This window comes from Streptomyces sp. NPDC058576 (genome assembly GCF_042718715.1).
In the GTDB taxonomy this organism is placed as follows: Bacteria; Actinomycetota; Actinomycetes; order Streptomycetales; family Streptomycetaceae; genus Streptomyces.
Map to the genome: position 1 here is coordinate 1 of NZ_JBHXPF010000017.1, position 113,190 is coordinate 113,190.

100 protein-coding genes and 5 pseudogenes (1 of these 105 only partly in view) are annotated in these 113,190 nt (G+C 70.6%); 41 read left to right on the forward strand and 64 right to left on the reverse strand.

All coding sequences use genetic code 11. From position 1 onward, the window contains the following. Positions 1-47 precede the first annotated feature (47 nt). A complete protein-coding gene (locus tag ACFWRV_RS14705; RefSeq protein ID WP_384333637.1) occupies positions 48-2,579 on the reverse strand; it encodes a serine hydrolase in 2,532 nt (843 codons plus the stop codon). A 192-nt stretch (positions 2,580-2,771) separates the two neighbouring features. On the opposite strand from ACFWRV_RS14705, the gene ACFWRV_RS14710 reads away from it, so the two are divergent. From ACFWRV_RS14710 to ACFWRV_RS14720, 3 genes are all read left to right on the forward strand, one after another. Beyond that, on the forward strand, positions 2,772-3,491 hold the full coding sequence (locus ACFWRV_RS14710; protein ID WP_003968450.1) for a GPP34 family phosphoprotein: 720 nt from the start codon (positions 2,772-2,774) through the stop codon (positions 3,489-3,491). A gap of 249 nt (positions 3,492-3,740) precedes the next feature. Continuing rightward, positions 3,741-4,598, forward strand: a complete 858-nt coding sequence (locus ACFWRV_RS14715; protein ID WP_030710698.1) for a helix-turn-helix transcriptional regulator — start codon at positions 3,741-3,743, stop codon at positions 4,596-4,598. A 187-nt stretch (positions 4,599-4,785) separates the two neighbouring features. Further along, a complete protein-coding gene (locus tag ACFWRV_RS14720) occupies positions 4,786-4,992 on the forward strand; it encodes a DUF397 domain-containing protein (protein WP_384333642.1) in 207 nt (68 codons plus the stop codon). 115 nt (positions 4,993-5,107) lie between these two features. Here the strand turns inward: ACFWRV_RS14720 and ACFWRV_RS14725 are convergent, their stop codons facing one another. Beyond that, a complete protein-coding gene (locus tag ACFWRV_RS14725; RefSeq protein ID WP_384333644.1) occupies positions 5,108-5,953 on the reverse strand; it encodes a hypothetical protein in 846 nt (281 codons plus the stop codon). Positions 5,954-6,038: 85 nt separating this feature from the next. Between ACFWRV_RS14725 and ACFWRV_RS14730 the strand changes: the two genes are divergently transcribed. After that, positions 6,039-6,821: an SDR family oxidoreductase gene (locus ACFWRV_RS14730; RefSeq protein ID WP_384333647.1), complete on the forward strand. Its 783-nt coding sequence runs from the start codon at positions 6,039-6,041 to the stop codon at positions 6,819-6,821. A 373-nt stretch (positions 6,822-7,194) separates the two neighbouring features. Then, positions 7,195-8,772 (forward strand): sodium:solute symporter family protein, encoded by a 1,578-nt coding sequence (locus ACFWRV_RS14735; protein WP_384333650.1) that lies wholly within the window; start codon positions 7,195-7,197, stop codon positions 8,770-8,772. On the opposite strand, the gene ACFWRV_RS14740 is transcribed toward ACFWRV_RS14735, so the two are convergent. From ACFWRV_RS14740 to ACFWRV_RS14760, 5 genes are all read right to left on the reverse strand, one after another. Continuing rightward, positions 8,757-9,872, reverse strand: a complete 1,116-nt coding sequence (locus ACFWRV_RS14740) for an ADP-ribosylglycohydrolase family protein (RefSeq protein ID WP_384333653.1) — start codon at positions 9,870-9,872, stop codon at positions 8,757-8,759. The genes ACFWRV_RS14735 and ACFWRV_RS14740 overlap by 16 nt on opposite strands. A 176-nt stretch (positions 9,873-10,048) precedes the next feature. Continuing rightward, on the reverse strand, positions 10,049-10,486 hold the full coding sequence (locus tag ACFWRV_RS14745; RefSeq protein ID WP_384333655.1) for a type II toxin-antitoxin system VapC family toxin: 438 nt from the start codon (positions 10,484-10,486) through the stop codon (positions 10,049-10,051). After that, a complete protein-coding gene (locus ACFWRV_RS14750; RefSeq protein WP_384333658.1) occupies positions 10,483-10,752 on the reverse strand; it encodes a CopG family transcriptional regulator in 270 nt (89 codons plus the stop codon). Before ACFWRV_RS14750 ends, ACFWRV_RS14745 begins: the two co-directional genes overlap by 4 nt. A gap of 43 nt (positions 10,753-10,795) precedes the next feature. After that, positions 10,796-13,192, reverse strand: coding sequence for a tetratricopeptide repeat protein (locus ACFWRV_RS14755; protein ID WP_384333661.1), 2,397 nt, complete (start codon positions 13,190-13,192; stop codon positions 10,796-10,798). Between the two features lie 97 nt (positions 13,193-13,289). Next, on the reverse strand, positions 13,290-14,087 hold the full coding sequence (locus ACFWRV_RS14760) for an SDR family oxidoreductase (RefSeq protein ID WP_384333664.1): 798 nt from the start codon (positions 14,085-14,087) through the stop codon (positions 13,290-13,292). Positions 14,088-14,147: 60 nt separating this feature from the next. On the opposite strand from ACFWRV_RS14760, the gene ACFWRV_RS14765 reads away from it, so the two are divergent. Then, a complete protein-coding gene (locus ACFWRV_RS14765) occupies positions 14,148-14,522 on the forward strand; it encodes a MerR family transcriptional regulator (protein WP_384333667.1) in 375 nt (124 codons plus the stop codon). 61 nt (positions 14,523-14,583) lie between these two features. Here ACFWRV_RS14765 and ACFWRV_RS14770 read toward each other — a convergent pair. Beyond that, positions 14,584-14,838, reverse strand: a pseudogene (locus ACFWRV_RS14770) (sulfatase); the annotation flags it as partial. Here ACFWRV_RS14770 and ACFWRV_RS14775 point away from each other — a divergent pair. The 3 genes and pseudogenes from ACFWRV_RS14775 (at position 14,828) to ACFWRV_RS14785 (ending at position 16,550) form a co-directional block, all read left to right on the forward strand. After that, a pseudogene (locus tag ACFWRV_RS14775) lies at positions 14,828-15,630 on the forward strand (helix-turn-helix domain-containing protein). The pseudogenes ACFWRV_RS14770 and ACFWRV_RS14775 overlap by 11 nt on opposite strands. Continuing rightward, positions 15,627-15,830 carry a DUF397 domain-containing protein gene (locus ACFWRV_RS14780; RefSeq protein WP_384333670.1) on the forward strand — a complete coding sequence of 68 codons (204 nt, stop codon included), beginning with the start codon at positions 15,627-15,629 and terminating at the stop codon, positions 15,828-15,830. Before ACFWRV_RS14775 ends, ACFWRV_RS14780 begins: the two are co-directional and overlap by 4 nt. A 132-nt stretch (positions 15,831-15,962) precedes the next feature. Continuing rightward, the gene (locus tag ACFWRV_RS14785; protein WP_384333673.1) at positions 15,963-16,550 is read left to right on the forward strand and encodes a hypothetical protein; all 588 of its coding nucleotides are present in this window, start codon (positions 15,963-15,965) and stop codon (positions 16,548-16,550) included. A gap of 12 nt (positions 16,551-16,562) precedes the next feature. Here ACFWRV_RS14785 and ACFWRV_RS14790 read toward each other — a convergent pair whose 3' ends face one another. Next, a complete protein-coding gene (locus ACFWRV_RS14790; protein WP_384333676.1) occupies positions 16,563-16,955 on the reverse strand; it encodes a hypothetical protein in 393 nt (130 codons plus the stop codon). A 74-nt stretch (positions 16,956-17,029) separates the two neighbouring features. On the opposite strand from ACFWRV_RS14790, the gene ACFWRV_RS14795 reads away from it, so the two are divergent. Beyond that, complete coding sequence (locus ACFWRV_RS14795; protein WP_384333679.1) at positions 17,030-17,956, forward strand: TetR/AcrR family transcriptional regulator; 927 nt, start codon at positions 17,030-17,032, stop codon at positions 17,954-17,956. 179 nt (positions 17,957-18,135) lie between these two features. Here the strand turns inward: ACFWRV_RS14795 and ACFWRV_RS14800 are convergent, their stop codons facing one another. From ACFWRV_RS14800 to ACFWRV_RS14810, 3 genes are all read right to left on the reverse strand, one after another. Further along, the gene (locus tag ACFWRV_RS14800) at positions 18,136-18,927 is read right to left on the reverse strand and encodes an NPP1 family protein (RefSeq protein ID WP_384333682.1); all 792 of its coding nucleotides are present in this window, start codon (positions 18,925-18,927) and stop codon (positions 18,136-18,138) included. A 217-nt stretch (positions 18,928-19,144) separates the two neighbouring features. Then, on the reverse strand, positions 19,145-19,807 hold the full coding sequence (locus tag ACFWRV_RS14805; protein WP_384333920.1) for a class I SAM-dependent methyltransferase: 663 nt from the start codon (positions 19,805-19,807) through the stop codon (positions 19,145-19,147). A gap of 119 nt (positions 19,808-19,926) precedes the next feature. After that, the gene (locus tag ACFWRV_RS14810; protein ID WP_384333685.1) at positions 19,927-22,521 is read right to left on the reverse strand and encodes a bifunctional FO biosynthesis protein CofGH; all 2,595 of its coding nucleotides are present in this window, start codon (positions 22,519-22,521) and stop codon (positions 19,927-19,929) included. A gap of 150 nt (positions 22,522-22,671) precedes the next feature. Between ACFWRV_RS14810 and ACFWRV_RS14815 the strand changes: the two genes are divergently transcribed. Both ACFWRV_RS14815 and ACFWRV_RS14820 read left to right on the forward strand, forming a co-directional pair. Then, positions 22,672-23,391 carry an HAD family hydrolase gene (locus ACFWRV_RS14815; protein WP_384333923.1) on the forward strand — a complete coding sequence of 240 codons (720 nt, stop codon included), beginning with the start codon at positions 22,672-22,674 and terminating at the stop codon, positions 23,389-23,391. A gap of 98 nt (positions 23,392-23,489) precedes the next feature. Next, positions 23,490-23,945 (forward strand): annotated as a pseudogene (locus tag ACFWRV_RS14820) (SMP-30/gluconolactonase/LRE family protein); the annotation flags it as partial. 210 nt (positions 23,946-24,155) lie between these two features. Here the strand turns inward: ACFWRV_RS14820 and ACFWRV_RS14825 are convergent. Both ACFWRV_RS14825 and ACFWRV_RS14830 read right to left on the reverse strand, forming a co-directional pair. Further along, entirely contained in the window at positions 24,156-24,485 is a 330-nt protein-coding gene (locus ACFWRV_RS14825; protein WP_384333688.1) for a TfoX/Sxy family protein, read from the reverse strand. Then, complete coding sequence (locus ACFWRV_RS14830; RefSeq protein ID WP_384333691.1) at positions 24,485-24,871, reverse strand: hypothetical protein; 387 nt, start codon at positions 24,869-24,871, stop codon at positions 24,485-24,487. The genes ACFWRV_RS14825 and ACFWRV_RS14830 overlap by 1 nt, the downstream gene beginning before the upstream one ends. Positions 24,872-24,949: 78 nt before the next feature. Here ACFWRV_RS14830 and ACFWRV_RS14835 point away from each other — a divergent pair, with 78 nt between their 5' ends. Next, entirely contained in the window at positions 24,950-25,588 is a 639-nt protein-coding gene (locus ACFWRV_RS14835) for a winged helix-turn-helix transcriptional regulator (protein ID WP_384333694.1), read from the forward strand. A 41-nt stretch (positions 25,589-25,629) separates the two neighbouring features. Here ACFWRV_RS14835 and ACFWRV_RS14840 read toward each other — a convergent pair whose 3' ends face one another. Together ACFWRV_RS14840 and ACFWRV_RS14845 are read right to left on the reverse strand one after the other, a co-directional pair. Next, complete coding sequence (locus ACFWRV_RS14840) at positions 25,630-27,114, reverse strand: peptidoglycan D,D-transpeptidase FtsI family protein (RefSeq protein ID WP_384333697.1); 1,485 nt, start codon at positions 27,112-27,114, stop codon at positions 25,630-25,632. Positions 27,115-27,222: 108 nt separating this feature from the next. Beyond that, positions 27,223-28,068 carry an LLM class F420-dependent oxidoreductase gene (locus ACFWRV_RS14845; protein ID WP_384333700.1) on the reverse strand — a complete coding sequence of 282 codons (846 nt, stop codon included), beginning with the start codon at positions 28,066-28,068 and terminating at the stop codon, positions 27,223-27,225. A gap of 215 nt (positions 28,069-28,283) precedes the next feature. On the opposite strand from ACFWRV_RS14845, the gene ACFWRV_RS14850 reads away from it, so the two are divergent. After that, complete coding sequence (locus ACFWRV_RS14850) at positions 28,284-29,828, forward strand: CehA/McbA family metallohydrolase (protein WP_384333926.1); 1,545 nt, start codon at positions 28,284-28,286, stop codon at positions 29,826-29,828. A gap of 45 nt (positions 29,829-29,873) precedes the next feature. Beyond that, the gene (locus tag ACFWRV_RS14855) at positions 29,874-30,368 is read left to right on the forward strand and encodes a sel1 repeat family protein (RefSeq protein WP_384333703.1); all 495 of its coding nucleotides are present in this window, start codon (positions 29,874-29,876) and stop codon (positions 30,366-30,368) included. 35 nt (positions 30,369-30,403) lie between these two features. Here ACFWRV_RS14855 and ACFWRV_RS14860 read toward each other — a convergent pair whose 3' ends face one another. Next, a complete protein-coding gene (locus ACFWRV_RS14860) occupies positions 30,404-33,295 on the reverse strand; it encodes a GNAT family N-acetyltransferase (protein ID WP_384333929.1) in 2,892 nt (963 codons plus the stop codon). A gap of 124 nt (positions 33,296-33,419) precedes the next feature. Between ACFWRV_RS14860 and ACFWRV_RS14865 the strand changes: the two genes are divergently transcribed. Continuing rightward, on the forward strand, positions 33,420-34,148 hold the full coding sequence (locus ACFWRV_RS14865) for a siderophore-interacting protein (RefSeq protein WP_384333932.1): 729 nt from the start codon (positions 33,420-33,422) through the stop codon (positions 34,146-34,148). Between the two features lie 48 nt (positions 34,149-34,196). Here ACFWRV_RS14865 and ACFWRV_RS14870 read toward each other — a convergent pair whose 3' ends face one another. From ACFWRV_RS14870 to ACFWRV_RS14900, 7 genes are all read right to left on the reverse strand, one after another. Beyond that, the gene (locus tag ACFWRV_RS14870) at positions 34,197-34,565 is read right to left on the reverse strand and encodes a DUF6463 family protein (RefSeq protein ID WP_384333706.1); all 369 of its coding nucleotides are present in this window, start codon (positions 34,563-34,565) and stop codon (positions 34,197-34,199) included. A 54-nt stretch (positions 34,566-34,619) separates the two neighbouring features. Then, positions 34,620-36,206 (reverse strand): APC family permease, encoded by a 1,587-nt coding sequence (locus tag ACFWRV_RS14875; RefSeq protein WP_384333709.1) that lies wholly within the window; start codon positions 36,204-36,206, stop codon positions 34,620-34,622. A 255-nt stretch (positions 36,207-36,461) separates the two neighbouring features. Beyond that, positions 36,462-37,925 carry an aldehyde dehydrogenase family protein gene (locus ACFWRV_RS14880; RefSeq protein WP_384333712.1) on the reverse strand — a complete coding sequence of 488 codons (1,464 nt, stop codon included), beginning with the start codon at positions 37,923-37,925 and terminating at the stop codon, positions 36,462-36,464. After that, the gene (locus tag ACFWRV_RS14885; RefSeq protein WP_384333715.1) at positions 37,922-39,661 is read right to left on the reverse strand and encodes an amidohydrolase family protein; all 1,740 of its coding nucleotides are present in this window, start codon (positions 39,659-39,661) and stop codon (positions 37,922-37,924) included. Before ACFWRV_RS14885 ends, ACFWRV_RS14880 begins: the two co-directional genes overlap by 4 nt. 290 nt (positions 39,662-39,951) lie before the next feature. After that, positions 39,952-41,079, reverse strand: a complete 1,128-nt coding sequence (locus tag ACFWRV_RS14890) for an LLM class flavin-dependent oxidoreductase (RefSeq protein WP_384333718.1) — start codon at positions 41,077-41,079, stop codon at positions 39,952-39,954. Positions 41,080-41,218: 139 nt separating this feature from the next. Further along, positions 41,219-42,004, reverse strand: coding sequence for an SDR family NAD(P)-dependent oxidoreductase (locus ACFWRV_RS14895; RefSeq protein WP_384333720.1), 786 nt, complete (start codon positions 42,002-42,004; stop codon positions 41,219-41,221). A 35-nt stretch (positions 42,005-42,039) separates the two neighbouring features. Next, the gene (locus ACFWRV_RS14900) at positions 42,040-42,984 is read right to left on the reverse strand and encodes an LLM class F420-dependent oxidoreductase (RefSeq protein ID WP_384333723.1); all 945 of its coding nucleotides are present in this window, start codon (positions 42,982-42,984) and stop codon (positions 42,040-42,042) included. A 255-nt stretch (positions 42,985-43,239) separates the two neighbouring features. On the opposite strand from ACFWRV_RS14900, the gene ACFWRV_RS14905 reads away from it, so the two are divergent. After that, entirely contained in the window at positions 43,240-43,644 is a 405-nt protein-coding gene (locus ACFWRV_RS14905) for a VOC family protein (RefSeq protein WP_384333726.1), read from the forward strand. A gap of 62 nt (positions 43,645-43,706) precedes the next feature. On the opposite strand, the gene ACFWRV_RS14910 is transcribed toward ACFWRV_RS14905, so the two are convergent. Further along, positions 43,707-44,138, reverse strand: coding sequence for a hypothetical protein (locus ACFWRV_RS14910; protein ID WP_384333729.1), 432 nt, complete (start codon positions 44,136-44,138; stop codon positions 43,707-43,709). A gap of 79 nt (positions 44,139-44,217) precedes the next feature. Here ACFWRV_RS14910 and ACFWRV_RS14915 point away from each other — a divergent pair, with 79 nt between their 5' ends. Then, entirely contained in the window at positions 44,218-45,057 is an 840-nt protein-coding gene (locus ACFWRV_RS14915; RefSeq protein ID WP_384333732.1) for an aldo/keto reductase, read from the forward strand. Positions 45,058-45,082: 25 nt separating this feature from the next. Here ACFWRV_RS14915 and ACFWRV_RS14920 read toward each other — a convergent pair whose 3' ends face one another. Beyond that, a complete protein-coding gene (locus tag ACFWRV_RS14920) occupies positions 45,083-45,196 on the reverse strand; it encodes a DUF6924 domain-containing protein (RefSeq protein ID WP_384333735.1) in 114 nt (37 codons plus the stop codon). 41 nt (positions 45,197-45,237) lie between these two features. On the opposite strand from ACFWRV_RS14920, the gene ACFWRV_RS14925 reads away from it, so the two are divergent. After that, a complete protein-coding gene (locus ACFWRV_RS14925; RefSeq protein ID WP_384333738.1) occupies positions 45,238-45,399 on the forward strand; it encodes a hypothetical protein in 162 nt (53 codons plus the stop codon). Between the two features lie 230 nt (positions 45,400-45,629). Here ACFWRV_RS14925 and ACFWRV_RS14930 read toward each other — a convergent pair whose 3' ends face one another. After that, positions 45,630-46,811 (reverse strand): serine hydrolase domain-containing protein, encoded by a 1,182-nt coding sequence (locus ACFWRV_RS14930; RefSeq protein ID WP_384333741.1) that lies wholly within the window; start codon positions 46,809-46,811, stop codon positions 45,630-45,632. Positions 46,812-46,908: 97 nt separating this feature from the next. On the opposite strand from ACFWRV_RS14930, the gene ACFWRV_RS14935 reads away from it, so the two are divergent. Beyond that, positions 46,909-47,556, forward strand: coding sequence for a TetR/AcrR family transcriptional regulator (locus ACFWRV_RS14935; RefSeq protein ID WP_384333744.1), 648 nt, complete (start codon positions 46,909-46,911; stop codon positions 47,554-47,556). 177 nt (positions 47,557-47,733) lie between these two features. After that, a complete protein-coding gene (locus tag ACFWRV_RS14940; RefSeq protein ID WP_384333747.1) occupies positions 47,734-48,858 on the forward strand; it encodes a glycoside hydrolase family 43 protein in 1,125 nt (374 codons plus the stop codon). Between the two features lie 25 nt (positions 48,859-48,883). Here the strand turns inward: ACFWRV_RS14940 and ACFWRV_RS14945 are convergent, their stop codons facing one another. Further along, positions 48,884-49,774 (reverse strand): MOSC domain-containing protein, encoded by an 891-nt coding sequence (locus tag ACFWRV_RS14945; protein ID WP_384333750.1) that lies wholly within the window; start codon positions 49,772-49,774, stop codon positions 48,884-48,886. A 240-nt stretch (positions 49,775-50,014) separates the two neighbouring features. Here ACFWRV_RS14945 and ACFWRV_RS14950 point away from each other — a divergent pair, with 240 nt between their 5' ends. Further along, positions 50,015-50,611 (forward strand): TetR/AcrR family transcriptional regulator, encoded by a 597-nt coding sequence (locus ACFWRV_RS14950; protein WP_384333753.1) that lies wholly within the window; start codon positions 50,015-50,017, stop codon positions 50,609-50,611. 253 nt (positions 50,612-50,864) lie between these two features. Continuing rightward, positions 50,865-51,599, forward strand: a complete 735-nt coding sequence (locus ACFWRV_RS14955) for an SDR family NAD(P)-dependent oxidoreductase (protein ID WP_384333756.1) — start codon at positions 50,865-50,867, stop codon at positions 51,597-51,599. 330 nt (positions 51,600-51,929) lie between these two features. Here the strand turns inward: ACFWRV_RS14955 and ACFWRV_RS14960 are convergent, their stop codons facing one another. Both ACFWRV_RS14960 and ACFWRV_RS14965 read right to left on the reverse strand, forming a co-directional pair. After that, on the reverse strand, positions 51,930-53,852 hold the full coding sequence (locus tag ACFWRV_RS14960) for an AMP-dependent synthetase/ligase (RefSeq protein WP_384333759.1): 1,923 nt from the start codon (positions 53,850-53,852) through the stop codon (positions 51,930-51,932). Positions 53,853-53,933: 81 nt separating this feature from the next. Continuing rightward, positions 53,934-55,229, reverse strand: a complete 1,296-nt coding sequence (locus ACFWRV_RS14965) for an acetyl-CoA C-acetyltransferase (protein WP_384333762.1) — start codon at positions 55,227-55,229, stop codon at positions 53,934-53,936. A 100-nt stretch (positions 55,230-55,329) separates the two neighbouring features. Between ACFWRV_RS14965 and ACFWRV_RS14970 the strand changes: the two genes are divergently transcribed. The 3 genes from ACFWRV_RS14970 to ACFWRV_RS14980 all read left to right on the forward strand — a co-directional run bounded on the left by ACFWRV_RS14970 (position 55,330) and on the right by ACFWRV_RS14980 (position 58,223). Beyond that, positions 55,330-56,652 carry a 3-oxoacyl-ACP reductase gene (locus ACFWRV_RS14970; protein WP_384333765.1) on the forward strand — a complete coding sequence of 441 codons (1,323 nt, stop codon included), beginning with the start codon at positions 55,330-55,332 and terminating at the stop codon, positions 56,650-56,652. A gap of 5 nt (positions 56,653-56,657) precedes the next feature. Continuing rightward, on the forward strand, positions 56,658-57,512 hold the full coding sequence (locus ACFWRV_RS14975; RefSeq protein WP_384333768.1) for a MaoC family dehydratase: 855 nt from the start codon (positions 56,658-56,660) through the stop codon (positions 57,510-57,512). Positions 57,513-57,659: 147 nt separating this feature from the next. After that, positions 57,660-58,223, forward strand: a complete 564-nt coding sequence (locus tag ACFWRV_RS14980) for a hypothetical protein (protein ID WP_384333771.1) — start codon at positions 57,660-57,662, stop codon at positions 58,221-58,223. Here the strand turns inward: ACFWRV_RS14980 and ACFWRV_RS14985 are convergent. Both ACFWRV_RS14985 and ACFWRV_RS14990 read right to left on the reverse strand, forming a co-directional pair. Beyond that, a complete protein-coding gene (locus tag ACFWRV_RS14985; protein ID WP_384333774.1) occupies positions 58,213-58,932 on the reverse strand; it encodes a DUF2238 domain-containing protein in 720 nt (239 codons plus the stop codon). The genes ACFWRV_RS14980 and ACFWRV_RS14985 overlap by 11 nt on opposite strands. A 144-nt stretch (positions 58,933-59,076) precedes the next feature. Then, positions 59,077-59,721 (reverse strand): TetR/AcrR family transcriptional regulator, encoded by a 645-nt coding sequence (locus ACFWRV_RS14990; protein ID WP_384333777.1) that lies wholly within the window; start codon positions 59,719-59,721, stop codon positions 59,077-59,079. Positions 59,722-59,923: 202 nt separating this feature from the next. On the opposite strand from ACFWRV_RS14990, the gene ACFWRV_RS14995 reads away from it, so the two are divergent. Beyond that, positions 59,924-61,180: an alpha/beta hydrolase family protein gene (locus ACFWRV_RS14995; protein WP_384333780.1), complete on the forward strand. Its 1,257-nt coding sequence runs from the start codon at positions 59,924-59,926 to the stop codon at positions 61,178-61,180. 104 nt (positions 61,181-61,284) lie between these two features. Here ACFWRV_RS14995 and ACFWRV_RS15000 read toward each other — a convergent pair whose 3' ends face one another. The 5 genes from ACFWRV_RS15000 to ACFWRV_RS15020 all read right to left on the reverse strand — a co-directional run bounded on the left by ACFWRV_RS15000 (position 61,285) and on the right by ACFWRV_RS15020 (position 65,841). After that, complete coding sequence (locus ACFWRV_RS15000; protein ID WP_384333783.1) at positions 61,285-62,673, reverse strand: dicarboxylate/amino acid:cation symporter; 1,389 nt, start codon at positions 62,671-62,673, stop codon at positions 61,285-61,287. 401 nt (positions 62,674-63,074) lie between these two features. Further along, the gene (locus ACFWRV_RS15005; protein ID WP_384333786.1) at positions 63,075-63,368 is read right to left on the reverse strand and encodes a DUF4229 domain-containing protein; all 294 of its coding nucleotides are present in this window, start codon (positions 63,366-63,368) and stop codon (positions 63,075-63,077) included. Positions 63,369-63,487: 119 nt separating this feature from the next. Then, positions 63,488-64,057, reverse strand: coding sequence for a GNAT family N-acetyltransferase (locus ACFWRV_RS15010; RefSeq protein ID WP_384333788.1), 570 nt, complete (start codon positions 64,055-64,057; stop codon positions 63,488-63,490). Positions 64,058-64,172: 115 nt separating this feature from the next. Next, on the reverse strand, positions 64,173-65,336 hold the full coding sequence (mqnE, locus tag ACFWRV_RS15015; protein WP_384333791.1) for an aminofutalosine synthase MqnE: 1,164 nt from the start codon (positions 65,334-65,336) through the stop codon (positions 64,173-64,175). Between the two features lie 49 nt (positions 65,337-65,385). Continuing rightward, positions 65,386-65,841 carry an Lrp/AsnC family transcriptional regulator gene (locus tag ACFWRV_RS15020; protein WP_010063935.1) on the reverse strand — a complete coding sequence of 152 codons (456 nt, stop codon included), beginning with the start codon at positions 65,839-65,841 and terminating at the stop codon, positions 65,386-65,388. Positions 65,842-65,962: 121 nt separating this feature from the next. Between ACFWRV_RS15020 and ACFWRV_RS15025 the strand changes: the two genes are divergently transcribed. Further along, positions 65,963-66,109, forward strand: coding sequence for a hypothetical protein (locus tag ACFWRV_RS15025; RefSeq protein ID WP_164216548.1), 147 nt, complete (start codon positions 65,963-65,965; stop codon positions 66,107-66,109). A gap of 10 nt (positions 66,110-66,119) precedes the next feature. On the opposite strand, the gene ACFWRV_RS15030 is transcribed toward ACFWRV_RS15025, so the two are convergent. Further along, complete coding sequence (locus ACFWRV_RS15030) at positions 66,120-66,803, reverse strand: UbiX family flavin prenyltransferase (RefSeq protein WP_384333794.1); 684 nt, start codon at positions 66,801-66,803, stop codon at positions 66,120-66,122. A gap of 121 nt (positions 66,804-66,924) precedes the next feature. Here ACFWRV_RS15030 and ACFWRV_RS15035 point away from each other — a divergent pair, with 121 nt between their 5' ends. Then, positions 66,925-67,551: a rhomboid family intramembrane serine protease gene (locus ACFWRV_RS15035; protein ID WP_384333797.1), complete on the forward strand. Its 627-nt coding sequence runs from the start codon at positions 66,925-66,927 to the stop codon at positions 67,549-67,551. Positions 67,552-67,573: 22 nt separating this feature from the next. Here ACFWRV_RS15035 and mqnP read toward each other — a convergent pair whose 3' ends face one another. Beyond that, positions 67,574-68,494, reverse strand: a complete 921-nt coding sequence (gene mqnP / locus ACFWRV_RS15040; protein ID WP_384333800.1) for a menaquinone biosynthesis prenyltransferase MqnP — start codon at positions 68,492-68,494, stop codon at positions 67,574-67,576. Next, complete coding sequence (locus tag ACFWRV_RS15045; protein WP_384333803.1) at positions 68,491-69,948, reverse strand: menaquinone biosynthesis decarboxylase; 1,458 nt, start codon at positions 69,946-69,948, stop codon at positions 68,491-68,493. The genes mqnP and ACFWRV_RS15045 overlap by 4 nt, the downstream gene beginning before the upstream one ends. Positions 69,949-70,146: 198 nt before the next feature. Between ACFWRV_RS15045 and ACFWRV_RS15050 the strand changes: the two genes are divergently transcribed. Then, positions 70,147-70,509 carry a PLD nuclease N-terminal domain-containing protein gene (locus ACFWRV_RS15050; protein ID WP_384333935.1) on the forward strand — a complete coding sequence of 121 codons (363 nt, stop codon included), beginning with the start codon at positions 70,147-70,149 and terminating at the stop codon, positions 70,507-70,509. A gap of 134 nt (positions 70,510-70,643) precedes the next feature. Beyond that, a complete protein-coding gene (locus ACFWRV_RS15055; protein ID WP_384333806.1) occupies positions 70,644-71,957 on the forward strand; it encodes an aldehyde dehydrogenase family protein in 1,314 nt (437 codons plus the stop codon). Between the two features lie 63 nt (positions 71,958-72,020). Here the strand turns inward: ACFWRV_RS15055 and ccsB are convergent, their stop codons facing one another. The 7 genes from ccsB to hemL all read right to left on the reverse strand — a co-directional run bounded on the left by ccsB (position 72,021) and on the right by hemL (position 80,073). Beyond that, positions 72,021-73,103: a c-type cytochrome biogenesis protein CcsB gene (ccsB, locus tag ACFWRV_RS15060; protein ID WP_384333809.1), complete on the reverse strand. Its 1,083-nt coding sequence runs from the start codon at positions 73,101-73,103 to the stop codon at positions 72,021-72,023. Then, the gene (locus ACFWRV_RS15065) at positions 73,100-74,929 is read right to left on the reverse strand and encodes a cytochrome c biogenesis protein ResB (protein WP_384333813.1); all 1,830 of its coding nucleotides are present in this window, start codon (positions 74,927-74,929) and stop codon (positions 73,100-73,102) included. The genes ccsB and ACFWRV_RS15065 overlap by 4 nt, the downstream gene beginning before the upstream one ends. A 5-nt stretch (positions 74,930-74,934) precedes the next feature. Beyond that, positions 74,935-75,717, reverse strand: a complete 783-nt coding sequence (locus tag ACFWRV_RS15070) for a cytochrome c biogenesis CcdA family protein (RefSeq protein WP_384333816.1) — start codon at positions 75,715-75,717, stop codon at positions 74,935-74,937. Between the two features lie 4 nt (positions 75,718-75,721). Next, a complete protein-coding gene (locus tag ACFWRV_RS15075; RefSeq protein WP_384333819.1) occupies positions 75,722-76,324 on the reverse strand; it encodes a TlpA family protein disulfide reductase in 603 nt (200 codons plus the stop codon). Positions 76,325-76,391: 67 nt separating this feature from the next. Continuing rightward, complete coding sequence (locus ACFWRV_RS15080) at positions 76,392-77,648, reverse strand: hypothetical protein (protein WP_384333822.1); 1,257 nt, start codon at positions 77,646-77,648, stop codon at positions 76,392-76,394. A 413-nt stretch (positions 77,649-78,061) separates the two neighbouring features. Next, positions 78,062-78,805, reverse strand: a complete 744-nt coding sequence (locus ACFWRV_RS15085; RefSeq protein WP_384333825.1) for a histidine phosphatase family protein — start codon at positions 78,803-78,805, stop codon at positions 78,062-78,064. Next, positions 78,802-80,073, reverse strand: coding sequence for a glutamate-1-semialdehyde 2,1-aminomutase (hemL, locus tag ACFWRV_RS15090; RefSeq protein WP_384333938.1), 1,272 nt, complete (start codon positions 80,071-80,073; stop codon positions 78,802-78,804). The genes ACFWRV_RS15085 and hemL overlap by 4 nt, the downstream gene beginning before the upstream one ends. A 332-nt stretch (positions 80,074-80,405) precedes the next feature. Between hemL and ACFWRV_RS15095 the strand changes: the two genes are divergently transcribed. Further along, the gene (locus ACFWRV_RS15095) at positions 80,406-80,990 is read left to right on the forward strand and encodes a hypothetical protein (protein WP_073780093.1); all 585 of its coding nucleotides are present in this window, start codon (positions 80,406-80,408) and stop codon (positions 80,988-80,990) included. A 564-nt stretch (positions 80,991-81,554) separates the two neighbouring features. On the opposite strand, the pseudogene ACFWRV_RS15100 reads toward ACFWRV_RS15095, so the two are convergent. The 7 genes and pseudogenes from ACFWRV_RS15100 to ACFWRV_RS15130 all read right to left on the reverse strand — a co-directional run. Beyond that, positions 81,555-81,741 (reverse strand): annotated as a pseudogene (locus tag ACFWRV_RS15100) (flavoprotein); the annotation flags it as partial. Positions 81,742-81,786: 45 nt separating this feature from the next. Then, on the reverse strand, positions 81,787-82,911 hold the full coding sequence (locus ACFWRV_RS15105) for a hypothetical protein (RefSeq protein ID WP_384333829.1): 1,125 nt from the start codon (positions 82,909-82,911) through the stop codon (positions 81,787-81,789). A gap of 88 nt (positions 82,912-82,999) precedes the next feature. Then, the gene (fxlM, locus tag ACFWRV_RS15110; protein ID WP_384333832.1) at positions 83,000-85,078 is read right to left on the reverse strand and encodes a methyltransferase, FxLD system; all 2,079 of its coding nucleotides are present in this window, start codon (positions 85,076-85,078) and stop codon (positions 83,000-83,002) included. Positions 85,079-85,099: 21 nt separating this feature from the next. Then, positions 85,100-86,395 (reverse strand): lanthionine synthetase C family protein, encoded by a 1,296-nt coding sequence (locus tag ACFWRV_RS15115; protein WP_384333835.1) that lies wholly within the window; start codon positions 86,393-86,395, stop codon positions 85,100-85,102. Continuing rightward, a complete protein-coding gene (locus tag ACFWRV_RS15120) occupies positions 86,362-89,316 on the reverse strand; it encodes a lantibiotic dehydratase (RefSeq protein ID WP_384333838.1) in 2,955 nt (984 codons plus the stop codon). The genes ACFWRV_RS15115 and ACFWRV_RS15120 overlap by 34 nt, the downstream gene beginning before the upstream one ends. Before the next feature lie 226 nt (positions 89,317-89,542). Next, positions 89,543-89,722 carry an FxLD family lanthipeptide gene (locus ACFWRV_RS15125; RefSeq protein WP_016825826.1) on the reverse strand — a complete coding sequence of 60 codons (180 nt, stop codon included), beginning with the start codon at positions 89,720-89,722 and terminating at the stop codon, positions 89,543-89,545. 511 nt (positions 89,723-90,233) lie between these two features. Continuing rightward, positions 90,234-90,680 (reverse strand): ATP-binding protein, encoded by a 447-nt coding sequence (locus ACFWRV_RS15130; RefSeq protein WP_384333841.1) that lies wholly within the window; start codon positions 90,678-90,680, stop codon positions 90,234-90,236. A 226-nt stretch (positions 90,681-90,906) separates the two neighbouring features. Between ACFWRV_RS15130 and ACFWRV_RS15135 the strand changes: the two genes are divergently transcribed. The 4 genes and pseudogenes from ACFWRV_RS15135 to ACFWRV_RS15150 form a co-directional block, all read left to right on the forward strand. Continuing rightward, a complete protein-coding gene (locus ACFWRV_RS15135) occupies positions 90,907-92,190 on the forward strand; it encodes an XRE family transcriptional regulator (RefSeq protein ID WP_384333844.1) in 1,284 nt (427 codons plus the stop codon). Next, complete coding sequence (locus ACFWRV_RS15140) at positions 92,187-92,726, forward strand: GNAT family N-acetyltransferase (protein ID WP_384333847.1); 540 nt, start codon at positions 92,187-92,189, stop codon at positions 92,724-92,726. Before ACFWRV_RS15135 ends, ACFWRV_RS15140 begins: the two co-directional genes overlap by 4 nt. A 694-nt stretch (positions 92,727-93,420) precedes the next feature. Further along, on the forward strand, positions 93,421-94,614 hold the full coding sequence (locus ACFWRV_RS15145; RefSeq protein ID WP_384333850.1) for a hypothetical protein: 1,194 nt from the start codon (positions 93,421-93,423) through the stop codon (positions 94,612-94,614). Between the two features lie 210 nt (positions 94,615-94,824). After that, positions 94,825-94,983: pseudogene (locus tag ACFWRV_RS15150) on the forward strand (IS630 family transposase); the annotation flags it as partial. Positions 94,984-95,082: 99 nt separating this feature from the next. On the opposite strand, the gene ACFWRV_RS15155 reads toward ACFWRV_RS15150, so the two are convergent. The 5 genes from ACFWRV_RS15155 to ACFWRV_RS15175 all read right to left on the reverse strand — a co-directional run bounded on the left by ACFWRV_RS15155 (position 95,083) and on the right by ACFWRV_RS15175 (position 104,965). After that, positions 95,083-98,871: a hypothetical protein gene (locus ACFWRV_RS15155; RefSeq protein WP_384333853.1), complete on the reverse strand. Its 3,789-nt coding sequence runs from the start codon at positions 98,869-98,871 to the stop codon at positions 95,083-95,085. Between the two features lie 142 nt (positions 98,872-99,013). After that, entirely contained in the window at positions 99,014-100,780 is a 1,767-nt protein-coding gene (locus ACFWRV_RS15160) for an ADP-ribosylglycohydrolase family protein (protein ID WP_339152878.1), read from the reverse strand. Between the two features lie 4 nt (positions 100,781-100,784). Then, positions 100,785-101,483 carry a DarT ssDNA thymidine ADP-ribosyltransferase family protein gene (locus ACFWRV_RS15165; RefSeq protein WP_073725498.1) on the reverse strand — a complete coding sequence of 233 codons (699 nt, stop codon included), beginning with the start codon at positions 101,481-101,483 and terminating at the stop codon, positions 100,785-100,787. Further along, positions 101,480-102,880 (reverse strand): UvrD-helicase domain-containing protein, encoded by a 1,401-nt coding sequence (locus ACFWRV_RS15170; protein ID WP_384333858.1) that lies wholly within the window; start codon positions 102,878-102,880, stop codon positions 101,480-101,482. Before ACFWRV_RS15170 ends, ACFWRV_RS15165 begins: the two co-directional genes overlap by 4 nt. Before the next feature lie 483 nt (positions 102,881-103,363). Continuing rightward, entirely contained in the window at positions 103,364-104,965 is a 1,602-nt protein-coding gene (locus ACFWRV_RS15175; protein WP_384333860.1) for a carboxylesterase/lipase family protein, read from the reverse strand. Positions 104,966-105,119: 154 nt separating this feature from the next. Here ACFWRV_RS15175 and ACFWRV_RS15180 point away from each other — a divergent pair, with 154 nt between their 5' ends. Then, entirely contained in the window at positions 105,120-105,713 is a 594-nt protein-coding gene (locus tag ACFWRV_RS15180) for a TetR/AcrR family transcriptional regulator (protein ID WP_384333863.1), read from the forward strand. A 180-nt stretch (positions 105,714-105,893) separates the two neighbouring features. Next, positions 105,894-106,208, forward strand: a complete 315-nt coding sequence (locus ACFWRV_RS15185) for a hypothetical protein (RefSeq protein ID WP_384333866.1) — start codon at positions 105,894-105,896, stop codon at positions 106,206-106,208. Here ACFWRV_RS15185 and ACFWRV_RS15190 read toward each other — a convergent pair. Continuing rightward, the gene (locus tag ACFWRV_RS15190) at positions 106,132-106,716 is read right to left on the reverse strand and encodes a TIGR03086 family metal-binding protein (protein ID WP_384333869.1); all 585 of its coding nucleotides are present in this window, start codon (positions 106,714-106,716) and stop codon (positions 106,132-106,134) included. The genes ACFWRV_RS15185 and ACFWRV_RS15190 overlap by 77 nt on opposite strands. Positions 106,717-106,795: 79 nt before the next feature. Between ACFWRV_RS15190 and ACFWRV_RS15195 the strand changes: the two genes are divergently transcribed. Together ACFWRV_RS15195 and ACFWRV_RS15200 are read left to right on the forward strand one after the other, a co-directional pair. Next, positions 106,796-107,617, forward strand: coding sequence for a DUF6597 domain-containing transcriptional factor (locus ACFWRV_RS15195; protein ID WP_384333872.1), 822 nt, complete (start codon positions 106,796-106,798; stop codon positions 107,615-107,617). A 151-nt stretch (positions 107,618-107,768) separates the two neighbouring features. Continuing rightward, positions 107,769-108,503: a Mut7-C RNAse domain-containing protein gene (locus ACFWRV_RS15200; RefSeq protein ID WP_384333875.1), complete on the forward strand. Its 735-nt coding sequence runs from the start codon at positions 107,769-107,771 to the stop codon at positions 108,501-108,503. A 50-nt stretch (positions 108,504-108,553) separates the two neighbouring features. On the opposite strand, the gene ACFWRV_RS15205 is transcribed toward ACFWRV_RS15200, so the two are convergent. Next, positions 108,554-109,261: an AAA family ATPase gene (locus ACFWRV_RS15205; protein ID WP_384333878.1), complete on the reverse strand. Its 708-nt coding sequence runs from the start codon at positions 109,259-109,261 to the stop codon at positions 108,554-108,556. Positions 109,262-109,479: 218 nt separating this feature from the next. On the opposite strand from ACFWRV_RS15205, the gene ACFWRV_RS15210 reads away from it, so the two are divergent. Further along, entirely contained in the window at positions 109,480-110,238 is a 759-nt protein-coding gene (locus ACFWRV_RS15210; RefSeq protein ID WP_384333882.1) for an SDR family NAD(P)-dependent oxidoreductase, read from the forward strand. Between the two features lie 61 nt (positions 110,239-110,299). Here ACFWRV_RS15210 and ACFWRV_RS15215 read toward each other — a convergent pair whose 3' ends face one another. The 3 genes in view from ACFWRV_RS15215 to ACFWRV_RS15225 are tightly spaced (at most 19 nt apart) and all read right to left on the reverse strand, a layout consistent with a single transcriptional unit that may run on beyond the window. Further along, complete coding sequence (locus ACFWRV_RS15215; RefSeq protein WP_384333885.1) at positions 110,300-111,298, reverse strand: endonuclease/exonuclease/phosphatase family protein; 999 nt, start codon at positions 111,296-111,298, stop codon at positions 110,300-110,302. Between the two features lie 19 nt (positions 111,299-111,317). Further along, the gene (locus ACFWRV_RS15220) at positions 111,318-112,391 is read right to left on the reverse strand and encodes an ABC transporter ATP-binding protein (RefSeq protein WP_384333888.1); all 1,074 of its coding nucleotides are present in this window, start codon (positions 112,389-112,391) and stop codon (positions 111,318-111,320) included. After that, positions 112,388-113,190: the 3' portion of an ABC transporter permease gene (locus ACFWRV_RS15225; RefSeq protein WP_384333941.1), read on the reverse strand. 46 nt of this gene lie beyond the right edge of the window; 803 of the gene's 849 nt are visible here — the last part of the coding sequence; its start codon lies beyond the right edge, outside the window; its stop codon occupies positions 112,388-112,390. The genes ACFWRV_RS15220 and ACFWRV_RS15225 overlap by 4 nt, the downstream gene beginning before the upstream one ends.

A 113,190-nucleotide genomic window follows, 5' to 3' on the forward strand; every position in this document is an offset into this window, starting at 1 on the left:
AGGGCGGACCGTGCCGCCCTCCCCCGCCCCCACCTCGCTCCGGTGTCTCAGCCGACCCTGGTCAGCTTGTCGCCGAAGGCCGGCTCGGTCAGATCACCCTGCAGCACCACCGGTGCCGTGACCTTCCCGGTGCCCGTGCCCACGGTCACCATGCCGACCTCGCTCCCGGCCTTCGCGGCCTGGTCGATGCCCTTGCCGTTGTCCGTGACCTTGAGCTCGACCTCCAGGCCGGACCAGCCGACCGCCTTGAGGTTCTTGGTGGCGACCACCGGGGTCTGTCCGCCGAATCCGTTGTCCACGTACCCGACGACATCGCCCTTCTTCACCACCGTCGCCGAAGTGGCGGCCTCCTGCGCGTCCTTGATCAGCTTCAGGCTGTTCTGCAGGGACAGCTCCAGGCTGTCGTAGACCCGGCCGGTGCCGGCCTGCTGGCCCATCACCGCTCCGTAGATCCACAGCATCTTGCCGTCGACCTTGGTGTTCGCGGACCACAGCAGGTTGCCGCCCGCCGGGGTGGAGGACCCGGTCTTGATGCCGCTCACGCCCGGCTGGAGCAGGAGGTTGTTGTTGTTGTAGATCTTGCCGTCTATGCCCTCGATCTCGACCTCGGGCATGTCCACGATCTTCCTGAAGACCTCGTTGCGCATGACCGCCTGTGCCAGCTTCAGCTGGTCGGTGGCGGTGGAGACGGTGGTCTTCTCCAGACCGCTCGGGTCCGTGTACGTCGACCCGGTCATGCCGAGGTCCTCGGCGGCGTCGTTCATCTTGTCGATGAACGCGTCCTCGGAACCGGCGTCCCAGCGGGCGAGCAGCCGCGCCGCGTTGTTCCCCGAGGGGATCATCAGCAGTTGGAGCATCTGCCGCTGGGTCAGCTTCTGCCCCTTGGTCAGCGGGGCCGTCGACTCGTCGGGCCGCTTGGACTCGTCCTCCGCCTTCTGGTCGACGGTGATCGTCTCGCCCTCCTCGTCACCCTTGAGGGGATGCCCCTCAAGGATCACGTAGGCGGTCATGACCTTCGCGACGCTGGCGATCGGGGCCGGCTTCTGCGCGCCCTCGGAACCGAGCGACCCGACTCCGTCCACCATCACGGCCGACTGCCCCTGACCCGGCCAGGACAGCTTCGTCGCCCCGCCGTCGAAGGTGTACGTCGGCTTCGCCGTGAGTTCGAGCGAAGGCTCCGGAAGCGGGCGCATCACCTGCACGATCGCAAAGACGATCAGCAGGAGGAGCACCAGCGGGGTCCAGATCTTGACCCGTCGGACGGCGGTCCGGACCGGGGTCTCCGGCGGCGGCGGGGTGTTCGTCAGCTCGGCGAGCAGGTCGAGCGGCGGCCTCGGCGGAAGCGGCTGCTGCCGGGTCCGCTCGGCCGCCGCCCAGGAGGGGGCGGCGGGCGCCGCGGAGGCCGGAGAGCCGGCTTCCGGGGCACGCACGGGCGCCTGGGGCCCGGCCGCGGACTCGGGCTCGGGTCCGGCCCCGGGTCCGGGCTCCGGCTTGCGGGGCGCGGGGGCGGACCGTACGTCGTCGGAGCGCAGCGGCACGAACGTGCTCGTGCGCTCGACCTCGCTCTCGGGCTTGCCGCCCTCGCTCCCGCTCTTGCCCTCGCTCCCGCTCCCGCTCTCGCTCGTGCTCTTGCTCTTGCCGTCGGGCTGGTTCTCGCGGGGCGGGAGCTTCAGCGCGGTCGTCGCCTGGTCGACCCGGTCGGCCGGCTTGACCGCCTTGAAGATGGCGGTGGGCTGATCGATTCCTCGCAGGTCGGAGGCGTCTTCGGCGTCCGGCTCGGGGGCTGCCTCGGAGCTGGTCCCGGAGTCGGACGCGCTGTCCGGCTCGGCGTCGCCCTTCGGCTCGGGCTTCGACTCGTCGCCCTGCTCGCCCTTCGGCTTCGGCTTCGACTCCGCGTCCGCGACGGGCTTCGGCTCGGGCTTCGGCTCGGGCTTCGGCTCCGCCTTCGCGGAAGGCTCGTCGTCGCCGTCGGCCACGGGCTTCGCCTCGGAGTCCGCTTCGCCGTCCGTGTCCGCCGCCGGCTTCGTCTCGGCCGAGGCATCGACCCAGGCGGCCACCGCGGCACGCAGGCGGCCGTCCCCTTCTCCGTCCCCGTCCTCGTCCCCGTCGCCGGCCGGGTCGTCCGCCGATCCTTCCGCAGGCGTCTCCGGGGCAGGCGTCTTCGCCGTCTCCGCGCCCGTGTCCGGCCCTGTGCGGTCCTCGGCGGCTTGCGAGCCCTCTGGGCCCTCCGGAGACGCGACAGCCTCCCCAGAGGCCGTGGGGGCCGCCCCAGGCGCGCTCCCCGGCTCCGACTCGGTCTCGGACTCGGCCCGCGTCTCGGTCTCCGGCTCGGAAGCGTCCTTCGGCTCCCCCGCCGCGGCGGGGGATTCCCTCTCGGACCCAGGCCGGGCGGCGCCCTCCGGAAGCCGGGGCCGGAACACAGCGGTCGCCGTGTCGGACGTGGCTCCCGAGTCCGCGTCCGCGTCCGCGTCCGTGTCCGCGCCGGGGTCACGGAACACGGCGAAGCGCGGGTCGCGTTCCTCCGCAGCCGTCCCCGACGACTTCTGCTGCTCCGTTTTGTCGGGGGACTCGCCCGCCACCGATGCCTCCTCGTGCGCTGCGGGGCCACCCCGCGCTGTCCGAACCATCTACCAGTGTCCTGTGTGAACCCCTGGCCGAGCTGCTAGACGAGAACGACATACCTACTGGTTCCCATACAAAGCGGCCAGGCGCTCTCGACAGATGAATGTGAGAGGGGTCACCCTGTCAGACATCCACGCGGGGAGGCATGGATGGGCAGGAGCCGCAGAACAATCCCGGAGGAGCTTCTGTTGCTCGCTCTGGACCCGACCACGGGTACCACAGCGCAGCCGCAGTCGCTCGACCTCGGCCTGGCCGGGGCACAGCTAGTGGAGCTGGCTCTGGCAGGACGGATAGCCCCTGACGGGGATCGTATCGCCGTGGTGATGCCACGGCCGACAGGAGATCCGACTCTGGACTCCGCACTGGAGCTGCTGCGCCGTCGTGGCAGCCCGGTCCGGGCGGTCCACTGGATCGGCGGGCCCCGCCTGGGGCTGCGCCAGATCTATCTCGCTCATCTGGAGCGGTGCGGCATGGTTCATGCCGTGGCGGGCCAGATGTGCGGAGTGCTGCCGACGACTCGCTACCAAGCGACGGAGACGGCGATCAGCCGGGACATCAGGAACCGGCTGGACAGCGCGATCCGCACCGGCGTACCGCCGGACCCGCGGACCGCGGCGCTCGCCGCACTGGCCCACGCGGTCGGACTCGGCAAGCATCTGTACCCCGGGAACGAGGGGCGCTCGTCGCGCTCCCGGCTCCGGGACCTGATCAGGCACGACCCGATGGGCGGACTCGTGGCGCACGCCGTGATGGACGTCCAGAACGGTGTGGCCGTCCAGCCACGCCGTACGCAGCAGGCAGCGGGCGTTCCGTTGCAGCCGCAAGCACAGGCCCGGCGCGGCAGCATGGCGCACACCGCCGCGAGCTGACCGTACGGACCTGAACAACCGCACACCGCCGTACCGTCGTCACAGGACCCGGTCCGGGAGCCGCACCACGCACGGGGCAGCCGGCAGTCACCATCGCCGGCTGCCCCGTGCGCGTGTGCGCCGTCCCGCGCACCGGTGCGTACGCCCCCGTGCCCCGCGTGTGGCCATTTCCCAGCGCGGCCGGGGCAAGGGGTGGCAATCTGCTGAGCAGTAGATACGCACAGCTACATAGCCGGAGGTGCCGTTTCCGTGCCGTCCAACGTCAATCCCACTGTCAGGCGACGCAGGTTGGGCCAGGAATTGCGCCGCCTGCGCGAACTCAAAGGCATGACGGCCGAGGAAGTGGCGGAGCGCCTGCTGGTCTCGCAGTCGAAGATCAGCCGCCTGGAGAACGGCCGCCGATCCATCAGCCAGCGCGATGTTCGCGACCTCTGCGGGGTGTACGAGGTCGAGGACGTCCGCATCGTCGACTCGCTGATGCAGATGGCGAAGGACTCCCGTCAGCAGGGCTGGTGGCACGCCTTCGGCGACATCCCGTACAGCGTGTACATCGGGCTGGAGACCGACGCGGAGTCGCTGCGGGTGTACGAGCCCCAGATGGTTCCGGGCCTGCTCCAGACCCGGGCGTACGCCGAGGCCCTGATCAGCGGCGCGCTTCCCGAGGCCCCGCCCTCGGACATCGAGAAGCGGGTCAACGTACGGTCGCGGCGGCAGGACCGGGTCAACGCGCCGGAGAATCCGCTGCGGCTCTGGGCCGTGATCGACGAGTCGGCGCTGCGGCGGGTGGTCGGCGACAAGCAGGTGATGATCGACCAGCTGGAGCACCTCGTCGAGCAGTCGCACCTGCCGCACGTCACCGTGCAGGTCCTGCCGTTCGACATGGGCGCGCACCCGGGCATCAACGGCCAGTACGCGATCCTGGAGTTCCCGGATGCCGCCGACTCCAGCGTCGTCTACATCGAGGGCGTGACGAGCGACCTCTACCTGGAGAAGGCGAACGACGTGCAGCGCTACAGCGTGATGTACGAGCACCTGCGGGCGCAGGCGCTGAACGTGGAGCAGACCCGGGAGTTCATCAGCAAGATTGCCAAGTCGTACACCAGCTGAATCCGGACACGTGGAGAGAGCGGCGGGATGATACACCGCCGCCCACTCACCGCAGAAGGCTTACCGCAGAAAGACCATCCGGTCGAGTGAACGGCCATCTCATGGACGGGGCTTGGCGAGTAGCGTCGATCACGCCAATCGGAATCAGGTTGGTGCGACTCACCCAACTCTCTGAACCGGAGTGAACATGGCAATTCTTCAGGGTGCTACGGACAAGTGGACGAAGTCGTCGTACTCCGGGGGCAACGGCGCGTGCGTCGAGGTCAAGTCCCCGGTCGCACTGTCCATCGCCGTACGTGACTCGAAGGCCCCCGAGGGCCCCTCGCTCACCTTCGTCCCCGGTGCGTGGAACGCGTTCGTGCGCGATGTCGCCACGGGCTCGATCAACGCCTGATCAGCCGACACCGTTCACGTACTACCGCACCACCGCACCACCTGATGGAGCCCTCTCGACCGGTTCGCCGTCCTGGCCGAGGGGGCTCGGCACGATCCGGCACAGCCCTTCGGCGTCACCGCAGGCGGTCGACGTACCGGTCCGTCCCCGGCACGGTCGGCACGAACGGGGCGACCAGCTCGACCCGGCCGAGGCCGGCCTCCGTGACCGCCGCGTCCAGGCCGGTGAAGTGCTCCTCCCAGCAGGCCCGCGGGTCCTCCTGGAGGAACCACAGCAGCGTCAGCCGGGTGTCGATCCCCTCGACCTGCTTCACGTACGTCATGCGGTCGCCGGGCAGGGGCGTCGGCCGGAACACCGTGACCATGGCCGCGGGCGATCCCTTCAGCCGCTTGGGGAGATGGCGCGAACGCAGCCATTCCAGCAGCTCCGCCCGCTGTTCGGGCCCTTCGGCGTCGATGACCTGGAGGACGAGGCCCGCGTACGGGTGGTCGAGCGCGTGGACGTCCCGGGGGCCGGCGGCTCCGTCGCGGTAGACGGTGGCCTCGTGGTCCTGGAACGCGGTGAAGACGTGGGTCCGGTCCTGGTAGACCCGGCCGTCCCGGTTGAGCCGCCCGTTGATGGCGACGGTCCACTTCATGTGGTCGTCGTAGCGTCCCTCGGTCACCCAGTACGTCGACAGATAGCACCCCGCGCCGACGGGCCGGGCGACCGCCGACGTCTCCGGATAGCGCAGCTCCTGGAGGTCCTTGGTGGCCACCCAGCGCCGCCCCGCGAACATCCACGGCATCGCGGTCGCCCCCGCGTAGTAGTGGTCGTCCTCGTACCAGCGGTTGTACGCGTACTCATGGCCCGGATGCGGTTCGACCATGGTGATCAGGGCGTGCCCCGGTCGGACCCCGTACGGCCCCGTCCCCGCCAGCTCCGCGTACCGCTCGCTCCCCGTCCCGGCGTCATCGGTCATCAGGTCTCCCTTCCCCTTCCATCGGAACCCGCACCCCTCTACCCTGACGGACCGTCAGGTCAACTGCCAGGGCCGGGAGGCGCCGATGTTGCTCGCGGGGAAGACCGTCATCGTGTCGGGCGTCGGGCCGGGGCTCGGGCACCGGGTCGCCGCGAGCGTCGTCCGGGACGGCGGACGGGCGGTGCTCGGTGCGCGTACGGCGGCGAACCTGGCCACGTCCGCGGCGGAGATCGATCCGGGCGGGCGGCACACCGCCCATCTCTCCACCGACATCACGGACGAGGCGCAGTGCGAGGCGCTCGCCGCGCTGGCGGTGGAACGGTTCGGAGGGATCGACGCGGTGGTCCATGTCGCCGCCTGGGACAGCTACTTCGGCGGGCTCCAGGACGCGGACTTCGCCACCTGGCAGTCGGTCATCGACGTGAACCTCCTGGGCACGCTGCGGATGACCCGGGCCTGCCTGCCCGCCCTCAAGGAGCGGGGCGGCTCGGTGGTGGTGATCGGCACGCAGTCCGCGGTGGCCGCACCCTCCCAGGTGTGGCAGGCGGCGTACGCGGCGTCCAAGGGGGCGCTCACCTCGGCGATGTACTCGCTCGCCCGGGAGCTGGGTCCGGACCGGATCCGGGTCAACACGGTGCTGCCGGGCTGGATGTGGGGGCCGCCGGTGCAGGCGTACGTCCAGTTCACCGCACACACCGAGGGGGTACCGGAGTCCGAGGTGCTGGCCCGGCTCACCGAGCGGATGGCGCTGCCGGAGCTGGCCACGGACGGGGATGTCGCGGAGGCGGTCACCTTCCTGGCCTCCGACCGGGCCCGGGCGATCACCGGTCAGTCGTTGCTGGTCAACGCGGGCGAGCTGATGCGCTGACGCCTTCTCGCCCCACGTGCACGAGGCGTCCTCCCTCTCACCCCTTCCCGACTCACCGGCCGCACGGGACCCGCATCCCGTGCGGCCTTCGCGCGTTGTCGCGTGCTCCCTGACGTCTCCGCACAGCCTGACGAAGTGCCCGCCCATCGTGTGGTCGCGGTCACGTTCGCGACAACGCCCCGCGAGGTCAAGAACGAGTAAAATCGTTCGCCTTGTTGATTGACGTTCACATCCATGACCGCTGACAACCTTGACCGAGGACCCTCACTAGGGGTTCAATCCCCGAAGTCCCCGCTCCCGCAAGGGGACACCGCTGAACGGCCGTCCCGACGAAGTGCGTTCCCGTTCACAAGGCGGACCCCTGGAGGGGGACATGAATAGTCTCGACTGGGCTGTACTCATCGGCTACTTCGGCGTGATGGTCGCGATCGGACTCTGGTCGCACAAACGCGTGGACAACGTCAGCGACTTCTTCACGGCCGGTGGCCGGATGCCGTGGTGGCTGTCGGGCATCTCGCACCACATGTCCGGCTACAGCGCGGTGATGTTCACCGGTTACGCCGGCATCGCGTACCAGTACGGGATCACGTCCTTCGTGACCTGGTCGCTGCCGATCGCCATCGGCATCTTCATCGGCGCGAAGCTCTTCGCGCCCCGGCTGAACCGGCTGCGCTCGCGGCTCCATGTCGCCTCGCCGCTGGAGTACCTCAAGGACCGCTACAACATCCGGACGCAGCAGGCGCTCGCCTGGTCGGGGCTGTTGCTGAAGATCGTGGACGTCGGCGCCAAGTGGGCGGCCATCGCCACCCTGTTGTCCGTGTTCACCGGTCTGTCCATCTCCCAGGGCATCCTGATCACCGGCGTCGTCACCGGGGTCTACTGCACCGTCGGCGGACTGTGGGCGGACGCACTCACCGAACTGGGCCAGTTCGTCATCCAGTTGTTCGCCGGTCTGGCCATGCTCCTCGCCGTGATGAGCAAGCTCGACGGCTTCTCCACCCTGTGGACGGTCTGGGACAAGCTCCCCGACGGGCACGCGGACCCGACCGCCGGACCGTACACGGTGACGTTCCTGATGGCGTTCCTGTTCATCAAGACCTTCGAGTACAACGGCGGCATGTGGAACCAGGCCCAGCGGTACATGGCGACCGACTCGGCCGCCTCCGCGACCCGTTCGGCGCGCCTCTCGGCGGTCCTGTGGTTCGTCTGGCCGCTGGTGCTGTTCTTCCCGATGTGGTGCGCCCCGCTGCTGGTCGACGCACAGAAGCCGGACGCCTCCGACAGCTACGCGCTGATGACCGAACAGCTGCTGCCGCACGGCCTGTTGGGTCTGGTGATCGTCGGCTTCTTCTCGCACACGATGGCCATGTGCTCCTCGGACGCCAACGCCATCGCCGCCGTCTTCACCCGGGACATCGCCCCGACCCTCTCGAAGGCGGCGCGCGGCTGGAGCGAGCGCGCCGGGCTGATCGCCGCCCGCTGGACCACGGTGGCCTTCCTCGCGCTGTCGATGGCGATCGCGACCCAGGTCAACTCGCCCACGTTCGAGGACATCATCACCGTCGTCATCAAGTGGGTCGCCGGGCTGATGGGCCCGATCGCGATCCCGTTCATGCTGGGCCTGCTGCGCCCGTTCCGGACGTCCGGGCCGACGGCCGCGCTGGTCAGCTGGGGGTCGGGCCTGCTCGCCTTCTGGCTGGTCAACTACCCGGTGAACTGGGCCGTCGAGGGCGGGGTGCCGCTCCAGTACCAGGTGTCCGTGCCGCTGGCCGTCTCGCTCGTGCTGTACATCCTGATCGGCTTCGTGAAACCGGAGGACACCCCGGAGCGCGACGCGGTCCTGGCCCGGATCAACGAGGGCGACGGGGACGGCGGGGACGGTACGGGGACTGCCGCCGCGATCCCGGCCCAGGACGGCGGCCCGGCCCCCGCCCCTCAGCCGCGCGGGTAGCGGGCCAGCCAGCCCGGGGCGACGGCGGCCGGGCTGTGCAGGGCGGGACCCTGGGTCATCTCCATGGCGAAGTCGTCGGCCAGTTCGAGGAGCGTGGCCCGCCCCTCCAGCTCCGCGAGCCAGGCCGGCGGCAGCGCGGTCTCACCGTGCAGCGCCCCGAGCAGCGCCCCGCAGACGGACCCGGTGGCGCGGGAGGGGCCGCTGTGGTTCACCGCGAGCCGCAGCCCGTGCCGGATGTCCTCGCTGACCAGCGCGCAGTACACGGCGACGGCGAGGACCTCCTCGGCGGCGTCGCTCGCCCCCAGCGCCTCGATCAGGGCCGGGCCCGGGATGCCCTGCCGCACGGAGCCCAGCGCCTGGCGCAGGGCCTCGGTCACCGGCTCGTGGCCGGGACGTCCGGCGAGCAGGGCCAGCGTGTTCTGCACGGCGCCGTCCAGGCTCTCGCCGCGCGCGAGACCGTGCACCAGTACGGCGAAGGCTCCGGCGGACAGCTGGGCGGCGGGATGGCCGTGGGACTGGGCCGCGCACTCGACGGCGAGTTGGAGCACGAGCCCCGGCTCCCAGCCCACGAGGAGCCCGAACGGCGCGGACCGCGTGAGCGCGCCCGCGTCCCGGGCGGCGGGGTTCTTCGGCCGGTCGAGGGTGCCCATGACGGTGTCGCCGAATCCGCCCAGGCATTCCCGGGCGGGATCGCGGCGCGCGTAGAGCCACTCCTCGGCGGCCAGCCAGCCGTTGTCCTCACGCCGTTCGTCGGGCCCCCAGTGGTGCTGGGTGGCGGCCCAGCGCAGATGGGCCCGGTGCACGTCGGTGGGCGGGTGCCAGGCTCCGGTGTCGCGGCGGACCTGGGCGCGGATCAGGCCGTCGACGGTGAACAGGGTGAGCTGGGTGAGGGCGGTGACCGTGCCGCGTCTGCCGTGCGCGGGGACGTAGTCGGTGACCCCCTCGACCCCGTGGGCGGCCCGGATCTCCTCCAGCACGAGCCCGCTGACCCCGGCCCCGAGCGCGTCCCCGACGGCCCCGCCGAGCAGGGCCCCGCGGACCCGGCTGCGGAAGTCCTGCTGCTCGGCCCGGCCCCAGACCGCCGTGGTCCCTGTGCTCACCCCGCCCCCTCCCCGTCACCACGTGCTCGGCTGCGCGGGGCCTCTGCGGGCGACCGCGCAAGCACTGTAATCGAACGGGAACGGGCGGTAGAGGGGGCGACCTGGGTACGTACGGGTATGTCGACGGACGTCCCGCAGGTCGTTTTTGGGCGGTGGGGCGGGCGGCAGGACGCGGCTCAGAAGTCGTCCGGGAGGATCCGGAAGTGCGTGTAGCGGCCTGCGAGCGGCCGCAGCGCACGGAAGTCCCGGATGTCCCGGGTCAACACCGCATCCGTGTCGTACTCGGCCGCGAGGGCGACATTGACGGCGTCCACCAGATCGAGATTCAGCGTCGCGTAGCGGGCCCGCACGGCGAGCGCGGCGTCAAGGATTTCCGCCGTCGGAGGCGCGAAGACGAGCCGCGCTTCCCTGGCCCGTCTGCTGATCGAGCGCAGGATGTGGTCCGCGACCCGGCGGCCTCCCCGGGACGACGCCACCTGATGGACCTCAGTGAGCACGAGGGGACTCGCGACCAACAGGCCGCACTGGTCGACAACCTTGCGCGCGGCGAGGTGGGCCGGGTCGGAGCTGTTGTAGAGAGCAAGCAGCCCGGATGTGTCAGCGACGACGATCACGCCGCGTGCCCCCGGCCACGCGGCTCCTTACTGCCGAACGTCTCGCTCACCGCCTCACGCACCTCATCATGCGTGATGGGCCCGCCCAGGTCGAAGGTCTCCTCGTCGGTGACGAAAGGCTCGTCCCACACGCGCCGGGCAAGGGCGATCCGGTGGATGCCCTCCCGGATCAGCTCCGCCTCGGACACGCCCAGGCGTTTCGCTGCCTCCTTGATCAGGTCGAGGTCCTCCTCATCCGCGTACACATTCGTCCGTTTCAGCGCCATACACTAATGGTACAGGACCTGTACCACGTGCGCAGCATCTCCGTCACACCGCCCCAAGCCGCTCCCGCTGCGCCCGGGCCCACCCGTACCCCGGGTCCAGCTCCAGCGCCCGGTCGAGGTCCGCGAGCGCCTCCGGGAGCCGGCCGAGCGCCACCAGCGCGAGGGCCCTGCTGCCGTGCGCCCAGGCGTAGTCGGGGTCCAGGGCGAGGGCCCGGCCGTAGCAGGCGACGGCCTCCTCATGCCGGCCCGTCGCCCGGTACACCTCGCCCCGCTCCCCCTCCGTTCCCGGCAGTCCGGGGTTCAGTTCCTCGGCCCGGTCCAGGTCGGCGAGGGCGCCCACCGGGTCGCCCAGGACCGTGCGGACCCGGGACCGCCGCACCAGCGCCCAGGCGTACTCCGGCCACAGGGCGATCGCCCGGTCGAAGTCGTCGAGCGCGTCCTCGTGGCGGCCCAGCCCATGGCGGACCAGGCCCCGGCTGCCCAGCGGCACGGCGTCGGACGGGTCCAGGGCGTGCGCCCGGTCCAGGACGGTCAGGGCCTCCTCCAGGCGGCCCATCCGCCGGTAGGTCTCACCCCGCTCACGTACCGCCCAGGCCCAGGACGGCGCGATCTCCTCGGCCCGGTCCAGGTCGCCGAGGGCTTCCTCGTAGCGGCCGAGCGACCGCAGGATCACCGCCCGGCCCTGGTGGGCCCGTTCACTGCGCGGGTCCACGGCGATCGCCCGCGCGTGGTCGGACAGCGCGGCGTCCAGCTCCCCGGCCCGGAAGCGGTCCCAGGCCCGCGCCACGAGGGCGGCCGCCCGGTCCGTGTCGGTCAGCTCGGCCCGGGTCAGCAGGAGCCCGAGGGCGGCGGTGGGGCGGGGGCCGTGATCGGTTATGGCGGCGAGCAGGTCCCGGCCCCACTCCCGCAGTACGGCGTCGTCGGCGTCCTCGCCCGCCTCCGCGAGGGTCCGGGCCCAGTGCCGGGCGCGGGAAGGACGCTGGGCGCAGAGCTCGATCCCGGCGCGCAGGGCCTCGGGCAGCGCGGTGCGGGGGCGGGCGCACAGCCGGTGGTAGAGCACGTCCAGGGCGGCCCGGCGCCAGGGCTGCTCGGCCCAGAGCCGTTCCGGGTCGATGCCCTCGGCCGCCGCGTCCCGGCGGGCCGCGAAGGCCTCGGCGAGCCGGTCGTGCGCCGCCTTCCACCGCTGCGGGGAGCCGGTGCGCTGGAGGCGGAGCATCGGGGCCCGGACGACGGCGTGGTAGCGGGAGCGGCCGCTGTAGGGCTCGGCGACGAAGGGCAGTTCGTGCAGCCAGTCGTAGAGCCCCGGCACGGCGTGCGGCCCGTCCTGCGGTACGGCGACGGCAACCAGGTCCTCGTCGAACCGGCGGGGCAGCGCGCAGGCGAGCGCGGCCGCCCGGCGGGCCGGGTCGCTCTCCCCGGCCAGGAAGCGTTCGACGGCGGTGGCGTTCGCCTCACCGGCCGCGCCGGGGTTGGCGGCGAGCGTCGACACCAGGACGGGCAGCCCGCCGGAGAGCCGCAGCACCTCCCGTACGGCGCGCTCCGCCACCACACCGCGCTCGTTGAGGAGTTGGCGCGACTCGGCCTCCGTGAACGGTCCCAGCGGTACGTCGGCGACCAGGCGGCCCCGATCGCCCCAGTGCGCGGGGTCCAGGCGGCGCTGACCGGCCAGGGTCAGGACGAGGTTGGCGGGCAGTTCGCCGTACCGCCCGGGGGTCAGCAGGTCCGCGAGCCACCGGTCCAGTTGGGGTGCGGTGCGCTCGTAGGTGTCCAGGAAGAGGGCGATCCAGGGCACGGCGTCCGCGACCCGGTCGATCTCGGCGACGAACGCAGGGGTGAGGACCCGGACCGGTTCCGCCAGCAGCCGGGCCTCCTCCTGCTGCCGGGCCCGCCCGCCGAACACCGCCCGCAGCCCGCCCGCACCCCGCGCCACGACCGCCGGGTCGATGCCTCCGGCCAGCGCCCCGACGACCGGTATCGCCCCGGCCGCGATCAGCCCGGCCTGCGCGGCGGCGAGCGCCCCGGCCGACGGGGCCCCGCCCGCGGTCTCGTTGTCCGCCGCGAGCCGGCCCGCAGCGTCGTGGAGCGCGCGCCGGTAGGTGGCGAGCAGCCGGTCGAGCGCCTTGAGCGGGTGGCCCTGCTCGGCGAACTGCGCGGCGATGGCGGCGAGTACGTCCGGCACGGAGTCGGCGCTCTCGTCGACCGAAGCGGTCAGCGCCCCGAACTCCGCTGCTGCCTGGCGCCATTCACGTACCAGCGAGGTCTTGCCGACCCCGGCGTTGCCGCGTACGTGGAAGACGAACCGATGCCGGGGATCCTCGGGCGGAAGCGCGAAGTTCGCCCGGAACAAGTTCAGTTCGGCTTCCCTTCCGACGAAGGCGGCGCGGCGTTGGCCTTCGACGATCTGCTGGAGGGAGAGGCGGCGGGAGCTGGGCGGAGGCATGGGCCCAGTCTGTCAGCGGGCCCGGCCTCCCGGGAGTCGCAAGGCGGGCCGGCGGCAGTCCGGGCCGGCCGCCGGCCCGCCTACCGGCGCTGGACGGTCAGGCGCCGAGGCCCTGACCGAACCCGCCGTCCACGGGCAGCTCCAAGCCGGTGGTGAAGGTGGCCTCGACGGCCAGGTACAGCGCGGCGGCGGCGACCTCCTCCACGGTGCCTCCCCGGCCCATCGGCGTGGAGGCGTTGCCCTGTTCGATGAACTCGGCGCGCTGCTCCTCGGTCAGTTCGGCGACGCCCATCGTCGGGGTGAGGATGAATCCGGGGGCGATCACGTTGACGCGGATCCCGCGCGGAAGCAGCTCGGCGGCAAGCACCTTCGCGAAGGCGGCCACGGCTTCCTTCGCGGCGGAGTAGGCGCTGAGACCGGGGAAGATCTGGTCGTTGGAGACGGTGGTGAACACGATCGAACCGCCCTCGGACATCAGCGGCGCCAGTCGCTGGACGGTGAAGAAGGCCCCCTTGGCGTTCACGTCGAAGATGCGGTCCCAGGACTCCTCCGTGACCTCTTCGAGCGTCTGGAACTCGGCGATGCCCTGATTGACGAACAGGTAGTCGATGCCGCCGAGGCCGTCGGCGACCTGGTCGCGGAGGGCGTCGATGGCCCCGGCGTCCGTGGCGTCGGAGCGCACCGGATGCGCCAGCGGAGTCCCGAGCGCCGCCTGGGCCTCGGCGAGCCGCCGGTCGTCGCGTCCGGTGTACATCACTTCGGCGCCGCGGTCGGTGAGCGCCTGGACGATGGCCCGGCCCATGCCGATGGTGCCGCCGGTGACGACCGCCTTCCTCCCGGCCAGGGCCTTCGGGTCGATGGTGGAACGGTGCTGGGTGCTGGGGTTGGTTGCCATGGCCGTTAAGCTAGACCTTGACATTGATGTCAAAGTCAACCTTCTGCGCCGGGGAGTCACATGTTCATCGGCGAGCTGTCCAAGCGCACCGGCGTCAGCACCAGGAGCCTGCGGTACTACGAGCAGCAGGGATTGCTGCGACCGCAGCGGCGGGCCAGCGGCTACCGCGAGTTCGACGAACCCGACGTGGCCGCCGTACGCCGGATCCGGATCCTGCTCGCGGCCGGGCTGAACACCGACCTGATCCGCGAAGTCCTGCCCTGCATGGCCGACGAGGGAGCCGTCCTGGCGCCGACCTGCGAGGAAATGGCCCAAGACCTCAAACACGAACGCGAGCGCATGAGCAGCTCCATCCAACAGCTCCAGGACGCCCACGCCATGCTCAGCTCGATCATCCACGCGGGCGAGGCGCTCACCGGCGACCGGCCATCCTGAGCCACCCGCTCCGGGGCGGCCGGGGAGCCCGTCCGCCGGGGCGGGGCGAGGGCCGCGCCGGTCATCGGTCACCGGCGTCCGGAAGCCGCTGCCCCCGGCTGTGCGCGACGACCAGCACCTCCCGCAGGGACAGGACGGCCTGCGTCAGCGCGAACCGTACGGCGACCTCCCCGGCCACCTGGTCGGCCAGCACCTCCTGCGCTCCCTCCAGCACGACGTTGCCGCACTCGATCTGCTCCTCCTCCATGTCGTCGGCGAGCCGGGAGAGCCTGCTGTTCGGGTCGCGGGTGCTGAGGTAGCAGGGCTTGCCGTCGGGGCGCGCGGCACTGGGGAGCGCCCTGCGGTACTTACGGCAGAAGGCGGGGCTGTCACTCGGCCAGCTCGCCGAGAAGACGCGCTACGACAAGAGCTACCTGTCACGCCTTGAGGCGGGGAAGCGGCTTTCCAAGCTGGCGGTGATGGAGGACCTGGACCGGTTCTACGACACGGGCGGGCTGCTGGTCGAGCTGTGGAAGGTGGCGCGGCGGGAGGTCTTCAAGGACAAGTAAAGGAGTTCATGCGGCTGGAGTTCGGGGCCCGCAACATGCACAAATACGCTCTCGGGATTCCTGGGTTGCTCCAGACCGAGGACGTGGCCCGCGCCCTGTTGTCCGGCGACCAGGAAACGGAGAGCGATGCCGAGTCGGTCGAGGAACAAGTCATAGCGCGCCTGGGCCGTCAGCAATTGCTTTGCCGCAACCCGGCCCCCACCGTCCGAATCATCATGGACGAGTACGGGATGCGTCGACCGGTCGGTGACGCGAAGGTGTGGGAAGCCCAGTTGGAGCATCTGATCAAGATCGCGGAGCTGCCGATGGTCACGCTTCAGGTACTGCCGTTCTCGGCCGGGGCCCATCACCTGATGAATGGCTCCCTTACGCTCCTGTGGCAGGAGGACGGGAGCGCCGTTGCCTATGTGGAAGGCAATCAGTGCTCCGAGCTGCTGGAAGATCCGGAAGTCGTGACGCACGCCAGGCTGTCCTACGATCGAGCACGGGATCGGGCGTTGCCCCCGCCCGACTCCATCGCGTTCATCAGAGGCGTCCTAAAGGAGTTCAGAGGATCATGAAGCGCACGCCCGACCTCTCGACCGCGATCTGGCGCAAGTCCACCTACAGCGACGGCGGCCCCAACAACTGCATCGAGGTCGCCGACGGCTACCCCGGCCTCGCCCCCGTACGCGACAGCAAGGCGGCCCCCACCGGCCCCGCGCTCCTCATCACCGCCCCCGCCTGGGCAGCATTCGTGGAGTTTGCGGCCGCGAGCTGACCCCGCACCCGTAGCCCGCAGGGACCGTGCTCCCGTCCTCACCGGCAGGGGCGCGGGCCCTCGTGTCTACTCAACCTCCCTTGAGTACCGGCGCTCATGATCACGCGCCGGCCGCTGCCTAGCGTGGCGGTCATGGACACGGAAGAAGTCACCGCAGCAGAAGCGTCGCCCGCCGCGAGCCCGCGTGGGTTTTACGGCTGCGCGATCGCCCTGATCGCCTTCTTCACGCTGATCGCGCTGGGAGCGCATGGCCTCACGGAGTTTGAGAAGGGCCTCGACGGCGACGGGCAGCTGGAGCAGCCCGGCCTCTCGGGCAGCTCGTCCCAACCGCTCGGCCCCGGCACGACGGCCCGGTACGAGGACGGCCTGTGGGTCACCGTCAGCATCCCCGAGCGGCACGACGACGGTACCTACAGCCTCACCGTGACCTTCAAGAACGGCTCGGACGAAGAGCTGCTCCTCGGTGAGGGCGCGTACCCCGCCACGCTCGACGCCGAGCCCGGCGAGTCCGGCCAGGACTACGCGCCCGGCAGCTACGTGGACTGGCTGAACCGGGACGAGTCCGCCTCGGCCCTCGTGCCTCCTCTCCCCGAGGACGAGGAGCGCACCGTCCCGGTCCGGTTGAAGCCGGCCCGCAAGGGCGCGCCGGTCACGCTGGAGGTCACCCCTCCGCACCCCGGCTTCCGGGAGACGGCCCACTTTCAGCTCATCCTGGGCTGAGCGCCGGGCCTTTCAGGACCCGACACGCTCCTCGGCCCAGGCACGAGCGGCCACCACGTCCTGCGTGGCCAGCGTCGGGCAGCCCCAGAGTTGCTCACCGCTGTGGATCGCCTCCGCCCGCTCCGCCGGGAGATCTGCCGGGGCCACGAAGACGAGGCCCCGGCAGAGTGCTGTGAGGCCGGGCCGGATCAGTTTGAGGGTCCGGATCCGGTCGGCAGTGGAGGTCCCAGGCGCCGAAGGAGCGCGCCCTTCCGGTGGCGCGGGCATAAGGAGGATCGCCGCGAAGGGCTCGGCCCGCTCGGTGAGAGCGCGCAGCTCGTCGAGGACGACCGCCTGGGCTTCTTCCATGGGCAGCGCCGAGGTGTCGATCTCCCGTGGCGCGCGCGTCGCTCCCCGCTTGTCCATCGGGCGACCCTAACAGCATTAGCGACCAATGGTCACTAGGAGAACCCCATCCTGCCCTGGGTACGCTTGCCCCGATGAACAGCACCGGAAAGAACGGGCCCGGTCGGCCGCCGCGGCTGAGCCGGGAACGGATCGCCGATGCCGCCCTGCAAGGGGACGTCGCGACGCTCACCATGCGTGAGCTGGCGACGAGGCTCGGGGTCTCGCACTCGTCGCTGTACCGGTGGGTGCCCGATCGCGACGGTGTACTGGACCTCGTCAGCGAGGTCATGGTCGGCCGGGTGGTCCCCGAGGACGAGCCGGACGCCGCGACCTGGCTCGACTGGCTGACGCGCCTGGCGTGGGCGATGCACGACGAGTTCCTGGCGGTGCCCGGATACGCCGCGCATGTGGCCCGGCCGCACCGCCACCACCCCGCGTCGTTCGGGCGGCTGCGCGACCGGGCCGTCGCCGCGTTCCGCGCGGGCGGCGCCGACGAACAGCGGGCCGAGCAGGACTGGGCCGTCTTCGGACTGGGCGTGGTCCGGTGGCTGGCAGCCGCGGGCAGCGCCCCGGCGGAGCCGCCGTTCGACCTCTACCTCGACACACTGCTGCGCGGCCTGACCCGCGACGACGAGGATCGCTCCCCGTCCCAACGCCCGGGGGCGACCGCACCCGCGCCCGCCTCCCGGTCCATCGGCGACAAGCACCTGCTCGCCCTCACCAGAGACCTCGTGTCGGAATCGGCGCAGGTCCGGGAGCGGGCGAGCGAGACGATCTCCGACTGGGCGCGGTCCTTCGACCGCGGGGAGGCCCGAACCCTGGCCTCCCTCCTCGCCTCGGCCGCCGTCCTGGAACAGGACGCGAACTGCCTGGAGAGCCAGTTGAACGCCCTGGGCGAGCTCTCGGTGGCGGGCCTCTTCGAGGCCGCGGACATCGCCGCCCTGCGCCGCCTGCCGAGGGATTCCCTCCGCCCGGCGGACGTGGAGCATCTGGTCTATCTGATGGAGGAGTATTTCTGACGGACCACGCTGCGAGATGCCGATGGCGGCCGCGACCTCGCCCACCGGCATGCGCCGTTCGGCAAGCAGTGCGTCGATCACGACCACGATCGCCATCAGATGACCTCGGCGAGCTCTGACCGCATGTCCATCGCCTTGCCGAGCAGCGAGCGCATGATGACCTGAGGCCTCGCCGCCCTTCAGGCCCAGGGGTCGAAGGGGATCCCGGCGGGCTTGGAGTTGTTGAGGAGGTTGCGGAAGCGGTCGTCCTTGTCGGTGACCTTGATGGTCGCGGACCCGAAGTCGGCGTTCATGAGCTTGTCGCGCAACTCCGTGCTGGGGAAGCCGTTCCAGTCGACGACCGGCGGGTAGCGCCAGTTGCCGTAGTGGTTCTCCGGCGGCTCGTCGTTGCCGTTGGCGAGGCGGAAGAAGTGCGTGCTCGGGCCGTCCTTGTGGTAGACGGCCTTGGGGTGCGAACCGTCGAACCGCACCTGCGAGCGCGGGTAGGTCTTGACGGTGCTGTGCTGCGTCGTGGAGACGTAGTCCACCTGGTTGGAGCCCTGGTTGACCCAGGAGATCACATGCTCGAAGTCGTGGCGGTGGCCGCCGAGTCCGCTGCCGTGGACGGCCTGGTCCTTCTCGAAGTAGCTCGCGTAGACGATGCCGCACCAGCCGTTGTTGCACTTCGAGCGGGCGTACGTCTGGGAGTTGTCCAGGTCCCACCGGTCCCGGCAACTGCCGTTGATCGCGCCGCTCGTCTTCAGTCCGGGCGCGAGGGTGCCGTCCGGGCCGATGGCGGGGGTGGCGTAGCAGCCGTCGCCGTCGTAGTCGAAGGCGGGCGAGAAGGTCTGCTCGTAACTCCCGGCGTTCTGCGGGAGGTTGCCCGGCGGATCGGCATGGGCGGCGGATGCGGTGCCCAGCACGAGGAGACCGGCGGCGGCGAGGACGGCGGCGGTCCGGGTGGTGCGGCTCCTGCCGGATGAGAACGGCACACCGGCACCGGCAGGGCTCTTGCCCCGGTCTCTCGGGGCGGATGAGGGAATCAACTGCTTTCGCACGGGTAGCGCTCCTGACTCGTCAGCACGGGACGGTGGGGTGGCATCCCGCTTGAGTTGCCCGGAGCATGACAGGGCGAAACGGAGTCCGCTCCAGAGGAATCGGCAGAGGGAATCGGGAGAGGAAACCGGCAGTGGCCCTCCCCGGGGCGGGCTACGCCCGAGGGCCCTCCGGCTTGTGCGCCAGGAAGCCGGCGACCGCCCGCTTCGCGCCCGCCTCGGGTTCTTGGAGCGTCCGCCCCGTGACCGCGAACCCCGCCCGATCCAGCAGCTCGGCGATCCGGTCCGCGGGCAACCGGTAGCTGTCGAAGGGGGCGGGGTCGCCGCCGTAGCCGTACGTCCGGCGCTGGTGCTCCTCCTCGCCGACCCGGGTGACGAGGAGCAGGTGCCCGCCGGGTGCCAGCGCCCGGTGGAACTCTCCATATACCTCGGGCAGTTCCCCCGGCGGCAGATGATGCGTGGAGTAGAACGCCAGGACGCCGCCGAGTTCACCGTCGCCGGCCGCCAGCGCGGTCATCGAGCCGACGTCGAAGCGCAGATCCGGATAAGCGGTGCGGGCCAGTCCGGCCATCCTCGGCGACAGGTCGACCCCGAAGGCGGAAACGCCGAGCCGGGACAGGTACGCGGTCACCTTGCCCGGTCCGCAGCCCACATCGGCCGTCGGCCCGAGGTCCGCCGACATGACGAGCTCGGCGAACGCGCCCAGCACGGCGCGCGACAGCGGGTCCAGCTCGGCGGGGTCCTTGACGGACCGGGCGTAGTCGGCGGCGACGACGTCGTACGACTGCCGGATCGTGTCCAGGTGCGAGGGCTCCATCACGCCGGTAACGGTATGCCGACTCCAGGAGGAGCGGTCAGGAGAGCCCGAGTTCCGTTGACGAACACGGGAGTGCGGGGCGGGTACCGGCCCCGCCCCGCGCCCGCTCTCCCCCGCCCTCAGCTGGGCAGCACCGGCAGCAACTCCGGCAGGTGCCCGTCCGAGGCCGTGGCCGCCGCGACCCGTTCGGCCGGGACCTCGCCGTACAGCGTCGTACGGGGACGGGACGGGCGGCCCGCCAGCTCGGCAATGGCCTCCAGCCCCCGGATGGAGCGGTACGAGCCGTAACTCGACCCCGCCATCCGGGAGATGGTCTCCTCCATCAGAGTGCCGCCCAGGTCGTTCGCGCCCGAGCGGAGCATCTCCGCCGCGCCCTCCGTGCCGAGCTTCACCCAGCTCGTCTGGATGTTGGTGATGTGCGGGTGGAGCAGGAGCCGCGCCATCGCGGTGACCGCCCGGTTGTCGCGGTCCGTCGGGCCCGGGCGGGCGATGCCGGCCAGGTAGACCGGGGCGTTGGTGTGGATGAAGGGGAGGGTGACGAACTCCGTCAACCCGCCCGTCTCCTGCTGGAGTCGGGAGAGCGTGCGGAAGTGGCCCAGCCAGTGGCGGGGCTGGTCCACGTGGCCGTACATCATCGTCGAGGACGAGCGCAGGCCCACCTCGTGGGCCGTCCTGATGACCTCCAGCCAGGTGGCCGTGGGCAGTTTGCCCTTGGTCAGGACCCAGCGGACCTCGTCGTCCAGGATCTCCGCCGCCGTACCGGGGATCGAGTCGAGCCCGGCCTCCTTGGCGGCGGTCAGCCAGTCGCGGATCGACAGGCCGGTACGGGTCGCGCCGTTGACGACCTCCATCGGGGAGAACGCGTGCACATGCATGCCGGGGACGCGCTCCTTCACCGCCCGCGCGATGTCGAAGTACGCGGTGCCCGGCAGGTCCGGGTGGATGCCGCCCTGCATGCAGACCTCGACCGCGCCCACGTCCCACGCCTGGGCCGCCCGGTCCGCGACCTGGTCCAGCGAGAGGGTGTACGCGTCGGCGTCGGTACGGCGCTGGGCGAAGGCGCAGAAGCGGCAGCCGGTGTAGCAGACGTTGGTGAAGTTGATGTTCCGCGTGACGATGTACGTGACGTCGTCGCCGACCACGTCCCGGCGCAGCGCGTCCGCGATCCGGCACAGCTCGTCCAGCGCCGGGCCGTCCGCGTGGAGCAGGGCGAGCGCCTGGTCGTCGGTGAGCTTCGTCGGGTCGTCGGCGGCCTGGCCGAGCGCCTGGCGTACGTCGGCGTCGATGCGGGACGGGACCATGCCGGGGGCCGCAGCCTCGCGGAGCGCCTCCCAGTCCCCGTACACCTCGTCGAAGTCGTCACGGCGGTCGCCGGTGCGGCCCTCGGTGTCGATGGCGGTGTGGAGGTCGGTGCGGCCGGAGGAGGTGAACCCCTCGTCCGGCTCCTGCCAGGGCAGGCCGACGGGCAGCGCGTCCTCACGGGCGAGGCCCGTCTCCGGATCGGCCAGGGCGCGGACGTGCGGGAGGAGGCGGGGGTCGAGCCAGGGCTCGCCGCGCTGGATGAACTCGGGGTAGATGGTGAGGCGTTCGCGGAGCTGGAAACCCGACTCGGATGTCCTGGCCGCCAGTTCGTCGATGTGCGGCCAGGGGCGTTCCGGATTCACGTGGTCGGGGGTGAGCGGCGAGACCCCGCCCCAGTCGTCGATGCCCGCGCCGATGAGGAGCGCGTACTCGGCGTCCACCAGGTTCGGCGGGGCCTGGATCCGGGCGGACGGGCCGAGGATGTGCCGGGCCACCGCGATGGCGGCGGCCAGCTCCTCCAGCTCCGCGTCGGGCATCCCGCGCATCGCCGTGTCCGGCTTGGCGCGGAAGTTCTGCACGATGACTTCCTGGATGCCGTGGTAGGCCCGGGCCGTCTTCCGCAGCTCGAAGAGGGAGTCGGCGCGCTCCTCGTAGGACTCGCCGATCCCGATCAGGATGCCGGTGGTGAAGGGGACGTTGGAACGGCCCGCGTCCTCCAGGACCCGCAGCCGTACCGCCGGCTCCTTGTCCGGGGAGCCGTGGTGCGGGCCGCCCGGCTCGGACCACAGGCGGGTCGCCGTCGTCTCCAGCATCATCCCCATCGAGGGGGCGACGGGCTTCAGCCGCTGGAGGTCGGTCCAGGTCATGACGCCCGGGTTGAGGTGGGGCAGCAGACCTGTCTCCTCCAGGACCCGGATCGCCATGGCGCGTACGTACGCAAGGGTGTCGTCGTACCCCTCCGCCTCCAGCCACTCCCGCGCCTCGGGCCACCGGTCCTCGGGGCGGTCGCCGAGCGTGAACAGCGCCTCCTTGCACCCCATCGCCGCGCCCTCGCGGGCGATGGCCAGCACCTCGTCGGGCGAGAGGAACATCCCGTGGCCTTCGCGGCGCAGCTTGCCGGGGACGGTGACGAAGGTGCAGTAGTGGCACCGGTCGCGGCAGAGGCGGGTGAGCGGGATGAAGACCTTGCGCGAGTACGTGATCACGCCCGGCCGGCCCGCCGCCTCCAGGCCCGCGTTCCGGACGCGGGCGGCGGACGCGGCCAGATCCTTCAGGTCGTCGCCGCGCGCCTGGAGCAGCACGGCGGCCTCGGTCACATCGAGGGCGACACCGTCACGGGCACGTTTGAGCGCGCGCCGCATGGCGTTCGAGGTGGGGCGTCCGCTCTGAGGATCAGGATCGGGATCGGTCATGAACCGAGCATACGAGCGAGGCGCGGGTACCGGACCAGGGCCTGGGGCCCGTATGCGCAGGCCCGAGGGTGCTCCTGGTCACTCGTGCGGGCCGACTCACCCGAATGAGAGCCCGCAGGCGGTGCCTTCACGCCTAGTGTCGGAACGGTGATGGAAACGATCGTCCTCGGCATCGGCGAAACCCTCGTACGCGACGACCGGCACTGGGCGTCCTGGGCCAACTGGCTCGGCGTACCACCGCACACGCTCGGCGCGCTGGTGGGCGCGGCCGTCGCCCAGGGCCGCGAGGCCACGGACGCGCTGCGGATCCTGCGGCCCGACATGGACGTCGATGAGGCCTACCGCGCGCGGGCCGCCGCCGGGCGCGGGGAACACCTCGACGAGTCGGACCTCTACCAGGACGTCCGGCCCGCGCTGGGCGAACTGCGGGCAGCGGGCGTCCGGGTCGTGGTGGCGGGCAACGGCACGGTCCGGGCCGGGGAGTTGCTGCGGGCGCTGGATCTGCCCGCCGACCTGGTGGTCACCTCGGACGAGTGGGGCGTACGCAAGCCGGACCCGGAGTTCTTCGCACGGTTGGCAGAGGTGGCGGGCGCGGCCCCGGAAGCGACGCTGTACGTGGGCGATCACCCGGCCGACGACCTGTTCCCGGCCGCGGCGGCGGGGATGCGGACGGCGCATCTGCGGCGCGGGCCGTACGGGCACTGGTGGGCGGACCATCCGGACGTGGTGGAGACGGCGGACTTCCGCATCGACGCGCTGACGGAGCTGGTGGCGCTGACGGGGGCCCCGGACGCGTCGGACGGGCCGGACGCGTCGCCGGACGAGGAGGAGAAGGTCGTGCGGCGCGGGGCGCTGAGGTCGGTGCGGTAGGGCGCGTCGTTTGGATCAGGTCGGATCAGGGAGCGGGGTCCGGTGCGTGCAGCTGCAAGGCGGAGGATTGAGGCAACGCGACGGGGCCTCCCCTGCTCGAGCGGAGCATCCGCCGGGTGACCCGGACCGAGCACGACGGCACGGTCTCGGTGCTGGCCGACCGCTGGCTGGGCAAGCGGCTGAACAGCCCGAACGACGCGGCGGTCCGGTCCGACGGCACCGTCTGGTTCGACGTACGCGAGGACGGGGCCCTGTCGGGGGGCGAGGTCTTCGCCGAGGGCGGGGCGCGGGACGCGGCGCGCTTCGACAACATCCGGTTCGACGACGAGGGGCGGCTGTGGGTGGCCGCGATGGACGACGGGGTGCACTGTTACGGCCCCGACGGGACGTTGATCGGGCGGCTCGTGGTACCCGAGGCGGCGTCGAACATCGCCTGGGGCGGGGTGAAGCGGAATCGGCTGTTCATCACGGCGGAAACGAGTCTGTACTCCGTGGTCATGGGCGTCACGGGCACACATCCGACGGGGTCGGCCACCCGCCCCTCCAGCGTTTGAGGGCGGAACCCTCGCGTCGGAGGACGTGAGGTCTGCGGGGGCCCGGGGCCCGGCGATCCCCCTGCCTCACCCGGGTCCACCCGGACGGTTCCGTCCTCAAACGCCGGACGGGCTGGAAGGCGCACCCGGTCCCGCCCCGCAGTGCGGCGGAGTGCCCTCAGGCCGTGGCGGCGGGACGAGCTCACGGAGTTCGGGCGGCCGTGGGACGACTCACGGTTCTCCCTGGGACGCGTGGAAGTCGAGGGCGTGTCCGAGCCATTCGGCGAGGCCCTCCCCGGCCAGCGCCGCCTCGTCGACGGCCAGCCATCCGGGCCCCATGGACCGGCCCTCGCCCATGACCGCCTCGTGGGCGCCGGGCTCGGTCAGGAGGCGCTCCCGCAGCGCGGGGTCGATGCGGAGCAGCAGTTCACCGTCGCCGCGTGCTGCCGCCACCATGCGTTCGTCCACCATGAACGAGATCCCGCCGAACATCGTGACTTCGCGAGTCCGGCGGTCGCCCAAGGCCGCCCGTACCCGTTCCCGCAGGTCGGTCCCGCCCATCAACGGCCGCCCTTGTCCAGGTACTCCGGGCCGTTGTAGTGCAGGTCGAGGGTGTTGATCCGGCCGTCCTCGAACGTGAAGAACTCCGCGAACGTGACGGGCCCCCCGGGCATCGTGGCCGCGTACAGCACGGCCGACCCGGAATCGTCGTGCACATCCTGGATGATCTCGATGTCCCGCACGGTGCCGATGAAGCCCGCGACTCCGCGCAGGAAGCCTTCGGTGGCGTCGGCGAGGTGTCCTGCCAGGGAGCCGGTGAAGTCCAGATGACCCGTCAGGAGCTCGCGCATCCGAGCACCCTCCTGGTAGGCGGCGGTACCCGCTTGAAGAATGCCGTAGTAGTCGTGCAGGACCTTGGGCGCGTTGGGCGACAGGCTGGCGGGCATCGAGACCTCCGGACCGGGCGACTAGGGTGGCACTTTATTATTTCAAGCGCCCAAGTGGAAAAGTCAAGGAATGTGTGGATGAAGTCCTACGGTCAGCTCTGCGCGGTGGCGCGGGCTCTTGATGTCGTCGGGGATCGGTGGACCCTGCTGGTGGTCCGCGAGTTGCTGATCCAGGGGCCGCTGCGGTTCGGGGAGCTTCAGCGCGGGCTGCCCGGCATAGCGACGAACCTGCTCACCCAGCGGTTGCGCGATCTCGAGGAGCAGGGGGTGCTGTCCCGTACGGACGGCGACCGCGCGGCCGGTCCCGCGCTCTACCGGCTGACCGCGCGCGGCGTCGCGCTGGACGGCGTGATCCGCGAGCTCCTCAAGTGGGGCGCGCCGACCGTGCCGTCCGCACCGCCGGATGCCGTCTTCCAGATGCACTGGCTCAGCCGGCCCGCGCGCTACTTGCTCAGCGATCACGAGCCCGACCGGCCCCGGACGGTGATTCGCTTCGGCACCCCGGCCGACGGCTTCGACCTCACAGCCGCCTCCGGCACGGTCACCGTCGCTCCGTGCGCCGAGGACGCCCGGGTCGATGCGACCGTGATGGGCCCCGGGCCGGCACTCGTCGCGCTGCTCCAGGGCGCGACAGGCATCGACACTGCCGAGGAGCACGGTGTGACCGTGGAGGGCGACGCCACGGCGCTGGCCAGAGTCCTGCCTCGGCCTGCCTGATCGTCGACCCCTGAGGGGCAGGGCACCCCCTACGACAGGCCCTAGTCCCCCAGCGCCGCCTGCATCACGCTCTTCGCGATCGGCGCGCCCAGCCGGCCACCGGAGATGTCGGAGCGGGAGATGTCCATGTCCGTCGGGTCGATGAACACGGCGACCGCGACCGAACGCCCGTCGTCCTTCTTGCCGTAGCTGACGAACCAGCCGTACGGGACCTCGTCCTGGACGTTCACGCCGCGCTGCGCGGTGCCCGTCTTGCCGCCGACCGTGACACCGTCGATCAGGGCGCGCTGGGCGCTGCCCTCCTTCGCGGTGTGCTCCATCATCTCCTGGACCTTCTTCGCCGTCTCCGGCGAGACGGCCTGGCTCATCTCCATCGGCTCGTTCTTCTCCAGCGTGGAGAGGTCCGGGCCGCGCAGCTCGTCGACGATGAACGGCTGCATCAGCTTGCCGTCGTTGGCGAGGGCCGCCGTGACCATCGCCATCTGCATCGGGGTGCTGGTCAGGCTGCCCTGGCCCATGCCGGTGAGGGCCGTGCCGGGCTTGTCCAGCTTCGGCGGGTAGAGGCTCTTCGTGGCGAGCAGGTCGCCGAACTCCTCCGTGTACACGTCCTCGTTGAAGCCGAACTTCTCCGCCGTCTCCCGCATCCGGTCCTCGCCCAGTTCGGACGCCGCGTCCAGGAAGACGTTGTTGCAGGAGTACTGCATGGCGGTCTTCATCGACGCCTTGTTGCAGACGCCGTCGCCCGCCTCGCTGCCGATCTTGTTCGTGGAGAGCGGCAGGGGGTACGGCGAGACCGCGTCCGTCCTGGCGTCCACGTCGGTGACCACGCCGTGCTCCAGTGCCGCGGCGGCCGTGAGGATCTTGAAGGTGGAGCCGGGCGGGTAGGTCTCGCGCAGCGGGCGGTTGGCCAGCGGCTTGCCCTTCTCCTTCTCCAGCGCCGTGAAGCGGTCGCTCTCCTTGAACGAGATGCCGGCGAAGGCCTCGGGGTTGTACGAGGGCGTGGAGACCAGCGACAGCACCTTGCCGGTGCGCGGGTCCAGGGCGACGACCGCACCCCGGGCGCCCAGGTCCGTCAGCCCCTTGTAGGCCGCCTTCTGCGCCTTGGCGTCGATCGTGGTGATCACGTCGCCGCCGCGCCGGGGCTGCCCCGTCAGGACGTCCTTGGCGTGCCGGAAGGCGAAGCGGTCGTCCTGGCCGCTGAGGACGCTGTCGTAGGTCCGCTCCAGCAGCGAGGTGCCCCGGGCCTGGGAGGCGTACCCGGTCACGGGCGCGTACATCGGACCGTCCTTGTAGGTCCGGCGGAAGGCGTAGTCCCGGCTCTCGGTCTCCTTCGACCCGGTGATCGCCTTGCCGCCGACGATGATGTCGCCGCGCGGGGTGGAGAACCGCTCGAACCGCACCCGGGCGTTGTGCTCGTTCTGGGCCAGCTCCTGGCGGTCGACGTGCTGGAGCCAGTTCGCCCGCAGCAGCAGGGCCAGCACCAGCAGCCCGCAGAAGATGGCTATGTGCCGCAACGGCCTGTTCATTCCACTCCCCACCCGGGCGGGCCTGTGGCCCGCGTATGCGATCCCCGGTGAGTAAGGATGCCTTGTACGCGGGCCCGGTTGCACCGGCGGCCCCTCAGGGGCCCTTCCTCAGAGGTACGCGGCGTACGCGTCCAGGGTCCGCAGCACCTCCGGTTCGTCCGCCGGGGGCAGCTGGAGCACGACCTCCTCGATGCCCAGATCCGCGTAGTGGGCAAGCTTCCCGGGGCTCGGCAGGACCGCGTACGGGACCACCTGGAGGCCCTTCGGATCGCGCCCGGCCTCCTCCCAGGCCGCCCGGAGCTTCGGCAGGGACTCCGTGAGACCCCCGCCGCCGATGGGCAGCCAGCCGTCCGCGTACTCCGCGATGTGCGCGAACAGCTTCGGGCCCGCACCGCCGCCGATCAGCGTGCGCGGGCCGTTGACCGGACCGCGGGGCCGCTGGAAGGGCTTCGGGTGCGCCTCGCTCGCCCGGACGGAGCCGAACCGACCCGCGTGACCGGTCGGCTCGTCCGCCCACAGGGCCCGCATCAGGGCCATCCGGTCCCGCCCCAGCTCCCGGCGCGTCGACCACTCCACCCCGTGGTCGGCGGCCTCCTCGACGTTCCAGCCGTAGCCGATGCCGAGCGTGAACCGGCCGCCGGAGAGGTGGTCCAGGGTCGCCGCCTGCTTGGCCAGGTCGATCGGGTCGTGCTGGGCGACCAGCGTGATGCCGGTGCCCAGCGCGAGACGCTCGGTGACGGCGGCGGCCTGGCCGAGGGCGACGAAGGGGTCCAGCGTCCGGCCGTACTCGCGGGGCAGCTCCCCGCCCATCGGGTACGGAGTGCGGCGGATCACCGGGATGTGCGTGTGCTCGGGCAGATACAGCCCGTCGAACCCGCGCCGCTCCAGCTCGCGGGCGAGCCTGACCGGGGTCACCGTCTCGTCGGTGAGGAAGATCGTGGTGGAGATCCGCATCGAGAACGCCTCCGTCGTGGTCGTCGGTCGGTACGTGTCTACGTGGACGTCAGCCGGTCCGTACGCGTCGGTCCCTGCGCGTCGGTCCGTAGTCGTCCTTCTGTACGTCGTCCGTGCGAAGCGCCAACGTAAGCCGTACGTCGGTGAAATCCGAGACCGTGACGGCCATGAACAGCGACCACGAACCGAATGCCCAGAAACCGCCCCTGCCCCCGATGGCCCGGCGCGGCCTCCTCGCCGCGACCGCCGCCACCGGCTTAACGTTGGCGACCGTGAGCTTCGCCCGAGCCGAGGACCGCCCCGGGCCCGGCCCCGACGGCCCCCTCCGCACCCGGACCGTGCGCGGGACGCTGCCCGTCGGATCGCCCGACTACGTGTATCTGCCCGTCGAGGTACCGCGCGGGGTGGCCGAGTTCGCCGTCTCGTACGCGTACGGGAAACCGCCCGTGCCGCCCGGTACCCAGGGCAACGCCCTCGACATCGGCCTCTTCGACGAACGCGGTACGGCACTCGGCGGGCGCGGCTTCCGGGGCTGGTCCGGCGGGGCGCGCACCTCGTTCTTCGTCCGCGCCGACGCCGCGACGCCCGGCTACCTCCCGGGCCCCGTACGCCCCGGGACCTGGCACATCGCCCTGGCCCCCTACACCGTGGCGCCCGAGGGGCTGCCGTACGAGGTGACCGTCACCCTGCGCCTCGGGGAGAGCGCCCCCGCCCCCACGCCCGTCTACCCGCCCGAGCGGGCCAGGGGACGGGGCCGGGCCTGGTACCGGGGCGACTGCCACCTCCACTCCACGCACTCCGACGGGCGGCGCACCCCGGCCGAGGTCGCCGCCGCCGCGCGGGCCGCCGGGCTCGACTTCATCAACAGCAGCGAGCACAACACCACCTCCGCGCACGCCGCGTGGGAGGGGCTGTGGGGTGACGACCTGCTGATCCTGACCGGCGAGGAGATCACCACCCGCAACGGGCACGTGCTGGCCGTCGGCACCGACCCGGGCGTCTTCGTCGACTGGCGCTACCGGGCCCGCGACCACCGCTTCGGCCGGTACGCGCGCCAGGTGCGCCGGGCCGGCGGGCTCGTCGTGCCCGCCCATCCGCACGCCACCTGCATCGGCTGCAACTGGAAGTTCGGCCTCGCCGAGGCGGACGCGGTCGAGGTGTGGAACGGGCCCTGGACCCCGGACGACGAGGTCGCCCTAGCCGCGTGGGACAACGCGCTGGTGGCCGCCGCAGGGAAGGGGGACGACGGGCCGGGGCGCTGGCTCCCCGCGATGGGCAGCAGCGACGCCCACCGCGAGCCGGACCGGGTGGGCCACCCGCAGACCGTCGTCCTGGCCGAGGAGCTGTCGCGGCAGGCGGTCCTCGCGGGCATCCGGGCCGGGCGCTCCTACCTCGCCGAGTCGGCCGCCCTCACCCTCTCCCTGGGGGCGACGGACGGGCGGGGGCGGCACGCGGGCATCGGGGAGCGGCTGCGGGCGGCGGCGGACGCTCCGGTGACCGTACGGCTGGAGGTGTCGGGTGCGGCCGCCGACTGCACCGTCCGCCTGGTCACCGATCAGGGGACCCTGCTGACCACCCCGCTGCCCGCATCCGGCGCGGGCGTGGTGGAGTGGCGTACGACTCCGGCCCACGCCGCGTACGTGCGCGCCGAGGTCCGGCACGCTCCGGCCGTGCCGGGGCTGCCGGGCGCCCTCGCGGCCCTCACCAACCCGGTCTTCCTCGACACGGAGAACATCAGGGCGACCGGTACGGAGGGCTGAGAAGGGGGAAGGGTCGAAGCACGCGCCGGACGGAGAGGGGCTGCCATGGGATGGGAATCGGGACCGGGTCCGGGGCCGGGGCTGGGGCTGGGCCACTTCCTGTTGCCCGCGGGCGGCGCGCTGAGCCTGACCGGCGTGATCACCGGCAACGGCACGCTGATCAGCCTGAGCTGGATCATGTGGGTGCTCGGGATCCTGCTGATCCTGTGGAACCGTTCGCGCCGCCCCGCCGATCCGCGCGAGCTGGCGGCGGCGGCCGCCGCCGGGGACGCGCGGGCGGTCCGGGGGCTGCGGACGCTCGCTTTGACCGCGCGGGCCGAGGGGCGTCCCGACACGGCCGAGCGGCTGCTGCGGCAGGCGGTGAAGGCCGGTGACGTGGAGTCGATGTGGGAGCTGGGCCGCCTGGTCGAGCAGCGCGAGGGCCTGGCGGCGGCGGAACCGTGGTTCCGGCAGGCGGCGGAGGGCGGGCACGCGGTGGCCAAGCGGCTGTTCCGGCCGGGCGGCGCGCTGCATCCGGACGGGGCGGACCCGGCCCCGTAGGGCCGTGGGGTCCGCCCCGGCGTGGGCGGTTCCGGTTACCCGAGTCCCAGCGCCGCCCTCGTCAGGAACGCGAGCCGGGCCGTCTTCTCCGGCTTCTCGATCTCCGGGCCCAGCTCGAACCCGACCCGGACCATCCGCGCGAGGGCCTTCTGGTTGCGGGCGTCGGGCTCGACGACGACCCGCAGGTGGGCCGGGTCGCTGAAGACGTGGGCGATGAACGCGGTGAGCAGGGCCTCCGTGTACCCCTTCACCGCTCCTTCGCCCTCGGCGGGTGCGATCAGCAGGTGGATGCCGAAGTCCCCGGGCTGTACGTCGTAGCACTCGCCGACCGGGTCGGCGTCCGGCTCGTACGTCTGGAAGAGCGCGGCCGGGACCCCGTCGCGCAGGGCGAGGTAGGCGTGGTGCGTGGGGAGCGAGCCGACGAACTCGTAGATCTCCCGGACCTGTTCGCGGGTGTGGTCGGCCATGCCCCAGAAGCGGGCCCGCTCCTCGGTGACCCAGCCGTGCAGCAGGTCGGCGTCGGTCGCCGGGTCGACCGGGACCAGGCGGACGGTGCCGAAGCCCTCGACCTTCTGCTCGTGCACGGCCGGGCGGAGAGCGGGCGCGACGGGCTCGGCCGGCACAGGGGATTCGGTGGATTCGGTGACGGTCATGGCGGGCTCTTTCTCGGTGTTCCGGGTGCCCCCGGTGCGGTGCAGCAGGTTCCAGTCGGTGACGACCGGGGCGAGCGCGCCCCGTGCCCACAGGGGCGTCTGGTCGCGGTGGTGGGCGGACCCGGGGACGCCCGACGCGCCGAACGGCACCACCCACCGGCTGTCCTCGCGACGGGCCAGGTCCCAGACGTAGCGGGCGGCCGGGCCCCGGGCGAACAGGTCGGTGACGCCGGGGACGCTGGAGGTGGACAGCACGCAGTCGTGGTCGCCCGCGAGCCCCGGCCGGATCGCCTCCGCGTCGGAGCCCTCCGGCGTGAGGTCCGGCAGGGCCTGCCAGGGCGACAGCCGGTGCAGCGCGCCCCACGGCCCCGGCGGGGTCTCACCGGCCGCCGCCGCGACGGCCTCGGCCGCGGCCGCGACGACCGCCAACCGGTCCTCGTACGGCAGGAGTCCGACGGTGAGCAGGCTCTCCAGGGCGTAGCCGATCCGGGGAACGGCGGCGAGCCAGGGACGGAAGAGGGCGGGGTGGGCGGCCGAGCGCCACGGGTCGTCGGCGCCCGTGACGCCCTTCAGCGCGGGGTGGTCGGCCAGCCGGTGCACGACGTCGTTGCGCAGCCGGGCGTAGAGGGTCGCGTCGGTGCTGTCCGCGTCCATGTGGCGGTCCCAGCGCAGCAGCCGGTCCCTCAGGCGTTCGGCGGCGGGCCCGAGGCCGGGGGCCCGGGCGAGCAGGGAGAGCAGCGGGCGGGACGAGGCGAGGCGGGTGTCGGTGTGCACGGCGGCCTGGGCGTCGGGGGTCCAGCCGGTGCCGGCGCCGAGCAACTCCCTGATCCGGTGGGCCCGGTGCGGGGGTGCGAACTCCACGCCGAGCGGGGCGGCAAGGCCGCGCTCGTTGGCCATCACGGCGATCCCGTCGGGGCGGTCGGCCTCGGTCCGGGGCAGCGGGACCGTTTCGCCCTCGCGCCAGGCGTACGCGGGGTCCTCGGCGGGAACGACCCGCAGCCGGTTGGCGTACGGGCGCACCGGGACGTGTCCGGCGACCCGGTGCAGGGTGTCCCCGGCGGTGTCGGCGGCGAGCACCACGTTGACGGGCTCGACCCAGCGGTCGAGGGCGGCGTCGACGTCGGCGACCGTACGGGCCCGGAGCAGTGCGGGCAGCACGTCGAAGCCGAGCCGGCCGGTGACGCGGGGCGGGTAGCGCAGACTGACGCTCTCCACGGCCTCGGGGTCGCCGCCGATGATCACCGGTCCCCGGTCCGTTTCGATCACCTCCACAGGCTCCGGGTCCGCTCCCGCCACCTCGATCGTCTCGGTGTGGACGTGGGCCCGGTACCAGCCGTCCGGGCCGAGCGCCTCCACCCCGCCGTCCGGGGTGCGGCGCAGCTGCTCCCGGTAGAGGTCCTGGTAGTCGGCCATGGCGTTGGTGATCGCCCAGGCGACGCCTCCGGTGTGCCCGAAGTGGGCGATGCCGGGGATTCCGGGGACCGCGAGGCCGACGACGTCGAACTCGGGGCAGGCAAGCCGGATCTGCTGGTAGACGCCGGGGTCCTCGATGAAGCGGTGCGGGTCGCCCGCGAGGAGCGGGGCGCCGGAGGCGGTGCGGGCGCCGGTGAGCAGCCAGCCGTTGCTGCCCGCCGTGCCGGGGCCGTCGGTGGCGAAGAGGGTCATCCGGTCCTCGCCGAGCCGGCGGGCGACCTCTTCGCGCCAGAGTTTGGTCGGGAACCCCGCGAACAGGATGTGCGTGGAGAGCCAGACGCCGAGCGGGGTCCAGGGCTCCCAGCGGCCGGCGGCGATGCCGGCCGCGGCGAACTCGGGTGCGCGGGCGGCCCCTTCGACGAGGCCGTCGTTGACGCCGTCGACGTACGCCGCCACCCAGGCGGCGGTCTCGGGCGCGAGGCGGTCGAAGCAGCGGCGGGCGGTGTCGGCGATCCGGGCCCGCCGGACGAACCGGTCCCAGTCGACGGCTTCCGCGCCGAGGCAGGAGGCGCTGGTGCCGAGCATCCGGTGCCGCTCGGTCTCCAGCTGCCAGGCCCGGTCGAGGGCGGTGGCGTGGCCCTGGGCGCGGGCCAGCGCCAGGGCGTCGGCGGCCCGCAGGTGAGGGATCCCCCAGTCGTCACGGAACAGCTCGAAGCCGCCCGGCGCCCCGTGGCCGAGCCCTTGGCCGGATCCGCTGCCGAGCCCCTCGTCCGGGCGCTCCCCCAGCCCCTCCTCCGACCTGTCACCGGGTCTCTCTTCCGGTCTCTCTGCCGGTCTCTCACAGTCGACGCCGACGGTCATCGTGCTCCCCATCCCGCTTCCGGTGCTTTTCAGCCACTCCCCAGCCCCCGAAATTTAGGTTAGCCTAACCTAAAGTGACCCTTTGGGCAGTGGGCCGGGGCACCGGGGCGAGGCGGGAGACATCGTGGGGCATGGCTGGGAAGGCGTCGTTCTCAAACTGTTCCGGGGGCGTGACTTCACGTTCACGGTGACCGGCGCGGAGCAGGTCACCGACCGCTTTCGCCGGGTGCACGTGACGGACGGCGGGCTGCTGGCCGCGACCGGCGGGGCCCATCCGACGATGTGGGTGCGGCTGTGGTTCGAGAAGGACGGCAAGCCGCATCAGCGCGCCTACACCCTGGTCGACCCCGACCCGGAGTCCGGCACCTTCAGTCTGGAATTCGCCCTGCACGAAGGCTCCGCCTGCGACTGGGTGCGGGCGGCGAAGCCGGGCGACACGATCGACGCGACGCTTCAGGGCACCGGTTTCACGCTGCCCGACCCGACGCCCTCGCGGCTCTTCCTGATCGGTGACGCGGCGGCGCTGCCCGCGATCAACTCCCTGCTGGACGCGATCCCGTCGACCCCGGCGACCATCTGGTTCGAGACCGCGCACGAGGAGGACCGGAAACTGCCGTTCCGCCTCGACGAGGCCCACCACACCCTGCACCATGTGGAGCGGCGCGAGGCGGGCGCGCATCTCGTGTCCGAGGTGAAGGCGGCCCTGCCGGAGCTGCTGGGCGCGGACCACTCGGACGCGTACGTCTGGGTCGCCTGCGACACGTCGACCACCCGGACCCTGTCGGCGTACCTCCGCAAGGAGCTGGGCCTGCCCAAGGACCGGGTGAACGCGCTGGGTTACTGGCGGCCGTAGACCCTGGCCACACCGCACCACCGAGGGCCCCGGCGTACGCCGGGGCCCTTACGCGTCCGTGGACCGCAGCGACCTGCGCAGCAGTACCCCGCCGATCCCCACCAGACTCGGGAAGCCGCTCTTCGGCATGGCGACCGTGCCCACCGCGCCGACGGCTGCCAGGGCGACGCCCGCCGCGCGCTGGGCCGGCAGGTCACCGTTCTCCTCCGCCGAGCGCAGCAGCCGGCCGCCCAGCCACAGGGTGGGGGCGACGGCCATGAACCAGAAGGCGGCGGCCCGGTCGCCCCGGTCGGGCACGGAGCCGACGACGGGCCCTCGGCCGATGTCGGCGAACACATCGCGGTAGATCACCGCACCGACGGCACCGTGAACGACACCGACCACCTGGAGCAGACGTCCCGCCGAAGCTCGTTTCATGGCCTCATCGTACGAGCGGCGCGGCGACGGCCGAGGGCCCGCCCCGCCGCGCTCTCAGTCCTGGACCACCAGCGCCGGGGTCTCCTTCGTCAGCACCTCGCCCCGGAAGAACGCCGGGCTGCGGCGCTCCATCGCGACCATCAGCACCACGCCGAGGAGCAGCAGCCCCACCCCGATGACGAACACCGAGCCGACGCCGAACACCGAGGAGCCGGAGCCGTACGCCGGGTCCCACATGTCGTAGAGGGTCTTGGCGAAGACGGCGGCGAGCAGGATGCCGCCGAGCAGCGGGAAGAGGCCCTTGAAGATCAGGTCCCGGGCGGAGCGGGTCAGTTCGGCGCGGAAGTACCAGGCGCAGGCGAAGGCGGTCAGCGCGTAGTAGAAGCAGATCATGAGGCCGAGCGCGTAGATGGTGTCCACCAGGACGTGCTCGCTGGCCAGGGTCATCACCGTGTAGAAGACGCCGGTGCCGATGCCCGCCGTGACGGTCGCCCGGCCGGGCGTCTTGAAGCGGGGGTGGACCTTGGCGTACGAGGCCGGCATCGCCTCGTACGCGGACATCGCGAGGACCGTGCGGGCGACCGGGATGAACGTGGTCTGGAGGCTGGCGGCGGCCGAGGCGAGGACCGCGAGGAAGAGCAGGATGCCGAGGCCGGGGCCCATCACCGGTCCGGCGAGGGCGGCGAAGACGTTGTCGGAGGTGTCCGGATTGGCGAGGCCGAGCCCGGAGGAGCCGGAGCCGACGGCCATCTGCGCGGCGACGCCGGTGGCCAGGTAGGAGCCGACCAGGACGACCATCGCGATGAGGGCCGCGCGGCCGGGGGTCTTCTCGCTGCCGGTGGTCTCCTCGTTGGCGGTCAGACAGGCGTCCCAGCCCCAGAACATGAAGATGGAGAGGGACAGGCCCGCCGTGAAGGCGGCGAAGGACTGGACGGCGAAGGGGTTCAGCCAGGACCAGGAGAAGTCGAGCGAGGACGCGAAGTCAGGGCCGCCGCTGCCGGCCTTGCCGAGGGCCATCGTCACGAACAGCGCGAGGACGACCAACTGCAGTCCGACCAGGGCGTACTGGATGCCCTTGGTGGCGGTCATGCCCCGGTAGCTGATGGCCGTGGCGACGGCGATGAGGACCAGGCAGGTGAGGATGTGGACGGGTTTGCTGTCGTCCAGGGCGGCGATCGAATCGCTGCCGGTGATCTCACCCGCCAGCAGCCAGAAGTACGAGGTGGCGACGCCCGCCAGGTTGGACAGCACGATGATCGTCGCGATGACCAGGCCCCAGCCGCACATCCAGCCGACGCGCGGGCCGAACGCCTTCACCGTCCAGGTGAAGGAGGTGCCGCAGTCCGGCATCGCCTTGTTCAGCTCGCGGTAGGCGAAGGCCACGAGCAGCATCGGCAGGAACCCGGCCAGGAAGACGGCGGGCATCTGCACGCCGACCTCTCCGGCGGTGGAGCCGAGGGTGGACGTCAGGCAGTAGACGGGGGCGACGGTGGAGACGCCGATGACGGCGCTGCCCATGAGGCCGACGGAGTTCCCGCCGAGCCCTTTGCCCCGTACGCCGCCACGGCCGTCACCGCCGTCGGCCGGGGCGCTTCCCCGTACCGTGTCTCCGGCCTGTGGCCGCGCGTCCAGCTGAGTCATGAGAAGGACGCTATGCGCTGCGATATCCACATCCGGAGCGCGAGACTCCAACGTCTCACCCTTGACTATGACGACCAATCACCCGTGAACACCTCGCCAATTAAAGGTCACATTCACATGAAACCTTGCAATGCATGCCGCTCGACCGAGCGTGACGACGTACGGTAACCGCAGCCCTGTCCGTTTTGTGTGGGTTCAAAATTTTCCCGTGCCGCCTCGCGAGCCGGCCCGATCCAGAGCGCGAGGCCCTGGTGGTCAGCCGGGCCAGACGATCGCCTGCGTCTCGCTGTAGGCGTGCAGCGCGTACGAGCCCACGTCCCGTCCCACCCCGCTCCTCTTGAACCCGCCGAACGGGGCCTCCATGTTCCGCCCGACCGTGTTGACGCCGACCCCGCCCGCGCGCAGTCGCCGGGCCACCCGGAAGGCGCGGGCCACGTCGCCGGACCAGACGTAGTCGATGAGGCCGTAGTCGCTGTCGTTGGCGAGCGCGACGGCCTCCTCCTCGTCGTCGAAGGGGACGACCACGACGACCGGCCCGAAGATCTCCTCGCGGACGACCCGCATGTCGGGGGTGCAGTCGGCGAGGAGGGTGGGGGCCACGTAGAAGCCCCGGTCCAGGTGGGCGGGGCGCCCGCCGCCCGCGACGACCCGCGCGCCCTCCTTCCGGCCCAGCTCCACGTACGCCTCGACGCGGTCGCGGTGGGCGGCGGAGATGACCGGGCCGACCACGGTGGCCCGGTCGGCCGGGTCGCCGACGGTGAGCGCGTTCGCGTACGCGGCGAGCGCGGCGACCAGCTCGTCCTGGCGGGACCGATGGACCAGGACGCGGGTCGGAGCCGTACAGATCTGTCCGCTGTAGAAGGAGAACGTCGTGCCGATGCCCGCGACGGCGGAGCCCAGGTCCGCGTCGTCGAGGACGAGTGCCGCGCCCTTGCCGCCCAGCTCCATCAGCTGCCGTTTCATCCCGCGCCCGCACACTTCCGCGATGCGCTGCCCGACGGCGGTGGACCCGGTGAAGCTGACCATGTCGACGTCGGGAGAGTCGACGGCCGCCTCTCCCGCCTCCGCACCCGACCCGGTGACGACGTTCACCACCCCCGGCGGAACGCCCGCCTCCGCGAGGGCGGCGGCCATCCGGTAGACGGAGAGCGGGTCCTGCGGGGCGGGTTTCACCACGACCGTGTTGCCCATCGCGAGCGCGGGCGCGACCTTGCCCGCCGGGTTGGCCCAGGGGTTGTTGTACGAGGTGACGCAGGTGACCACGCCGACCGGCTGGCGGACGGCCAGCGCCCCGAAGACCCCGGCCCGCCCCATCGGGCCGGCCTCGTTGATCTGGGGCGCGATGGCCTCCTCCACGGGTTCCAGGGCCCCGCGCGCGTACCGCCGGAAGCGGGCGACGCCCACCCCCACCTGCATCCCACGGGCGGTGGATGCGGTGGCCCCGCTCTCCCGCCGGGCGATCTCGGCGTGGGCGAGGAAGTCCCGCTGGACGATGTCCGCGGCCCGGTCCAGGATCGCGGCGCGCTCCTCGGGCCTGGTCCGCGACCAGGCCGGGAAGGCCGCTCTCGCCGCCGCCGCGGCCTCGTACACCTGGGCGCGGCTCGCCTCGGGGGCGAGGCCGACGACCTCCTCGGTGGCGGGGTCGATGACCTCGTAGTGGCCGTCGGCGGGTTCGGTCCACTCCCCACCGATGAACAACCGCTCGGGTGCGGCGCTCACGCGGTACTCACCGTCCGGGTGTCGCGGCCCGAGCGCAGCACCGTCCCCGGCACGGCCCCCGTCACCTTGTCGTCGCGCAGGGTCTCGACCCCGTTGACGCGCACGGAGACGATCCCGATGGCCTTGGAGTCCAGGCGCGGACTGTCCCCGGGCAGGTCGTGGACGAGGGTGGCGGGCCCGGCGTCGATCCGCTCGGGGTCGAAGAGGACGAGGTCGGCGTGGAAGCCCTCCTCGATCCGGCCGCGCTCGCGCAGCCCGAAGAGCCGGGCCGGGTCGTCGGTGAGCATCTTGACGGCGGCGGTGAGGGACACGAGCTTGCGCCCGCGCAGACAGTCGCCGAGGAAGCGGGTGGTGTAGGGGGCCCCGCACATCCGGTCCAGGTGCGCGCCCGCGTCGGAGCCGCCGAGCATGACGTCCTCGTGCTCCCAGGTGCGTTGCCGCAGGGCCCAGGAGTCGGGGTCGTTGTCGGTGGGCATCGGCCACAGGACCGTACGCAGGTCGTCGGCGGCGCAGATCTCGACCAGGCAGTGGAAGGCGTCCTGGCCGCGTTCGGCCGCGATGTCGTCGACGACCCGGCCGCTGAGGCCTTCGTTGGCGGCGCTGTAGGTGTCCCCGATGACGTACCGGCCGAAGTTGGCGAGCCGCCTGAAGACCCCGGCCTCCTTGCTGTCGGCGCGGCGCAGCATCTCGGCGCGGGTGGCGGCGTCCCGGAGGCGTTCGATGCGCTCGGGGACGGGGAGGGCGAGGACGTCGCCCCAGCCGGGGATGAGGTTGAGGGCGCAGAAGGTGCCGAGCGACATGTTCATGGGGGTCAGGATCGGCATGGTGAGGGCCACGATCCGGCCACCGGCCCGGCGGGCGCGTTCGCTGGGGATCAGCTGGCGCGGTACGCGTTCGGGGACGGCGGCGTCGATGGTGAGGACGTTCCAGTTGAGCGGACGCCCGGCGGCGGCGGTCATGTCGACGAAGAGGTCGATCTCCTCGTCGGAGAACTGGTCCAGGCACCCCGCGACGATCGCCTCCAACTGCGTCCCCTCGTGTTCGCCCACCGCGCGGGAGAGGGCGAGCAGCTCCTCGGGGAGGGCGTGGCGGGAGGCGACGGGCTCGCCGTCGCCGTCGGAGTGGGTGGCGGACTGGGTGGTGGAGAGCCCCCAGGCCCCCGCGTCCATGGCGTCGTGGAAGAGGGCGAGCATGGCGTCCAGCTGCGCGGGGGTCGGCTGTCCGCCGACCGCGTCCGCGCCCATGACGTGCCGGCGCAGGGCGCAGTGGCCGACCATGAACCCGGCGTTGACGGCGATGCGGCCGTCGAGGGCGTCGAGGTACTCGCGGAAGGTGGACCAGGTCCAGTCGACGCCTTCCTCCAGGGCGGCGAGCGCCATGCCTTCGACCCGCGACATCATCCGCCGGGTGTAGTCGGCGTCCTCGGGCCGGTCGGGGTGGAGCGGCGCGAGGGTGAACCCGCAGTTGCCGCCCGCGACGGTGGTGACTCCGTGGTTCATGGAGGGGGTGGCGTAGGGGTCCCAGAAGAGCTGGGCGTCGTAGTGGGTGTGCGGGTCGACGAACCCGGGGGCGAGAACGAGCCCGTCGGCGTCCTCGCTGGTGACGGCCTCTTCGGTGACGGTCCCCGGCTCGGCGATGACGGCTATCCGGCCGCCGCGGATACCGATGTCGGCGGTGTACGCGGGCCCGCCGGTGCCGTCCACGACGGTCGCGCGGCGGATGAGGTGGTCGAGCATGACGGTTCCCTTCTGGGGGTTCCTTCTTCGGCCCGGCGGGGACGGGTGGGGACAGCCGGGGCACGCACGCTTGGGCCGCGGTACGCACCCCGGCTCATCAGGGCGACGGTCCGGGAAGACGCCGCCCGGCCTGGGAATTTCCAGCCCCGCCGACGTTGGAGGCACGTATTTCAGCCCCTCCGGCGATGGGAGCGTATTTCAGCCCCGCCGGCGTTTGAGGCGCGTATTTCAGCCCCTCCGGCGATTGAGGAGCGGGGTTCGGGGCGGAGCCCCGACGTGAGCCCGAGGGTTCAGCTCCCGGCGGCGGCCCGGAACCGCGAGGTCCGATGCACGGGATCCGTATCGATCTGCGGAATCACGTGCTCCCCGATCAGCCGGATCGTGTTCATCGTGTCCTCGGGACTGATCCCGATCGGCAGCCCGAAGCTCAACTGATCCGCCCCCGCCCGATCCCACCGCCGGCACTGCTTCAACACCTCGTCGGGATCCCCGCAGATCATCAGCTCCTCCGCGATGAGCAGTTCGACGATCTCCTCGGTGTACTCCGGCAGCAGCTGCGGCCACTCCGGAATCCCCTCCGGCCGGGGAAACGTGTCGTGGTAGCGGAACAGCAGCGACTGGAGGTAGTTCAGCCCGCCGCCCACCGCGATCTCCACCGCCTTGGCGTGCGTCTCGGCGCAGATGGCCGTGGACGTCACCATCACGTTGTCGTTGACGAACGCCCCCACCGGCTCCGCGTCCTTGACCGCGTTCTTGTAGGACTCGACGACCCACTCCATGTCGGAGACCTTCTGCACGCTGAAGCCCAGCACCCCGAGCCCCTTCTTGCCCGCCATGGCGTACGAGGACGGCGACCCGGCCGCGTACCACATGGCCGGGTGCGCACCCCCGTACGGCTTCGGCAGGATCTTGCGCGGCGGGAGCGACCAGTGCTTGCCCTGGAAGCCGACGTACTCGTCCTGGAGCCACATCTTGGGGAACTCGGCGATCGTCTCCTCCCACAGCTCCTTCGTGTGGTTCATGTCGGTGATGCCCGGCATGAACCCGAGGATCTCGTGGCTGCCGGCCCCGCGCCCGGTGCCGAACTCGAAGCGCCCTTCGGAGAGATGGTCGAGCATCGCGACCTTCTCGGCGACCTTCACCGGGTGGTTGACCGGCGCGAGCGGGTTGAAGATGCCGGAGCCGAGGTGGATGCGCTCGGTGGCGTGCGCGAGATAGCCGAGGTACACGTCGTTGGCGGAGAGGTGCGAGTACTCCTCCAGGAAGTGGTGCTCGGAGGCCCAGGCGTACTTGAAGCCGGACTTGTCCGCCTGGATGACGTACTCGGTCTCCTCGATCAGCGCCTTGTGCTCTGCCTCGGGGTCCACCTTGGCACGCGCGGCGGGCACGTACCCCTGAACAAAGAGCCCGAATTCCACGGAGGTTCACCGTCCTCAAGTTTTCCTGACGACTTATCTGACGATCCGTCAGATTGCGATGGGACCGACTGTTCCACCGCCGCGGCAACGCGTCAATAGCTGACGTCGCGTCAGCTGGACGCTCCGGGACGTACGGGATTCAGAAGGGGCTGACCCCGGCCAGCCACCCCCCGTCCACGACGAACGGCTGTCCGGTGACGTACGAGGAGTCGGGCCCGGTCAGGAACAGCACCAGCGCGGCGATCTCCTCGGGCCGCCCGATCCGGCCCATCGGGAGGAGCTTGCGGTAGTACGCGTCCAGGGCGGCGCTCGACGTCGCCAGGTCGGCGTCCGCGTCCAGCAGCGCCGGGTTGCTCATGGCGGTGTCGACGGCTCCGGGGCAGACAGCGTTGACCCGGATCCCCTTGCCCGCCAGCTCCATGGCGGCGACCCTGGTGAGCCCCAGCACCGCGTGCTTGGTCGCGGCGTACGCGCCGACCAGGGGCATGCCGGTCAGCCCGGTGTACGAGGACGTGTTGACGATCGTCCCGCCGCCCGCGGCCTCGATCTCCGGCGCGACGGCCCGGATCCCGAGGAACGCACCGGTCATGTTGACCCGCACCACCTGTTCGAACTCGGCCAGCGGGGTGTTGACCAGTTCGTTGAAGCGGAGGATGCCGGCGTTGTTGACGAGCCCGTCGATCTTCCCGAAGGCGTCCTTGGCCGCGGTGACGGCAGCGCCCCACTCCTCCTCGCTCCCGACGTCCAGCCGCACGAACCGCGCGACCGACTCCCCCAGCTCCTTGGCCAGCGCCTCTCCTTGCTCGACCAGCACATCGGCGACGACGACCCGCGCACCCTCCTCGACGAAGAGCCGCGCCTCCTGCTCGCCCTGCCCGCGTGCCGCTCCGGTGACGAGGACGACCCGCCCGTCCAGCTTGCCCATGTCCGTTCCCCTTCCGTTCACGTACCGAGGTGAGTTCACGTACCGAGGTGAGGAGCCACGTCCGCACCGAACGCCGCCATCTGATCGGTCAGTTCGTCCACGCTCCGGCTCCGGAAGCGCACCTGGATCTGGTGCACGCCGATCTCCGCGTACTCCCGCAGCGACTCCGCGAGCGCCTCGGGCTTCCCGGTGAGCGTGCGCCGCCCCACGGGCCACCCGGGCTCACCGACGTACAGCGGCTCGGTGATCGCCCCGACGACGATCGGTGCCGCGACGCCCGCCTCCTCGCGCAGGGCGTGCAGCCGCGCGATCTGCGCGGGCAGCTGTTCCCGGGGGTCGCCCTGCGGCAGCCACCCGTCCCCCCGTACGGCGGCCCGGCGCACGGCGGCGGGCGAGGAGCCGCCCACCCAGATCGGCACCCGCTCCTGGGCCGGCCGGGGCAGTTGCCCGAGCCCGCTGAACGAGAACCGCTCCCCCGCGAACTCCGGGTACTCCTCGGGCCCGAGCGCGGCCCGCAGCGCGTCGATCGACTCGTCCAGCACGCCCCCGCGCCCGCCGAAGTCCGCCCCGACCGCCTCGAACTCCTCCCGTACATGCCCGGCCCCGACACCGAGGATCAGCCGCCCGGCGCTGAGGTGGTCGAGGGTGGCGTACTGCTTGGCGGTGATCAGCGGATGACGCAGCCCGACGACGGCGACATGGCTCATCAGCAGGACGCGCTCGGTGACCCCGGCGAGAAAGGAGAGCGTGGCGACGGGGTCGTACCAGACGGTGCTCATGCCCTCCGCGAGCCGTCGCGGGATGGCGACATGGTCGCACCCGGCGATGTAGGCGAAACCGCAGCGATCGGCGGCGCGGGCGACCCGGACGAGATCGGCGGGGGTCGCCGCCGCCTCCCAGGGTTCCGCGTAGATGACGCTCTGCGACTGGACCGGCAGCTGCATCCCGTAGGACAGCGGCCCGCTGGGCGGTATCGGCACGGCGGCCTCCTTCCCCTCCGGCCCGGGGCGGTCCCGCCCCGGGTGACGGCCGCCATCGTCATACCTGACGGACCATCAGACAAGGGGTGGGGGCACATCGGGGCGCTCCGGCGGCGGGCACCGATGAGTTTCGCCGCCGGAAACGGTCATGAGTGGTAGGCAGGACAAATCGACCGACCGGGGCGGGTCCGACCGACCGGGGCGGGTCCGATCCGCACGCGGCAGGAACTACCGACAGAGCCAAGGAGAACAACCGTGACGGCTTCCACCGACGACAGCACCGACACCACCCACACCGGGGGCATCACGGGCCTCGGTGTCCTCATCGGCAGTACCGACTCCGACGCCCTGATCGCCTGGTACCGCGCCGCGCTGGAGCCCCTGGGCGCCCGCTGGGCGGAGCACATGCTGCTGGTCGGCCCCGGGGCGATCATCGGCTTCGACCAGCGGGACGACGTCGCGGACCGGGCCGCCGAACCGGGCCGACAGCTGATCAACCTCACCGTGCGCGACATCCGGGCGGCCGAGAAGCACCTCAACACCCTCGGGGTGACCTGGGTGCGGCCGGTCGAGGACACCGGGGACGGCTGGTTCTTCTCCACGATCGTGGACCCGGTGGGCAACTACCTCCAGATCCTCCAGGGGCCGGGGACGCCCTGATTCCCGGCACACCCACCGCCGACCGACGGCACGCCCCGGCGAGGCGGGCCGGCTCCTCCGCGCTACAGCTCGTCGTCGCCGGCCAGCTCCTCCCAGCGGAGGTCGCCGAGGACGGAGCCGGCCGCGTCACCCGACGGGACCTCAGGGCTGTCCTGGAACCAGGCGACGGTCAGGAGCGAGCGATAGAGCACCGGGTCATGATCCGCGGCGACCGGCGTCGAGTGGAAGGACCCGACACACGCCACGGCGGGCAGCACCTCGACGGGCCCGAAGGCGCCGGCCTCCACCTCCGGATACTCGATGGAGGGCGGAACAAGGTGTACCGGAGCGCGGGGAGACTCCCGTTCGGCCGCCCGCAGCAGGCCGCTGACCCTCATGTCGTTGATCCGCCTGCACGGATAGCCCTCCAGGAAACCCGCGTAGGTCGAGGACATCCGCAGTCCGGAAAGCTCCAGGGAGCGACCGGAGGCGAGAACAATGAGGCTCAGCGACATGCCAACACCCTAAGTGCGGGGTTACGTTCGTGGCCTGGCCCGGGTCGCCGGGCAGCCGAACAGGGGGAGCACGAAGAACATGCCATCGACGACGTTCCGCATCGGCGGAGACCTGGCGGTGGGGCGGCTGGGGTTCGGTGCGATGCACCTGCCCACCGAACGCCCCGAGGACCGGCCATCAGCTATCGCCGTGGCCCGCCGGGCGGTGGAGCTGGGCATCACGCTGATCGACACGGCCCACCTGTACGGGCAGGGGGCCAACGAGGAGGTCCTGGCCGAGGCGCTCCACCCGTACCCGAAGGACCTCCTGATCACCACGAAGGTCGGGGTCGTCCGCTCCCCGGAGACGGAGGACTGGGCCCTGAACGGCCGCCCCGAATCCCTGCGCGCGGAGGTGGACCGGGCCCTGCACCGCCTTCGCGTCGACCGCCTCGAACTGCTCCAGCTCCACCGCATCGACCCGAAGACCCCGCTCGCCGACCAGCTCGGCACCCTGCGGGACCTGCGCGACGCGGGCAAGGTGGGCCGCATCGGCCTGTCCGAGGTGTCGGCAGCCGAACTGGCCGAGGCCCGGGAGATCGTCGACATCGCGAGCGTCCAGAACCGCTACAACCTCACCGACCGCGAACACGAACCGGTCCTCGCGGCGTGCGAGGCGGCGGGCATCGCGTTTCTGCCGTGGCGCACGGTCGCCTGGGGCAAGGCGGGCGACCGCGCGGAGGTGGCGGCGGTCGCCGCCGAACTGGACGCCACGCCCACCCAGGTCTGCCTGGCCTGGCTGCTGGACCACTCCCCGGTGATGCTCCCGATCCCGGGCACGTCGAGCGTCGCCCACCTGGAGGAGAACACGGCGGCGGCGGACATCGAGCTCACGCCGGAGCTGCGGGCGCGGCTGGACGGGATCGCGGGGACCGCGTAGCCGCAGCGCCCGGCCGATCCACTCCTCACACGCCCCGGACGACCCCGTCCGGATCTGCGGCTGCCTCCTCGGCGAACTCCGCGAAGTCCACGTTCGCGAGCTGGAGGTTCCCGTGGACCATGTGGACGGCGACCGGCACGACACGCACCTCGCGCGGCGGTGGCGCGAACCGTGCCGCCCGTGCAGACCGCGGACCTCGACGTCGCCCTGGTCACGGCCGCGCGGGCGAGGGTCGTCCGTAAGATCGTCAAGCTGTCCGCCGTCGGCAGCGGTGAGCAGCTCGACGGGGCGACCGTCGCCCGCCGAGCTTCGCCTCGAACGTCTTGTGGCACCGGGAGCTGATCCGGGTCGGACAGCCGGTACCGGACCTGACCGGCGACTCCCGGCAGGCAGTCGTCGACCCGGGGACGTGGCTGCGGTCGCCGTCGCCGCCCTGACCGGCGATGCGCACGAGGGGCAACGGTACGACCGGACCGGAGCCGCTGACCTTCGCGGACCGGGCGGCGGAGCTACGGCGCTGCCGTGACCCACCGCCGGTCCCGCGGCCCTCGTGGTTCCCGGGCCCCCCGCCCTCAAGCGCGGTCGCAGTACCCCTGCCGGAACGCGGCCCAGAAGTCCTCGTCGATCCCCGTGTCGGTGAGCGAACTCCAGTTTGTGTGCGCGACGAGCTGCTCGCGCCCGTCGCGGCTGTTGAGGGCGAACGTGAGATACCCGGGGGCGGTGCCGCCATGGCCGTACGCCGGACCGCAGTCGGTGGCGTAGACGTACACACCCAGGCCGTAGCCGACTGCGGGCGGGGCGCTGCCGGTCGTGGGGACGGTGTCGGTGAGCATCGAGTGCAGGAGACCGGGCGGCAGCAGACGCCCCTGCAGGAGCGCCCGATAGAAGCGCGCGACGTCGGCAGCCGTGGTGACCAGAGCGCCCGAAGCCCCGGCCTCGGACGGGCTGAACCCGGTGATGTCGAACCGGGTCGCGTCCGGCGCGTCCGGTAGCAAGAACGAGACGTCCGTGTAGCCGCGCGCGTGAGGTCCGTCGATCGTGGTCTTCGCCAGCGGATACGACGTGTCACGCAGCCCGAGGGGGACCAGGACCCGGCGTTCGAGGTTGGTCCGCAGGTCGCGGTCGGTGACCCGTTCGACGATCAGGTCGAGCAGCAGGTAGTTGGTGTTGGAGTACCTGAACCGGGTGCCGGGTGCCGGGAAGTACCGGGGCCCGTCGAGGCCGATGCCGATCAACTGGTCGCGGGGCCAGTACTGGTCGAGGCTGCGGAAGTGGGGCAGCAGACCGTCGAGGTAGTCGTAGAGCCCGCTCGTGTGGTTGAGCAGCTGGCGGACGGTGATGGGCTCGCCGGACAGGGCGTTGTCGGCGCGTACCTGGTCCGGCAGCAGGCTGTTCACGGTGTCGTCGAGCCGTAGCCGGCGCTCGGCGACGAGTTGCAGCACGACCGTCGCGGTGAAGGTCTTGGTGAGGCTCCCGGCACGGAACTTCAGGTCCGGCGTCATCGGCGTACCGGTGGAACGGTCGGCGACACCGGCCGACCCGGATCGGACCTGCGTGCCCTCGCGGGCGAGGAGGAAGGCACCGGGGTTGGGGTTCGGGGCGGCCACCACCCCTTCGGACAGAGTTCGCAGGGCCGGGTCGGGCCGGCTTCCGGCCGTACCCCGGCCACCGGGCCCACGGTCGGCGTGCCCCCGGTCGGCGATCTCCTGATCCGCTGCGGCCGTGCCGGGCGACAGCAGAGCAAGGGCAAGCACCAGACCTAAAAGGCGGGTTGAGCGTCCACGTGCCATCGAAGGCTCCTTTCCAATAACAGTATGGGCATACGGTTATAGCACGCGATACCGTCCTCGCATGCCGAGAGTCGCCGACCACGACGCCCGCCACGCGCAGATCAGTGACGCCGTCCAACGCCTGATCGTGCGGGACGGCCTGGCTGCCGTGACCGTCGCGCGGACCGCCGCCGAAGCGGGCGTGTCCGTGGGCCTGGTGCAGCACTACTTCACGGCGAAGGACGACATGCTGCTGACGACGTTCACGCACGTCAACCGGCGGTTCACCGCACGTGTCGACGCGGCGGTGAACCGGGGCGAGACCGAGGGCCGCACCATCGCCGCCATGCTGCGGCAGGCGCTGGCCGAACTGGTTCCGCTCGACGACGCCCGCCGCGCCGAGTTCCTGGTCCGGCTCGCCTTCGCGGACCGGGCCGCACACAGTGCGCGCCTCGCCGCCGTCCAGCGGGAGACCCTCGCGGGGGTCCGCGCCCGCGTCACGCGAGCCATCGACAACGGCACGGAGTGCGGCGAAGTCGACAAGGGCGTCAACGCCGGTCAACAGGCCCTGCATATCGTTGCGTTCGCCGAGGGACTCGCCCTGCACACGCACATCGACCCGGACGGCACCCCGGAGGTGGCCGTTCTCGCCGCGCTGGACGATCAGCTCGGCCGCGTGTTCACCGGAACGTGCCGTCACCGCCGAGCGCAGGGCCGCGCGAGCCTTTGACTCCGCGCCTTCGACAGAGGCTGCGCCCGAGTCGTTGACAGGGGCTTCGCCCCACGGGATTCTGCGAGAGCGCTCTTCTATCGATGTAAATCGCCATCGTCGTCACCGTCTCATCGCGTCACCGTCTCATCGCCGTCGCCGTCGCCGTCATCGAATCCCTCACCCGGGAGCGAGCCCATGAGCAACGCAATGAGCAAGCCCAAGAGACTCTTCCGCCGCTCGTCCGGCCTCGGCGCGCTCGCGCTGGTCGGCGCTCTCGCCGCGACGCTCTTCCTGTCGCCTCCCGGAACCGCCCAGGGCGCGCCGCCCGGCCGTGAGGCCGCGCCGCAGGGACAGACCAGCCTGCGGGCGGCCGACCCGAGCGTGTTGCGGGTGGGCAGTACGTACGTCGGCGTCCAGTCGACCGGCGGCGGCATCGTCGTACGGCAGGCGTCGTCCACGGACGGGCTGGCCACGGCGCCCGCCCGGCAGGTCTGGACGGACAGCCGGGGCCGCGGGGAGGTCTGGGCCCCCGAGATCGTGATGGACGGCGGGCGGTACTACATCTACTTCACGGCCGGTGTCGGGGCCGCCCACCGCATGTTCGTCATCAGCTCGGCCTCGCCGGACAGCGGGTACGGTGCCGAGACCCAACTCGCCCTGCCTGACAACAAATGGGCCATCGACGGCACCCTGTTCACCTTCGAGGGGCAGCGCTGGTTCGTCTGGTCCGGGTGGGCGGGCGACACCAATGTCGAGCAGAACCTCTACATCGCCCGGATGAGCAGCCCGACCCAGCCCACCGGCTCGCGGTACGTCATCTCGCAGCCGCGCGAGAGCTGGGAGCGGGTGGTCGGCAACCCGTTCATCAACGAGAGCCCCGAGGCGATCAAGGACCCCAACGGGCAACTGCACATCGCGTACTCCGCGAACGGCAGTTGGAGCGAGCAGTACTGTCTGGCGGACCTGCGGCTGCGCAAGGGCGGCGACCCCACCTACGTATGGGACTGGTACAAGTCGAACGGCTGCCTGTTCGGCTCCAACCGCGCGACCATGATGGCGGGTTGGGATCCAACGCTGTACGTGAACGGGCCCGGCCACCACACCTTCGTCCTGCTGCACGGCGACATCAACACCAGCCCGCCGGCCGGCCCCAGGTTCCCGTCGATGTACCACGCGGTCGCGAAGGGCACCCCGTACTCCTGGGCCAACCGCCACTGGTACACCGGTACGTTCGCCTGGTGGGGCGACACCACCTACTCGCGGGCCAACGTGCCCGGCCCCACGTCCGACAAGGGGTGGAGCCTGAAGTTCTTCGAGTGACCCACCCCAGGGGCGGCGCGCGGCGTCACGCCTCCGCGTCGCCCCACTCCTCGACGGCCACCTCGTCGCCCACCGACAGCTTCCCCGGCCGCACCACGGCGAACTTCGCACCGAACACCACCCCGCCCGCCGAGAAGCGCCGGTAGTCCGCGAGCGTCCGCAGCGGCTCCGGCCCGCCCCGGGCCCCGGCCTCCTGGTCGACCAGCGTGACCGCGCAGCGCACGGCGAGCTTGGTGTAGCCCAGCCCGGCCGCGCCGATGGTCGCGCGGCGGATCCGGTCCTCGGCGTGAGGTTCCGCCGCCCAGTCCGCCGCCTGCTCCGCGTGGGTTCCCTCGGGGTGGCTGTCGATGACGATGTTCGGGCGGAAGCGGTCCATGGCCAGGGGCGGGGCGCCACGCTCGGCCAGCCGCGTGTGCAGGTGGGTGAGGGAGGCGCGGGAGAGCACGTGGACGGCGCTGCTGTCGGCGTAACCGGACGTACCGGGGGTCAGGCCGTCGGTCTTCCGGTCGTGCTCCGGCGGTACGCGGACCAGGCGGCTCGGGGTGCCGAGGAAGTCCGTGAGCCAGGCGGCGGTCTCCTCGCCCTGGTCGATGCCCTGGTACGTCGCGCCGAAGAGGTCCACGTCGCGCCGGGCGGCGGAGGTGGTGACGTCCACGTGCAGGTCCCCGGGCACCACGCCGTCACCGCCGTCCGGCTCGGCGGAGGCGAGCGTGATCCGGCTGCCGTCGGCGCTGACGGTGGGCCGGACGAGGGCTAGGCGGGGGTCGCGGCGCTGGGTGCGGTAGACCCCGTCGACGCTGACGACCATGAAGCTTCGGTCGTGCGCGAGACCCGCCGGGGTCAGCTGCGTACTGCTCACGGACGTTCCCGCGCACCCCTTGACGGGATAGGTGATCAGATCGACGACAGTCGCCATCCGGCCGCTCCTTCGTGACGCCCTGCCCGCGGATCTGCTGCCGACGGGCCTTTACGGCCAGGGTGCCAGTCCGCGCGAACGATGATCGACGGGTTTTGCGCCACACCACGGGGGTGTCACTGCGCCATGCCACGCGCCGCCGCGCGCATCGGCGGTGACGGCGGCGGCGTTGACGAGCCCGCCCGGCTGTGGACGGACTCGTTATGGCCCGCGCGGTCCAGAAATGCGTACGATACGGATATGGCCCGGCCCCGTAAGTTCGACGAAGAGCGCGTGATCCTCGCTGTCCGTGACGCGTTCTGGGACAAGGGATACGCGGCGACGTCGCTGGAGGACCTGCTGCGTGTCAGCGGGCTCGGCAAGGGGAGCCTGTACGGCGCGTTCGGAGACAAGCACACCCTGTTCTTGCGGGTACTGCGCGACTACGACAATGCCAACCTGCTGACGCTTCGCGAAAGCCTGGAGTCCGCGGCGCGAGGCATCGACTTGGTGCGGTCATTCGTGCTCGGCCCGGCCGCCGACCCCACCGGGGCCGTCGCGCGCCGGGGGTGCCTGCTGGCCAACAGCAACGCCGAACTCGCCACCACCACTCCGGAGGTGGCGGCCGAGGCCCGCCGGAGCTACGACGCGATCACCGTCATCCTCGCCGAGGCGCTGGAGCGCGCCCGGCGCGAGGGCGACCTCGCCCCTGACGCGGACCCCGCCGACACCGCCCGCACGGTCCTCGTCGCCCAGCTCGGCCTCATCGCCCTCGGGCGCACGGGCATGGACGCCGACGCGCTCACCGCGGCGGCCCGGTCCGTCCTGGCACGGCTGCTGCCCCCCGTCGCGCAGTAGCGGAGCCCACCCGCCTGCCCGGTGCCACCGCGGCACCCGTGCGCCTGAGCACTTCCACGTGCGCCTGAGCACTTCCCCGTGCACCTCAGTGCTGCGCCTCGCCCGGACGCCCGCAGGCCGCGCGCGGGCCCGAGGCGCTCGTACGCGGCCCCGACCAGCGCACCCTGGCCCCGCCCATCCAGTTCTTGACTGCACGGTCCATATCAGAGATGGTTATTTACCTAGCAGTCCATAACCATCCGAGGAGGACAACATGGCCGTCTTGACGGACAAGGTCGCAGCGATCACCGGAGGCAGTACCGGCATCGGCCTCGCCACGGCACGCGCGTTTCGCGACGAAGGCGCCCGGGTGTTCATCACCGGTCGCCGCAAGGACGCACTGGAGGCCGCGGTCGCCGAACTCGGGAACGGCGTCACCGGCATGGTGTGCGACGCTTCGGTGCCCTCGGAGCTCGACGCCTTCTACCGAGCCGTGCGCGAACAGGCAGGCCGGATCGATGTGCTGGTCGCCAACGCCGGCATCGCCACCGTAGCCCCGCTCGGCGAGGTGACGGAGGAGGTGGTCGACTCCATGTTCGCCACCAACGTCAAGGGGACGATCTTCACCTTCCAGCAGGCGCTGCCGCACCTGAACGACGGCGCATCGGTGATCCTGACAGGCTCGACCGCGGGGACGCGGCCCGACGAGGGGCTCGAGGTCTACGCGGCGTCGAAGGCCGCGGTGCGCAGCCTTGCCCGCGGCTGGGCCCTCAGCTCGCGCGCACACGGCTTTCGCGTGAACGTCGTGTCCCCGGGCGGCACACGCACCCCGGGCCTGCTGGAGCTGATCCCGCCCGAGGCGCTCAAGCAGGCCGGAGACGGCGTCCCGCTGGGCCGCCTCGCCGAGCCCAAGGAGATCGCCGCGGTGACGACGTTCCTCGCCTCGGATGCGGCGAGCTACGTCAACGGCGCCGAGTTCTTCGCCGACGGCGGATACGCACAGGTGTGACCGACCCGCTTCAGGGATGGAGCGCTTCTCCTTCCCCCCGACCTGGTCCGTGCGCAACAGGAGTGGTTCGACGTCTACCGGGCGCTCGCCCAGCCGCGCCCGCGCCATGCCACCGAGCTGCGCCGCCGCCTGTTCAGCGGACGGGGCCGGGCCCGGCACGAAACGAGCGGGGCTGCGTACGCCGGCGCGGGGCGCTGAGCAGGCAGGACGGCGCCTCACGGCAGGGCGGGACTCCTCACTGCCAGAGCTCACTCCCCCTCCGGAAGCGGGTGTCACCCATGCCGGTCAGCAGAGCCACGGCCCGCCCGCCTCCGGGGCCCGGAGGCGCCCTCACTTCCGGTACAACGCCTCGATCTCCCCCGCGAAGTCCCGCGCGATCGCCTCCCGTTTCAGCTTCAGCGACGGCGTCAAGTGCCCGCGCTCCTCCGTGAAGTCCACCGGCAGGACCGTGAACTTGCGGATCGACTCCGCGCGGGAGACCAGGCGGTTGGCCTCGTCGACCGCCTTCTGGAGCGACGTGCGCAGGTCCTCGTCGTGGACCAGGTCGCGCATCGGGAGGTCCTGCTTCTTCGTCATCTGGCGCCAGTGATGGAGGCCGTCCGGCTCCAGGGTGATCAGGGCGGTGATGAACGAGCGGTTGTCGCCGACGACCATGCACTGGCTGACCAGGGGGTGCGCGCGCAGCCAGTCCTCCAGCGGGGCGGGGGTGACGTTCTTGCCGCCCGACGTGATGATGATGTCCTTCTTGCGGCCCGTGATCGTCAGGTAGCCGTCCTCGTCCAGCGCGCCCAGGTCGCCCGTCGGGAACCAGTCGTCCGCCAGGAGCGCCGGGGTCACCTCCGCCCGTTCCCCGTCCCAGTAGCCCCGGAACACCTGGCCGCCCCGCAGCAGCACCTCGCCGTCCTCCGCGATGCGCACCGACGTACCGGGCAACGGCCAGCCCACGGTGCCCAGGCGGGGTTTGAGCGGCGGGGTCACCGTGTGGGCGGCCGTGGTCTCCGTGAGTCCGTAGCCCTCGAAGATGCCGATGCCCGCGCCCTCGTAGAACGCGGCGAGCCGGCGGCCCAGCGGGGAGCCGCCGCAGATCACGTACCGGACCTTGCCGCCCAGCGCCGCCCGGATGCGGCGGTAGACCAGCGGGTCGTACAGGGCGCGGGCCGCGCGCAGGCCGAAGCCCGGACCCGGGCCCGTACCGTGTTCGGCGGCCTCCACCGCCTTGCCGTAACGCTGGGCGATCCTCGCCGCGCGGTCGAACGACGACGCCCGGCCCATCTTCTCCGCCGTCGCCCGGCCCGTGTTGTAGACCTTCTCCAGGACGTACGGGATGGCCAGGAGGAACGTCGGGCGGAAGCCCGCCAGGTCGGCGAGGAGGTCCTCGGTCTGGATGGAGGGGGCGTGGCCGAGGCGCACCCTCGCCCGCATGCAGCCGATCGCCACCATCCGGCCGAACACGTGGGAGAGGGGCAGGAAGAGCAGGGTCGAAGCCGGTTCCTTGGAGACCGACTTGAAGACCGGGTGGAGGAGTTCGATCGCGTTGTCGACCTCGGCGAAGAAGTTGCCGTGGGTCAGGACGCAGCCCTTCGGGCGGCCCGTCGTGCCCGAGGTGTAGATGAGGGTCGCCGGGCTGTCCGGTTCCAGGGTGGCCCGGCGGGCCGCGACCGCCGCGTCCGGGATGTCCTTGCCGAGGGACTTGAGGTGGCCGATCGCCCCCGTGTCGAACTGCCACAGGTGTGCCAGGTCGCCGAGCTGCTTGCGCTCCTGGCTGATCAGGCGGCCCTGCTCCGTCGTCTCCACCGCGCACGCCACCGCGCCGGAGTTCTGGAGGATCCAGCGGGCCTGGAACGCGGAGGAGGTCGGATAGATGGGGACCGTCACCAGGCCGGCCGCCCACGCCGCGAAGTCCAGCAGCGTCCACTCGTACGTCGTGCGGGCCATGATCGCGACCCGGTCCCCCGCCCGCAGCCCCTCCGCCATCAGGCCCTTGGCGACCGCCAGCACCTCGGCCGCGAAGTCGGCGGCGGTCACGTCCCGCCAGGCGCCCTCGGCGTCCTTGCGGCTGAGGACCAGGTCCGCCGGAGCCTCCCGGGCGTTGTCGAACGGGATCTCGGCCAGCGAGCCGTGCTCGACCGTCGGTGCGAACCTCGGTACGGAGACCTCCTGGACCCTGCCGTCGGGGCCGCGCTTCTTCGTCGGCTCGATCAGGACGGGCAGCGGACCAGCGGATGCGGATACGGCGGAAGTTGGCGTTGACACGTGCGGCTCCTCGGTCGGGGGTCGGGCGGGTCGGTTCGCCGGGTCGTCCGTCCGGCAGGGGAAAGACAGAGAACAACTGGACTACGGGCGTTCCAGAATCGCCGTCACCCCCTGACCGCCCGCCGCGCAGATCGAGATCAGCCCCCGGCCCGGGCCCTCCCGTTCCGCCAGCAGCTTCGCCAGCGTCGCCACGATCCGGGCGCCCGTCGCGGCGAAGGGGTGGCCGGTGGCCAGGGAGGACCCGGCCACGTTCAGGCGGGTGCGGTCCACCGGGGACAGTCCCTGCTTCTCCCAGGCGGCGAGGGTGGCCAGCACCTGGGAGGCGAACGCCTCGTGGATCTCGAACAGGTCGAAGTCCTCGATGCCGAGCCCGGCCCGCTCCAGCAGGCGCGGCACCGCGTACGCCGGGGCCATGAGGAGGCCGTCGTCGCCGTTCACGTAGTCCACGGCCGCCGTCTCGTACAGGGAGAGGTAGGCGAGCGGCTCCAGACCCCGCTCCCGCGCCCACTCCTCCGTCGCCAGCAGGACCGTCGCCGCCCCGTCCGTCAGCGGGGTCGAATTCCCGGCTGTCATGGTGGGGTTGGGGCCGGAAGTCCCGAACACCGGTTTCAACCCCGCCAGTTTCTCGACCGTCGACCCCGGGCGCAGGTTCTGGTCGCGGTCCAGGCCCCGGTACGGGACCACCAGGTCGTCCAGGAAGCCCCGCTCGAACGCGGCCGCCAGGCGCTGGTGGCTCGTGGCGGCCAGCAGGTCCTGGTCCTCGCGGGTCACCGCCCAGCGGCGCGCGGTGACGGCGGCGTGCTCGCCCATCGACAGGCCGGTGCGAGGTTCGGCGTTGCGCGGGATGTCCGGGACGAGGTGGCGGGGGCGTACGGCGGCGAGGGCCGCCAGGCGGGCTCCCGTCGTCTTCGCGCGGCGGGCGGCGAGCAGGATGCGGCGCAGGTCGTCGTTGACGCCGAGCGGGGCGTCGCTGGTGGTGTCGGAGCCGCCGGCGATCGCCGAGTCGACGGACCCGAGCGCGATGGTGTTCGCGGCGGCGATGACCGCCTGGAGGCCGGTCCCGCAGGCCTGTTGGAGGTCGTACGCCGGGGTGCGAGGGTCGAGAGCGGAGCCGAGCACGGTCTCGCGGGCCAGGTTGAAGTCGCGGCTGTGCTTGAGGACCGCGCCCGCGACGAACGCCCCGACCCGGTCGCCGGCCAGGCCGTACCGCTCGACCAGGCCGTTCAGCGCGGCCGTCAGCAGGTCCTGGTTGGAGGCGGTCGCGTAGGGGCCGTCGGAGCGGGCGAAGGGGGTACGGCTGCCGCCGATCACCGCGACGCGGCGCGGCTGGGGCAGTGGGAGCGGGACGAACGGGCCCTGGCTCGTCATCGTGACCATCTCGTCTCGGTCGGTCCGGGATTGTTCATCTCGACCAGCTCCTGACTCTTCAGTAACCTTACTCAAGAGTAAATCTACGACCGAGCAGGGAGTCAGGACAATGGCCGATCGCTATCTGCACCTCACCGGCACAGCACCCGGCCGCTTCCTCACCCGCCGGCTCGGCCTGCCGCAGCCCACCCCGCTGCGCCGCTGGACCCTGCAGACCCCGCGCCTGGACGGGCCGCTGCTGCACCTCACTGCCGGGGACTCGGCGATCACGGACGAGCTGGCGAAGGCGCTGGCGGCGACCGGGCTCACGGTCGACCCGCAGGCGGCGCGGCCCGCCGGGATCGTGCTGGACGCCACCGGGGTCACCTCCGCCCGGGGCCTCGCCGAGGTGCACGCGGCCCTGCATCCTGTCGTACGGTCGCAGGCTCCCGGTGGCCGGATCGTCGTCATCGGCACGCCCCCGTCCTCCGAGGACCACCATCAGGCCGCTGCCCAGCAGGCGTTGGAGGGTTTCGTCCGGTCGCTGGGGAAGGAGATCGGGCGCGGCTCCACCGCCCAGCTCGTGCGGATTCCGGCCGGGGCCGCGCCGGGGGCCGCCGAGTCCACCCTCCGCTTCCTCCTCTCCCCCCGGTCCGCCTACGTCAGCGGCCAGGTGATCGAGCTGACCACCGCCGCCCCGGACCCCGAGGCCGACCGGGACGCCCCGCTCACCGGCCGCACCGCCCTGGTGACCGGGGCCGCCCGGGGCATCGGCGCGTCCGTCGCCTCGGTGCTCGCCCGCGACGGGGCCCACGTGATCGTGCTGGACGTTCCGCAGGCCCGGGACGACCTGGTCCGCACCGCCGACCGGCTCGGGGCCACCGCGCTGCCGCTGGACATCACCGCACCCGACGCCGCGGCCCGGATCGCCGCCGCCACGCCGGACGGGCTCGACGTCCTCGTCCACAACGCGGGCATCACCCGCGACCGCCGCCTCGCCAACATGCCCGCCGACCGTTGGGCCCAGGTCATCGACGTCAACCTCGACAGCGTCCTGCGCACCACCGACGAGCTCCTGGCCTCGGGCGCCGTGAACCGGGGCGGCCGGATCGTCGGCACCGCCTCCATCGCGGGCATCGCGGGCAACAACGGCCAGACCAACTACGCGGCCAGCAAGGCGGGCGTCATCGGCCTCGTCCGCTCGCTCGGCCCGCGCGCCGCCGCCGAGCACGGCGTCACGGTCAACGCGGTGGCCCCCGGGTTCATCGAGACGAAGATGACCGCCGCCGTGCCGCTGTTCATCCGGGAGGCGGGCCGCCGCATGAACTCCCTTTCCCAGGGCGGACTTCCGGCCGATGTCGCCGAGGCCGTCGCCTGGTTCGCCCAGCCCGGTTCCGCCGCCGTCAACGGCCAGGTGCTGCGCGTCTGCGGCCAGAGCCTGCTGGGGGCGTGAAACCGATGACCTCACTCAGCGCCTCGCTCGTGCGCGGGGCCCTCTCCTCGCCGTTCAAGCGCGCCGGACGACCGGACGCCGCCCTGCCCCCGGGCCGCCTCACCCGCCCGGCCGCGCCTGTCGCGCCCGGCCCGCTCGCGGCGTACGGCAGGATCTGCGGGTTCACGGAGGCAGGCCCACTGCCGCTCACGTACCCGCACGTCCTGGCCTTCCCGCTCACCCTGCGGCTGATGACCGGCCGCGCCTTCCCGCTGCCGGTGCTCGGGCTCGTCCACACCTGGATCGAGATCACCCCGCACCGGGCCGTGCAACCGACCGAGCCGCTCGAACTGACCGCTCAGGCATGGGGGTTGACCCCTCACCGGCGGGGCACCGAGGTCACGATGGCGACCGAGGCGCGGGTGGCCGGGGAGCTGGTGTGGGAGTCCCGCAGCGGGTATCTGTCCCGCCACCGCCACGCGGCCCCGGCAGTCGATCGGGCGACGGCCTCACCGGCTCCCGCACCCGCCGCCCCGGCCGCCGAAGAGCTGCCCGCCCGGGCCGAGTGGCGACTGCCCGGCGATCTGGGGCGGCGGTACGGAGCCGTCTCCGGGGACCGCAACCCGATCCACCTGCACCCGCTGGCCGCCCGGCTGTTCGGCTTCCCCCGGGCCATCGCGCACGGCATGTGGACGGCCGCACGCTGCCTGGCCGAGGCCGGGAACGTTGCTGATATCCGTTCCGTACGGGCCGAGTTCAAGGCCCCTGTCCTGCTGCCCGCCACCGTGACGTACGCCGCCGACACCGCCGGGAGCGCCTTCGCGCTGCGGGGGCCCGAGGGGCGCGTGCACCTGGTGGGGGCGGTGGACCGGAGGCCGTGAGCTACTGCGTTCGGGCCGGGTGACGGTGCGATGGCCGGTGCGGCCGGCGGCCCTCCTGCTGTTCCGGGTTCCCGATCCGTTCGAGTAAAGGAAAGGTCAAGGGGCAGGCGGATGGGACGGATTGGGCGACCCAGGAGGCACGGGATCATGCGAGCACGACGCGTAGCTGGTTGGTCGAACGTCGCGTTGGCGTCAACGGTGGTGATGGCGCTGAGCGCCTGTGGGGGCGAGGGCGGGAAGACGGAGGACGGCCAGGGACAGCCCGCGGCGGCCACTTCGTCGCTGGAGCCCTCGGAGACGTCGTCGGCGACGGCCGGCGAGGAGTCGGAACAGAACGGCTCCGCGGAGCCGCCGGAGGTCACGGCGGTGACGGTGACGGAGACGGCGGAGGGCGACCGGGTCACCTTCGCGTTCGACGGCCCTGCCCCCGACCACCTGGACTCCTACGAGAAGACCCTGTCCGGGGCCGAAGGCAGAACCATCGAGATCAAGGGAAGCAAGTTCCTCCGAGTGGCCTTCGTGGGAGTGAGCCCGGACAGCCGCTTCACGCCCCCGGCCGGTAATGAGCGCATCCTTGAAGTGCGCTACCTGACGAACTTCGAGAGCGAGATGTCCGTCGGCATCGGCATCGTCGCGCCCGACGGCGCCGCGGACCCCGCGTACGACATCACCGCCGAAGGACATCAGGTCTTCGTCGACATCAAGGACTGACCCGCACGGCCGGCGTTCCCTCCTCGGCGCGCTGTCGGCGCACCGGCCTCTCCAGGCCCGGACGGGTGAGGGCACGGTCGTGGACGCGGCTCAGGAGCAGCAGGGCGCAGGTGGCGCCGATCAGGGCGCAGAACATGTCCCACTGGGTGTCCCACACGTCTCCCTGCGTTCCCAGGAACGCGTCCGCGGCCTCGCCGCCGGTGACGGCCGCCAGCCATTCCAGCATCTCGAAGACGGCGCTGAAGGCCAGGCAGGCGCAGACGGTGAGCACGGGGAGCCAGCGGCTGCCGCGGAGCGGGGAGGTACGGACGAGCAGTTCGCGCACCAGGACGGCCGGGACGAAGCCCTGCATGAGGTGGCCGAAGCGGTCGTAGGGGTTGCGGTCCCAGCCGAGCCAGTCGCGTACCCAGTCTCCGACGGGCACCTCCGCGTAGGTGTAGTGGCCGCCCACGATGAGCACCAGGGCATGCGCCGCCAGCAGCCCGCAGAGCAGGCCGCTCAGCGGGAAACGGACCCGGAGCAGGATGATCAGCGGCAGGCCCACCATCACCCACACCGTCTCCAGCAGCCAGGTGGTGGGGTCGGCGGCGCCGAACCTCGACACGACGAGAGCCGCGGTCACCGCGACGGCCAAGGCCGCCGGCAGCCGGCGATGCGGCGACAGTCTCAGGTCCGGCGACGGGGCGGTATACGGGTCGGTGGCGGCCATCGCCTGCTCCTCGTGTTGCGAGTCGGGCCCACAGTCTCGGCCTCGCAGGCAACCGCCTTCTTGAGTACGTGTACTCAACCAGTCTGTGCGGCAGGTGAGTTGTCGCCGCCACGCGGAGAGGTTGCGGTTCCGCCGCAACCGCCCCTATGCCGCCGGAGGCGTCCAGGTCCGGGCGTGCATCAGGTTCCCCAGGCCCGCCCAGGCGAAGTTCATCAGGGTCGCCGCGGCCTCCCGCGCCGAGACGTCCGGGGTGTCGTTGGCCCAGCCCGCCAGCGACTCCGCGGCCCCCACCAGGGCCTGCGCGAGCCCCGCCACGTCCCGGTCCGCGAGGGCCGGGTCGCTGTGGGCCTCGCGGGCGGCCGCTCCGATCAGGCCCGTCACGAACGCGACGATCTCGTCCCGCATGCAGCCGACCTCGCTGACGAACGGCTCCCCGTGCGAGCGCGCCTGACGGTGCAGGACCGACCAGGCGTCCGGATTCTCGGCGGTGTGGACGAAGAACGCCCTGAGCCCCGCCCACAGTTGGCCGTCGGCGGGCAGCCCCGGGTCCACCCCGGCCCGGACCGCCTCCAGCAGGGCGTTCGCCTCGCGGCGGATGCAGGCGGAGAAGAGGTCCTCCTTGGAGTTCAGGTAGAGGTAGACCAACGGCTTGGAGACGCCGGCCAGCTCCGCGATCTCGTCCATCGAGGCGGCCCGGTAGCCGCGCTGCCCGAAGGTCTGCACGGCGGCGTCCATCATCTGCTGCTCGCGCACGGCGCGCGGCATCCGCTTGCTCTTCACTGCACCCACGTCCGGCTTCCTCCCCGCCCCCACTGCCCTGCTCCCCGCCCAGAGTACGGCGGTGGGCGGCCCGGCGTCGCAGGGAGCGATCACCCGGCGGGAGGGACGGCCGGATGCGGTCGGCACCGCAGCGGGGGTCCACCCGTGGTCCGACACCGGCTCCACCCGGCGTCCGATGCGCTCGTCCGCTCGCCCGCCTAGCTTTGCGGACATGACGATCCTCCTTCGCACCAGACCGGCCGGGGTCGCCGCGACCGCGGCGGCGCTCGCCCTGAGCGCTCTGGCCGCCCTGGCCGGAACGGCCGCGCCCGCCTCGGCGTCCGGTCCGGCGACGACGGCGTCACCAGCGTCGGCCGCCGCCCCGGGCGCGGCCCCCGGTGACCTCGCCGAGCCCGCCGCGCTGACGCTCCCCCGCCCCACCGGCCCGTACGCCACCGGCCGCGACACCCTGTTCCTCACCGACCACGGGCGGACCGACCCCTGGGTGCCGGCCGCGGGGGCGCGCCAGTTGCTGGTGTCGCTGCACTACCCGGCCCGGCCGGGCAGCGGCGGCGACCCGGCCCCGTACATGCCGGAGGAGGAGGCCCGGCTGATGCTCGCGCAGCGCGGGCTGGACGACCCGGAGTGGCCCGGTCTGGTCGCCGCCACCCGGACCCACTCCCGTACGGCCGCCCGGCCGGCCCCGGGACGCTTCCCGCTGGTGCTGCTCTCCCCCGGCTTCGGCACACCGCGGGCCACGCTGACCGGGCTCGCGGAGGAACTGGCGAGCCGGGGTTACGTCGTGGCGACCGCGGACCATCCGTACGAGTCGACCGGCACGGAGCTGCCCGACGGCCGGGTCCTCCCGTGTGCCGCGTGCGACGTGGTGCGGGCGCAGCCCGACGAGGCGGCGCGGCGCACGGTGCTGGCGACCGTCTCCACCGGGCGGGCCGCCGACTTCTCGTTCCTGCTGGACCGGCTGACGGGGCCGCGCCCGGCGTGGCGGCACGCCCGGGCGATCGACCCGCACCGGGTGGGCATGGCGGGCCACTCCATCGGGGGCGACGCGGCCGCCTCCACGATGGCCGCCGACCGCCGGGTCGACGCGGGCGTCACCATGGACGGCACGTTCTTCGACCCGGTCCCCGCCCGGGGACTGGACCGGCGGCCGTTTCTGATGCTGGGGACCGACCCCGGGCACGCTCCTGGCGGCGACACGTCCTGGGACGAGGGCTGGGAACGGCTGGACGGCTTCAAGCGGTGGCTGACCGTGCTGGAGGCCGGGCACTTCACGTTCACCGACACCCCGGAGATCGGGGAGCAGCTCGGCATCGAGGACCCGGACGCGCCGCTCTCCGCCGTCCGTTCGACCGCGATCACCCGAAGCTATGTGACTGCCTTCTTCGACCGGAGCCTGCGCGGCCGGCCGGCCCGGCTGCTGGACGGCCCGACCCCGGCCAACCCCGAGGTGCTCTTCCAGCGCCCCTGACCGTACAGGGGTCGGTCAGGGGCCCTTCGGGGGAAACGGACAGCGCCCCCGGTCCACGTCGTCACAGGACGTGGACCGGGGGCGCTGTCGCGTCTACCGGGGCGCTACGCGGTGGCGGGCACCGCGGTCTTGGGCTCCGTGTCGCGGATCTCGTCCCGGTCGGCGTCGTCGCCGAAGGAGTCGATCGGGGAGGGCGAGGCGGAGTTGTACGCGTCGTGGTCGAGGATCTTCTCGCGGGCCGAGACGATCACCGGGACCAGTGCCTGTCCGGCCACGTTGGTGGCGGTGCGCATCATGTCCAGGATCGGGTCGATGGCCATCAGCAGACCGACACCCTCCAGCGGGAGGCCCAGCGTGGACAGGGTGAGGGTCAGCATGACCGTCGCGCCGGTGAGACCGGCGGTGGCCGCCGAGCCGATCACCGAGACGAAGGCGATCAGGAGGTAGTCGCCGATGCCGAGCTGCACGTCGAAGATCTGCGCGATGAAGATCGCCGCCAGCGCCGGGTAGATCGCGGCGCAGCCGTCCATCTTCGTGGTCGCGCCGAACGGGACGGCGAAGGAGGCGTACTCCTTCGGAACGCCGAGGCGCTCGGTGACCCGCTGGGTGACCGGCATGGTGCCGACCGAGGAGCGGGAGACGAAGGCGAGCTGGATCGCGGGCCAGGCGCCCTTGAAGAACTGGAGCGGGCTGACCTTGGCGACGGTGGCCAGGAGCAGCGGGTAGACGCCGAACATCACCAGGGCGCAGCCGATGTAGACGTCGGCGGTGAACGTCGCGTACTTGCCGATGAGGTCCCAGCCGTAGTCGGCGATGGCGTAGCCGATGAGGCCGACGGTGCCGATCGGGGCGAGGCGGATGACCCACCACAGGGCCTTCTGGAGCAGCTCCAGGATCGACTGGCTGAGGGTGAGGATCGGCTTGGCCTTCTCGCCGAGCTTGAGGGCGGCGATGCCGGCGACGGCGGCCATGAACACGATCTGGAGCACGTTCAGCTCGGTGAACGGCGTGATCACGTTGTCCGGGACGATGCCGGTCAGGAAGTCGATCCAGCTGCCCTTGGTCTCGGAGAGCTCGCCGTCCTTCGGCGTGAGGCCGGTGCCGGCGCCCGGGTTCGTGATCAGGCCGATCGCGAGGCCGATGGCGACCGCGATCAGCGAGGTGATCATGAACCAGAGCAGGGTGCGGGTGGCCAGCCGGGCGGCGTTGTTGACCTGGCGCAGGTTGGTGATCGACACGAGGATCGCGAAGAAGACCAGCGGGGCGACGGCGAGCTTCAGCAGCTGGACGAAGAGCGAGCCGATCTCGTCGAGGGTGGTGACGAGCCAGCCGAGGTCCTGGCTGCGGGCCAGCCAGCCGAGCAGCACACCGAGGACCAGACCGACGACGATCTGGGCCCAGAACGGGAACCTGGATATCCGGGGACGGGACCCGGAGCCGGAGCCGGTGGGCTGCTCGGCCTCGGGGGTGGTGGACGCGGGGTTCGCGGACACGGACACACTCCATGGGGGACGCATCGGGACGCACGGAGGCATCCGTGCGGTCGTGCGGTGGAACGGGGACGGGGTCGCGGCGCCCGCGTCAGGGGCGGCGCCGCTGCATGATGCCGTATCAGACGTTGCGGCAACAGACCGCGGACATACAGCGGCAGAGATCGACATGCAGGCGCGCCACGAGCGGGATGCTCGCGGCATGACGGAGGCGCACAGCTGTCTTCATGTCGAGTACGTTAACACTTGAACTTTGAGAAGCTCAAAGCCTTTCTTTGGCTCAGCGGCGGCGCTCCGGGCCGCGCACGTGTCCGGAAAACGCCGAAGACCCCGTTCCGGAGCGGCTGGCTGCGGTACGGGGTCCGGCGGAAGGACGGGGTCGCGCGGTGCGCGTGTGAGGAACCTTACTGAACGGCGTCCTCGCGGGTGCGGTTGGCATCGAGGCGCGCCTTGGTCCGGTCGACGCCGGAGACGATCTGCTCGGACATCTCGTCGCGCTGCTTGCGCAGCAGCACATAGCTGAGCGGGGCGGAGAGGACGAGGCCGAGGAGGATGACCCAGATCATGTTGGAGCCGCCGAGGCCGGAGGGGATCAGCCCGAAGTGGACGGCGACACCGGCGACGAAGAAACAGCCGACGAAGATCAGCAGGCGCAACGCCGTGTAACGGATCATCGCGCTCGGCTTGGCAGCGGACACGGCTGGCCCTCTCTTCCCATGGACGGTCGACACGCTTCTGCCCGTCCAGTGAAGCATGGCCCGAATTCTCTCGGTTCAGGGGGTTGCCGGGCCCGGGGGGGCTTGCCGGTCAGGGCCGGTCAGGCCGTGCCGGGCGTCGCGGACCCGCCCCCGACCGGCGTGGCGCCCCCCAGCGGAAGCAGCATGATGATGTCGTCGCGGTCGTCGCCGGGGGCGACGCGGATGGCGTCCGGGATCCGGCCGACCTCCTTGTAGCCGCAGGCGGCGTAGAAGCGGTCGTTGCCGGTGCCGCCCCGGCAGGTGAGCCGGATCGCCTCGATGCCCTCGATGGAGCGCGCGGCGTCGGCGGCGGCCGCCATGAGGTCGCGGCCGCACCCCTGGCCCTGGAGGCGGGGGTGGACCATGACGGTGTAGAGCCACAGCCAGTGCTTCATCAGCCGGTGGTCGTTGAGGGTGAGGAAGGCGGTGGCGGCGACGGCGCCCTCCTCGTCGCGACCGACCAGCAGCCGGGTGCGGCCCTGCTCGATGGCCACGAGGTGCTTGACCAGGTCGGGCCGGATCTCCTCGGCCGTGACGGGCGGAACGAAGCCGACGGCTCCGCCCGCGTTGCTGACATCGGCCCAGAGGGCGGTGACGCCGTCGCGGAGGGCAGGGGTGAACGAGGGATCCAGCTCAAAGGTAAGGGCCATTGGGGAACAGTAACTATTACAGACGGGGCGGCTCAACCCTGTCCGGAACATGAGAAAGCCCCGGCCGGGAACGGCGGCCGGGGCTTTCGTACGAACCGGGGTTCGGGCGTACGCGTCAGACGCGCATCGGCTGCGGCGACTCGCGCCGGTCCGCCTCCGGGCCCGGGTACTCGCGCAGGATCTCGTACCGGGTGTTCCGCTCGACCGGCCGGAAACCGGCGTCGCGGATCAGGTCCAGCAGATCCTCGCGGCCGAGCTTGTTCGGAGTGCCGAAGTCGTCCGCGTCGTGCGTGATCTTGTACTCGACGACCGAGCCGTCCATGTCGTCCGCACCGTGCTGCAGCGCGAGCTGGGCGGTCTGCACACCGTGCATCACCCAGAACACCTTGACGTGCGGCACGTTGTCGAAGAGCAGCCGGGAGACCGCGAAGGTCTTCAGCGCCTCCGCGCCGGTCGCCATCGTGGTGCGCGCCTGGAGCTTGTTGCGGACCTTGCCGTCCTTCATGTCCACGAAGTCGTGCTGGTAGCGCAGCGGGATGAAGACCTGGAAGCCGCCGGTCTCGTCCTGCATCTCCCGCAGCCGCAGCACGTGGTCGACGCGGTGACGGGGCTCCTCGATGTGCCCGTACAGCATCGTCGCGGGGGTCTTGAGCCCCTTCTCGTGCGCGAGGCGGTGGATGCGCGACCAGTCCTCCCAGTGGGTGCGGTGGTCGACGATGTGCTGGCGGACCTCCCAGTCGAAGATCTCCGCGCCGCCGCCGGTCAGCGATTCGAGACCGGCCTCGATCAGCTCGTCGAGGATCTCGGAGGCCGAGAGGCCGGAGATCGTCTCGAAGTGGTGGATCTCCGTCGCCGTGAACGCCTTCAGCGCCACGTCCGGCAGGGCTTCCTTCAGCGCGCTGAGCGAGCGCGGGTAGTACCGCCACGGAAGCGTCGGGTGGAGTCCGTTGACGATGTGCAGCTCGGTGAGGTTCTCGCCCTCCATCGCCTTCGCGAGGCGGACGGCCTCCTCGATGCGCATCGTGTACGCGTCCTTCTCCCCCGGCTTGCGCTGGAACGAGCAGTACGCGCAGGAGGCGGTGCACACGTTGGTCATGTTGAGGTGACGGTTGACGTTGAAGTGCACCACGTCGCCGTTCTTGCGCATGCGCACCTCGTGCGCCAGCCCGCCCAGCCACGCCAGGTCGTCGGACTCGTAGAGGGCGATCCCGTCCTCGCGGGTCAGCCGCTCGCCGGCCCGGACCTTCTCCTCCAGCTCGCGCTTGAGTCCCGCGTCCACTAGGCCGCCTCCCATATCTCCGTGTATCAGACTCCGACCCACGGTACGCCTAGGACTCCTCGGGGAGTTCCCCGACCCGGTTCTCCCACTTGGTGGAGAGCACGATCGTCGTACGCGTCCGCGAGACGCCCTTCGTACCGCTGAGGCGGCGGATCGTCTTCTCCAGGCCGTCCACGTCGCCGACCCGCACCTTGAGCATGTACGAGTCGTCGCCCGCGATGAACCAGCAGTCCTCGATCTCCGCGAGGTCCTTCAGTCGGCGCGCCACGTCCTCGTGGTCGGCCGCGTCCGAGAGCGAGATCCCGATCAGCGCGGTCACGCCGAGCCCCAGCGACGCGGAGTCGACGGTGGCGCGGTAGCCGGTGATGACACCGGCGGTTTCCAGCCGGTTGATGCGGTCGGTGACGCTGGGCCCGGAGAGCCCCACGAGCCGCCCCAGCTCGGCGTACGAGGCCCTGCCGTTCTCCCTGAGGGCCTGAATGAGCTGCCTGTCCACCGCGTCCATGTGACTGAAACCTTCCATTGTTCAGCAGTACCGCGAGTCTACGTGTAGAATCTAAGGCATGCAGGGCCGACGCCCTGCAAATCTTCTAGAACATCCAAGAAACGCTTTCGAATCTTCAGGAGTGAACTTCACCGTGTACACGATCGAGATGGCCTACGCCCGGATGCGCGAGCTGCAGGACCTGGCCAACCGCTCGCGTGCCCACCAGCCCGCCGCCGCGCACCGCGTCGACAAGACCCGCTCCCCCCGCGCGCACAAGAAGCGCTGACCCGGACCCCTCAGTCCTCCGGGCTGCGGGAGCCGCCACCGAGCTCTCCCTCCCAGCGGCGGTACAAGCGGTGCGGCACGGCTGCCGCGTCCAGCACCCGCCCCGCGACGAAATCCACCAGATCCTGGATGTGCGTCGCACCCGCGTAGAACGCCGGAGAGGCGGGCAGCACGACCGCGCCCGCCTCGTCCAAGGCCACCATCTGCTTCAGCGTCTGGCCGCTCAGCGGGGTCTCGCGCACCGCGACGACGAGCGGGCGGCGCTCCTTCAGCGTCACGCTCGCGGCCCGCTGGAGCAGGTCCTTCGACAGCCCGAGCGCCACTCCGGCCACACAGGCCGTCGAGGCCGGCACGATCAGCATCCCCTTCGCCGGGTACGACCCGGAGGACGGCCCGGCCGCCAGATCACCGGCAGGCCAGTGCCGTACGCGCTCCAGCTCCGCGTCGCCCAACGAGAACGCGTCCGGCTTCCCGTCGGCGCCACGTTGCAGCCAACAGCGCAGGTCCTCGCGCCAGTGCGCGTCCCGGAACGCGATACCGGTCTCGTCCAGCAGCGTGAGGCGCGAGGCCCGGCTCACCACCAGGTCCACGCTCTCACCGGCCGCCAGGAGCCCGCGCAGAACGGCGGCCGCGAACGGGGTACCCGAAGCGCCGGACACCCCGACAATCCAAGGCCGCCGCTGGTGCTGAGTCACTGAAGTCCTGGATTCCACACCTGCGAGCCTATCCGGCACGCCTCCGCGCCCAGCACCCGGAACCGGGCGGACGCCACAGACGTTCTCCGGGTGACGGGCAACCCGGGGGCAGGGGCAGACCATGGGCGACTACTGGACCACCGACCGCACCACGAACGACGGCACCACCGGCAGCGCGCGGGCCCTGACCGCAGGATTCCTGATGGCGGGCTGGGTGGCCCTGCTGTGGGTCCTCGAAGGGATCGACGCCGCCACGGGCAACGCGCTGGACACCTACGGCATCAGCCCCCGCGAGATGGCCGAGCTGCGGGACGTGGTGCCCGCCGCTTTCCTGCACAGCGGCTGGGAGCACGTGGCCTCCAACAGCGTCCCGCTGCTCGTCCTCGGCTTCATCGCGGCCCTCGCCGGGCTGCGCCGGTTCGCCGCCGTCGTCGTCACGATCATCCTGGTCAGCGGCCTCGGCGTCTGGCTGACCGCCCCGGAGAACACCATCACGCTCGGCGCGTCCGGCGTGGTCTTCGGGCTGCTGGGCTATCTGCTGGTCCGCGGCTTCGTGGACCGCCGCCCCTGGGACGTCCTCATAGGCATCGGCGTCGCCGTGGTCTACGGCTCGCTCCTGTGGGGCGTCCTGCCGACCAACACGGGCGTCAGCTGGCAGGGCCACCTCTTCGGCCTCGTCGGCGGGGTGGCGGCGGCCTTCTTCTTCCGCCGCCCGCGCCGCGCCCCGGACAACCTGGTCACGGTCTGAGACGCCCCGCACGTTCGGGGAGTTACGGGGTCAGGCCCCGCACCAGCAGGTCGAGCAGGGCGCAGGCGAACAGCGCGATGCCGATGAAGCCGTTCACCGAGAAGAAGGCCCGGTTCAGCCGCGACAGGTCGTGCGGCCGCACCACCCGGTGCTCGTAGACGAACGCCACCGCGACGATCGCCATCCCGATCCAGTAGAAGACCTCGGCGTCCGTCGCCAGGCCGAACCACACCAGCAGCCCGGTCGTGATCGCGTGGCACACCCGCGCGCCCCACAGTGCGGCCGGAATCCCGAAGCGCGCGGGGAAGGAGAGCACCCCGTGGGCCCGGTCCGCGGCCACGTCCTGGCAAGCGAAGATCAGGTCGAAGCCGCCGATCCAGATCCCCACCGCGAGCCCGAGGATCACCGCGTCCCACGACCAGCTGCCCGTCACCGCGAGCCAGGCGCCGACCGGCCCGATGGCCTGCGCGAGCCCCAGGATGGCGTGCGGGAAGTTCGTGAACCGCTTCCCGTACGGGTAGACCACCATCGGCACCACGGCCAGCGGCGCGAGCACTAGGCAGAGCGGGTTGAGCAGGGCCGCGGCGCCGAGGAAGACCGCGAGCGCCACGATCGCGCCGGTCCACGCCGACTTCACCGACACCGCGCCGGTCACCAGCTCACGGCCCGCGGTGCGCGGGTTCCGGGCGTCGATCTCCCGGTCGATGATCCGGTTGGCGGCCATCGCGAACGTCCGCAGCCCCACCATCGCCAGCGTGACCAGCAGCAGGACACCCCAGTGGATGGTGCCGTCCAGCTGGAACATCGCGGTCAGCGCGGCGATGTAGGCGAAGGGCAGCGCGAAGACCGAGTGCTCGATCATCACGAGCCGCAGGAACGCCTTCACCTTGCTGGTGGAGGGTGCGGGGCCCTGGACGGACGCCGCTTCTGCCGCACTGCTCACAGCCCGTATTCCTTCCACCGGCGGTCGACCTTCGCCGCCGTCTCCGGGTCGGAGACGACCATCTCCGGCCAGCCGCCGTCCCGGGTGTAGCCCTCGGTGGGCAGCTTCTTCGTAGCGTCGATGCCCGCCTTGCCGCCCCAGAACTGCTGGTAGGAAGCGTGGTCGAGGTGGTCGACCGGGCCTTCGGCGACCGTGAGGTCCCGGGCGTAGTCGGTGTTGCCGAGCGCCCGCCAGGCCACCTCGTGCAGATCGTGGACGTCGCAGTCGGAGTCCACGACCACGATCAGCTTGGTCAGCGACATCATGTGCGCGCCCCAGATCGCGCTCATCACCTTCTGCGCGTGCTTCGGGTACTTCTTGTCGATCGAGACGATCGCGCAGTTGTGGAAGCCTCCCGCCTCCGGGAGGTGGTAGTCCACGATGTCCGGCACGATGATCTTCAGCAGCGGCAGGAAGAACCGCTCCGTGGCCCGGCCCAGCGGCCCGTCCTCGGTCGGCGGGCGGCCCACCACGATGGACTGGAGCAGCGGCCGCTTGCGCATCGTGACGCAGTCGATGGTCAGTGCGGGGAACGGTTCCTGCGGGGTGTAGAAGCCGGTGTGGTCGCCGAACGGGCCCTCGGGGAGCATCTCGCCCGGCTCCAGCCAGCCCTCGATGACGACCTCCGCCTGCGCGGGGACCTGGAGCGGCACGGTCTTGCAGTCGACCATCTCGATCCGCTTGCCCTGGATGAACCCGGCGAAGAGGTACTCGTCGATGTCCCCGGGCAGCGGCGCGGTGGAGGCGTACGTCACGGCGGGCGGGCAGCCGAAGGCGATGGCGACGGGCAGCCGCTCACCGCGCCTCGCCGCGACCTGGTAGTGGTTGGCGCTGTCCTTGTGGATCTGCCAGTGCATCCCGATGGTGCGCTTGTCGTGGCGCTGGAGCCGGTAGAGGCCCAGGTTCCGGACGCCGTTCTCGGGGTGCTTGGTGTGGGTGAGGCCGAGGTTGAAGAACGAGCCGCCGTCCTCGGGCCAGGTGAACAGCGCGGGCAGCCGGTCCAGGTCGACGTCGTCGCCGGTGAGGACGATCTCCTGGACGGGCGCGTCGCCGGACTTCACCTTCTTCGGCGGCACGTGCACCATCGAGCCGAGCTTCCCGAAGGCCTCCCGCACCCCGACGAAGCCCTGCGGCAGCTCCGGCTTGAGGAGCCCGCCGATCTTGTCGCTGATGTCGCTGTACGCCTTCAGCCCGAGGGCCTTCAGCAGGCGCCGGTCGGTACCGAAGACATTCATGGCCAGGGGCATCGAGGACCCCTTGACGTTCTCGAACAGCAGGGCGGGACCGCCCGCCTTGTTGACCCGGTCGACGATCTCACCGACCTCCAGGTGAGGGTCGACCTCGACCTTGACGCGCTTGAGATCACCATCGCGCTCAAGAGCCCGGAGCAGGGAGCGAAGATCGTCGTAAGCCATGCGGTCCAGTTTGTCATCCCCGCCCCCGCGGCCCCGCCGGGGCTCCCCCGGCCCGGCCCCCGAACTCCGCGCGCCCGCGCCCGGCAGGTCCCGGCTCCGGGCCCCGGATCCTTCATGCCGAGCCGGTACCCTGGCCGCGATACGGGGCATTCATCCCGCCCGCCGCCACTTTCTGGGGGACGCACCATGAGAGCCCTGATGTTTCTCGTGCCGCTGGCGCTGACGATCTACGCGTTCATCGACTGCCTGAACACCTCCGAAGAGGACACCAAGCACCTGCCGAAGATCGCCTGGGTCTTCATCATCCTGCTGTTCTGGATCGTCGGCCCGGTCGTCTGGCTCGTCGCCGGCAAGAAGCGTCACACCGCGGCCGGGGCCACGGGCCCCTCCTCGTGGCAGCGGAGCAGGCGGCAGCAGTGGGTGGCCCCGGACGACAACCCGGACTTCCTCAAGTCCCTGAAGGACGAGCGGAACGCCGAGCCCCGGGCCGAGGCCGAGGAGGAGCCGGGCCGCCGCGACGGCGGGAAGAACCCCGACGACAAGACCCCGCCCGCTTCCTGACCGGATATTCCGGCCGGCCGGGGTGATCTTTCCGACCGGCGCGGTGGGCACGCGGCAGGGGCGGTGTCGGCCATCCTCGAAGAGGTAACGCGGAAACAGGCACCGCACGCGTGACCCTCCTGAGGAGCCCCCACATGCCCGAAACACCCGCCGACACCGTCACCCGCCTCCGGGCCACTTTCCGCACCGGCCGCACCAGGGACCTCGCCTGGCGCACCGGCCAGTTGGAGCGGCTGCGCGCCCTCCTCACCGAGCACGGCGACGACCTCGCGGACGCGCTCCGCGCCGATCTCGGCAAGGGCCGCAAGGAGGCGTACCGCACCGAGATCGACTTCACGGTGCGGGAGATCGACCACACGCTGGAGCACCTGGCCGACTGGCTGCGCCCCGAGCCCGCCCCCGTACCGCCGCACCTCGCCCCCACGGGCGCGCAGGCCCGTACGGTGCTGGACCCGCTCGGCGTCGTCCTGGTCATCGCGCCCTGGAACTACCCGGTACAACTGCTGCTCGCCCCGGTCGTCGGCGCGCTCGCGGCCGGCAACTGCGTGGTGGCCAAGCCCAGCGAGCTGGCGCCCGCGGCCTCCGCCGCCGTGGCCCGGCTGCTGCCCCGGTATCTGGATCCCGAGGCGGTCGCGGTCGTGGAAGGCGCGGTCGAGGAGACGACGGCCCTGCTGGAGCAGCGCTTCGACCACATCTTCTACACCGGCAACGGCACGGTCGGCCGGATCGTGATGGCCGCCGCCGCGAAGCATCTGACGCCCGTCACCCTGGAGCTGGGCGGCAAGTCCCCGGTCTTCGTCGACCGGGGCACGGACCTGGACGCGGTGGCGGCCCGGCTGGTCGCGGGGAAGTTCCTCAACGCCGGGCAGACCTGCGTGGCCCCCGACTACGTCCTGACCGACCCCACGACCGCGCCGGCCCTGGCGGACGCGCTGGCGGCCGCGGTGGAGAAGCAGTTCGGCGCGGACCCGGCGGACCACCCCGAGTACGGGCGGATCGTGAACGAGCGTCACTTCGACCGTCTGACGGCCCTGCTCGGCTCCGGCCGTACGGTGACGGGCGGGGCCCACGACCGGGCGACGAAGTACATCGCGCCGACCGTGCTGAGCGAGGTCGCTCCCGACGCGCCGGTGATGGGCGAGGAGATCTTCGGGCCGATCCTGCCGCTGGTCACGGTGGCCGGCCTGGACGAGGCGATCGGCTTCATCAACGACCGGGACAAGCCGCTGGCGCTGTACGCGTTCACCGACTCCGGCGCCGTACGGGAGAGGCTGCTGGCCGAGACGTCGTCGGGGGCGGTCGGCATCGGCCTGCCGCTGGCCCATCTCACGGTCTCGGACCTGCCGTTCGGCGGGGTCGGCGAGAGCGGCATGGGCAGCTACCACGGCGCGTACTCCCTGGAGACGTTCAGCCACCGCAAGGCGGTCCTGGACACCCCGTTGGGCTGACCCACGCGAAGGCGCCCCGGACGGAGATCCATCCGTCCGGGGCGCCTTCGTACGTACGCGGTCTCAGACCCCGGCGTAGGAGTGCAGGCCGGAGACGAAGATGTTCACGCCGTAGTAGTTGAACAGCCAGCAGGCGAAGGCGAAGAGCGCCAGGTAGGCGGCCTTGCGGCCCTTCCAGCCGGCGGTGGCGCGGGCGTGCAGGTAGGCGGCGTAGGCGACCCAGGTGATGAAGGACCAGACCTCCTTGGGGTCCCAGCCCCAGTACCGGCCCCAGGCGTCGCCCGCCCAGATCGCGCCCGCGATGATCGTGAACGTCCAGAGCGGGAAGACGGCCGCGTTGACCCGGTAGGAGAACTTGTCCAGCGAGGCGGCCGCGGGCAGCCGCTCCATGACCGAGGACGCGAACTTCCCGGGCGTGCCGCCCGAGGCGAGCTTGTTCTCGTAGCTGTCGCGGAAGAGGTAGAGGACCGTGCCGACCGCGCCGAGGTAGAAGACCGCGCCGCAGAGGATCGCGGTCGATACGTGGATCCACAGCCAGTACGAGTGCAGCGCGGGCACCAGCTGGTCGCTGTCGGTGTAGAGCGTGGTGACCGCGATGCCGAGGTCCAGCAGGACGGTGGTGACCAGCGGGAGACCGATCCAGCGGACGTTCTTCTTCAGTGCGAGCAGCACCAGATAGGCGCCGACCACCACGGTGGAGAAGGTGATGGAGAACTCGTACATGTTGGCCCAGGGGGCCCGCTGCACGGACAGGGCGCGGGTGGTGACCCCGCCCGCCTGGACGAAGAAGGCCACCACGGTCAGCGAGACCGCGATCCGGCCCCACAGGTCGCCCTTGAACGTGCCGCCCGCCGCACCCGGGCCGTCGGGCACGTCCCGCGTACCGGCGGCGTTGCGGGTGATGACCTCGGGCCGCTCCAGCACGGCCGTCCCACCGGCCTGCGCCTTCACCACGGGGGCGGCGGCCGGGGCCCCGGCTCCGGTGCCGGACAGCGCGGCGGCCGTGCGGCCGACCTTGCTGCGGCTGCCGAGGACCCACTCCGCGATGTGCGCGAAGAAGGCCAGGGTGTAGACGGCCATCGACGAATAGATCAGCACATTGCTGGTGTGCGCCAGGCTCTCGTTGGTTGCGGCGGCGAGATTCACTTCTCAGCCCCTTCGGCAGGTGCTTCGGCAGGATGGACGGGCCGGCTCCCGGCCTCGTTCGTGGCATCGGTCGTGCCGGGCCCGTCCGGCGTGTCCGGTGCGTCGGGCGCGTCCGGTTTCACCGCCGCGTCCGGTTTCTCCGGGTCGGCGGCGGGGGCGACGGGCGCCGTGGTGACGAGGGCGGCCGACAGGTCGCCCAGTTCCTCGGGGAGCTTCGCGGACTCGCTGCGGCCCAGGCCCGCCATCTCCACGACCGTGACGCCGTCGGCGCCCCGGACCGCCCGCACCCACACCCGGCGGCGCTGGATGAACAGCGATCCGGCGAGTCCGGCGATGGCGGCGACGGCTCCGCCGAGTGCCCAGCCGTTGCCCGGCTGCTGCGAGATCTGGAAGCTGGCCCACTCCTCGACGCCGTCGAAGGTGATGGACCCGGCGCCGTCGGGCAGATCAAGCTTCTCACCGGGCATCAGCAGCTTCTTGAGCAGCTCGCCGTCGGCGTCCTTGAACTCCTTCATCTTGGACGTGTCGAGCTGGTAGACGTTCTGCGCGAGCCCGGAGTCGACGCCGAGCGACCCCTGGTAGGCGCTGAGCGCCAGCACGGGGAAGTCCAGGGCGGGGAACTGCGAGAACATCTGGCCCTTGCCGTGACCGGCGAAGGTCGGCACGAAGAACGCCTTGAAGCCCAGCTGGGTCTTGACGCCCTTCTTGTCCTTGTAGCCGTCCATCACCTTGATGGCGCCGGACGAGGTGATGTTGTTGTCGATCGGCAGCAGCGGCACGGCGGTCTTCGAGACGACCTTGCCCTTGCTGTCCCGGACGGTGACCACGGGCGCATAGCCGTGGGCGATCAGATAGACCTTGGTGCCGTCCACGACGAGCGGTTCGTTGACCTTGATGACGCCCTTGCGCTCCGCGCCCTCGGCGCCCTCGGTGTAGTTCACCCGGGCCTCGAAGGTGCGCGGGGTGCCGCGCTGCGGGCCGCTCTTCTCGTACGTACCCACGAAGTCGTCGAGCACGAAGCTGAACGGGGCCAGCGAGTCGGAGTCGTAGAGCGAGCCCGACTTGAAGTCGTCGTACTGGGTGAGCGTGTTGGAGAAGCCGTCGCCCTCGACGACCAGCTTGCCGCCCTCGGACTTGAAGAGCTGCCCGGAGGCGAAGGCCACCAGCATCACGATCAGGGCGATGTGGAAGACCAGGTTCCCGGCCTCGCGGAGGTAGCCCTTCTCGGCGGCGACCGCGTCGCCCACCTCGTGTCCCCGGAAGCGCCGCTTGCGCAGGATCGCGAGGGCCGCCTCGCGGACCTCCTCGGGCTCGGCCCCGGTGCGCCAGGTGGTGTACGCGGGCAGCCGGGTCAGCCGCTTCGGCGCGCCCGGCGGGCGGCTGCGCAGCTGGCCGACGAACTGGCCGGTGCGCGGCACGATGCAGCCGATGAGCGAGACGAACAGCAGGATGTAGATGGCGGAGAACCACACCGAGCTGTAGACGTCGAAGAGCTGGAGCGCCTCGTAGACCGGGGTGAGCGTGGTGTGCTGGTCCTTGAAGGCCTGCACCTTCATGTCGTCGACGCTGGTCTGCGGGATCAGCGACCCGGGGATCGCCCCGAGGGAGAGCAGGAAGAGCAGGATCAGGGCCACCCGCATCGAGGTGAGCTGACGCCAGAACCAGCGCACCCAGCCGATCACGCTCATCGCGGGCACGCCCGGACCGGTGTCGGGGCGCTCCTCGCGGGGCGCGGTGGAGAGCCGCTCACCGGCCGCGCCGTGGGCGGAGCCCTGCTCGTGCTCGTCCGCGCGCTGCCGCGTCCGCGTGCTGTTCGCCTTGCTCATTGGACTCAGATCCCTACAACGAAGCCGCTGGACCAGCTCTGCATGTGCTGCATGAGCGTGGCCCACGCACCGGTCAGCAGCAGGATGCCGGTCACGATCATCATGCCGCCGCCGATCCGCATCACCCATGCGTAGTGGCGCTTGACCCAGCCGAACGCGCCGAGCGCCTTGCGGAAGGCGACGGCGGCCAGGACGAACGGGACACCGAGACCGAGACAGTACGCGACGGTCAGTATCGCGCCGCGTCCGGCGGTGGCGCTCTGGGTCGAGAGCGCCAGCACGGAGGAGAGCGTGGGGCCGATGCACGGGGTCCAGCCGATCCCGAACAGGGCGCCGAGCAGCGGTGCCCCGGCCAGACCGGTCACCGGCCGCTTGTGGAAGCGGAACTCGCGCTGCGTCACGCCCGGCAGGAGCCCCATGAAGAAGACGCCCATCAGGATCATCAGCACGCCGAGGACCTTGTTGAGCACCTCGGCGTGCATCTGGAGCTCTTGGCCGAAGTAGCCGAAGAGCGCGCCGGTGGAGGCGAACACCACGGTGAAGCCGAGGACGAACAGCGAGGCGCCGGCCACCACCCGGCCCCGGCGGGCGTCGGCCAGGTCGGTGCCGCTGACTCCGGTGACGTAGCTCAGATAGCCGGGGACCAGCGGCAGGACGCAGGGCGAGAAGAAGGAGATGAGACCGGCCAGCAGGGCGAGCGGCAGAGCGGCCAGCAGCGCCCCGGACAGGACGGTGTCGTTGTACGCGGCCAGCGTGACGGTCTCGTGGTGGGCGGCGAGCGGGATCACCGGATCACTTCTCCGCGATGATCGGGTCGATCATCTTGCGCAGCTCGTCCGCGTCGAGCGCCTGGAGCGTGCGGGCCGCGATCTTCCCGTCCCGGTCGATGACCACGGTGGACGGGATGGCCTGCGGGTTCAGGGTGCCCTTGGGGAAGCGGAGGATGAGCTTGCCGATCGGGTCGTAGAAGCTCGGGTACTCCACCCCGTAGTCCTTCTCGAAGTTGATCGCGGCGTCCCGCTGGGCGTCGCGGGTGTTTATCCCGACGAACTGGACGCCCTGGTCCTTTGTCTCCTCCGAGACCTTCGCGAAGTACTTCGCCTCCAGCCGGCAGGGGCCGCACCAGGAGCCCCAGACGTTGAGCACGACGACCTTGCCCCGGTAGTCGGCGAGGTCGAGCGGCTTGCCCTCCAGGCTGTTGCCGTCGAGCTTGGGCGCGGCCACCCGGTCCGCCTTCGTGACGGTCGAGACACCCCCGCTGCCGGTGACGAAGTTGGTGTTGCCGCCGCCCCCGGCCTTGTTGCCGTCGCCGCACGCGGACAGCGTCAGGGCACCGGCCACGGCGGTGGCGGCGAGCAGGGTGAAGCGGCGTCGGGACGCGCGGCCAAAGCTCATGTGAAAAGTTTCGCATGGCAGTTTCCGGGGATCTGCGCGCCCCCCTCGGTGCCCGTAAAGCCCCTTGTCAAGCCTGTTTAAAGAAGGAGTTCCAGCCGCCGGCGGGCGCCTGCCCGACGTCCAGCGTCCGGAGCTTGGCGAGCACGGCGGGATCCTGGGCGTCGAGCCAGTCGACGTACTGCCGGAACGAGACGAGACGTACGTCGTCCTTGTCCGCGACCTTCTTGATCACTTCTTCGACGGCGTCCATGTAAATGCCGCCGTTCCACTCCTCGAAGTGGTTGCCGATGTAGAAGGGGGCGCGATTCGACTCGTAGGCGCGCTGGAATCCGGCGAGATAGGCGTCGGTCGCCTGCTGCCGCCAGCCCGGATACCGCGAGGGCATGCCCTTGGTCGAATTCTGCGACTGGTTGGCGAGGATGTTGTAGTCCATCGAGAGCACCTCGAAGGAGTGCCCGGGGAACGGCATCGCCTGCAGCGGCAGGTCCCAGACGCCGCCGCGCTTCACGGGCCAGGTCTGGCGGCCGCCGGGCGAGCTGGCGTCGTAGCGCCAGCCCAGTTTGCTCGCGGTCGGCAGGAGATTGTCCTGGCCGAGCAGGCAGGGGGTGCGTCCGCCGACCAGTTCCTTGCGATAGTCGAACGGCAGCGGGTCCTCGTTCTCCCAGCCGGTGTTCGTCCGCCATTCCGTGACGAACGACACAGCCTGATTGATCTCGCTGTGCCATTGGGCAGGCGTCCAGCGCTCGACGGATCCGGAGCCCCCGCAGAAATGCCCGTTGAAGTGGGTGCCGATCTCATGGCCGTCCAGCCACGCCTGACGGACGTACTTCAGTGTGTCCTTGACGTGATCGTCGGTGAGATAGCCGATGTCGGAGGCGCCGCGGGGATTGTTCGGCGGACGGTAGAGGGATTTCTTCGACTCGGGCAGCAGGTAGATCCCGGAGAGGAAGAACGTCATCGCCGCGTCGTGTTCCTTGGCGAGTTCGAGAAAGCGCGGGAAGAGCCCGTTGCCGACCTCGCCCGCACCGTCCCAGGAAAAGATCACGAACTGCGGCGGCTTCTGGCCGGGTTCGAGCGGGACGGGCGCCTGCGGCTGGTGGGGCTGCTTGCCGGTGTCGGCTGTCGAGCCGTCACCGATCAGCCGGACCTTGTTCTTCGGCGAACCGTTTCCGCTGCCGTTGCCGCCGGTCCCGGAGTCGCCGCTGCCTGCCTGGCCGGACCCTCCGTCACCGGAGGAGCCCGAGGCGCCACATCCGGCGAGTCCGATCGCGGCCGCGGCGCCGAGCCCTGCTCCGAGCAGTCCCCTTCGGTTGATGTCGCGCATGCCGTCCCCATCTGCGGTCGTTTTATCTCAAGCCCATACAAACTGCTGAAGGGTTAGATGGGGTGCGTAACACGTCGGTTCCGAGCATTTGGGGACTTTCTTTACGCTTTACCTTGCGGCAGCCCCGTCGATCTTGGTGCGACGCCCGTACGGCGCTCGCACATATCTCCGGACACCCCTGAGGGGGACGCTCGGGTGGCCATCCGCAGTTCTGCCGCCGGCCGACGGATCGGCTTCCCCGGCACGTCGAACTCACGCGCGGGCGCGAGCGGGCGGGCGCGGGCGTGCCCCGGGTGCGCAGGGCCGGGTCGAGGGCTCACCGTGTTCGGCCGAAGCGCCCGGGAAAAGGGGACGGGACCGCCCGCCGCGGTGAGCGGCAGCCGGTCCCGTAGGTCCCGATCCGTGGCGTCGGACTACGCGCCGAAGGCCTTCGACTGCCCCTTCGCGGCCTTCCCCTTCACCGGCTTGGCCCCGGCCAGCAGGTGGACGGGCACCAGGTCCCGGGCCGGCTCCGAGTAGCCGACCGAGACGATCTTGTCGCCCCGGTAGGTGAAGGTGGTCAGCGAGGCCAGGGTGCACTGCCGCTTGCGCGGGTCGTGCCAGAGCCGGCGGCGCTCCACGAAGGAACGCAGGATCCAGATCGGCAGCTGATGGCTGACGCAGACCGCCTCGTGCCCGCGCGCCGCGTCCCGCGCGGTGTCGATCGCGCCCATCATCCGGACGACCTGCTCGATGTACGGCTCGCCCCAGGACGGCTTGAACGGGTTGGTGAGGTGCTTCCAGTTGTCCGGCTTGCGCAGCGCGCCGTCGCCGACGCCGAAGGTCTTGCCCTCGAAGATGTTGGCGGCCTCGATCAGCCGGACGTCGGTGGCCAGGTCCAGGCCGCGCGCCTGGGCGATGGGGTCGGCGGTCTCCTGGGCGCGCTCCAGCGGGGAGGCGACGACATGGGTGATGTCGCGCTTCTCCAGGTGCTCGGCGACCCGGTCGGCCATCTTCCGGCCCAGGTCGGAGAGGTGGTAGCCGGGGCGGCGGCCGTAGAGCACGCCGTCCGGGTTGTGCACCTCGCCGTGCCGGACCACGTGCACCACGGTCAACTGCTCGTCGCGGTTCACGCTCTCGCCCCTCGCGGTCCCGCCGGCTCCGTCCTTCTCGCTCATGCGGTGGCCTCCGATGCGGCACGGGCGGCCGCGGGCAGCGCGGCGGCGATGCGCTCGACCGCCCGCTCGTCGTGGGCCGTGGAGACGAACCAGGACTCGAACGCGGAGGGCGGCAGGTAGACGCCCTGCTCCAGCATGGAGTGGAAGAACGCGGTGAAGCGGAAGACGTCCTGCTTCTTGGCGTCCTCGTAGTTCTTCACCGGCCGGCCGGTGAAGAAGACGGAGAACATGTTGCTCGCGGCCGACACCGTGTGCGCGACGCCCTCCTTGGTGAGCGCGTCGCCCACCAGGGAGCGCAGCTCGGCGGAGACCGCGTCGATCTTCGTGTACGCCGCGTCGTCCAGCAGCCGCAGCTGGGCGAGCCCGGCGGCGGTGGCGACCGGGTTCCCCGAGAGGGTGCCCGCCTGGTAGACCGGGCCGGCCGGGGCCAGGTGCGCCATCACGTCGCGGCGACCGCCGAAGGCCGCGGCGGGGAAGCCGCCGCCCATCACCTTGCCGAAGGTCATCAGGTCGGGGCGGACGCCGTCGACGCCGTACCAGCCGGCCTTCGACGTACGGAAGCCCGTCATGACCTCGTCGGAGATGTACAGCGCGCCGTTGGCCGCGCACAGCTCCTTGAGCCCGGCGTTGAAGCCGTCCGCCGGCGGGACGACGCCCATGTTGCCGGGCGAGGCCTCGGTGATCACACAGGCGATCTCGCCCGGGTGCGCGGCGAACGCGGCGCGCACCGCGTCCAGGTCGTTGTACGGCAGGACGACGGTGTCCCCGGCCGTGGCGCCCGTGACCCCCGGGGTGTCGGGCAGCCCGAAGGTGGCCACGCCCGAGCCGGCGGCGGCGAGCAGCGCGTCCACGTGCCCGTGGTAGCAGCCGGCGAACTTCACGACCTTGGCCCGGCCCGTGAAGCCGCGGGCCAGCCGGATCGCGGACATGGTCGCCTCGGTGCCGGAGGAGACCAGGCGCACCTGCTCGACGGGTTCGATCCGCGCCACGATCTCCTCGGCGAGCGCGACCTCGCCCTCACCCGGCGTACCGAAGGAGGTGCCCCGGGAGACCGCCTCCTGGACGGCGGCGATGACCTCGGGGTGAGAGTGGCCGAGAATCATCGGCCCCCACGAACAGACGAGGTCGACATACTCGCGGCCGTCGGCGTCGGTGAGGTACGGACCGGTGCCGGACACCATGAACCGGGGCGTACCGCCCACGGCCCGGAAGGCACGCACGGGAGAGTTCACGCCGCCGGGCGTCACGACGGACGCCCGGTCGAACAGCGACTGCGAAACTGGGGCTTCGTATGAATACGCCACTTTGGTCCTGATCTGCGATTCGGGTGTCGGGAGGCCGGGCCGGGAAATCCCTAACAATCTCGGCCACCGGTGAGCAGGGAGCGCACTCCCCTCGTATCACGAAAGAGCGTCAGCGCTCTCGCGTCTGCGAAACTGGGGCGTCATAGGGAAAGCTCACACATGCCATGGTGTCAGAGGCACGGACGGTCTTTGCGGACAGGTGTTTCACCGCACGCCCGCGGGGGAGGTCACTGACACGATGATCGGGTTGCGCGGCGGGGGCTGTGTCTCCTAAGAAGTAGTCGGGTGGATGAGATATGCATCGCGGTGGCGGAGTGGGCGAAGGGACCGACGACCTGGGGCCCGAGCCTGCCCGGCGAGGGCGGCACCGGCGCAGGGCCGAACGCGCACAGAGCAGGGGCGCGGAGAGCACGCCGCCCCCCGGGACCAGGAGCGGGGGCGGGATGGGGGTGACGTACAAATACTTCGGCGCGCCGGACGGGGCCACCGCCGCACGGGTGCCCATCTCGATGCGCCCGGAGGAGCTCGGCGGTGACGAGCTGGGCATGGGCGGCATGTTCACCAAGATCAAGCCGGAGACCGTCGCCGCCATGGTCCTGACCGGAATCCAGGGCATACCCCTGCACAAGGTCCCCCCGCTGGAACTGGTCGTCCTGCACCCCGACTACGCCGTGGTCAAACTCCCGATGACCGTCGTCGACCCGCTGCGCGGCGTCGGCGAGGAGTCGGTCGGCGCGGCGGCCTTCATCTGGTCCACGGTCCCCGACCGCGGCGGCCCGCGCGACGCCTTCAACGTCTACCAGCTGCTCCACGAGTGGCAGGACTTCTCCCACCGCCTGCACGACGCGGGGCACCAGGCGTACTGCCTGGTGTGGCCGTGACCTGGGATTTCTTGGGATTCGGGCGGGGCTTTCGGTCTCCGTCGTCGTCATGTACCGGTAGGGGCCGTCAGGCGGCCAGGGCACATTGAGGGCACATGGGTCTGGGCGGGGGCACTGATGTGCCCTGAGCCTTCGGCTCCCTGCCCAAGATCCGCGGGCGTCTCGCCGCCACGCGGGTGGACCAGTTCCGCTCCCGCCGTGACATCCCCGCGCTGCACGAAGTGCGCGCCTCGGTGGAGGCGGCGGCCATCGCTCGGCGTACGTGCACGCGGAGGAGCTCGCGGGACGTGGCGTCCTGGCCCAGGCGCTTGGCCTTGAAGTGCTCCTTGCTGGTGGAGCGCTTGGCGGCCGAGCCGTCGCCGGGCTTCGGCCGGCCGAAGACGCAGCCATCCGGCGACGCCACCGGCTACAGCGTCTCCCTGCCCGGTGACGTCAACGAGCAGAGAAAAACCCATCTGGTACGCCGGCTCCACCCTCTCCGGCGACCTTCTTCGACATCCTCTCCAGCATCCTCGGCACGGCCGTCGAGGACGGGCTGCTGCCGAAGAACCCTGCAAGGGCGTCCCGCGATTCTCCAGGAGATCGCCAGGCCGAGCGGATGGGGTGGCCGGCCGGTCTGGGCCTCAACCGCCTTCACGTCAAGGAAGCCGAGTTCCTGTGGGGTCGCGATGACTCCGACGTCTCAGTGCCGTTCGTGTGCGGTGATCAGCTTGCCGACGTCGGTGGCAATGCCGGCCTCGCAGACCACGATCTGGAGGAACGGCTTGTCGGGCTCTGTGTGTGCATCAGGCTCACTTCACAGAGGCAGTGCGTTCGGGTCGGAGAGGCGTGCATGGCTTTCCCGGATCACGCTGTCGCTGGCGCTCAATGCCGCTGTCAGTTCTGCTTGCAGCTGGTCCGGCATAGTCCCTGCCCCGATGGCGCAGGCGCGTACGAGGGCGCGGCAGTCCTGTTCTTGCCGATCGGTGGCGATCGCGACGAACAGAGGGTGGGCCAGGTTCTCGCGGGCCGCGTAGCCGTCTTCGGCGTCCGTTGTCCTCCGGTGAAGATCCTCGACGATGCGGTGTGCGGCGGGCGCCTCGGCGGAGCCGATCGCGTCGAGGACGGTAAGGCCGAGCCGGATATCGAAGACGGTTATCCCAGGTTCGGCCTGCCGCTCAAGCCAGGTGGCTGCCAGGTCCCTCAGGTGGCTGTCGACGGGCTGCCTGGCGTCACGCCGGGACAGGGCGGTCAGACAGGCCGTGACGGCTTGCTCCCACGGATCGCCGGGCATCGTCTCAGTGAGCAGAGCAGCGGCCCCTGCTGTGTCACTCACAACGAGGGCGGCAAGTACAGCAACCTGACGCCCGTCGAGCATCCGTTTCCCGACGCCATGGTGAGCTTCGATGTGTGCCATGGCCTCGGCCCAACGTCCCTCGGTGGTGAGAGTGCGCGTGCCGTCGGCGAGGAGCACGCGCCACAGCCACGCGCGAACCTCGTGGCGGTCTTCGTCGGTCGCAGTGAGGTCCGCGGGCACGGTGACGCCCTCGAACCGAACAGGTGTGCCTACCTCGACGGCCCCATACAGGTCGAGCAGTCGCCGACGGCCCTCATCTGCGCGGCCGGCGCGGATCTGGAGGCGGGCGAGGTTGACGACGGGCTCCAGCCCCCGGATCGCGGTCATGCCGGGCAGGGGGCAGGCGTGGAGGTAGGCGGCGGCATGCTGGTGGCACATCTCGCGTGCGAGGTCGGGAAGGTCGAGATCGGAGGCGATGAGCGCAGCCTGGTTGTAGACGGAGGACGCCACCCCCTGATCGGTCTCCGCCATCGCGGTGTCGGCCAGGTCGACGAGCGCGCGCACGCGCTTCGGCAGGGGAAGGCAGGCGGGCCGGAATCGGGCGACGAGCGGAAAGCGCTGAGCTGTGGAGCCGTGCGGGTCCATGGACTCCCCCAGGTGTGTGTGAAGACGGGTAAGGCCACGGTGGCCGCCGGTTGCGCGCCGGCGGCCACCGCCCACTACGCGTGGGGTGTCAACTCCAGTCGACGACGATGCGGTTCAGCGGGGTGTCAAGCGCGAAGAGGCCAGCTCGCTGCTCGATCGCGGGGGTATCGAGAGGCTGGATCTCGAACGTGGCTTCACGGCCCCGGTACTCCAGGTCCCACGCGCGGATGGCCGCAGCGACCCTTGCGGCCAGTTCATCGCTGCCGGGACCGTGGCCGATGACCCCGAACTCCCACAGCTTGCCGCCCTCGGAGGTCTTCTTCTCCGACAGACGCCGTGCGAGGTAGGTGACGGCGCCTTTGTCGACGGCTGCCGTCGAGGAGGGGTAGGGGTCCTCGGTGAGCAAAGTGCCCTTGGCGGCTTGCGGGAAGAGCATCCGGATCAGGCCGGAGGGAAGGGAGCAGGTGAGGAACAGTTCCATCCACTCCGGCGACTCCATGGCGCGGACCGTCATGCCCGTCCACTCCTCGGTGCGCGGCTCGTGCAGGACGCCGTCGAGGGCCTCGGCGTCGATTGTCTGCCCGGCGGGAGCCTGGAGCCGTACGGTTCCGTCCGTGCTGAGCGGGATGACCCGGCGGTCGTCGTCGGCGATGCCCCGCCTGAGCGGCATGAAGGTGTTCATCTCGCTACCGAGGGACATCCACCGGCCATCGCGCTGCTCATAGGCGATGGACCGGGACACCGTGCCCTTGAGGCGCTGCGGGACGAGAAGCCGGCCCCCGGGAGCAAGCTGCTGCAACCAGGCGTGCGGCACGCCGTGCGCGCCTACGGTGGCGATGATCCGGCCGTACGGCGCACCTTCCGCGTAGCCGAGGGCCCCGTCTCGGGTGACCGCCTCAACGTTGGTGGTTCCGGCGGCGGACAGATGCGCGCGGGCGCCCTCTACGAGGTCGTCGTCGACATCGAGCGTGGTGACGTGCCCGCTCTCACCGACCAGATGGGCGAGCAGACCGGCGTTGTAACCGGTGCCTGCGCCAAGTTCGAGGACGCGCTCGCCTTGCCGGACGTCGAGCTGGTCCAGCATGAGGGCGACCACGCCTGGCTGGGAGGCGCAGGAGATCGAGCTGCCGTCGGTGTCGTACTTGATGTGCACCGGCGCGTTGGCGTATGCGTCTTCGAGCGGCACATCGGGCACGAACACGTGACGGGGCACGGTCCGCAACGCGGTCTCCACGCCGGGAGTGCGGGCGCTTCCCTCAGCGCGGAGCTGGTCCACCAGGGCGTTGCGGAGGCGCTCGGCATCGGACGTCGGGGTGGTGATCGTGTCGGTGTTCACCCCTTTCACGCTATCCGCGTTGGTCGTTGACTCGGTCGGCGACGCGGTGTGGTCACTCGTTCCCATGACTGCCTCTCGTGCAATGTTGGACAGAGCGCTCTGGTCGTCCCTGAGGAGACCGGCGCGGTTGGCGTGGAAGATGATGTGGTGGGCGATGACGGCTCGCAGGCCGCGTGTGAGGGCGCCGCGGCAGGCCAGCGCGGCGAGCGCGGCACCGGCCCGTTCGAAGGCGGTCACCCACTCCTCGTGCGCGTGGAGTGGACCACCCTGGTTGTAGAGGCTGTAGGCGTCAGCGGTCATGAGCTTCCGCATCGCCGGAACCAACTCAGCGGCTCTCTCGGAGCGCGCTGGGTCGGTGGGCGGCCGAAGAGCCGAGACCTTCGCCCATACGTCGCCCTGCTCGAACCAGTCGAGTCCGGCGCCGCGCATCATGGCGCTCGCCAGCAGGACCGCAGTCTCCTTGCGCCCCAGGTGGTCCGGGCTCGGCTGGTAGGTGAGCAGGTGGCGGGAGTCGCTGTGGAACAGTCCGTGGGCCGTGTCCATAGCGTCCGGGCCGCCAAATGCCTCGGACTCGGGCTCGTAGACAGAGGGCAGCCATGACACGACCGCCCCGTCACCCACGAGATCGCTCAGCAGCGACTCAATGATCGGGGAGGGCTCGTCGGCGAGGTACCGCAGCGGCCAGGGCTGCTTGTTCATGAACCACCAGCCGGTGAGCTGCCCCTCGGTCTCGGCTGTGATCAGGGCGGGCCCGAGGCGTTCGTCGATGGCGTGCCGGGCGCTCTCGCGGTCGATGAAGGTGATGTTGTGCTGCTGCCAGCCAGGGGGCATCGAAGTCCTTTGGTCGGTGAATCAGGCAATGAGCAGGCAGGAATCCCAGGCGGACTGGGGTGGTGCGGCGGTATCGGCAGCGAGAAGAGCCAGGGCTGTTCCGGCGGCTCCATCGAGCAGGCCGGGCCCCGATCCGGTGCCGCTGACAAGTGCCGTGGCCGCGCGCTCGAGGTCGTTGTCCACCGGGCAGATCGCGGCCAAAAATCCCGGGATCGCGGCTCGGATTCGACCGACGCTTGAGGGATGGGCGTCTGCGGCCGTGCGGACGGCGATGTGGGTAAGGCCGGCAAAGCCGTGGCACAGGCCGTGGTCCGTCGTGGCGCCTAGCTGGTCCGGGTCGGTGAGGGCGGCGGCGAGCGCGTTCTCCGCCGTGATCTGGCGTTCGATGTCACCGGTAGCGAGCGCGGCAAGTTGCTGAGCGCGGGCGAGGCCGGCGGTGCCGTAACACCATGACGACCGCCGGAGTTTGGACGCGGCGGAGCGACCGGTACGTAGCTCGCTCCGGGTGATCCAGTACGGCCAGGTTGCTCCTCGGCCTGTCTCCTCCTGCCAGCGGTCGAGCCAGGTCAGGATGGTGTGCAGCGCTCTGAGGTGCCCGTTCGTAACGGTGCTCCTCCGGGCGGCGAGGGCCAGAAGCACGAGCACTCCGGCGATGCCGTGGGCCATGCCGGTGTTGGCATGCCCACCGGGGAATTGTTCGTCCGGTCTGCCCGAGGGCCCGGTCGCAGTCCACCAACCCGGAAGGTCCTCGCCAAATTCCCTGATCGGTTCGGTGAGGCGCACGCAGTAGTCGAGGACAGCGCGCACCATAGGACTGTCTGGGTTCCGGCGTAGAAGGTAAGCCCCGTATCCGGTCAGGCCCCGGATGGCGTCGAACTCGGCCAGTTGCGGAAGGCATCCGGCATCGATGCGGCGATGCGCTGCGTCGAGACGGCGTCTGACGTCGATCCCGATCTGTCGGTCCATCGAGTCCAAGGCGCGCTGGTAGGAGCCAGGAAGATGGTCGGCGGCGCAGGCAAGGGCGTGGGCGAAGGCGGGCACGCCGTAGAAGGGGTGGCTGTCGGGTCCACTCGTGAGGGATCCGTGGGACGCAGCAGCGAGCCAGCCGTGCGCATGCTGCCACGGTCCGAGGCCGTTCGCGGCCCGCTCGATGTGGAGAAGCGCGATCCCGGGCGGGCCGTAGGCGAGATGTTGCCGATGTGTCTGGAGGACGGAAGGCACCGTGCCGGGGTCGGCGAGCCTCGCAGCAACGGCATCGACCAGGCCGAGTGTCGGGAGCACGGTCACGCCGGCCTCCTGGTGGTGCGGGCAGTCCACGCCAGAGCAGCAGCGCGAGCCAGGTAGAGGCACACCTCTTCCTCGGGGAAGTTCACCGCGACGTGCCGCACGAAGTGGACGTGCAGAAGGGAGGTCAGGACGTCATCGACGGCGATGCCCTGAGTGTCCGGGCCGGGAAGGTGCAACCGGTACGCGGCGAGTGCCGCATCGCGCTCTGCCCAACCCGACACGATGGCGTCTCCGCCCTGGACCTCGCGCAGGGCGGCCCAGTCGTCGGCTGGGTTCGCGAGCCGTACGGCCTCGCTGAACTGCGGGCGGGGAACGGACGCAGGCGCCGTCGGCGAGACGTGGTCGGCCAGCCAGCGCATCGCGGCCTCGGCGCTGCCGAGGAACGCGGAGACGATGGCGACGGTGTGGGCCGCCACCAGCGTGCGTTGCGCCGGCCTCTGCGGCTCTGTGAGCTGGGCCAGAACGGCGTGCGAGTCTGCCCGAAACACATCCTCGGCCGCCTCCCAGGCGGCACCGGAGCCCCAACGACCCATTTCTCGATAAGAGGTGGGATAGCGCAGGTCTGCCAGCAGGCCGCCGTTGCGCAGGTCGTCGGCCCACGCGCTCACGGTGCGCGCCGTCTGAGCGAAATTTCTGCGGTCAGGGAGAGCGATGCGGACGCGGAGGTGCTGGTCCGGGTCACGGAAGCGGATGAACCACCACCGCGGGTTGCCCAGTCGTTCGATGAGTCCGGGGAGGTGTTGGGAAAGCAGGAGGTCCTGGCGGCGGGGATCTCCGTACAAGGCGGCGAGCAACACCGATGAAGCAGCGGGAGTCTGCACCTGGGCCGACGAGAGGGCACGAGCCTCAGTGGGAACAGGCAGGGGCGGCCAGGACGGCGGCAGGGTCGCTTTGAGCGGCACCACGATCTCGTGGGCTCGCCCGCCGCACCAGCCGTTCGCTTCTGGTTCCGGGGCCTCAGTGAGCACGGCCTGGTGAGCGCGGTCGAGGTGTCGGAACAGGAGCGTCCGGTGGCCGCCTTCGTCGAGGTCGAGGAAGAGACGCCGGTCGTCTTCCACAAGGAGCACGCGGCGAGGCAATCCCCGCTGTGCCCGCCATTCGGAGAGCGCGGTGTCCCACTCAGCACGAGGACGAGCACGGCCGGGTAATTCGGATGCCTCCAGACGCCAGCGCGCCGGGGTCAGCACCGTACGCCCGTACCGCAGGCGCGGCAGGAACGGCATCGCTGCTGCGACGCCCCAGTCAAAGGCGGTGACCTGCGCGCACTGGGCACGGGACAGTTCAGTGAGGAAGCGTGCCAACGGCGGAGTGTGCGTGTGCAGGTTCAGCGCGTTCATGCCGACGGCCTCGACGCGGTGCCCCCGTTCCGGAGCGGCCAGGTACATGCGGCGGCCATCGCACGCCACGGCCAGGTCCTTCGGGGTGAGAACGGTGTCTTTCGGTGCGCAGTGCTCTTGGAGGCTGATCAGGGTAGGCACGACCTGCGGGGCGCGGGTGACATGAGCGCTCTCCGGGAGCAGCGGCGGGAAGGAGAGCTGGGCGGGCACGGTGTCGCTGTCCGCAGCCGGAAGATCGGCCAGCTCCGCGGCCAGGGCCTGACGCTCGGAGGGTGCCAGTACGTCGAGGAACCGGCCTGTCGAAACGCCGGCCCCGCGCGACACGCTCACGACCTCCAGCTGGAATCGTCCGCGCTGCAAGTCCTCCAGACTGGCGGCGTGCACTCGCACCCCTACCTCCAGATGCGGCGGCAGTCGTGGCTCGTCGGGCCCCACGTCCAGGACGTCGATCTGTTCGTCCGTGAGTACGACCTCGTCGCGGCGGTCGAGCGCAGCACCCTGCGCCAGGCGTACGAGGGCGTCATCCCGAGCGGAGACGCGGGGCCGACGCGAACCGTCAGGACTGCCCGGGTAGCCGTCGGGGTAGCCAGTCCCGCTGTCCGCGACGACCTCCGCGAGCGGGACCATCGTGCCGATGCCGTACCGCTCGTAGAAGCGCTGGTGGTAGGCGTTCCACGCGGCTGTCCCGTACGGGCGGGTGCTCACCCGGGTCAGGATGAAGGCGGCGCGCTCGATCTCCCGAGCCACTTCCTCTGGTAGGAGGAGACGCGCATCCAACCGCAGGTCAAGCGCAACAGGGTGTCGACGCAGGCCGGGCACGAGGGCCCGCATCCGCGCTGCGGTGCTGTCCCGGCCGCCGCGCGTGGCGCACTCCTTCAAGCCCATTCGGACCGCGTGCAGCTCGCGTGCCGTCTCCGCTACCGACGCAAGGTTGTCGACGCCGATCGTGTCGAGTTGGTCGAGCAGATACCCGAGGGCGTCGGTCTCGGTACTTGGAGCGTGCAGGCTCGTGATGAGCACTCGCCTCCGGACCAGCTCCGCAAGCAGACGGTGCACCTTCTCCGTATCGGCCTCGGGGAACTCTGCCCGGAGCCTTTCCGCGAGAGCTCCGCAGCGAATCGGCGTCCGGGCCTCGGCGAGGACCGCACGCACCGGCTCTGTCAGAGCCAGGGATGCCTCGACCGCGCGCATCCGGTCGTCATTCGGATCGGGTTGGAACGGCACGATGAGCCGGTCCCCCCGGCTCATCACGGTGTTGTTGACGACGACGGGCAGCTGGTCGAGGAGTTCCGGGCAGGACTCGAGCCGTTCGACCGCAGCGGCGAGCCACTCCGCACCCGCGCGGCCCACGGCCACGTGAGCCTTGCCCCACTCCGCACGTGCCTGCGAGCCGAACGCCACAGTAGTCACTCCGGCGAACAGGCCGAAGGGCGTGGCCCGGTGCTGGGCCCGCAGGAGGTATCGGGACACCGACAGCGCCACGCGCCGTATGTCTCGAAGGGGAGGATTCTCGGTGGTACACACAGCCCGCACCTGCATGGCCAAGGCTGGGCTGGAGTGCGCCACGGCGCCGGCGATGTGCTGGTCCGCCCAGACCGCGCGAAGCCACGTCACGCAGGAAGAGGAGCCGTCGGAAGAGTGGTCATCCGGGTCAGGGCACGGAGGAACCGGCAGAAACGGTCGGGCCACGGCGCGCACGAGAGCGGTGGAACCGGCCCGGAACACTGTGGGTTGAGCAACCACCGATGACCTCCATGGGCGAAGGGATGGGCGGCTGGCGCCGCCGCGCGGGAGCGCGACGGCACCAGACCGAAGGTGACCTGGGGTTTCAATTCAGGCGTCAGGCGACGTTGGTGGTGCAGGCGCCGCAGGTGGAACCGCAGTTGTCGTCGGTCAGGTTGACCAGACCTGCCGGGTCGGCGATCTCCACGAGCGAGACATCCAGGTCGAAGCCGTCTGATGCACCCGGAATCTGCGGTCGTACCTCGGTACGGCTGGGCACCACGGTGCTGCGCGTCATGCTGCACTCCTCTTCATCGTTGGTTGTTGCTGAGCTGGGCTGGAATGCCCACCAGGAGCCGCCAGAAGAGCGATACCGGACGGCCAGCCCTCGGACCAGCTCCTGGCCGCCCGGCACGAGGGGGCGCGGCCCGCACAGAAAGCGCTGGCCGGACCGCCCGCTCACGCCGGGAAGTCGTGTACGAGGGGCTGATCGAGCCGAGGCCGATCAATGCCCCATGAGGTAGGTGAGGGCCTGTGCCTTGAGACGATCAAGGCACAGCTCACATGTGTAGAAGGGGGCGTGCTGCCCGTCCCACTGAACCGGGCCGAGCCAGATCACCCGCACTCCGGTCCGTTCGCAGCCGAGCCAGCAGTCACCGGTGATCCACGATGAATTCATCGAGGAACGGACCTTCCCCCAGCTGGCCGAGACGGCCGATCCGGCAGCCTGGTATCTGGCGGTGTCGGCCCAGACCTGAAACGGCGGGCGGGCAGGGCCCAGAAGAAGCGAGGGCATCGCCTCCGGGCCCTCACTCGTCGCCCTCGGTATGGAGTTCGGCCCAGACCTCTTTGCCACGCAGACGTCCGCCTGCACTCTGAAGGTCACAGCCCCAGCGGTCGGCTACAGCTTCGACGAGGAACAGCCCGCGACCCGATTCGTCCTCCTCGCCCGCGTGGCTCAGCTCCGGCAGACGCGACGGTTCCTCGTCCACGATCCCGACGCGTACCCGTGTCGCAGTTGGCCGCCCGACAACGAGACGGACTTCGGGGCAGGGGGTATGCCTGGCGGCATTCGCGATCAACTCAGTGACGATCAGCTCGGCGCGGTCAGCGAGGACATCGAGGCGCCACATCCCGAGAACCCCCCGGACGAGCCTGCGTCCGGTCTCGGCCGTGGACGGCACGCACGGGAAGACCTCGCTGTACGTGGGGTGGCTGGCGAGGACCGTCTCAACTGCTTTCTTCAGAATCGGCATGGGATGGAGCCTTCGTGTCGTCTCGGCGCTCGCTCCACCCCTTGTGGCTTTCCAGGGGCGGACCGAGCCGTCAACAGCCTCTCGCGGGGAGTGGCCGACACCCAGATAACTCCGTTGCCTGGAAGGCTGGTTAGGGCTTTCCGGTGCTCGTCCGACGGGCTCACCTAGGACGTTTTGACCTGCTCTTTACCTGGTGGGTAGGGAGCGCGCGGGCTACCGTGCCCGCATGGACGCGATCCGCAACACCGTCCTTGAGGCGTGGATGACCGAGCACGGATACAGCTCAAACAGCCTGGCCGACGCCGTGAACAGGGCTGTTGAACAGCTGACGGGACACGTAGGCGGGCTCGACGGGTCATCGGTCCGGGCGTGGAAAGCGGGCCGAGTCACCTGGCCAAAGTCAGCAACACGTACCGCACTTGAGGTCGTCACCGGATTACCCGCCGTCGCCTTAGGGTTCGTGCCACGTGGCCGGCCTTCGCCCACCCCAGCGCCATCGCAGCAGGAGGAGCCCGACATGAAGCGCCGTACCCTCGTCGGCGGCATCGCTGCTGCGGCTGCCGCAGCAGCAACCCCAGGGACCGCGTCACCGCGCCGAATCGGCATGAGCGACGTCAACCGGCTGAACAAGCGCTTCGCCGAGATCATCGCCAGCGACCACCGCCACGGCGGGCAACCTGGCATCGAGGAGCGGGCCGCCGCGCTCGCCGACGAGGCGCTCAACCTCCAGAACGCAGGCAGTGCCACGCAGCGGGTTCGCAGCAGTCTCTACGCCTCCGGAGCCGCATTCCGCTCGTCTGCGATGTGGGCCGCCATCGACGGCCGGCGCTACGACGTCGCGAAGGCGCACATGCGCGAAGCCCAGGCCCTCGCCGAGATGTCGGGGGACCAAGCAATCAAGTTCCGTATCTGGAGTCACGCGGGCACCATGTACCGCCACATGGGTCGCCCCGCCGACGCATGCGCCGCCAACGATGTCGCCCGCAACCTGCACCTCACCCGTCGCGACCCGCTGTTCGCGTCCCTCGGTCTGGCCCGCCAAGGCGCCATCCACGGTACGGCCCAGAACCGGACCGATACACGTCGCGCGTTCGAGCAGGCGCAGGACGCCATGCTGCGCGCCGATCCAGCCGACCACCGGCCGGTCTGGTTGCTCGCCTTCTACGACCAGGCCGAACTGGACTCCTTGGCCCTCTCCGCGTACCTGGCGCTCGGCGACTACCCAACGGCCGAGTACCACGCTCACCGCTGCCTCGCCTCGCTCCGACCTCACATGGTCAGGTCCCGAGCCATCACCACGACACGTCTCGCCCACGCCCTGCTCGCCCAGGGCGCCGCCGAGGCCGCAACAGCCACCGCGATGAAGGTCCCCGCAGACGCCGCCACCCGCCACGCCCGCGTGTCTCGCATGCTCCAAGAGTTCGGGGCCGCGCTCCGCGCGACCGCCCCGCGAAGCGCCACCGTCCAGACCTGGACCGAGCACACCACCACCTGGAGGACGGCCGCATGACCACGGCACCCGCCACCGAGCTGCGCACCTTCACCACCTTGGACACTATCCGCGGCGACCTCCTCGACGTGTACGCCAAGGTACGCGCCCCGTTGCTCCACCTGCCGAACTACGCGGTGACCGCGTTCGGCGAACGCATCGACCGGCACTCCGCCGAACCAGGTTTTACGGCCGTCCTCGCGTACGCGGACGGCCAACCGGTCGGCTACGCGTACAGCAACACCATCGAGCACGGGGACCGCTACTGGCAGCGCACCAGCCCGACGCCGGCGGAGAAGTACACGAAGCGCCCGGCCACGGCTCTCAAGGAGATCGGCGTGCGCCCGGCCTGGCGCAAGACCGGCACGGCCCGCCGCATCCACGACGCCCTCCTCGCCACACGCGACGAGCCGCACGTCACGCTCATGGTCAACCGGGCCGCCGGCGACGGAAAGGTCCACGCGCTCTACAAGTCGTGGGGGTACGAGGACATCGGGCAGAGCCAGCCATCGCCAGCCTCACCTGTGCTTACCGTCATGATCCACACCAACCGTTGACCACCACGGAGGTTGGGAATGGCGGAGTAAGCGGCGGCAGTGGCGGGCGGCATTGTCAGTGCTCCGTGCGACCGTAATCGCACTTGGGTTATGGGACGTCCATGGCCCCATGCACGGCCGTCCCATCCGCTGGCAAAGCGCCGACCACAAAGGGGATGTCAAAGCAATGCGCCTCGGCACGCTACTCATTCGCCGTCTCACGTCGTCGAATAGTGAACGGAGGACGAGGACGGAGACACGGTTGGGGGTTCCCGGTCCACGCAGGACGATCGACGATTCTCCGTCCGGCGGGCCTCCGATCAGCGCAGCTGTCGACGAGTTGGAGGTCCCTCTACCGACCGCAGGGTTCGACGAGCGGGTAGATCTGGTCTTTCGGGCTCCGAAGCGTGGGCGTGATCAGTTGCTCGCCAAGGGGTTGTGCGAGCAACAAGGTTGGGCGATCCGGCCGGCCGATGAGCAGGAAGATCCCGGACGGCCGGAGGACCAAGTTGCATACGTCGTAGAAGTGCGACTCCCCGGCTCGCGCTGGGGTGCTGAAACCGCTGCCCGCCAGCGTCTGCTGGAGGTTGTGGGCAAGCACGTGTCCGTAACCATCGTGGGAGGGTCTCTCGTCCGTGCCCAGGCGTCTGAGCCGTTGGTGACATGGCGCGTCTTTCGAGAGTCCAGCTGGCGGAGCAGGCGGGGTCTCGGCTGGTTGGCCTCGCTGCGTACCCAGTCGGGGCTCGCCGACGAGCAGCGCACCATCGGTGTTGCTCCATCCGTCGAAGAAGCGGAGGTCCGCGAGCTACTCGGGCGACAGCGGCTCGGAGGCTTCGAGTTTGATGAGTCCCGCCACGGCGTGCGCAAGAGCGTGGGGCCCAAGGCCAATGAGACGGATGAGGACGGAAATCCCTGGTGGCACGGCCGTCGAGGGGTAGCACTCCGCCTTGCACTGGCATCCCTGCTCATGTTCTACGGCTGGCTCGCGTACGACCGTTCCTTGGTCGGCCAGCTGGCCATGTTCGCGCCGCTCGCCGTCGCCGCGTGGTTCGTCGGCAACTGGTACACGAGCAACCAGCGCCGCCCCTGGCCCCTGCGCTGGGCGGCCGGGACCTTGGTCCTCGTCGGCAGCGCAATGCCCGGGTACATGTGGCACCAGCAGAACCCTTACGGCGTCGCCGCGCAGATCAGAAGCGTTCTGCTCACGTTCGCCTGTCTGGCTCTGCTGTGGTACGTACCCCGAGGCTGCTGGTTCGCCGTTCGCCAAACCTGGATCAGTAGGCACGCCGTCGGCCTGCTTACCGTGCTCGTCCTGCCCCTGCCGTGGGTTCTGCCGTTCGTCGGCTCGTTCTTGCAGTTCCTGTACGTGGAGGACGCTTTCGGAATTCCCGCTGACTCGGCCTCCACCCCCGTCTATTGGACCGGTGCAGCTGCACTGCTCCCTACTCTCGGCTGCATAGGGCTACTCCTGCCGCCTCTGGCCCTCTACGGGTGGGCTCGCCACTTCCACTGGGCCTGGGAGAAGAGCATTGTGAGCGTCGTGTCCACTGGTGCCGCAGTCGCGCTCGTCGTCACTGGAGGAGTTGCGTTCATGAGCCGGACCTCCGATGCAGCCCACCGCGCCGCCCGTGACGTAGTGAACGCGACTGCACCGGATTCCTACTTCGGCATCCAGGGCGAGCGAATCTGTGTACAGCCGCTCAAAAGCAAGCTTTCCGTGCACAACGGACCACTCCCGACCGATCGTCCACTGCTCGCTTTCAGCACGGATGGCGATGTCCTATACCTGTGGGACCCGGCGCGCTTCCGGGAACATGGCGGACCCGATCCCGTAATGTCGGTGCGCTCGGCGGAAGTCTCGACATACGCAGTGAGCGACGGTCAGAGTCGCTGCCCGGAGCAGCCATGAGGCGCGACAAGCAGAACATCAGCCACACCAGGTGCCGAGCTCGCACCGACCCGTTCCAGGTCAATAGGTCGGTAGAAAGTGAGCACCCAGGGCGCATGAGGCTGGGAACGGCGTTGATCCGTGAGAACTGCCAAGAGGAGTTTTCCCAGGTCAACGCACATTCTCACGGAAAATCCCACGTCAGTGCCCTCCCGAGCCCAATCGCTCCACGAAGGGATCTGGTCTCTCCTGCGACGCGGCTGGCTCTCCAACGTCGGCTTCAGCACCCCCGAACACCTCATCTAGCGCATCCGACGCGACCTACGGCAAATCCAGTACCGCAGCCACCTCATAGACGACTGCCTCGCCGAGACCGGACTGGCCATCTGACCGCCTGACCAACCGCACGACATCACAAGTTCAACCCAGTGGCTGAGCTCGCTGAGCAGCGTCGGCCCGCGCTTTCGTAACGGCTCTTGGCGGCATGGCCTACTCCAGGCCCTGATGACGTCGCTCTGCCTTTTGGTCTTCCCGCCGGGCGTCTGCTTCGTACGACTCTGCAAGCCCTTTCAGCAATTTCCGGGTTCGCGGCCACGCGCGTACGCGTTCGGCCTGTTCCCGGAAGGACCGGGCCAACTCCATCTCTTGCACTCCACCGTCTAGAATCCCTCGACTGGTCACACCTCTTTTGTTGTAGATGCCAATGCTGAGGCCCTGTTCAAGATCGTTGCTATTGACCTCTTCAAGTAGATCTCGGACAGCTTCCGGAACTTGCAGGCCGTCCTGGTTACGCGGGGCGAAAGCAAGGACCTGACCAATCTGCACGTCACCCACCCTGGCGCGATCCCTGGAAGCCAATTCTGCCCGTGCCGTCATGACCCACGCGCGCAGCGCAACCGGGTCGAGGGTCCCGTCGGCCTTAAGCCCTGGACACGTGCGCAACGTGCGAAGGGCTTGATATGAATGGTTCGCAATATTGCGCCTATTTTCTTTCTCTACGGCATCTACCGTATCTTCGTCAGAAACGGTACCGGGGCGAAAGGACCATGTCACCAAATCCGCGAACGCCTCGGGGTCCTCGACCAGCATCTTGTGGAGGACCGGAGCCTTAGCGTCGAATCCGAGCGCAGGCAAGAGTTGCCACTCCAGCCTGAGGATACGTTGGCGCCCCACCTGATCGCAATTCCGTGCCAGCAGCGTGAATAGATCCTGGAAACGTGAACTGAGTCGCCCGATCTCAGGATCGCTCAACCTAGCTGCGATGAGGTCTTCCAGCCCGGTGACGACAATCTCAGCAACCTCTGGAGCACCCCCTTCCTTGTCGTAGAGGAGGATGAGGTCCAGCGCGGCTGCCGGACGTCCTGCACCCAGCAGCGACCGGGCGGCATCAAGCGCTTGTGGGAAATTAGAGCCGAGCCCGAAGTAGGAGAACTCGCGCCAATAATGTCCCGCTACTTCCGGACTGAGTTCCGAGAGCTTAGACCACGCGGCGGCTGGCTCTGGGGCGAGTCGCAGGATCACTGCCTGAACAAGCGGAAGCTCTGTAAGAGAAAGAAGCCTGTCGCGGAGATCATTCCCCCCAGCCCACATACGCCGACGCAGGTACCCAACGGCAACCTCCTTGGCTGGCGAGGCATCCCCCTCAAGCCATGACAGCAGCTCTTGGTCATGGTCATCGGAGTGCTCGGCAAGAGCGATGCCCACCAGGTCGGCGAACTCGGCTACGGAAGCCAGCTCGACAAGAGCCGTCAACCCTCCATTCACAACTATCTCCCCGACTGCGGCGGCCCGCCGGGCAAGGAGTTCCGCGTCGTAGGCAGCGAAGTCCTCACGCCGCCTGATGTCGCCGAGCGTGATCCAACCGGATTGGAACAACCATGCGTATCGCCTCACCGGATTCCGAGGCTCCAGCGCTTGGCATGCGGCTTGGAGAGGGGCCAGCTCGTCCGCAGGAAGCGCCCACGCGGCGTCCGCATACTCTCGGTGTCGGGCGACTTGGTCGCGCAACGCGCGGTGGAGAACCGTCCGCTGATCGTCATCTTCCAGGTCGCCGCCCAGTTCAGTCAGTCCTCGCGCGACCTCAGCGCGGTGTTGGGGAGGAAGAACGTCGATTTTGCCGATCAATTCGGCATAAAGCTCGGGAGCAGCGTCGACCTCGTCCAGGAGTAGGTCGACCACCGCGGTGATCACACTCCATCGATCATGCGGGGTGACGACAATTCCCCTTTTCCAATCACGGAAACGCGGACCAGGATGGCTCACCTGGATAGCGTGACTGTCAGGAATGAGCTGGAGGAGCAACTTGCGGCCGAGTGCTGGCTGCCTCCGCACCAGGCGTCGGATTACTGCTATTCGGTCCTCGGTATGAGCGGTCGTGTTTGGAGCCCATGCGCTGAGAATCCCCACCAGACTCGCGAGGGGACGATTCGAGAGCCGGCCGCCCGGGTCCACGACAGCCAGCGCAGTCAGTACGTCGACTGCGTCATCGAGGTGCTCCGGAGACCACGCCAGGCTCTCCAAGGACCACAAGAAGCTTGTATGAGGAGAGCTGGAACCAAGCCCCGTGTTGTCAGGCTGGTTGTCTGTGAACATGGCGGTGTGAAGCGGCGTGGTGCCGCTGAGGCCCTCGTGCACCGCTTCCATAAACTCCTCCGGAGCGGCCTCAGCCAGCAAAATGAGCACATCGCCCAGGGAACGCCACAGGCTATACGTTTCATCAGCATTGGCCTGTTTCAGCAGATCACGAACTAGCAACCGTGCCCACCGATCGCCCGTGACACCGCCCGGGCCCCGTAGGTCTGCGCCCAGGGTGCCCAGGAGGGCGAGCGACTGGGCGAGCCCGGTGCGAAGGGTGTGTGAGAAGCACCGTCGTATGCCCATCACCCCAGCCTTCCACTTCTCACCAGGGTCTAGATCGAGGGTCGGATCTGTTTCAGTCAGTACCTCTAGAACTACCCTTCGAAAGAATTGAAGATCGTCACTGGTGAGAGACGTACCGAGCAACGCCCAGGCATCCTCGGCGGCGAGCACATGCCAAATTTCTTCCTGATAGCCAAGGAAGGGGATGTCGGCCCCGGCCGCGAGCTCCCGGGCTCGCTCCTGCAACTCGTCGTACTCAAGTCCCGAGCACTGCCCAACCACACGGCGGTCTTCCTGATTGTCTCCGGCCCAGGAGTTCACAAGGAGCAGCCGTCGGCGGACCACATCGAGAGTGGAGACCCGCTCCGGTGTGAGTGGCTCTGGGTGGTGGGCCAGGGCTCGCCGTAGCGCAAGCAGGCTGCGGCGACCAAGCGCGCCGAGGCGAGCAGCACGCTCACGCGGCATGTCGCTGGAGAGCAGCAGGGACTCGATGACTTGGCTGTGAAGCCTGGGTACCTTCACGTCGCACCGGGCGCCCGGCATCGCCGCCCATACCAACTGGTGAGGCTGCTGCTGCGGAATGTCCCGCGCGAGGGCCGGGTCGGCGAGGACCAGAATCAACGGCTGGCGTTGCGTGACCAGTTGCTCAATACCACTCCTGTCGGAAACAAACAGGACCCGCGCCCTCACCTGAGTGGCCCCCAGGGTGCCTTCTTGCTCTAGGGCAGCGGCGACGAAAGCGCAGACTTCATCGGGACGCAGATCACCACCTAGCGTGGTTACCGACTGGCCGGTGGCAAGTAGGGCCCCAAAGTCGGCGGCTGCCTTCTCTCTTCCTGCCAGCACCACCTTTTGGTCCAGCGGGATGCGCGTCGACCGGAGCCAACTGTCCGTCCACCACGAGTCCAGAGACCGCACGCCCGGCAGTGCCTTCCCCAGCCGGGCAGCAAGCCATGCCGTGGTGGCTGGCGCTTGCTCCAGCCATAGGTCGATCCCGTCGAGGTTGTACCCACGTACCTCCCGCCACCGACCATCTTCGGTGTGACGCTCGGCCCAGGTTCGCGCATCTCTCCACGTGTCGAGGACGACTTCTACGTATGTGACGTCTTGGGTCGCGAGCCCCTTCGGGCCTTTGATCCTTTTCTCGTAGTCATCCTCGGCCTTGTTATTGCCGCCTCCAACAGAAAGCTCCCACACCGAGGTTCCTTCGGGCACGAACGCCGACGGTCGCGACGCTGTGACGATGCCGTCATATCCGCCGACGGCGGTTCCGGACCCGCCGGGCATGTCCAGCGATTCCAAGCCGCTTGCGGTCTCGGCTATCAAGCGCCTAATCAGCAGCGGGAAGACGGTATCGAAGCCCGCGTCACCACGCGCCTTGCGGAGATCGTCACGATCAATTGGCGGCCACACAGTCATGTTCCGACGGTACCGCTCCCCACTGACACTCCCTTCGGCTTCAACTCTGTCGACGCCATCGTCGTCCGTCTCATGCTCATCCACAGACCGCTGTTCAACATCATTCGGCGGCCTGGAAGCTGAGGTCCGGGGCGGGCCGGGTCTACTGCAGGGTTGGGCGAGCGGGCGGCTCGGCGTTGTTGACGGCGACGATCAGGTACGGGTCGATCTGTGCCCAGAGGGCGCCGCCCTCACGTTGCACTGCTCCGTCGAACCCCAGCCTGCGCAGACGCTCCCAAGCCGCTTGGACATCGTCGATGGCAACCCGAAGTTGGACGCCTGGAACGCCCGTAGCGACTTTGCTGGTGTGTGCCTGCCTGATCACGAGATTCTCATAAGAGACCCAGTCGCTTCCGCGGCGGTGCGCGCTAAAACCGAGGGCGGACATGGCCGCCGTCACGCGTCCGATGTCGGCGACGGGCAGATAGGCACCTTGGAGCCGGACCTGGTTCGGTGGCCAGACCGATCGATGCTCGTCAGCCGGCTCCGCATCGGTACGTGGGGCTTCCTCGACACCTTCCGATTCCGCTTCCGCCCGCTGGATTCCGCGGATAAAGAAAAGGTTCTGACCGTCCGTGGTGACGATATGTATACGTCGCGCCGTCCACTTGCCGGACGTCAGCGTGCCAGCTGCGACCACGCGTGCTTGGCGCCGGTCCGGGAGCAGCAGATCAGCTCGGCTGTCGGCCTTGTCGAGCTTCTCGATGAACCGCGACCGAGCTTCGCCAGCCGCGGCGCGAGAAGGCAGGGACAGGATCGGAGAGACAGGAGTGAGCAAATTCTCGGCCAGCGTGACTAGCAGGGCCGCATCCTGAACAGTTCGCCCGAACAAGCCCAGCCATTCCTGGCCCAGACCTGCGCCGAGCAGGCTGGCGGCCATAGATGCCAGTGTGTCCGTGTCCGCGCCCTCCTGGCGCGCGGGGACACCGATGCCACGCTCCGGGCTGGCGGCCGAACGGGCCGCGAGGTAAATGGCTGCCACCGCGCACAACGTCCCCGACCCACGCGTCTTCGGCCGAGTGAGGCCGTGTTGCTCGAGAAAGGCGGAGGGCGCACTCAGCGCGCCGCTGTTCAGTGAGGACCGTGCGCTGGTGAGGAGATCCTCCACCTCCCGCACGGCGTCATCCCAGCCTTGTTCGTAGCCGCCGGGGAACGCCTTCGCAGCGGCATCCAACCAGTTTCTGTCCAGCCCCTGCCACACCGGTTCCCGCCAGTCCTTCAGACCGTCCAGTGTTGCTTCGACGAGCCAGCCGTAAGCCAATGGCGCAGGTTGCCGCAAACTGGTCCACAGGGCATAGGCATGCACCAAGGCACCCAGCAGGGCTCGCGGGTGCCCGTGTGTCGTCGCGGCGTCGCGGACCACGTCGTGCGCCAGGTCGCCGAAGGAACCCTCGTGGTGGACTACGACGTGCGGCGCGATGCGCATGGCCGCGCCGTTGGCCCCGCTACTGAAGTACTTTTCCTGGTCGTCGGCCCTCTTGCCCCAGGCCGATTCATGCTTCTCCCAGGCGCGGCAGGCACGCTTGACGCTGGCCCCGGCACCACGTTCGTAATCGAGGAGGAAGGGCCACTCGACTCGTTGCAACCAGGAAAGCCAGTCGTCTCCTGCGGTGAGGCGAGCACGAGCCACGGCGATGAGCATCTGTGTGTCGTCGCTGTACTCGCCTGGTCCGATGTCCTCAAGGATCGGGCGGAAACGGCTGCTTGCCGTTCGCTGCCAGGCGAAAAACCGACCCGCGACCTGGCTGAGTGGCGGAAGTGAGCGAGTCCGGTCCCGCCGCTCGTAGGGCCAGCCCATGGCGTCCCCGACGGCTGCTCCTAGCAGCATGCCGCAGGCTCTGTCGGTCCATGGGTGAAGCTCAGCGTTCACGTGTTCACTCTGCCAGAGTTGTTCGGGGGATGTACGGGCTCTCCGGTGGCCGATTGCCGGAGCGCACCGAGCGGCTCAGGACGTACTTGTCGAAGAGCATGGGAGCGACAACCAGAGGTGGCAGCAGAACCGCCATCCCGAACTGGGCATGTCTGAAGTGCTCCAGCTCTGCCTGCTTCTCGTCCCGGACGATGACAGAACGTACGGCGGACAGTGGGATGATCCCGGGTATCTGTATCTCTGCCTGGTCGTCCGTAGGCCACCAAGACGGGTGCCCACTTTCTCGCCGCAGAGTCACCTTGCCGGTCACCGTGGGCGCGAACATGGCATTGAAGCCGTCGGCACCCAGCCGGGCGCCGGCGCTCCTGTCTCGTGCGGAGTTGTAGGGACAGAAGCGTGCGCCGGAAGTGGCGAGCAGGTCGACGTCCAGCGTGAGAACCACCCAGTCCTGAAAATGGCGGTCCCGGCTCGCTGCCTGGGCCAGGTACCAGGTGTTCGGATACTCCACGCTCAGGAAGGTGAACTCCAGTGCGCCGTCCAGGCGCTGGGTATCGGCAGGCCGAAAGGCGTCCGCAGCTGTCTGCAGGGTGGCCACGGGACGTATCTGCCGGGTTTCGAGGATATGGGACAGGTTGGCCGACTTGGTGAGATGGCACAGACGGGTGATACCGCGGGCCCGGGCCTGCTCAAGGACGTCACTCACAAGCTCACCCGCACGTACAGGTCAGACATCTCCTGCGGCACCAGACCGGTCAGCTTGCTTGAGTGCAGCATGATGAGGTCTGTACGAGCCCGGGTGATGGCTACGTACAACTGCCGGGCCTCGCGCGCCTTGGCCTCGTCGAGGCCGTGAGCCTCCACCTCACTCGGTTTCGGCAGCTCGTCCGCATCACAGAATGGGAGGATCACCGAGTCGAACTCGAAGCCCTTCGCCGCAGAGTAGGTCCCGTAAAACACCCCCGGCTCGTCCGTCCACCGCGCAAGCTCACGGTGCAGGCGGTGAATGGGGACACGACCTCGGTCGAGGAGAGATCTGAGTTTGTCCTCGTGGACCCGGGTGCGCATAAGAATGGCGACCTGGCGGTCCGCGCCCAGCGCCAGGGCGTTGCTCGCCGCCTGAACGAGCTGTTCTTCCTTGCCCGCGGTCTCCAGGATGGTGGGTTTCGGGCCGTCGGCCGCCGCACCGGTCGGCTGGACCAGATCGACGTCGTCCTTGAAGTGCGGCATATCCGAAAGGGACTGGGCGAGTTGGGCGACCTGACGGCTGTTGCGATAGTTGTGGGCGAACTCCACGACATTTGACACATGAAGGCCCAGGGCACGCCAGGACATCCGGCTCCCGTAGATCTGCTGCGCGTAATCGCCGAAGAAAGTCAGTGATCCGTCGCTGGGAATGGCCGCTGCCAGGCTTCGAATCATCTCGGGTGTAAAATCCTGGCCCTCATCGACGACGACATGCCGGTAAAGCCGCTTGGTGGGATCAACCTTCAGGGTACCCAGGACCGTCGACGCCATGTTGTCGAAGTCGTACTCGTACCCGGCTTCGGCACGCAACTGTACGTACCGTTGGTAGACCTCGAAGACGACTTCACGATCGGGTTGCTGAAGTGGCCTGCCCCGGCCAACCCGACGAGCACGGCCTTCCACATACGTCTGCTGGTCGACTATGCCGTGCCCGACCATCCAATGCAGCTCATCGAGGAAGAAATCGAGCGGACGGTGAATCACGGCCCGGGAGGGATGGCGCTCACGAGCCTCCCCCAGCGCCCGCTCAACCATTTGCTTCTTGGACTTGCATATGCGCACCGGCGATTTGGTGCGATGCGCGAGATAGCCACGCGCGAAGGTGTGGTAGGTCTCGATCTGCAGGTTCGTAGACGCGGCGCTCATACCCCTGAGGTAGGTTACGAGAGCCTTGTTGAAGGTGACCAACAGCGTGCGGCCTCCGATACCCGGGGCCGTGGCCAGATAGTGAGCCCGATGGACCGCCATCGTCGTCTTGCCGCTGCCCGCCGTGCCCAGAACGACGCAGTGACCGCGTTCGTTCAGGAAGACGACGTCCCGCTGGTGACCCTTCGGGTCAGGTAACGAAAGCCCCATCGCGCCATTATGACGCGTCCATGGCCACTTGGTACAGATGATCCACGGACCGGTCCCTCAACTGGGCCTCCACCAACCGACGAAGCCGCAGCCCTCTCCGCTGGAGCTCGCGCCCTCGGCGATTAGGCAGCTTGGCCCGGGGGGGTGGTGCATAGCTTCGTCCAGCCCTCGCGCGGGCTGCTGACGACCGCGGACTGCCACACCGCGGCACCTGCCCCGTGGCCAGCCGATCACCTTCGAGGGCACATCCAGGGCACATGAGCCCAGGAAACGGCGTTAACCCGCGAGAACTACCGGGACGACTTTCCGCAGGTCAACGCGGATTCTATCGAAAATACCCAGGTCAACGCCCCGCCGCCTTCAATCGCTCCACGAGTGGCAGGACTTCTCCCACCGCCTGCACGACGCGGGGCACCAGGCGTACTGCCTGGTGTGGCCCTGAGCCGGAACGTCCCGGCGAACTCCGTCCGGAGCAGCGCGCGGTCAGTGCGAGGGAGCGAGCGACTTCCAGAAGGCGTAGTGGTGGTCGGCCGCGAAGTCGGTCCGCCCGATGTCGCCGGACGCGAGGCGCTGCACATACGGGCTGCGGTCCGTGAACGGCTTCCAGGTCGGCAGACCGCCCCCGTCCATGCGCCCCGTGGCGGCGAACCGGCTCCAGTAGGCGATCACCGTTTCCGACAGCCCCGCCTGCGCGGCGTCGAGCGGCTCGAAGAGGTCGTTCTCGAACAGGTAGGCCAGGTCGACCATGTGGCCGGTGCCGAGCGGGAAGCTCGCCGGTCGCGGCACGTTCCTGAAGTACGGGGCCCGGGCCTCGGCGAAGTCGTAGGCGTGGACGCGGGTGTGGCGGGCGAGGGCGCGCTGGGTGTCGAGCGCCGCGGTCGACCACTCCGAGTCGGTCAGCACGGCCGACAGCGCCGCCCCGGGGGCCGGGTGGTCCGCGACGGGATACTCGGCGAGGACCGCGGGGGCGTCCTTCCCGAACTGCTCGGTGATCTTCTCGGCGTACGTCTCCGGGGTCAGCGCCACACCCGTCATGATCTCGTCGAGCCCGGCCAGTCCGCTCATCTCGTCATGGGTGGAACCGTGCAGCACCGGCACCCGGGCGAACCGGCCGGCGGCGATCGCCCGTGCCGGCGTCTCGGGCAGCACCGTGCCGTCCACCACGGGCCGGTAGCCGTCGTGACCGGATGCCGACGCCTCGATGAGCTCGGAGGTGGACCTGCCCCGCAGGCAGGAGTCGACGGTGCGCGGATCGTCGCAGTCCGCGGCTTCGGCGACGTCGCGGCCGTTGGTCTCCGCCTGCGCCCGGGTGAACGAGCCGTCCGGCCCGACGCACCCGGCGCTCTGCACGATCGCCTTGTCGAAGAGTCCGCGCGCGCCGGGTGACACCAGCTGCGCGCAGACGCTGTAGCCGCCGCCCGACTGCCCCATGATCGTGACATTGCGCGGGTCGCCGCCGAAGGCGGTGGCGTTGCGCTTGACCCACTTCAGCGCGGCCTGCTGGTCCAGGAGGCCGAGGTTGGCCGGTGCGCGCAGGCCGGGCGCGGTGAGGAAGCCGAACGCGCCGAGCCGGTAGTTGACGGTCACGACCATGGCGCCCTGCCGCGCGGCGGCCAGCTCGGCCGCACGGTAGGTGGCCCCGTCGCCGTAGGTGAAGCTGCCGCCGTGGATCCAGACGATGACCGGCAGCCGCCCCGTCGTCCGCGCGGCCGGAGTCGTGACGTTCAGGTGGAGGCAGTCCTCGGCGCCGCCGCCCTCGATCGCGATGGGCTGGTCGGTCGGCTGCGCGCAGGCGCTTCGGGGGTTCCGGGCATCCAGCGGCGACGACCACGGGCGCACCGGCCGCGGCTCCTTCCACCGGCGCTCCCCGGTCGGCGGAGCCGCGTAGGGGACCCCCTGGAACGTACGCACCGTGCCGTCGGTCAGGCCCTGGACCGGGCCTTCCGCGGTCGCCACCCGCGTGGGAAGGGCCCCTCGGCCACCGGACTGCGCAGGGGCGGGGCCGGCCGCGACCAGCGTGAGGGCGAGCGCCGCGGAGGCGGTGGCCGCCACGAGGGCGGCGAGGCGGGACGTGTCGATGCTCATTCGGGCTCCCGGGATCGGTGCGGTCTTCGACGCTCGGAACGATATTCAGGATTTGGGCATCTGCGCAATACGTTTGCCTCAATCGATCGCCTGAGGCGTTCGCCTGATGCGCTCGCCTGGCGCGAACGCGCAGGGCGTTGCTAGGGTCCGCGTCATGGGAAACCGGGAGAAGCTGCTGGAAGCCGCCAGGGAATGCCTGTTCGCCAAGGGCTACGAGCGCACGACCGTCCGCGACCTGGCCTCGGCGGCGGGCGTCAGCATGGCCGCGATCGGCTATCACTTCGGCTCGAAGGAGGCGCTGCTCAACCAGGCGCTCTTCGAGGCACTCGACTCGGGGGACCAGGCCTTCGGGCCGTCGTCCGACGACACCGGCCTCGACGCCCTGTGGAGTCGCCTGATCGAGGCCTTCTCGGCCAACAAGACGTTCTGGGTCGCCAACCTGGAGACCGTCCTGCGGGCTCAACGCGACCCGGAACTGCGGGAACAGGTGGCCGCCGGACTGCGGCAGGGGCGCAGCGGCATGGCGCGCGAGGTCACCGGCACGGCCGAGGCGGAGCTCTCCGAGGAGACGGTCCGCACCCTCGGATCGGTGCAACTCGCCCTCGTCAGCGGCCTGATGATGCAGCACCTCACGGACCCGGAGTCCGCGCCCACCGCCGACGAGGTGCTGACCGGCCTGCGAGCGCTGGCCGCCGCCCTGCCCGCGGAGGACCGAGGCCCGGGCCCGGAGGAGACCGAAAGCCGATAGGGGCCCGAGCGCCCGGGCCCGGCCCGTACAGCCGCTCGAAGCGTTCGGACACCCGCGCCCACGTGCACGTTTTCGGTCGGATCGAGCCAGGGATCGCGAGGATTTGGCCGACGGCCGGTCTTCAGCCGACCCGCCCCGCGCGCCGATGCACAGGACACCGACCCATCGAGGAGGTCCGCCGTGGGCGACGTTCTGCTGGCCCTGTCCATCCCCGTGCTCGTCTTCGGCGGCGGCATCTACGCGGCCTGCGACTGCTGGTGGCGCCGCGGGCACCCGGCGCCACCGTCCCCGTACACCCACCGGGCGGCCCGGCTGGCGGAGCAGGACATGCTGCTCCTGGCCGCGGAGATCGTCGACGACGCGTACGCCGACCTCGGCCCGCTCTACGACGCCCCGCCCGCCCCGTGCCCCGCCGGGCTCAGCCCCCGGTCGTCCCGGTCGGCCGCCACCCCGGGTCGCGCCCCGTCACGGCCAGCAGCCGCTCGAAGGCGCTAGCCCCCTCCCCCACCGGGAACGGCTCGCCGAACACCTTCATCTCCCGGGCCTGCGGAGCCATCGCCGCGAGCCCCGGGCCCACCTCGTCGAGCACGCTCCGCTCCGGCACGAAGTCCGCGCCGGTCGCCCGCGCCAGGTCCCAGGCGTGCACGGTCAGATCGCCGAGCACCATGAGCCCCACCGTCCGGGCCGGCAGCTCCATCCGCCCGGTCGTGCCCTCCTCGACGCCCGGCGCACTCCAGGCCTCCACCAGGCGGGCGGTCTCGTCACCGAACCTGCCCCGCCAGTCGCCCGTCACGAACTCCGGCTCCCCGCCGAAATCCACGTCCTCGCGGGCCGCGAGCGCCTGGAAGTTCACGACCACCAGGAACAGGTGGTTCAGCAGCGCCCGTACGTCGTACTCGGCACAGGGCGTACGGTCGCCCAGCCGCGCGTCGTCGATCCCCCGCACGACGGGCAGGGCCCGGTCCGCGGCGGTTTCCAGCAGTTCACCGATCGTCTGAGTCATGCCCCCACCCTGCGCCGCCCCGTCGCGCGCGTATTGAAGAAACACGACAGGCGTCCGGAGCCCCACTACCATCGTGGTCATGGCCGCCGGACCCCGCCGCGACACCCGGGGCATCGTCGACGCCCCGGACCTCTTCGCGCACGTCCGCTTCCGCCGCCGCGAGCCCGCCGCCGCGCTGCGCCCCTACCTGGAGCACTACTGGCTGATCGACTGGGACCTCACCGAGCCGTACGCCGCCCACGTCGTCCCGCACCCGTCGGTGAACCTGGTCCTCCAGCGGTACGAGGCCGGGGACAGCCCCCGGGAGCGGTCCGGGTACGCCGAGGTCGCGGGCGTCGAACCCGGACTCTTCACCCGGAAGCTGGCCGGGCGAGGCCGGGTCTGCGGGGTGCAGTTCCGGCCCGGCGGCTTCCGCCCGTTCGCCCCCGGGCGCCCGGTCTCCGCCTGGACCGGGGTGCGGACCGACGCCGCCGGGGTACTGCGGGCGGCGCCGCCCGTCGACGCGGTCCTGGACCCGGACGACGAGGACGCGCGGGTCGCGGCGCTGGACGCCTTCCTGCTGGCCCTGGAGCCGCGCCCCGATCCCCGGGCGGCCCTCGCGATGGCCGCCGTCGACCGGGTGCGCACGGACCGCACGGTGCTCCGGGTCGACGCGCTCGCCCGGGACACCGGGCTCTCCGCCCGCTCGCTGCAACGGCTCTTCGCCGCGTACGTCGGCGTCGGCCCCAAGTGGGTCATCCTCCGCTACCGCATCCACGAGGCGCTGGAGGCCGCCGAATCCGGCCCGGCCGTCGACTGGGCGCGGCTCGCGGCGGACCTCGGCTACAGCGACCAGGCCCATCTGGTGCGGGACTTCACCGCGACGGTGGGCGTGCCCCCGACGGCGTTCGCACCGCACTGAACCGCGAGGACCGTCAGGGCACCCGGGGTGGGGAGGCCGGAATCGGACACCCCACAGGCCGGTCCCGGCCACCCAGAAGGCCGGTCACGCACACCCGCGCGCCCCGCCAAATCCCTGGCAGGCCATCCCCGGCCGGTGGCATCCTGACCGGGTGAACGGACCCGAGATCACCCTCGAAGTAGCCCCTGAGCTGCGGCTCTTCGTCCCGCATGACCGCCGCGGCGGACCCACGCCCCTCGTCACGGACGGCTCCTCCACCCTCGGCCATGTCATCGAGTCCCTCGGCGTCCCGCTCACCGAGGCCGGAACGCTGCTGGTGAACGGCGTCCCGGTGGCCCGCTCGCACGTGCCCGGCCCGGGCGAACACGTCGACGTACGCGCGGTGGAACGCCCGCAGCGGGTCCCCGGCGCACCCCTGCGCTTCCTCCTCGACGTCCATCTCGGCACCCTGGCCCGCCGGCTGCGGCTCCTGGGCGTCGACGCGGCGTACGAGAGCGAGGACATCGGCGACCCCGCCCTGGCCGCCCTCTCCGCGCGCGAGCGGCGCGTCCTGCTCTCCCGGGACCGCGGGCTGCTGCGCCGCCGCGAGCTCTGGGCGGGGGCGTACGTCTACAGCGACCGCCCCAAGGAGCAGCTCCGCGACGTCCTCGGCCGCTTCGCTCCGGCTCTGGCCCCGTGGACCCGCTGCACCGCGTGCAACGGCACCCTGGCCGGGGCCGCCAAGGACTCCGTGAGCGGGCTGCTGGAGCACGGCACGCAGCAGGCGTACGACGTGTTCGCCCAGTGCACGGAGTGCTCCCGGGTGTACTGGCGCGGCGCCCACCACGGCCATCTGGAGACGATCGTGTCCGAGGCGGTCCGCGAGTTCGGGGGCACGGCGGCGTAGGGGGTGTCCGGCGGATCAGGCCGGACAGGCTCGTGGGCGCGGGCGCGCGCTCAGCCGAGGATGTGCCGCAGGTAGGCCTGCGGTTCGGCGAGATAGCGCCGCCAGTGGTCGACCAGCTCCAGATCCGCCCAGCGCACCCGTTCCATGCCGCCGTCCCCCAGCTGCACGATGTCGGCACCCGGCAGCGCGGTGAGCAGCGGTGAGTGGGTGGCGCACACCACCTGGCCGCCCGCCTTGACCAACTGGTCCATGTGGCCCAGCAGTTCGAGGCACGAAGTGAAGGAGAGCGCGGCCTCGGGCTCGTCCAGGACGTAGAGCCCCGGCACCGTGAACTTCTCCCGGAACGCCGCGAGGAACCCCTCCCCGTGGCTGCGGGAGTCCGGATCCAGGCTCTCCCGCTCCAACGCGTCGAGGGCGGTCTCCGCCCGCAGGAAGAACCCCTTGCGCGCGGCCCGGCTGCCGACCATCCGCCGCCCCCGGGGCGCGGCATCGAAGCGGACGCGCTCCCCGAGCACGGACTTGCCCCGCGAGGTGGCGTACTTCCAGTCGGCGGAACCGCCGTACGAGTCCAGCCCGAACCCCTCGGCCAGCGCCTCCACCAGCGTCGACTTCCCCGAGCCGTTCTCGCCGACGAGAAAGGTCACCGGGGCCCGGAAACGCAGCCCCTCGGCGAGGAACTGCCGCACACCGGGCACGGTCCAGGGCCAGGCGTCCGGGTCGGGGTCGTACACATGGGCGTAGGCGCGTTCGACGATCACCAGCCCATGATGACCCGCAGCCGATCGGGAGACGCGTCCCCGGCGGTCACGGTCCGTAAGGCGCACGCGTCCGCGGCGGTCCCGGTTCAGAGGCGCACGCGTCCGCGGCGGTCACGGTTCAGAGGGCTCGCGGGCCCCGGCCGACGGCGCCGGCGGCCCTCCCGGGGGCGCCTGCCTATCCTTGGCCCGTACCCGATCAGCAGTCCGAGGAGATCGCCATGGCCGCCACCCCCATCGCCGTCGTCACCGGCGCGAGCAGCGGCATCGGCGCCGCGACCGCCCGTACGCTGGCCGCCGAAGGCTTCCGCGTCGTCCTCACCGCCCGCCGCAAGGACCGGATCGAGGCGCTCGCCGCCGAGCTCACCGAGGCCGGTCACCAGGCGACGGCGTACGCGCTGGACGTCACCGACCGTGCGGCGGTCGACGAGTTCGCCACCGCGTTCCGCTCCCTCGCCGTCCTCGTCAACAACGCGGGCGGGGCGCTCGGGGCCGACCCGGTCGCGACCGGCGACCCCGCCGACTGGCGGCAGATGTACGAGACGAACGTGATCGGCACCCTCAACGTCACCCAGGCCCTGCTGCCCGCGCTCACCGCAAGCGGCGACGGCACGATCGTGATCCTCTCCTCGACGGCGGCGCTGTCCGCGTACGAGGGCGGCGGCGGTTACGTCGCGGCCAAGCACGGCGAACACGTCCTCGCCGAGACCCTGCGGCTGGAGATCGTCGGCACCCCGGTCCGCGTCATCGAGGTGGCCCCCGGCATGGTCAGGACCGAGGAGTTCGCCAGCACCCGCTTCCGCGGCGACACCGAGAAGGCCGCCAAGGTCTACGCGGGCGTCGACGCCCCGCTGACCGCCGAGGACGTGGCCGACACGATCGGCTGGGCCGTCACCCGCCCCAGCCACGTCAACATCGACCTCCTGGTGGTCCGCCCGCGCGCCCAGGCCTCCAACACGAAGGTCCACCGGACGCTGTGAGCCTGTGAGCAAAGGGGGCCCGGGACCGGCGTACAGGTCCCCGGCCCCCGCCGGAAGCGCGTCAGCCCACCGTGAACGTCGTCAGCACCGCCGCGTGGTCCGTCGGCCACGCGTTGCCGGCCTGGTCCGGCACCGGCTTCGGGTCGCCCTCGACGAAGGACACCGAGTCCTTCACCGTGAGCTTGTCGCCCGCGTAGTCGATGAAGTCGATCCGGTCCTGGGGCTCGTCGGCCCCCGTGGAGCCCTCGTGCTTCGGGTAGACCGGCGACCAGGTGGTGCCGGGCACCGCCGCCGGGTCCGGGTTCGCCTCCCGGAAGGAGTCCTTCAGACCGGCGCCCTCGAAGATCTTGGTCACCGGCCAGTCGACCTGCCCGTAACCGCAGTGGCTGTCCTCGGTCGCCTCGGTCCAGTCCAGGTGCGAGGGCGTGTTGAAGTCGCCCACCAGCAGCACCGGCGTCTCGTCGGCGGCGGCGATCTTCGGCGCGAGGTCCTTGGCGATGGCCTCGGCCTGCGGGGTGCGGCCGGACTCCGCCTCCCGCCGGAAGATCTCCTCGACCGGCATCTTGTCGAAGCAGGCGTCGTACGGGCCGTACGGGTCGTAGCCGAGGTGCGCCGTCCAGAGCTCGACCTCCTGGCCGGTGGTCTCGTCGATCCGGATGCGGACGCCCGCCGCGGCCTGGCTGGTCTCGACCTCCGAGGTGAACGGGAAACGGCTGATGATGCCCAGGTCGGCATCCGACTGCCAGTGGTCCCAGCCGAGTTCCTCCGCGATCTCCTTCGCGGAGTGCCCGGAGGTCTCCTGGAGGCCGACCACGTCGGGCCGGTGCTTCTTGATGACGGCGAGCTGCTTGGCCAGACCGTCGTCGACCTTGGCCCCGCCGTGCCACAGGTTCAGGGTCATCACGCGCAGCTCGCTCGCGGCGGCCGGCCTTCCGGGTTCTCCGGGCTTCGCGGCCTCGTCGGACGTGGCCACGGGACCGGCGACCGCGACGGCCGCGGTCGCGGCGAGGGCGACGGCCGCTCCGGTGGCGGACAGCAATACACGACGCTTGGCACTCACTGGTTGCTCACTCCTTCACTTACACCTTGAGGGACGGGGCGACGGCTCGCTCGGTGACGAGCACGGGGTTCTCGTGCGGGGTGATCGTGCAGCGGGCTCCCGGCGTCAGCGCGGCCGCCTCCCAGCTGGGCAGGTCGGCCTTGCACGCGGCTCCGGAGTCGGTGGTCAGGTGCAGCCGGGTGGTGGCGCCGAGGAAGGTCGCCACCCGTACGGTCGCGGGCACGCCCGACGCGTCGTCGGCCGCCCCGACCGCCAGTCCCTCGGGGCGCAGCAGGACGTCGACCTCGGCGCCGGTGGCGGGCCTCTCGCCGTGGATGGGCAGCCGCCGCCCGAACAGCTCGACGACCCCGCCGTCCCGGACGGTGCCCGGCAGCCGGTTCATGGTGCCGACGAACTCGGCGACGAACGGCGTGGCCGGGCGGTCGTACAACTCACCCGGCGCGGCGCACTGTTCGAGCCGCCCGTCCTTCATCACGGCGACGCGGTCCGCCATGGACAGCGCCTCCTCCTGGTCGTGGGTGACGAAGACGGTGGTGATGCCGAGGTCCAGCTGGATGCGCCGGATCTCCTCGCGCAGCGTGAGCCGCACCTTGGCGTCGAGCGCGGACAGCGGCTCGTCGAGGAGCAACACCTTGGGCGAGACGGCCAGGGCGCGGGCGAGGGCGACGCGCTGCTGCTGGCCGCCGGAGAGCTGGTGCGGGTAGTGGCTCTCGCGGCCGGGCAGACCGACCAGCTCCAGCAACTCAGCCGCCCGCGCCTTGCGTTCGGCGGCGCCCCGGCCCCGTACCCGCAGGCCGTACGCGATGTTCTCGGCGGCCGTCATGTTCGGGAACAGGCTGTACGACTGGAAGACCATGCCGATGTCACGGCGGTGGGCCGGGATGGAGGTGACGTCCTCGCCGTCCATCAGCAGCTCGCCGCCGTCCGCGCTCTCGAAGCCGGCGACGATGCGCAGCGCGGTGGTCTTGCCGCAGCCGGACGGGCCGAGCAGGGCGACCAGTTCACCGGGGGCGATGTCCAGGTCGAGCCCGTCGAGCGCGACCGTGGAGCCGAACGCCCGACGCAGGTTCTTGAGGTGCACGGGAACGGTCATGACACGGTCTTCTTTCGGTTCGCGCGGTTCTCGCGGCCGGAGTTCGGGTGCATACGACGGCGGCTGCGGCCACCGGCCAGGGTGGTGAGCAGGAGCAGCAGCCCCCAGGTGATCAACAGGCTGAGCATCGCGGCGGCCACCGAGAGCTGGGCCTCGGAGTCCTTGATCTCCACCATCCAGACGGAGAACGGGCGGTAGGAGAGCACGGAGGCGACGGTGTACTCGCCGAGCACCATGGCCAGGCTGAGGACGGCGCCGCCCACCACGGCGGTCCGCAGGTTCGGCACGATCACCTGCCACAGGGTCTGCAGACGCGATGCGCCCAGGCTGCGGGCGGCCTCGACGAGGGTGCGCAGATCGACGGCGCGCAGCCCGGCGTCCAGCGAGCGGTACAGGAACGGCAGGGACATGACCGTGTAGACGAGGACGAGGACCAGCGGGAAGTTCTCGTCCCGCAGCATCTGGAAGGTCAGGTAGAAGGGCGTGTCGGCCAGGTCCGCTTCCCAGGACAGCACCGTCGTGACGCCCGCGACCAGGGCGATCGGCGGGACCACCAGCGGCATCATGCACAGGATCTCGACGGTCCGGCGCAGCCCCGGCAGATAGAGCGCGACCGCGACGAGGGTCGGCACCATCAGCAGGAGTCCGCAGACGATGGTGGCCAGGCCCAGGCGTACCGAGAGCATCAGGCTGGTGGTCAGCCCCTCGGTGCCGAGCCCCTGCGTGTACGCGTCGAAGCTGACGCCGTCGACCTCGTTGACGCTGAACCAGATCGAGGCCCCGATGGGGACCAGGAAAT

Bases quoted from the DNA above. Each gene is read 5' to 3' on its own strand.
- ACFWRV_RS14815 (WP_384333923.1), top strand. From the start codon at position 22,672: ATGGAAACGATCGTCCTCGGCATCGGCGAAACCCTCGTACGCGACGAC.
- ACFWRV_RS14860 (WP_384333929.1), bottom strand. From the start codon at position 33,295: ATGACCGTCGGCGTCGACTGTGAGAGACCGGCAGAGAGACCGGAAGAG.
- ACFWRV_RS15155 (WP_384333853.1), bottom strand. From the start codon at position 98,871: ATGACTGTGTGGCCGCCAATTGATCGTGACGATCTCCGCAAGGCGCGT.
- ACFWRV_RS14895 (WP_384333720.1), bottom strand. From the start codon at position 42,004: ATGGGCAAGCTGGACGGGCGGGTCGTCCTCGTCACCGGAGCGGCACGC.
- ACFWRV_RS15175 (WP_384333860.1), bottom strand. From the start codon at position 104,965: ATGAGCATCGACACGTCCCGCCTCGCCGCCCTCGTGGCGGCCACCGCC.
- ACFWRV_RS14970 (WP_384333765.1), top strand. From the start codon at position 55,330: ATGGCCGATCGCTATCTGCACCTCACCGGCACAGCACCCGGCCGCTTC.
- ACFWRV_RS14845 (WP_384333700.1), bottom strand. From the start codon at position 28,068: ATGCGGATCTCCACCACGATCTTCCTCACCGACGAGACGGTGACCCCG.
- ACFWRV_RS15020 (WP_010063935.1), bottom strand. From the start codon at position 65,841: ATGGACGCGGTGGACAGGCAGCTCATTCAGGCCCTCAGGGAGAACGGC.
- ACFWRV_RS14755 (WP_384333661.1), bottom strand. From the start codon at position 13,192: ATGCCTCCGCCCAGCTCCCGCCGCCTCTCCCTCCAGCAGATCGTCGAA.
- ACFWRV_RS14965 (WP_384333762.1), bottom strand. From the start codon at position 55,229: ATGGTCACGATGACGAGCCAGGGCCCGTTCGTCCCGCTCCCACTGCCC.
- ACFWRV_RS15035 (WP_384333797.1), top strand. From the start codon at position 66,925: ATGGGCGACTACTGGACCACCGACCGCACCACGAACGACGGCACCACC.
- ACFWRV_RS14995 (WP_384333780.1), top strand. From the start codon at position 59,924: ATGACGATCCTCCTTCGCACCAGACCGGCCGGGGTCGCCGCGACCGCG.
- ACFWRV_RS14935 (WP_384333744.1), top strand. From the start codon at position 46,909: ATGCCGAGAGTCGCCGACCACGACGCCCGCCACGCGCAGATCAGTGAC.
- ACFWRV_RS14830 (WP_384333691.1), bottom strand. From the start codon at position 24,871: ATGCCCGCCAGCCTGTCGCCCAACGCGCCCAAGGTCCTGCACGACTAC.
- ACFWRV_RS14785 (WP_384333673.1), top strand. From the start codon at position 15,963: ATGGACACGGAAGAAGTCACCGCAGCAGAAGCGTCGCCCGCCGCGAGC.
- fxlM (WP_384333832.1), bottom strand. From the start codon at position 85,078: ATGCCCCCTGGCTGGCAGCAGCACAACATCACCTTCATCGACCGCGAG.
- ACFWRV_RS14955 (WP_384333756.1), top strand. From the start codon at position 50,865: ATGGCCGTCTTGACGGACAAGGTCGCAGCGATCACCGGAGGCAGTACC.
- ACFWRV_RS14915 (WP_384333732.1), top strand. From the start codon at position 44,218: ATGCCATCGACGACGTTCCGCATCGGCGGAGACCTGGCGGTGGGGCGG.
- ACFWRV_RS14885 (WP_384333715.1), bottom strand. From the start codon at position 39,661: ATGCTCGACCACCTCATCCGCCGCGCGACCGTCGTGGACGGCACCGGC.
- ACFWRV_RS14725 (WP_384333644.1), bottom strand. From the start codon at position 5,953: ATGACCGATGACGCCGGGACGGGGAGCGAGCGGTACGCGGAGCTGGCG.
- ACFWRV_RS15170 (WP_384333858.1), bottom strand. From the start codon at position 102,880: ATGGGGCTTTCGTTACCTGACCCGAAGGGTCACCAGCGGGACGTCGTC.
- ACFWRV_RS15050 (WP_384333935.1), top strand. From the start codon at position 70,147: ATGTTTCTCGTGCCGCTGGCGCTGACGATCTACGCGTTCATCGACTGC.
- ACFWRV_RS14805 (WP_384333920.1), bottom strand. From the start codon at position 19,807: ATGGAGCCCTCGCACCTGGACACGATCCGGCAGTCGTACGACGTCGTC.
- ACFWRV_RS14875 (WP_384333709.1), bottom strand. From the start codon at position 36,206: ATGACTCAGCTGGACGCGCGGCCACAGGCCGGAGACACGGTACGGGGA.
- ACFWRV_RS14720 (WP_384333642.1), top strand. From the start codon at position 4,786: ATGGCAATTCTTCAGGGTGCTACGGACAAGTGGACGAAGTCGTCGTAC.
- ACFWRV_RS14790 (WP_384333676.1), bottom strand. From the start codon at position 16,955: ATGGACAAGCGGGGAGCGACGCGCGCGCCACGGGAGATCGACACCTCG.
- ACFWRV_RS15125 (WP_016825826.1), bottom strand. From the start codon at position 89,722: ATGACGCGCAGCACCGTGGTGCCCAGCCGTACCGAGGTACGACCGCAG.
- ACFWRV_RS15105 (WP_384333829.1), bottom strand. From the start codon at position 82,911: ATGGACCCGCACGGCTCCACAGCTCAGCGCTTTCCGCTCGTCGCCCGA.
- ACFWRV_RS15065 (WP_384333813.1), bottom strand. From the start codon at position 74,929: ATGAGCAAGGCGAACAGCACGCGGACGCGGCAGCGCGCGGACGAGCAC.
- ACFWRV_RS14810 (WP_384333685.1), bottom strand. From the start codon at position 22,521: ATGACCGATCCCGATCCTGATCCTCAGAGCGGACGCCCCACCTCGAAC.
- ACFWRV_RS14730 (WP_384333647.1), top strand. From the start codon at position 6,039: ATGTTGCTCGCGGGGAAGACCGTCATCGTGTCGGGCGTCGGGCCGGGG.
- ACFWRV_RS14870 (WP_384333706.1), bottom strand. From the start codon at position 34,565: ATGAAACGAGCTTCGGCGGGACGTCTGCTCCAGGTGGTCGGTGTCGTT.
- ACFWRV_RS15010 (WP_384333788.1), bottom strand. From the start codon at position 64,057: ATGGCCCTTACCTTTGAGCTGGATCCCTCGTTCACCCCTGCCCTCCGC.
- ACFWRV_RS14780 (WP_384333670.1), top strand. From the start codon at position 15,627: ATGAAGCGCACGCCCGACCTCTCGACCGCGATCTGGCGCAAGTCCACC.
- ACFWRV_RS14980 (WP_384333771.1), top strand. From the start codon at position 57,660: ATGCGAGCACGACGCGTAGCTGGTTGGTCGAACGTCGCGTTGGCGTCA.
- ACFWRV_RS14795 (WP_384333679.1), top strand. From the start codon at position 17,030: ATGAACAGCACCGGAAAGAACGGGCCCGGTCGGCCGCCGCGGCTGAGC.
- ACFWRV_RS15075 (WP_384333819.1), bottom strand. From the start codon at position 76,324: ATGAGCTTTGGCCGCGCGTCCCGACGCCGCTTCACCCTGCTCGCCGCC.
- ACFWRV_RS15130 (WP_384333841.1), bottom strand. From the start codon at position 90,680: ATGCCGATTCTGAAGAAAGCAGTTGAGACGGTCCTCGCCAGCCACCCC.
- ACFWRV_RS15180 (WP_384333863.1), top strand. From the start codon at position 105,120: ATGGGAAACCGGGAGAAGCTGCTGGAAGCCGCCAGGGAATGCCTGTTC.
- ACFWRV_RS14850 (WP_384333926.1), top strand. From the start codon at position 28,284: ATGGCCCGGCGCGGCCTCCTCGCCGCGACCGCCGCCACCGGCTTAACG.
- ACFWRV_RS15055 (WP_384333806.1), top strand. From the start codon at position 70,644: ATGCCCGAAACACCCGCCGACACCGTCACCCGCCTCCGGGCCACTTTC.
- ACFWRV_RS14910 (WP_384333729.1), bottom strand. From the start codon at position 44,138: ATGTCGCTGAGCCTCATTGTTCTCGCCTCCGGTCGCTCCCTGGAGCTT.
- ACFWRV_RS14825 (WP_384333688.1), bottom strand. From the start codon at position 24,485: ATGGGCGGGACCGACCTGCGGGAACGGGTACGGGCGGCCTTGGGCGAC.
- ACFWRV_RS15085 (WP_384333825.1), bottom strand. From the start codon at position 78,805: ATGAGCGAGAAGGACGGAGCCGGCGGGACCGCGAGGGGCGAGAGCGTG.
- ACFWRV_RS14945 (WP_384333750.1), bottom strand. From the start codon at position 49,774: ATGGCGACTGTCGTCGATCTGATCACCTATCCCGTCAAGGGGTGCGCG.
- ACFWRV_RS14750 (WP_384333658.1), bottom strand. From the start codon at position 10,752: ATGGCGCTGAAACGGACGAATGTGTACGCGGATGAGGAGGACCTCGAC.
- ACFWRV_RS14950 (WP_384333753.1), top strand. From the start codon at position 50,015: ATGGCCCGGCCCCGTAAGTTCGACGAAGAGCGCGTGATCCTCGCTGTC.
- ACFWRV_RS15190 (WP_384333869.1), bottom strand. From the start codon at position 106,716: ATGACTCAGACGATCGGTGAACTGCTGGAAACCGCCGCGGACCGGGCC.
- ACFWRV_RS14835 (WP_384333694.1), top strand. From the start codon at position 24,950: ATGAAGTCCTACGGTCAGCTCTGCGCGGTGGCGCGGGCTCTTGATGTC.
- ACFWRV_RS14985 (WP_384333774.1), bottom strand. From the start codon at position 58,932: ATGGCCGCCACCGACCCGTATACCGCCCCGTCGCCGGACCTGAGACTG.
- ACFWRV_RS15220 (WP_384333888.1), bottom strand. From the start codon at position 112,391: ATGACCGTTCCCGTGCACCTCAAGAACCTGCGTCGGGCGTTCGGCTCC.
- ACFWRV_RS15080 (WP_384333822.1), bottom strand. From the start codon at position 77,648: ATGCGCGACATCAACCGAAGGGGACTGCTCGGAGCAGGGCTCGGCGCC.
- ACFWRV_RS15210 (WP_384333882.1), top strand. From the start codon at position 109,480: ATGGCCGCCACCCCCATCGCCGTCGTCACCGGCGCGAGCAGCGGCATC.
- ACFWRV_RS14855 (WP_384333703.1), top strand. From the start codon at position 29,874: ATGGGATGGGAATCGGGACCGGGTCCGGGGCCGGGGCTGGGGCTGGGC.
- ACFWRV_RS15045 (WP_384333803.1), bottom strand. From the start codon at position 69,948: ATGGCTTACGACGATCTTCGCTCCCTGCTCCGGGCTCTTGAGCGCGAT.
- ACFWRV_RS15095 (WP_073780093.1), top strand. From the start codon at position 80,406: ATGCATCGCGGTGGCGGAGTGGGCGAAGGGACCGACGACCTGGGGCCC.
- ACFWRV_RS14760 (WP_384333664.1), bottom strand. From the start codon at position 14,087: ATGGCAACCAACCCCAGCACCCAGCACCGTTCCACCATCGACCCGAAG.
- ACFWRV_RS14975 (WP_384333768.1), top strand. From the start codon at position 56,658: ATGACCTCACTCAGCGCCTCGCTCGTGCGCGGGGCCCTCTCCTCGCCG.
- ACFWRV_RS14940 (WP_384333747.1), top strand. From the start codon at position 47,734: ATGAGCAACGCAATGAGCAAGCCCAAGAGACTCTTCCGCCGCTCGTCC.
- ACFWRV_RS15135 (WP_384333844.1), top strand. From the start codon at position 90,907: ATGGACGCGATCCGCAACACCGTCCTTGAGGCGTGGATGACCGAGCAC.
- ACFWRV_RS14735 (WP_384333650.1), top strand. From the start codon at position 7,195: ATGAATAGTCTCGACTGGGCTGTACTCATCGGCTACTTCGGCGTGATG.
- ACFWRV_RS14840 (WP_384333697.1), bottom strand. From the start codon at position 27,114: ATGAACAGGCCGTTGCGGCACATAGCCATCTTCTGCGGGCTGCTGGTG.
- ACFWRV_RS15195 (WP_384333872.1), top strand. From the start codon at position 106,796: ATGGCCGCCGGACCCCGCCGCGACACCCGGGGCATCGTCGACGCCCCG.
- ACFWRV_RS14765 (WP_384333667.1), top strand. From the start codon at position 14,148: ATGTTCATCGGCGAGCTGTCCAAGCGCACCGGCGTCAGCACCAGGAGC.
- ACFWRV_RS14710 (WP_003968450.1), top strand. From the start codon at position 2,772: ATGGGCAGGAGCCGCAGAACAATCCCGGAGGAGCTTCTGTTGCTCGCT.
- ACFWRV_RS15140 (WP_384333847.1), top strand. From the start codon at position 92,187: ATGACCACGGCACCCGCCACCGAGCTGCGCACCTTCACCACCTTGGAC.